At 53.4% G+C, this 113,846-nt stretch carries 107 protein-coding genes and 16 pseudogenes; 72 read left to right on the top strand and 51 right to left on the bottom strand.

Features of this window, described 5'->3' with window-relative positions; genetic code table 11:
- Positions 1-518 precede the first annotated feature (518 nt).
- Positions 519-1,343 carry an N-6 DNA methylase gene (locus AV059_RS04550; RefSeq protein WP_050038662.1) on the top strand — a complete coding sequence of 275 codons (825 nt, stop codon included), beginning with the start codon at positions 519-521 and terminating at the stop codon, positions 1,341-1,343.
- A 74-nt stretch (positions 1,344-1,417) separates the two neighbouring features.
- On the opposite strand, the gene AV059_RS04545 is transcribed toward AV059_RS04550, so the two are convergent.
- Entirely contained in the window at positions 1,418-1,942 is a 525-nt protein-coding gene (locus AV059_RS04545; protein WP_050038661.1) for a GNAT family N-acetyltransferase, read from the bottom strand.
- Positions 1,943-2,166: 224 nt separating this feature from the next.
- Between AV059_RS04545 and AV059_RS04540 the strand changes: the two genes are divergently transcribed.
- From AV059_RS04540 to AV059_RS21955, 3 genes and pseudogenes are all read left to right on the top strand, one after another.
- Complete coding sequence (locus AV059_RS04540; RefSeq protein WP_050038660.1) at positions 2,167-2,409, top strand: hypothetical protein; 243 nt, start codon at positions 2,167-2,169, stop codon at positions 2,407-2,409.
- A gap of 675 nt (positions 2,410-3,084) precedes the next feature.
- A pseudogene (locus AV059_RS21960) lies at positions 3,085-3,249 on the top strand (ISH3 family transposase); the annotation flags it as partial.
- Positions 3,250-4,248: 999 nt separating this feature from the next.
- Positions 4,249-4,537, top strand: a pseudogene (locus AV059_RS21955) (IS5/IS1182 family transposase); the annotation flags it as partial.
- Here AV059_RS21955 and AV059_RS21520 read toward each other — a convergent pair.
- The 3 genes and pseudogenes from AV059_RS21520 to AV059_RS21515 all read right to left on the bottom strand — a co-directional run.
- Positions 4,517-5,188: pseudogene (locus AV059_RS21520) on the bottom strand (transposase); the annotation flags it as partial. The pseudogenes AV059_RS21955 and AV059_RS21520 overlap by 21 nt on opposite strands.
- A gap of 62 nt (positions 5,189-5,250) precedes the next feature.
- Entirely contained in the window at positions 5,251-6,576 is a 1,326-nt protein-coding gene (locus AV059_RS21950; protein WP_154020841.1) for a hypothetical protein, read from the bottom strand.
- Positions 6,577-6,842: 266 nt separating this feature from the next.
- Positions 6,843-8,240 carry a S8 family serine peptidase gene (locus AV059_RS21515; protein ID WP_175055187.1) on the bottom strand — a complete coding sequence of 466 codons (1,398 nt, stop codon included), beginning with the start codon at positions 8,238-8,240 and terminating at the stop codon, positions 6,843-6,845.
- 98 nt (positions 8,241-8,338) lie between these two features.
- Here AV059_RS21515 and AV059_RS04525 point away from each other — a divergent pair, with 98 nt between their 5' ends.
- Entirely contained in the window at positions 8,339-9,307 is a 969-nt protein-coding gene (locus tag AV059_RS04525; protein WP_050038723.1) for a hypothetical protein, read from the top strand.
- Between the two features lie 103 nt (positions 9,308-9,410).
- Positions 9,411-10,199, top strand: a complete 789-nt coding sequence (locus AV059_RS21945) for a hypothetical protein (RefSeq protein WP_154020840.1) — start codon at positions 9,411-9,413, stop codon at positions 10,197-10,199.
- A 501-nt stretch (positions 10,200-10,700) separates the two neighbouring features.
- On the opposite strand, the gene AV059_RS04520 is transcribed toward AV059_RS21945, so the two are convergent.
- Both AV059_RS04520 and AV059_RS04515 read right to left on the bottom strand, forming a co-directional pair.
- Positions 10,701-11,474 carry a hypothetical protein gene (locus AV059_RS04520; RefSeq protein WP_050038657.1) on the bottom strand — a complete coding sequence of 258 codons (774 nt, stop codon included), beginning with the start codon at positions 11,472-11,474 and terminating at the stop codon, positions 10,701-10,703.
- A complete protein-coding gene (locus tag AV059_RS04515; protein WP_050038656.1) occupies positions 11,471-12,478 on the bottom strand; it encodes an ABC transporter ATP-binding protein in 1,008 nt (335 codons plus the stop codon). The genes AV059_RS04520 and AV059_RS04515 overlap by 4 nt, the downstream gene beginning before the upstream one ends.
- Positions 12,479-12,757: 279 nt before the next feature.
- Here AV059_RS04515 and AV059_RS04510 point away from each other — a divergent pair, with 279 nt between their 5' ends.
- The 5 genes and pseudogenes from AV059_RS04510 (at position 12,758) to AV059_RS04490 (ending at position 18,139) form a co-directional block, all read left to right on the top strand.
- Positions 12,758-12,973, top strand: coding sequence for a hypothetical protein (locus AV059_RS04510; protein WP_154020839.1), 216 nt, complete (start codon positions 12,758-12,760; stop codon positions 12,971-12,973).
- A gap of 24 nt (positions 12,974-12,997) precedes the next feature.
- Positions 12,998-13,840 carry an SAM-dependent methyltransferase gene (locus AV059_RS04505; RefSeq protein WP_050038654.1) on the top strand — a complete coding sequence of 281 codons (843 nt, stop codon included), beginning with the start codon at positions 12,998-13,000 and terminating at the stop codon, positions 13,838-13,840.
- A gap of 20 nt (positions 13,841-13,860) precedes the next feature.
- A complete protein-coding gene (locus AV059_RS21510) occupies positions 13,861-15,909 on the top strand; it encodes a prolyl oligopeptidase family serine peptidase (protein ID WP_079980885.1) in 2,049 nt (682 codons plus the stop codon).
- A 217-nt stretch (positions 15,910-16,126) separates the two neighbouring features.
- Positions 16,127-16,768: a winged helix-turn-helix domain-containing protein gene (locus AV059_RS04495; protein ID WP_154020838.1), complete on the top strand. Its 642-nt coding sequence runs from the start codon at positions 16,127-16,129 to the stop codon at positions 16,766-16,768.
- A gap of 494 nt (positions 16,769-17,262) precedes the next feature.
- Positions 17,263-18,139 (top strand): annotated as a pseudogene (locus AV059_RS04490) (IS1595 family transposase).
- Between the two features lie 103 nt (positions 18,140-18,242).
- On the opposite strand, the pseudogene AV059_RS04485 reads toward AV059_RS04490, so the two are convergent.
- Positions 18,243-18,837: pseudogene (locus tag AV059_RS04485) on the bottom strand (IS6 family transposase).
- A 489-nt stretch (positions 18,838-19,326) separates the two neighbouring features.
- Complete coding sequence (locus AV059_RS21940; protein WP_154020837.1) at positions 19,327-20,376, bottom strand: hypothetical protein; 1,050 nt, start codon at positions 20,374-20,376, stop codon at positions 19,327-19,329.
- A gap of 104 nt (positions 20,377-20,480) precedes the next feature.
- Here AV059_RS21940 and AV059_RS04480 point away from each other — a divergent pair.
- Positions 20,481-21,472 (top strand): annotated as a pseudogene (locus AV059_RS04480) (transposase).
- Positions 21,473-22,686: 1,214 nt separating this feature from the next.
- Here the strand turns inward: AV059_RS04480 and AV059_RS21505 are convergent.
- From AV059_RS21505 to AV059_RS04435, 9 genes and pseudogenes are all read right to left on the bottom strand, one after another.
- Positions 22,687-22,888, bottom strand: a pseudogene (locus tag AV059_RS21505) (IS5/IS1182 family transposase); the annotation flags it as partial.
- 142 nt (positions 22,889-23,030) lie between these two features.
- Positions 23,031-23,763, bottom strand: a pseudogene (locus tag AV059_RS04475) (tyrosine-type recombinase/integrase); the annotation flags it as partial.
- Positions 23,764-23,976: 213 nt separating this feature from the next.
- The gene (locus AV059_RS04470; RefSeq protein WP_050038651.1) at positions 23,977-24,210 is read right to left on the bottom strand and encodes a hypothetical protein; all 234 of its coding nucleotides are present in this window, start codon (positions 24,208-24,210) and stop codon (positions 23,977-23,979) included.
- A gap of 138 nt (positions 24,211-24,348) precedes the next feature.
- Positions 24,349-25,089 carry a hypothetical protein gene (locus AV059_RS04465; RefSeq protein ID WP_050038650.1) on the bottom strand — a complete coding sequence of 247 codons (741 nt, stop codon included), beginning with the start codon at positions 25,087-25,089 and terminating at the stop codon, positions 24,349-24,351.
- Between the two features lie 2 nt (positions 25,090-25,091).
- Positions 25,092-25,676, bottom strand: coding sequence for a hypothetical protein (locus AV059_RS04460; protein ID WP_050038649.1), 585 nt, complete (start codon positions 25,674-25,676; stop codon positions 25,092-25,094).
- Positions 25,677-25,870: 194 nt separating this feature from the next.
- Positions 25,871-26,599 carry a hypothetical protein gene (locus tag AV059_RS04455; RefSeq protein WP_050038648.1) on the bottom strand — a complete coding sequence of 243 codons (729 nt, stop codon included), beginning with the start codon at positions 26,597-26,599 and terminating at the stop codon, positions 25,871-25,873.
- Positions 26,600-26,981: 382 nt separating this feature from the next.
- Complete coding sequence (locus AV059_RS04445; RefSeq protein WP_050038647.1) at positions 26,982-27,530, bottom strand: hypothetical protein; 549 nt, start codon at positions 27,528-27,530, stop codon at positions 26,982-26,984.
- 397 nt (positions 27,531-27,927) lie between these two features.
- Positions 27,928-28,179, bottom strand: a pseudogene (locus AV059_RS04440) (integrase); the annotation flags it as partial.
- 361 nt (positions 28,180-28,540) lie between these two features.
- Entirely contained in the window at positions 28,541-30,178 is a 1,638-nt protein-coding gene (locus AV059_RS04435) for a transposase (protein WP_228841641.1), read from the bottom strand.
- Between the two features lie 126 nt (positions 30,179-30,304).
- On the opposite strand from AV059_RS04435, the pseudogene AV059_RS23150 reads away from it, so the two are divergent.
- A pseudogene (locus AV059_RS23150) lies at positions 30,305-30,891 on the top strand (AsnC family transcriptional regulator).
- Between the two features lie 123 nt (positions 30,892-31,014).
- Here AV059_RS23150 and AV059_RS04425 read toward each other — a convergent pair.
- On the bottom strand, positions 31,015-31,842 hold the full coding sequence (locus tag AV059_RS04425) for an MBL fold metallo-hydrolase (RefSeq protein ID WP_050038644.1): 828 nt from the start codon (positions 31,840-31,842) through the stop codon (positions 31,015-31,017).
- A 505-nt stretch (positions 31,843-32,347) separates the two neighbouring features.
- On the opposite strand from AV059_RS04425, the gene AV059_RS04420 reads away from it, so the two are divergent.
- The 6 genes from AV059_RS04420 to AV059_RS04395 all read left to right on the top strand — a co-directional run bounded on the left by AV059_RS04420 (position 32,348) and on the right by AV059_RS04395 (position 38,116).
- A complete protein-coding gene (locus AV059_RS04420) occupies positions 32,348-34,219 on the top strand; it encodes an ABC transporter ATP-binding protein (RefSeq protein ID WP_079980884.1) in 1,872 nt (623 codons plus the stop codon).
- Between the two features lie 5 nt (positions 34,220-34,224).
- Complete coding sequence (locus AV059_RS04415) at positions 34,225-35,046, top strand: energy-coupling factor transporter transmembrane protein EcfT (RefSeq protein ID WP_050038642.1); 822 nt, start codon at positions 34,225-34,227, stop codon at positions 35,044-35,046.
- A 120-nt stretch (positions 35,047-35,166) separates the two neighbouring features.
- Positions 35,167-35,766 carry an ECF transporter S component gene (locus AV059_RS04410; protein WP_058990923.1) on the top strand — a complete coding sequence of 200 codons (600 nt, stop codon included), beginning with the start codon at positions 35,167-35,169 and terminating at the stop codon, positions 35,764-35,766.
- A gap of 5 nt (positions 35,767-35,771) precedes the next feature.
- Positions 35,772-36,587 (top strand): MBL fold metallo-hydrolase, encoded by an 816-nt coding sequence (locus AV059_RS04405; protein WP_050038721.1) that lies wholly within the window; start codon positions 35,772-35,774, stop codon positions 36,585-36,587.
- A 264-nt stretch (positions 36,588-36,851) separates the two neighbouring features.
- Complete coding sequence (locus AV059_RS04400) at positions 36,852-37,724, top strand: ParA family protein (RefSeq protein ID WP_175055194.1); 873 nt, start codon at positions 36,852-36,854, stop codon at positions 37,722-37,724.
- Positions 37,721-38,116, top strand: a complete 396-nt coding sequence (locus AV059_RS04395; protein WP_050038719.1) for a hypothetical protein — start codon at positions 37,721-37,723, stop codon at positions 38,114-38,116. The genes AV059_RS04400 and AV059_RS04395 overlap by 4 nt, the downstream gene beginning before the upstream one ends.
- Before the next feature lie 52 nt (positions 38,117-38,168).
- Here AV059_RS04395 and AV059_RS04390 read toward each other — a convergent pair whose 3' ends face one another.
- Positions 38,169-38,495 carry a PadR family transcriptional regulator gene (locus AV059_RS04390; RefSeq protein ID WP_079980891.1) on the bottom strand — a complete coding sequence of 109 codons (327 nt, stop codon included), beginning with the start codon at positions 38,493-38,495 and terminating at the stop codon, positions 38,169-38,171.
- A gap of 121 nt (positions 38,496-38,616) precedes the next feature.
- Between AV059_RS04390 and AV059_RS04385 the strand changes: the two genes are divergently transcribed.
- Complete coding sequence (locus AV059_RS04385; protein WP_050038718.1) at positions 38,617-38,901, top strand: hypothetical protein; 285 nt, start codon at positions 38,617-38,619, stop codon at positions 38,899-38,901.
- A gap of 51 nt (positions 38,902-38,952) precedes the next feature.
- A complete protein-coding gene (locus AV059_RS04380) occupies positions 38,953-39,777 on the top strand; it encodes a hypothetical protein (RefSeq protein WP_050038717.1) in 825 nt (274 codons plus the stop codon).
- A 56-nt stretch (positions 39,778-39,833) separates the two neighbouring features.
- On the opposite strand, the gene AV059_RS04375 is transcribed toward AV059_RS04380, so the two are convergent.
- Entirely contained in the window at positions 39,834-40,904 is a 1,071-nt protein-coding gene (locus AV059_RS04375; protein ID WP_050038716.1) for a hypothetical protein, read from the bottom strand.
- A gap of 379 nt (positions 40,905-41,283) precedes the next feature.
- Here AV059_RS04375 and AV059_RS04370 point away from each other — a divergent pair, with 379 nt between their 5' ends.
- The 3 genes and pseudogenes from AV059_RS04370 (at position 41,284) to AV059_RS04360 (ending at position 43,993) form a co-directional block, all read left to right on the top strand.
- Positions 41,284-41,556, top strand: a complete 273-nt coding sequence (locus AV059_RS04370) for a hypothetical protein (RefSeq protein ID WP_058992556.1) — start codon at positions 41,284-41,286, stop codon at positions 41,554-41,556.
- 213 nt (positions 41,557-41,769) lie between these two features.
- Positions 41,770-42,345 (top strand): annotated as a pseudogene (locus AV059_RS04365) (hypothetical protein); the annotation flags it as partial.
- A gap of 634 nt (positions 42,346-42,979) precedes the next feature.
- Positions 42,980-43,993: a hypothetical protein gene (locus AV059_RS04360; RefSeq protein ID WP_050038715.1), complete on the top strand. Its 1,014-nt coding sequence runs from the start codon at positions 42,980-42,982 to the stop codon at positions 43,991-43,993.
- A 21-nt stretch (positions 43,994-44,014) separates the two neighbouring features.
- On the opposite strand, the gene AV059_RS04355 is transcribed toward AV059_RS04360, so the two are convergent.
- A complete protein-coding gene (locus AV059_RS04355; RefSeq protein WP_050038728.1) occupies positions 44,015-44,275 on the bottom strand; it encodes a hypothetical protein in 261 nt (86 codons plus the stop codon).
- Positions 44,276-44,357: 82 nt separating this feature from the next.
- On the opposite strand from AV059_RS04355, the gene AV059_RS04350 reads away from it, so the two are divergent.
- The 3 genes from AV059_RS04350 (at position 44,358) to AV059_RS04345 (ending at position 45,553) form a co-directional block, all read left to right on the top strand.
- Entirely contained in the window at positions 44,358-44,603 is a 246-nt protein-coding gene (locus tag AV059_RS04350; protein ID WP_050038714.1) for a hypothetical protein, read from the top strand.
- Between the two features lie 255 nt (positions 44,604-44,858).
- The gene (locus AV059_RS21500; protein ID WP_079980890.1) at positions 44,859-45,128 is read left to right on the top strand and encodes an AbrB/MazE/SpoVT family DNA-binding domain-containing protein; all 270 of its coding nucleotides are present in this window, start codon (positions 44,859-44,861) and stop codon (positions 45,126-45,128) included.
- A complete protein-coding gene (locus AV059_RS04345) occupies positions 45,128-45,553 on the top strand; it encodes a type II toxin-antitoxin system VapC family toxin (RefSeq protein WP_050038713.1) in 426 nt (141 codons plus the stop codon). Before AV059_RS21500 ends, AV059_RS04345 begins: the two co-directional genes overlap by 1 nt.
- Positions 45,554-45,789: 236 nt before the next feature.
- Here the strand turns inward: AV059_RS04345 and AV059_RS04340 are convergent, their stop codons facing one another.
- The 4 genes from AV059_RS04340 to AV059_RS04330 all read right to left on the bottom strand — a co-directional run bounded on the left by AV059_RS04340 (position 45,790) and on the right by AV059_RS04330 (position 48,128).
- On the bottom strand, positions 45,790-46,668 hold the full coding sequence (locus AV059_RS04340; RefSeq protein WP_050038712.1) for a hypothetical protein: 879 nt from the start codon (positions 46,666-46,668) through the stop codon (positions 45,790-45,792).
- Between the two features lie 281 nt (positions 46,669-46,949).
- Positions 46,950-47,087, bottom strand: coding sequence for a hypothetical protein (locus AV059_RS22265; protein WP_175055193.1), 138 nt, complete (start codon positions 47,085-47,087; stop codon positions 46,950-46,952).
- Positions 47,087-47,386, bottom strand: a complete 300-nt coding sequence (locus AV059_RS04335; RefSeq protein ID WP_050038711.1) for a hypothetical protein — start codon at positions 47,384-47,386, stop codon at positions 47,087-47,089. Before AV059_RS04335 ends, AV059_RS22265 begins: the two co-directional genes overlap by 1 nt.
- Positions 47,387-47,810: 424 nt before the next feature.
- A complete protein-coding gene (locus AV059_RS04330) occupies positions 47,811-48,128 on the bottom strand; it encodes a helix-turn-helix transcriptional regulator (RefSeq protein ID WP_050038710.1) in 318 nt (105 codons plus the stop codon).
- A gap of 388 nt (positions 48,129-48,516) precedes the next feature.
- On the opposite strand from AV059_RS04330, the gene AV059_RS21495 reads away from it, so the two are divergent.
- Positions 48,517-48,726: a winged helix-turn-helix domain-containing protein gene (locus AV059_RS21495; protein ID WP_326838529.1), complete on the top strand. Its 210-nt coding sequence runs from the start codon at positions 48,517-48,519 to the stop codon at positions 48,724-48,726.
- On the opposite strand, the gene AV059_RS23145 is transcribed toward AV059_RS21495, so the two are convergent.
- Complete coding sequence (locus AV059_RS23145) at positions 48,687-48,926, bottom strand: FaeA/PapI family transcriptional regulator (protein WP_079980889.1); 240 nt, start codon at positions 48,924-48,926, stop codon at positions 48,687-48,689. The genes AV059_RS21495 and AV059_RS23145 overlap by 40 nt on opposite strands.
- Before the next feature lie 165 nt (positions 48,927-49,091).
- Here AV059_RS23145 and AV059_RS23140 point away from each other — a divergent pair.
- From AV059_RS23140 to AV059_RS21935, 3 genes and pseudogenes are all read left to right on the top strand, one after another.
- Positions 49,092-49,370 (top strand): annotated as a pseudogene (locus tag AV059_RS23140) (hypothetical protein); the annotation flags it as partial.
- A complete protein-coding gene (locus AV059_RS04325; RefSeq protein WP_058990921.1) occupies positions 49,367-49,618 on the top strand; it encodes a hypothetical protein in 252 nt (83 codons plus the stop codon). The pseudogene AV059_RS23140 and the gene AV059_RS04325, both read left to right, overlap by 4 nt.
- A 276-nt stretch (positions 49,619-49,894) precedes the next feature.
- Positions 49,895-50,005: a DUF4238 domain-containing protein gene (locus AV059_RS21935; protein ID WP_154020844.1), complete on the top strand. Its 111-nt coding sequence runs from the start codon at positions 49,895-49,897 to the stop codon at positions 50,003-50,005.
- Between the two features lie 482 nt (positions 50,006-50,487).
- Here the strand turns inward: AV059_RS21935 and AV059_RS04320 are convergent, their stop codons facing one another.
- Positions 50,488-51,456, bottom strand: a complete 969-nt coding sequence (locus tag AV059_RS04320; RefSeq protein ID WP_050038709.1) for a hypothetical protein — start codon at positions 51,454-51,456, stop codon at positions 50,488-50,490.
- Positions 51,457-51,585: 129 nt separating this feature from the next.
- Between AV059_RS04320 and AV059_RS21930 the strand changes: the two genes are divergently transcribed.
- Positions 51,586-51,891 carry a hypothetical protein gene (locus AV059_RS21930; protein ID WP_154020843.1) on the top strand — a complete coding sequence of 102 codons (306 nt, stop codon included), beginning with the start codon at positions 51,586-51,588 and terminating at the stop codon, positions 51,889-51,891.
- 444 nt (positions 51,892-52,335) lie between these two features.
- Here AV059_RS21930 and AV059_RS04310 read toward each other — a convergent pair whose 3' ends face one another.
- From AV059_RS04310 to AV059_RS21925, 5 genes are all read right to left on the bottom strand, one after another.
- The gene (locus AV059_RS04310; RefSeq protein WP_050038707.1) at positions 52,336-52,788 is read right to left on the bottom strand and encodes a hypothetical protein; all 453 of its coding nucleotides are present in this window, start codon (positions 52,786-52,788) and stop codon (positions 52,336-52,338) included.
- Between the two features lie 344 nt (positions 52,789-53,132).
- Entirely contained in the window at positions 53,133-55,748 is a 2,616-nt protein-coding gene (locus AV059_RS04305) for a DEAD/DEAH box helicase (protein WP_050038706.1), read from the bottom strand.
- Positions 55,745-56,677, bottom strand: a complete 933-nt coding sequence (locus tag AV059_RS04300; RefSeq protein WP_079980888.1) for a DUF1837 domain-containing protein — start codon at positions 56,675-56,677, stop codon at positions 55,745-55,747. The genes AV059_RS04305 and AV059_RS04300 overlap by 4 nt, the downstream gene beginning before the upstream one ends.
- A 713-nt stretch (positions 56,678-57,390) precedes the next feature.
- A complete protein-coding gene (locus tag AV059_RS04295) occupies positions 57,391-59,553 on the bottom strand; it encodes a nuclease-related domain-containing DEAD/DEAH box helicase (protein WP_050038704.1) in 2,163 nt (720 codons plus the stop codon).
- 326 nt (positions 59,554-59,879) lie between these two features.
- Positions 59,880-60,185, bottom strand: coding sequence for a hypothetical protein (locus tag AV059_RS21925; RefSeq protein ID WP_154021002.1), 306 nt, complete (start codon positions 60,183-60,185; stop codon positions 59,880-59,882).
- 967 nt (positions 60,186-61,152) lie between these two features.
- Here AV059_RS21925 and AV059_RS04285 point away from each other — a divergent pair.
- The 9 genes from AV059_RS04285 to AV059_RS21915 all read left to right on the top strand — a co-directional run bounded on the left by AV059_RS04285 (position 61,153) and on the right by AV059_RS21915 (position 69,435).
- Entirely contained in the window at positions 61,153-62,301 is a 1,149-nt protein-coding gene (locus AV059_RS04285; protein ID WP_050038702.1) for a hypothetical protein, read from the top strand.
- Positions 62,302-62,596: 295 nt separating this feature from the next.
- Positions 62,597-62,734, top strand: coding sequence for a hypothetical protein (locus AV059_RS22260; protein WP_175055192.1), 138 nt, complete (start codon positions 62,597-62,599; stop codon positions 62,732-62,734).
- Positions 62,735-63,100 (top strand): hypothetical protein, encoded by a 366-nt coding sequence (locus tag AV059_RS04280; protein ID WP_050038701.1) that lies wholly within the window; start codon positions 62,735-62,737, stop codon positions 63,098-63,100.
- A 96-nt stretch (positions 63,101-63,196) separates the two neighbouring features.
- Positions 63,197-63,349 (top strand): hypothetical protein, encoded by a 153-nt coding sequence (locus AV059_RS21920; RefSeq protein ID WP_154020842.1) that lies wholly within the window; start codon positions 63,197-63,199, stop codon positions 63,347-63,349.
- A gap of 1,196 nt (positions 63,350-64,545) precedes the next feature.
- Positions 64,546-65,691, top strand: a complete 1,146-nt coding sequence (locus AV059_RS04275) for an SOSS complex subunit B family protein (protein ID WP_050038700.1) — start codon at positions 64,546-64,548, stop codon at positions 65,689-65,691.
- A 596-nt stretch (positions 65,692-66,287) separates the two neighbouring features.
- On the top strand, positions 66,288-66,884 hold the full coding sequence (locus AV059_RS04270) for a helix-turn-helix domain-containing protein (RefSeq protein ID WP_050038699.1): 597 nt from the start codon (positions 66,288-66,290) through the stop codon (positions 66,882-66,884).
- On the top strand, positions 66,881-67,390 hold the full coding sequence (locus tag AV059_RS04265; protein ID WP_050038698.1) for a hypothetical protein: 510 nt from the start codon (positions 66,881-66,883) through the stop codon (positions 67,388-67,390). The genes AV059_RS04270 and AV059_RS04265 overlap by 4 nt, the downstream gene beginning before the upstream one ends.
- Before the next feature lie 387 nt (positions 67,391-67,777).
- The gene (locus tag AV059_RS21475) at positions 67,778-68,833 is read left to right on the top strand and encodes a PQQ-binding-like beta-propeller repeat protein (protein WP_175055191.1); all 1,056 of its coding nucleotides are present in this window, start codon (positions 67,778-67,780) and stop codon (positions 68,831-68,833) included.
- A 449-nt stretch (positions 68,834-69,282) separates the two neighbouring features.
- Complete coding sequence (locus tag AV059_RS21915; protein WP_154021001.1) at positions 69,283-69,435, top strand: hypothetical protein; 153 nt, start codon at positions 69,283-69,285, stop codon at positions 69,433-69,435.
- A gap of 10 nt (positions 69,436-69,445) precedes the next feature.
- Here AV059_RS21915 and AV059_RS04255 read toward each other — a convergent pair whose 3' ends face one another.
- From AV059_RS04255 to AV059_RS04210, 10 genes are all read right to left on the bottom strand, one after another.
- On the bottom strand, positions 69,446-69,811 hold the full coding sequence (locus AV059_RS04255) for a hypothetical protein (protein ID WP_175055190.1): 366 nt from the start codon (positions 69,809-69,811) through the stop codon (positions 69,446-69,448).
- 1,113 nt (positions 69,812-70,924) lie between these two features.
- A complete protein-coding gene (locus AV059_RS04250; protein WP_050038726.1) occupies positions 70,925-73,141 on the bottom strand; it encodes a type IV secretion system DNA-binding domain-containing protein in 2,217 nt (738 codons plus the stop codon).
- Positions 73,138-73,893 carry a hypothetical protein gene (locus AV059_RS04245; protein ID WP_050038696.1) on the bottom strand — a complete coding sequence of 252 codons (756 nt, stop codon included), beginning with the start codon at positions 73,891-73,893 and terminating at the stop codon, positions 73,138-73,140. The genes AV059_RS04250 and AV059_RS04245 overlap by 4 nt, the downstream gene beginning before the upstream one ends.
- A complete protein-coding gene (locus AV059_RS04240; protein WP_050038695.1) occupies positions 73,890-74,363 on the bottom strand; it encodes a hypothetical protein in 474 nt (157 codons plus the stop codon). Before AV059_RS04240 ends, AV059_RS04245 begins: the two co-directional genes overlap by 4 nt.
- Entirely contained in the window at positions 74,360-74,737 is a 378-nt protein-coding gene (locus AV059_RS04235) for a plasmid mobilization protein (RefSeq protein ID WP_050038694.1), read from the bottom strand. The genes AV059_RS04240 and AV059_RS04235 overlap by 4 nt, the downstream gene beginning before the upstream one ends.
- 5 nt (positions 74,738-74,742) lie before the next feature.
- The gene (locus AV059_RS04230; protein ID WP_050038693.1) at positions 74,743-77,994 is read right to left on the bottom strand and encodes a VirB4 family type IV secretion system protein; all 3,252 of its coding nucleotides are present in this window, start codon (positions 77,992-77,994) and stop codon (positions 74,743-74,745) included.
- On the bottom strand, positions 77,994-79,670 hold the full coding sequence (locus AV059_RS04225; protein ID WP_050038692.1) for a hypothetical protein: 1,677 nt from the start codon (positions 79,668-79,670) through the stop codon (positions 77,994-77,996). The genes AV059_RS04230 and AV059_RS04225 overlap by 1 nt, the downstream gene beginning before the upstream one ends.
- Positions 79,671-79,672: 2 nt before the next feature.
- Complete coding sequence (locus tag AV059_RS04220; protein ID WP_050038691.1) at positions 79,673-80,521, bottom strand: hypothetical protein; 849 nt, start codon at positions 80,519-80,521, stop codon at positions 79,673-79,675.
- Positions 80,518-82,590, bottom strand: coding sequence for a hypothetical protein (locus AV059_RS04215; protein WP_050038690.1), 2,073 nt, complete (start codon positions 82,588-82,590; stop codon positions 80,518-80,520). Before AV059_RS04215 ends, AV059_RS04220 begins: the two co-directional genes overlap by 4 nt.
- Positions 82,591-82,599: 9 nt before the next feature.
- The gene (locus AV059_RS04210) at positions 82,600-83,055 is read right to left on the bottom strand and encodes a pilin (protein ID WP_050038689.1); all 456 of its coding nucleotides are present in this window, start codon (positions 83,053-83,055) and stop codon (positions 82,600-82,602) included.
- Positions 83,056-83,763: 708 nt separating this feature from the next.
- Between AV059_RS04210 and AV059_RS04205 the strand changes: the two genes are divergently transcribed.
- Together AV059_RS04205 and AV059_RS04200 are read left to right on the top strand one after the other, a co-directional pair.
- Positions 83,764-84,033 carry a hypothetical protein gene (locus AV059_RS04205; protein WP_050038688.1) on the top strand — a complete coding sequence of 90 codons (270 nt, stop codon included), beginning with the start codon at positions 83,764-83,766 and terminating at the stop codon, positions 84,031-84,033.
- A complete protein-coding gene (locus AV059_RS04200) occupies positions 84,034-84,285 on the top strand; it encodes a type II toxin-antitoxin system HicA family toxin (RefSeq protein ID WP_050038687.1) in 252 nt (83 codons plus the stop codon).
- 430 nt (positions 84,286-84,715) lie between these two features.
- Here AV059_RS04200 and AV059_RS04195 read toward each other — a convergent pair whose 3' ends face one another.
- Entirely contained in the window at positions 84,716-86,185 is a 1,470-nt protein-coding gene (locus AV059_RS04195) for an orc1/cdc6 family replication initiation protein (RefSeq protein ID WP_175055189.1), read from the bottom strand.
- An 850-nt stretch (positions 86,186-87,035) separates the two neighbouring features.
- On the opposite strand from AV059_RS04195, the gene AV059_RS04190 reads away from it, so the two are divergent.
- The 6 genes from AV059_RS04190 to AV059_RS04165 all read left to right on the top strand — a co-directional run bounded on the left by AV059_RS04190 (position 87,036) and on the right by AV059_RS04165 (position 91,938).
- Complete coding sequence (locus tag AV059_RS04190; protein WP_050038685.1) at positions 87,036-88,073, top strand: hypothetical protein; 1,038 nt, start codon at positions 87,036-87,038, stop codon at positions 88,071-88,073.
- 52 nt (positions 88,074-88,125) lie between these two features.
- Positions 88,126-89,004 (top strand): DNA polymerase, encoded by an 879-nt coding sequence (locus AV059_RS04185; RefSeq protein ID WP_050038684.1) that lies wholly within the window; start codon positions 88,126-88,128, stop codon positions 89,002-89,004.
- A 121-nt stretch (positions 89,005-89,125) separates the two neighbouring features.
- Complete coding sequence (locus tag AV059_RS04180; RefSeq protein ID WP_050038683.1) at positions 89,126-89,389, top strand: hypothetical protein; 264 nt, start codon at positions 89,126-89,128, stop codon at positions 89,387-89,389.
- Between the two features lie 130 nt (positions 89,390-89,519).
- On the top strand, positions 89,520-90,086 hold the full coding sequence (locus tag AV059_RS04175) for a hypothetical protein (protein WP_050038682.1): 567 nt from the start codon (positions 89,520-89,522) through the stop codon (positions 90,084-90,086).
- 65 nt (positions 90,087-90,151) lie between these two features.
- Positions 90,152-91,111: an ArdC-like ssDNA-binding domain-containing protein gene (locus tag AV059_RS04170; RefSeq protein WP_050038681.1), complete on the top strand. Its 960-nt coding sequence runs from the start codon at positions 90,152-90,154 to the stop codon at positions 91,109-91,111.
- 74 nt (positions 91,112-91,185) lie between these two features.
- On the top strand, positions 91,186-91,938 hold the full coding sequence (locus AV059_RS04165) for a hypothetical protein (RefSeq protein WP_228841640.1): 753 nt from the start codon (positions 91,186-91,188) through the stop codon (positions 91,936-91,938).
- Here the strand turns inward: AV059_RS04165 and AV059_RS04160 are convergent.
- Entirely contained in the window at positions 91,923-92,789 is an 867-nt protein-coding gene (locus tag AV059_RS04160) for an HNH endonuclease signature motif containing protein (RefSeq protein WP_079980886.1), read from the bottom strand. The two genes, AV059_RS04165 and AV059_RS04160, sit on opposite strands and share 16 nt — an antisense overlap.
- A 100-nt stretch (positions 92,790-92,889) precedes the next feature.
- Between AV059_RS04160 and AV059_RS04155 the strand changes: the two genes are divergently transcribed.
- From AV059_RS04155 to AV059_RS04130, 6 genes are all read left to right on the top strand, one after another.
- Complete coding sequence (locus AV059_RS04155; RefSeq protein ID WP_050038680.1) at positions 92,890-93,831, top strand: DUF6610 family protein; 942 nt, start codon at positions 92,890-92,892, stop codon at positions 93,829-93,831.
- Between the two features lie 56 nt (positions 93,832-93,887).
- Complete coding sequence (locus AV059_RS04150; protein ID WP_050038679.1) at positions 93,888-94,733, top strand: DUF6884 domain-containing protein; 846 nt, start codon at positions 93,888-93,890, stop codon at positions 94,731-94,733.
- Positions 94,734-94,834: 101 nt separating this feature from the next.
- A complete protein-coding gene (locus AV059_RS04145; protein WP_050038678.1) occupies positions 94,835-95,515 on the top strand; it encodes a hypothetical protein in 681 nt (226 codons plus the stop codon).
- 35 nt (positions 95,516-95,550) lie between these two features.
- Entirely contained in the window at positions 95,551-96,015 is a 465-nt protein-coding gene (locus tag AV059_RS04140; RefSeq protein WP_050038677.1) for a hypothetical protein, read from the top strand.
- A 38-nt stretch (positions 96,016-96,053) separates the two neighbouring features.
- Positions 96,054-96,821 carry a hypothetical protein gene (locus AV059_RS04135; protein WP_050038676.1) on the top strand — a complete coding sequence of 256 codons (768 nt, stop codon included), beginning with the start codon at positions 96,054-96,056 and terminating at the stop codon, positions 96,819-96,821.
- Positions 96,818-97,345, top strand: coding sequence for a hypothetical protein (locus AV059_RS04130; protein ID WP_175055188.1), 528 nt, complete (start codon positions 96,818-96,820; stop codon positions 97,343-97,345). Before AV059_RS04135 ends, AV059_RS04130 begins: the two co-directional genes overlap by 4 nt.
- 116 nt (positions 97,346-97,461) lie before the next feature.
- On the opposite strand, the gene AV059_RS04125 is transcribed toward AV059_RS04130, so the two are convergent.
- On the bottom strand, positions 97,462-98,295 hold the full coding sequence (locus AV059_RS04125; RefSeq protein ID WP_050038674.1) for a hypothetical protein: 834 nt from the start codon (positions 98,293-98,295) through the stop codon (positions 97,462-97,464).
- Between the two features lie 198 nt (positions 98,296-98,493).
- On the opposite strand from AV059_RS04125, the gene AV059_RS04120 reads away from it, so the two are divergent.
- The 11 genes from AV059_RS04120 (at position 98,494) to AV059_RS04080 (ending at position 103,336) form a co-directional block, all read left to right on the top strand.
- Complete coding sequence (locus tag AV059_RS04120; RefSeq protein ID WP_050038673.1) at positions 98,494-98,784, top strand: hypothetical protein; 291 nt, start codon at positions 98,494-98,496, stop codon at positions 98,782-98,784.
- Positions 98,781-99,095, top strand: coding sequence for a hypothetical protein (locus AV059_RS04115; protein WP_050038672.1), 315 nt, complete (start codon positions 98,781-98,783; stop codon positions 99,093-99,095). The genes AV059_RS04120 and AV059_RS04115 overlap by 4 nt, the downstream gene beginning before the upstream one ends.
- The gene (locus AV059_RS04110; RefSeq protein WP_050038671.1) at positions 99,086-99,292 is read left to right on the top strand and encodes a hypothetical protein; all 207 of its coding nucleotides are present in this window, start codon (positions 99,086-99,088) and stop codon (positions 99,290-99,292) included. Before AV059_RS04115 ends, AV059_RS04110 begins: the two co-directional genes overlap by 10 nt.
- A complete protein-coding gene (locus AV059_RS04105) occupies positions 99,289-99,519 on the top strand; it encodes a hypothetical protein (RefSeq protein ID WP_050038670.1) in 231 nt (76 codons plus the stop codon). Before AV059_RS04110 ends, AV059_RS04105 begins: the two co-directional genes overlap by 4 nt.
- A 57-nt stretch (positions 99,520-99,576) precedes the next feature.
- Complete coding sequence (locus AV059_RS04100; RefSeq protein WP_050038669.1) at positions 99,577-99,942, top strand: hypothetical protein; 366 nt, start codon at positions 99,577-99,579, stop codon at positions 99,940-99,942.
- Between the two features lie 232 nt (positions 99,943-100,174).
- Complete coding sequence (locus AV059_RS04095; protein WP_050038668.1) at positions 100,175-100,378, top strand: hypothetical protein; 204 nt, start codon at positions 100,175-100,177, stop codon at positions 100,376-100,378.
- Positions 100,371-100,613 (top strand): hypothetical protein, encoded by a 243-nt coding sequence (locus tag AV059_RS21470; RefSeq protein WP_228841638.1) that lies wholly within the window; start codon positions 100,371-100,373, stop codon positions 100,611-100,613. Before AV059_RS04095 ends, AV059_RS21470 begins: the two co-directional genes overlap by 8 nt.
- A gap of 83 nt (positions 100,614-100,696) precedes the next feature.
- A complete protein-coding gene (locus AV059_RS21910) occupies positions 100,697-101,092 on the top strand; it encodes a hypothetical protein (RefSeq protein ID WP_154020856.1) in 396 nt (131 codons plus the stop codon).
- Between the two features lie 152 nt (positions 101,093-101,244).
- Positions 101,245-101,931, top strand: a complete 687-nt coding sequence (locus AV059_RS04090) for an SWIM zinc finger family protein (RefSeq protein WP_050038667.1) — start codon at positions 101,245-101,247, stop codon at positions 101,929-101,931.
- 43 nt (positions 101,932-101,974) lie between these two features.
- Positions 101,975-102,874 carry a transcription initiation factor IIB family protein gene (locus tag AV059_RS04085; protein WP_050038666.1) on the top strand — a complete coding sequence of 300 codons (900 nt, stop codon included), beginning with the start codon at positions 101,975-101,977 and terminating at the stop codon, positions 102,872-102,874.
- A gap of 75 nt (positions 102,875-102,949) precedes the next feature.
- A complete protein-coding gene (locus AV059_RS04080; protein WP_050038724.1) occupies positions 102,950-103,336 on the top strand; it encodes a hypothetical protein in 387 nt (128 codons plus the stop codon).
- 7 nt (positions 103,337-103,343) lie between these two features.
- On the opposite strand, the gene AV059_RS04075 is transcribed toward AV059_RS04080, so the two are convergent.
- Positions 103,344-103,712 (bottom strand): hypothetical protein, encoded by a 369-nt coding sequence (locus AV059_RS04075; RefSeq protein ID WP_050038665.1) that lies wholly within the window; start codon positions 103,710-103,712, stop codon positions 103,344-103,346.
- 106 nt (positions 103,713-103,818) lie between these two features.
- On the opposite strand from AV059_RS04075, the gene AV059_RS04070 reads away from it, so the two are divergent.
- Positions 103,819-104,259: a hypothetical protein gene (locus AV059_RS04070; protein ID WP_050038664.1), complete on the top strand. Its 441-nt coding sequence runs from the start codon at positions 103,819-103,821 to the stop codon at positions 104,257-104,259.
- A 580-nt stretch (positions 104,260-104,839) separates the two neighbouring features.
- Entirely contained in the window at positions 104,840-105,664 is an 825-nt protein-coding gene (locus AV059_RS04060; RefSeq protein WP_050038662.1) for an N-6 DNA methylase, read from the top strand.
- A 74-nt stretch (positions 105,665-105,738) separates the two neighbouring features.
- Here the strand turns inward: AV059_RS04060 and AV059_RS04055 are convergent, their stop codons facing one another.
- Positions 105,739-106,263 carry a GNAT family N-acetyltransferase gene (locus AV059_RS04055; RefSeq protein WP_050038661.1) on the bottom strand — a complete coding sequence of 175 codons (525 nt, stop codon included), beginning with the start codon at positions 106,261-106,263 and terminating at the stop codon, positions 105,739-105,741.
- 224 nt (positions 106,264-106,487) lie between these two features.
- On the opposite strand from AV059_RS04055, the gene AV059_RS04050 reads away from it, so the two are divergent.
- The 3 genes and pseudogenes from AV059_RS04050 to AV059_RS21900 form a co-directional block, all read left to right on the top strand.
- Positions 106,488-106,730, top strand: coding sequence for a hypothetical protein (locus AV059_RS04050; RefSeq protein ID WP_050038660.1), 243 nt, complete (start codon positions 106,488-106,490; stop codon positions 106,728-106,730).
- 675 nt (positions 106,731-107,405) lie between these two features.
- Positions 107,406-107,570: pseudogene (locus AV059_RS21905) on the top strand (ISH3 family transposase); the annotation flags it as partial.
- Positions 107,571-108,569: 999 nt separating this feature from the next.
- Positions 108,570-108,858 (top strand): annotated as a pseudogene (locus AV059_RS21900) (IS5/IS1182 family transposase); the annotation flags it as partial.
- Here AV059_RS21900 and AV059_RS21465 read toward each other — a convergent pair.
- From AV059_RS21465 to AV059_RS21460, 4 genes and pseudogenes are all read right to left on the bottom strand, one after another.
- A pseudogene (locus AV059_RS21465) lies at positions 108,838-109,509 on the bottom strand (transposase); the annotation flags it as partial. The pseudogenes AV059_RS21900 and AV059_RS21465 sit on opposite strands and share 21 nt — an antisense overlap.
- A 62-nt stretch (positions 109,510-109,571) precedes the next feature.
- Complete coding sequence (locus AV059_RS21895; protein WP_154021000.1) at positions 109,572-110,063, bottom strand: hypothetical protein; 492 nt, start codon at positions 110,061-110,063, stop codon at positions 109,572-109,574.
- Between the two features lie 580 nt (positions 110,064-110,643).
- A complete protein-coding gene (locus tag AV059_RS21890; protein ID WP_154020999.1) occupies positions 110,644-110,844 on the bottom strand; it encodes a hypothetical protein in 201 nt (66 codons plus the stop codon).
- Positions 110,845-111,158: 314 nt separating this feature from the next.
- Positions 111,159-111,917, bottom strand: a complete 759-nt coding sequence (locus tag AV059_RS21460) for a S8 family serine peptidase (protein WP_079990725.1) — start codon at positions 111,915-111,917, stop codon at positions 111,159-111,161.
- A 737-nt stretch (positions 111,918-112,654) separates the two neighbouring features.
- On the opposite strand from AV059_RS21460, the pseudogene AV059_RS04040 reads away from it, so the two are divergent.
- Positions 112,655-113,622: pseudogene (locus AV059_RS04040) on the top strand (hypothetical protein).
- Positions 113,623-113,846 lie beyond the last annotated feature (224 nt).

The raw sequence follows: 113,846 nt of genomic DNA, 5'->3' as shown, positions 1-113,846 counted from the left end.
GAACTTATTGTTGCGGTCTGGAAACTGTGGGGGTATACTGATTGTGAAGTTCAGAAGCCAGTCCGACAATCCCTGCGAGGATGAACAACCCTGCGAGAAGGAACCAAGTACCGTCAAGATAGTTGAGGACACCGATTGCGATGAAACTGCCATACGCGAGCGGTTGGTAGAGATAGTGACTCCGGACACCATTCACTGTCGTGGAGAACAACAACGGAACGACAATTATCCAGAGAGCAACTGAATACAGACTTGGTGGCCCAGAAAATATAAACTCGAAATAGGTACCGCCCACAACAAACACTAGTATAATCAAAAACGCTCTCGGACGGATTCGGTTTCTGAGGGAGGGACTGGAACTCATACTTCATCTAATCTCTATTACACTATTAAAATTCGGTGTATCACTTGATGGCCAATAGACGACCTGTACCAACCAGACCGATCGACGGATAGAATTCCCTGAGCGACGCTAACCGGCAGGCCAGATTTTGTGCCTCTCTCTGAGCTGAGAGAGAATGGCTTCGCCACAGATCGACGTCGACGGGATTGTTGAAACGCTTGAGCAGATCCGCCAGCGCGGGCATAGTGCCCACACGGTCTTTCGAGACTGGGTCAACCTCATGCTGTTCGCGCTTCAGCGCCGGGACGACCCATATCTGGAGATCGTCGACGACTACCGCGAGCGCGGCGATATGGACCATCCCGAGGGACAACGGTCAGTCGACCTCTTCTCGAAAGCGTTCGGTCAGCTCCAAGAGCGAATGGCAGCCACCAATGCGGACGTCCTAGGCGCTGTTTACGAGGAATACGGGATGTCGAGCGATGCCTTCGGCCAGCACTTCACCCCACACACCGTCTGCGAGACGATGACCGAGATCGCCGGCGTTGCAGGCGAGAGTGATACCGACGACCGGCAGACGGTTCTTGACCCGGCCTGTGGGAGCGGTCGGATGCTACTGGTTGCCGGTCGAAAGCAGCCAGACGCGCTACTTTTCGGGCAAGACAAGGACCCGATATGTGCACGGATGACAGCACTGAACTGCTGTTTCCTGAATCTGGATGCCTACGTTATCCAGGGCGACTCACTGACTGTCGAGTTCCAGCGAGCGTGGCAGACCTCGTACTCTTCGTTGGGTGGCAGCGTTTGCGAGCTAGACGAGGAGGAAGTCTCTGAACTTCGTGAGTGGGTGACCGACGCCTTCGAGAATACGGTTGAGGAAGGCAACCAGCCCAGTCCAGAGCAACAGAGGGATGCGGGCTCGAAGGATCGAACAGCTCCAGTTGCAACATCCGTCCCGAGCGAGCAGGCCGGTCTGGATGCGTTCAAGAGTAGCGATTGACGGCTGTTTTGAGGGTGTCATACAACGGTTCGCATACTCGTTCTGCTCTCCCCCGCCCGCTCAATACAGTACAACTATTCAGTAATGGACTTTTTGTACAGAACCAGCTCAAATGCTAGATCTCCAAAGTCGATGGACACCTCCTGCTGGAATTGGAATCCAAGGTTTTCGTAGAACCCACGCGCGGTGTCGTTCTCAACACCTGTGTCCAAAACAAACTGTTCATATCCATCGTGCCGCGCACGCTGTTCAAGCTCGTGGTAGACAACACTTCCAACTCCCTGCCCATGGCACTCAGGATCAATACGCATTCGTGTTAGTTCAGTGGTTTGGCTATTGAGTTGAATGAGGTCCTCTTTCCACTCATTCGGTGTCGCATAGGCCCCCATACCAACAATTGTGCCATCTACAATCGCAACGAGGAATTCCCCGCCACTGTCGAGGTAGTTGTTTTGAACATCTTGGAGGTCTTTATCTGGAATATCTGGCTCATACTCAGGAGTCGTTGCCATTGCAATTTCGTTTAACTCACGGATACGCTCGCCGTCCTCGGACTGAAACCGACGAATTTCAACGGCTGAGTTTCCTTTCTCCGACATATGTGCGAATGAACTCGGGATTTAATTAAACTGATTGATGGAATTACAGGGTCTCTAGTAGCTCCCCAGTTGATATTGGTCAGTACGCACGCTCAACTGTGTGGTCAATTCAGGCCATATTGTCTGAAACCAATACCTTGTGAAGAGTTGTATGACGCCCTGGGCTGTTTTGTGTGCCCCAGTCGGGTGAGGGGCGTTCCAGTGAGAGCGTCCTGAGAAGCACCATGTCAAACGAATCAGACACAGAGCCAGGCTCAGTTGAGAAAGTAGAACGAACAGATGTCGGCTGTAGTATGGAGGCTCGGCTGAAACGAGGAACCGGGACACGAGACGAAGACACTGTGACGATCAAAGCGAAGGGTGAGACTGCTGAGGAGACGATTGCAGATTTCTACACGCTCTTAAAAGAGTACGAGCAGGATATCAGTGGTCGGCTTCGGGATGTTCAGCCCGAGGAAGACGAGTAGGATTCTTGAGCTTGTTCAGACGTAGAGCAACGCTCTGTTCATATTTACAGTGATCTTCTTGTCAGGATAACGTCTGTAATCAGTTGAGACCCTGAGTGAGAACCCGCTATCTGATTTGGGCGTCGTGGGATTGCATCGGACAGTGGATATGTAGGATAGCACTCACAGTCTACCAACGCTGTTGTCTTGACCGACCTGAAGATGTAGTCTATACGTTTTGCGTAGTAACGACTGGCGGAGTAGCGGTCGAAGCCAAATATGTCGATAGCCTCCCGGTCCTCGGTATAATGTGGCTTAAGAGAGAATCGGAGAGAATATCAATAAAAAGCCACATTTCGGCGCTAATTTTGTGCGTAGACGGTCGTTGGGTCGGACTTCTCAATTTCTCACGGCTCGGTAGAGAGTTCATCCTCAACCCGCCGAATAATATGATTATCGCTGCTAATCTCTCGCTGTTCGTGGCTAATACATCAATCACGAATCGAAAAACGCGAAGCAATCGCCACTATCAATCGATTGGTTCGTCCACTTAGAGTTCGATGGCCGCTAGAGCCCGTATCATCGACAGAAACTCTGCCAAGGTGGTCAATCTGTTTCTGGAACGACTGTTGACAGTCCTCGATATATTGGGATCCCGGTTGGGTTCGTTCCGTGCCCGCTATATATGTTTGAGGGTATCTTCACTACGAATACGTGGCAACGCTCCGCCGAGGCGGGTGACCTCTGGTGGTGGCCATTCAAGAAGTCCATCAGTATGGTTCGGCGGGCTGCGTGGGCGACTTTCTCGGTGCGCCGGGCCGTCTCCGCAAACCATCCAACTGTGACCGGTTCCACCGATAGTCCCCGACCGAGAACGCCATCTTGTGAGTGGCTACGCTGGCGCTGTCGGCGGCTGGTCTCCCCCGCCAGCTCTGTCTTCGATTAGTGTTGTTCAACCGTTATCGACGATTATCACGACAGAACAGGCAACTCAAATCAGGCTAACTAACGATACTTTGTGAGGAACTGATCTTGATTATTGCGAACATCGGCGGAAGTATCGACACTGCAACTAGTAGTAGGTATGCCTGCGATGCTAATTGGGGGCGGTGTAGACTGAGCCCCATTACGAGGAGAACCACTTGAAGACAACAAATTACAGAACATAGCAACACCTTGGGAGTAGAAGAAACAGCTTCCAGATTAATATTGTTCCTTAGTCGAGTTCCCCACCAATATAGGGGGATTCCTAGTAATGTACCAGTACCAGTCGCAAACACTCTTGGATAAATATATCGTAGAGAGATCCCTGGTGTCATCGTTTGTACTGTCTGAACACCGGTAGCCACAAGTGGTAGCAATAGTATACCGAAAATACCAGTAATAAGCCATTGATCCCGTTTAGATGAGACAAATCCTAAAGTAAATGCGAGCGAAACTCCTGATGGTACTAAAACCCATATATATGTGCTGTTGTTAAGAACGGCTCCTATCCAATGTGGCAAGTAAGAGAATTCCTTCATCATTACACCTAATAGAACAACAGAACTGATTGTGAATAGTAATGGTATTATTGACACTTTCAGAGAGTTATTATTGCGAAAGATGATACCGAGTGATACTGCTCCTACTGCAATGTATGGGATCCCCATTTGAATTAATGTGGTCCCTGCCGATATAGATGTAGTATAGAATATGATCATACCACCACTAAATCCGAGCAACCCGGCAAGTAGGAGCGCTAGTGAGATGGTTTTTGATTTCATATGACATTGTTGGCTGCGGTTCCTTATCAACTTTCTCCAAGAGGGTGTCATAGAACAGTTCCCACGCCAAAGAGCAGGGTGAACGCTGAGATGGATGAGTCCAGCGACCCTGCAAGATGATCCTTCGGTAGAGTCGTTTTTCAATGTCGCGGAGACCGAGACGCTAGCGTTGTTTGAGCATCTCTCCTTCGAGTTTCTCGAAGATTTCGACGTGTTCGCCCCGGCGGAGACGGGGCGAACACGAGCCTCCAGAGATGATGTGTGCCTTCCTTCATTGCTACTATCACGACATCTACGGGATTCGCCCGGTTGAGGAGGAGCTTCGGAATACGGTTGTCTGGCTTAGCTGTGGGTTCGATCGACCGCCGTCGAGAGACGTGATCGTAGGGCTTGTTGATGCAGTGCTTAATCAACGGACGGATCCTGAGCTCTTCTCGGAGGTGCTCACGGAACCATGTACCGTCAAATCCTCTATCGGCGGTGAGGATCTGCAACTCGCCCGCGTGCCTGCGGGCAAGTTGCTTGCAGATATCGGCGTTACTCCCTTCCCGAGTGGTCGTGCAGTGCAGGTCAAGGATAGCGTTCGTCTCTGTATCGATGAGTTTCGTGGCTTTGAGATCTTGTACTTCGTATTTCGTCTTATTGCAGTACGAGCGGCTCGCAGGCGACCGCTCGAAGAATGTGGCGTCAATAGCTCCGATCGGTCCAGTGTCGTGAAGATCAGCGGACTGTTGGAGAAGGGTCCGGCAAGCCGCCATCCTAATTCTATCGAAAGCGAGACATAACGTAGATGGATGCGGAAGATCGGCCGTTTTGAGGCCGATATCCCGCGATATTTGTGGCATCTCTTTCAGACGGTCGATTGTCATTCGGTAGGTCGTATCGAGGTAAATCCGTAGACAGTGGATGGAAATCATCGCTGCATCGGTGAACCCGCCGCCCCCTTCTGGGGCGGCAGGTTCATCCCAATCATCGCCAGTTCTTTTGGCTGCGAAGTTAACTCGCTTAGTGAAGCGGGAGATTAGGGTAGGCACATTCCAAAGTCTCCTGCTCCAACGTCGTCATTCTGCCGACCTGATCCGACGCCGTCTAGTGATTAATCGCGGCCATATATCGAGTCAATATGATTACGAATGTCTGTTGTATTACATGAGCTAAATCGGTTTTTCAAGAAAGGCTGAAGTTCGTTGTTATGGCACGTGTCAATATCATAACGTGAGACGGTAGTGTATTCAGCTAACCCCCAATTCTCCGCATGCTCATGAGTCGCATCATATAAATGACCGACTTCGTGTGTTGAGGCTTTTTCGTCACCATCCTGGGTTATATATGCGATTGCATTATCCTGCCCAGCGGATCCTATTGTATGAACTTGGCCACCAACTTCTAATTGATATTGCCGCGTATCCAAGACAACAACACCGTTAGTATTGTCACTAAGGATGTCTTGAATAGTTGAATTATTCTTTAATTGATCAAGAGCATCATCTGGTGAATCTGGGTCGCTGAGAGAGACTGTTTGACCAGGCGTTGAAGTAGAGAGTAGATATTCACAAGATCCATCTTCAATATCCTTTGACCATACATCAGCAACGGTGTTTGAGTGTGACTGTGGATCTCTATTGTCTCCCTTTTCAGTAGTAATAAATGCTACATTATTAGCTATACAACCTACACTGTTTGTACCTGCTCGTGGTGTCTTGTTTTGGGTTGGACTGGATTTGCCAGTGCGCTCTTCCGCTACAGCGATTGCATTTATACTTGGGATTTCGGTAACATCTCGCTCAACTGTTTCTGAGGAGATGAATTTGTCTGCCGAAGATCCTTGCCTCTTCGCCCGAACTCTGGCATTGATAACGTCTTGACCAAGGCGGCTATTTTTAGGGAGTAGATGTTTATCTCTATGCGCAAATAATTTTATCACTCCATGATTAGTTATGTCTATTGAGGCCGGATTCTTAGTAGAACTGAGTTCTACTGTTTTACTGCTTTGTTCTGGAACCGTAGTAGATTCTCCATTGATATCCAGGGATATGTTCCTGTTACTTCGACTTAGCTTAAGTTTTTGAACATCCTTACTAGATGCTTCTACATGTTGTAGTCCGGAGAGATCCGTAATATCAACTGAATCGTTTTTTCCAGTTTGGATAGCCCCATCTTCACGATATGCTAAAATTTGGTCATCTTGAATAGAAATACGGCGATCATTGTAATCACGAATATATCCCTTTTTTTCTGTGATGATTGGAGGGTAGCGAAGTATATCTGCTTCACTTCTTAAACGGTCATCGTTTATACTAACCCCAATAACTAGCTGCTCAGATTTTTTAATATCTTCTGTTGATTCTGCCGATACTGTATCTACAGCCATTGGGAAGAGGGTAGCCGATCCAGCTGCTTGTATGAAGTTTCGTCGTTTCATAGCTTTGAACTACAATCAGCAATTTAAACCCAAACCATATAGTCTTTTTTCTGTCATGATTATCCGTCATAGAATGTCCTCAGAAGCACTAACCAATCAATCTTACAAGCGTACGGTTGTTATATCATGCTGTGTACATCTAATCTTGCAAATTCAAGTATATGCCATAATAATATTTGACATAATATTCTATGCCAATACCAAGATCTCAGTAGGCCTCTACTGCGCTAATCACGCTGTTCACCGAAAATAACGGTATAAATTACTTATTGTGGACTAGAAACACGTTCAATTGACCTAATCGCGTCGATACGCCCTGCTCCAAGCCCAGCAGTGTTTTCTCCCGAGAGTTCAACTGCACCTTTTTCGATAGCTTGCTTGACACGGCGGGGATGGAGCCCTGGCGCGATTTCGCGGATGAGACAGGCAAGTCCGGTCACTTGGGGGGCTGCCATTGATGTGCCAGCATTGTAGCCGTATTGTTCGCCTCCGATATACTTGGGTAGTGACGATAGAATACCCCATTCGGAGATATCTGCGTTCCACGTTTTTTCTTGTGTGTCATACCCACCACCTGGCGCAGCGACATCGATGACATTGTCCCCATAGTTAGAGTCGTGTCTACGTTTGTCGTTTGGCCCGGTTGCGGCAACACTGATCACGCCTCTGTTCGCTGAGGGGAGTTCATATGGAGGATCCTGGTGAAAATCCGCTCCCTGATCTCCTCCAGCAACAACGACAACAGTGCCTTGTTTGACCGCGTGCTGAATCACACGTCGAAACGCGGAAAACAATCTCTGTCGTGTTACAGAGGCGGAAAGCGGTCCTGCTCCAAGACTGATGTTGACCACGTCAGCCCCAATCTCGACGGCATAGTCTAGCGCGTGCAGCGTATCAGCTACGGTTATCTGTTTCACAGAGGAGTGGTCACTGATTTGTCTGTAAAACATCGTCCGAAGTGGAACTATCGTTGTAGCGGGTGCAGTGCCGATAATTCCGGAGTCGGTACCATTGGCAGCGGCAATCCCCGCAACATGGGTGCCATGCCCGTCGATATCAGCTCCGACCGGCAGTTCGACCGTATCCCTACCGAACTCTCCATCTTCATGTGGTCTGATAAGTATCTGTCCGGCGTGGATTTGGCCGTTTCGGAACAATCGGCCTTGTTCCAAATCAACCCTCGATTCAAGATCTGGATGGGAGGGACTAACACCAGTGTCAATAACCGCAAGCGTGGTCCCATCACCAGTGGCGATGTCGTGAGCGGCGAACGTATTTGTCAGTTCCTTGTCCCACTGCTGTTCAGACAGTGATGTTGTATCCGAGACAGACCCCTTCGTCTGCTGTGTGAGATTGCCGACCTCAAAGGTCTGGTTTGCAACAGCATCATTGACGGTGGGGAGTGACCGAAGGTCGTCTTCGCTGTCTCTAGGACCCACAATTAGAACGAGTGAGCCTCCTGCCAACTCCTGCAGTACTCTATACCCTCTACTTGCAAGCCGATCACCTAGGCCTTCCCCATCGCCAAGGACAATATACACTTCTTTGTTATTGACCATTGACTGGTCGTCTGCAAGTCCAGTCCCAGCAGTACCTATGGCGGCACTACCTGCGGCAATGCTTTCAAGAAATGATCGTCTTGTGAACACTATATCGTGTGACATTCCGCGTGGTTGTTTGTATAGGTATCGTTCCGAATCGCGGTTTATGTCTTGGTCAAATATAAAATTAAATACCTTATCAACACATGAGCAAGAGTTGTATGGACATAGATGTAGTAGATACCCTCCGACAACCAGAATATACTGGCGAGAACCGGTGTGAGCCATGTACAGCCCTCAATCTAGCTATTGCAACGATACTTGGATCTACTATCGCCCGGAAATCAAAATTGGGTGGGATCGTTGGATTCGGTATCTCAGTCGGGTTGATCTATCTGCGCGGCTACCTCGTGCCAGGAACCCCGACACTCACTAAGCGGTATCTTCCTACAGAGGTGCTCCGCTGGTTTGGGAAAGACCCGGAACCCGAGCTGGCTACGGGCTTTGCCGACATCGAGACTGGTGATGACACGTCCTCCAACAGAGCAGCTGTTGGAACCGGGAGTGAGGAGACAGCTGACACAGAAGTGGCTACTGACGACATTGCAACTAACGGACATCACACATCAGCGGATAACCAACCACCATCGGAGGATGATCTTGAACTATTCTTCACTGACCACGGCATACTCGAACCGTGCCCTGATTCAGATGATCTTTGTCTCACAGACTCCTTTGAGACCGCTTGGATAGACGAGGTTGATTCGCTGAATACGACGGAAATCACGGCAGCGTTAATTACGGATACTATTGGGATCGAAACTGAGGGCAAAGAGTTCGAACTCACTGAACAAGGTGATACCAGAATATTACAGACTAATGACCGACTGGTCTCACAGTGGCCCTCCAAAGCAGCGCTTCTCGCGGATATCGCCGCCTGTCACGTACTTCGGTCAGAGCTCACTGGCTGGAGCGACTATCGGCTTGAAAAGAAGGGCCAGATTCTCAATGCGCTCCGAATGTTCATCGAAATCTGCCCGACAACAGGCGGAGACATTCAAATGGGTGAAGAAGTCGTAGAATCTTGCTGTAGTTCACATAAGGTGGTTGCTGTTACTTGCGAGGAGTCCGGTGAGCGACTTTTCGAACATCCACTCCCTGAGGACGATGCAAAGGAGCATCCGTCCTAGTACCTTAATTTCCAGACAAGATGGTTAGATAAAAGGATTGACTGAGGATATATAGGATCGTTTGAGTGAAAGATTGATACCAGCAACGATGGGAGTGTCGAATGTGGATAAGAAAGAGACTGCAATTTGTATACATATTGTAGGAGTTGCCGCAATAGTGTTAGGACTCATTGCACATGGATTGGTCGATCAAACGAGACTCGGATTGGTCTTAATAGGAGGTGGTACTGTGTATGCAGTTGTTGGCGGAGTTGCTGGTCTCACATTAATTCAGGATCAATTCCCGACTTCGTTAGCTGTGGCGACTATTGTGTGTATTGAAGTAATTGTGCTGGCGCTGCCGATTATCCTCATCGAACTGAAAGGGTCGGTATCTCACTGGTTTCAGAGCATTCTCCAGGGTGATCTGAGGCGTCCTGTAACAGCCTTTCCATGGGAGATTGCCTCTGTTAGTGGAGTTGTAGCTTTTATACTTGGATCAGCGCGGCAACGGGCTCTCCAGTGGCTAGCAGTCCTGTTTATAGGATTAGCCTCACTACATTTAGTCCAAAGCTCAATTTTTATTCTTCAGTCAGATTCAATCGTCGCTTGGACTCATTTTGCAGCGATCTATATCGTTGTAGCAGTCACGTTGATTCTATCCCTTCCATTGTATCACCTTGGTCGCCAAGTGAGGTCTACTCAGCCATCTTCATCGCTACCAGCATACACCGCCGGTGTATTTGTGTGCGGACTGTTAGGACTGTCAATGATCATTGCAGTAGCAGTGCATCCAGCGAATCTCCTCTCTTGGACAATAGCTACGGTTGTAGCAATTGCTCTTTTCCCTATCCTTCTCTATTTTGCGTACTATGAGGGTTTGCTCAGCCTTTCAAGAGGCAACCTCGGTTGAGTCAGCGAACAACTCCCAATTATACTACTTTCGCGTAATAGTCACTTGTGCAACTAGCCTGGAACGGTGTCGCCACAGGGTGAACTATTGGTATCGGTATAGATATCCCAGATTCACTCGCGACGTGTCGATGAGTCCAGCCAGAATCGATTTGCGGGCAGGGTGTGCGGGCGAAGAGGCTCGCTGCCACCACCACGGTACTCTCCAGACTGACTAATCTGTGTGACTGTGACTCTCTAAGCGCAACTGTTTGGAGAGTGCCGGACGGCAATCGAAATACTCAATCAGCGCTGATTTATGATCCAATCTGTGGCATCTTGCAACATGAAGAAGCGAAAGGGTATCTCGTAGATTATTCTTACAAGTGTACGCCTGTTATGTCATGCTGATTGTGTTTAAGCATGTAAGTTCAAGCTATAATATATGGGAAATATTAAATGACATTCCATAGCACCGATTCAACGTCTGTATCTAGCACAGTATAAGCCACTGCCCCACTAATTAATAGTGCCCAAGAATACCCTGTTTGCGTGCTTTAGCTGTTCCAACCCGGAAGACAAATACCCCAACCGCTAGGTAGGCAACTGACTGCCCGACCAATACCCCAAGGTCGAATGCTGGAAGGTCCCACACGCGGATTCCATCCGTCATCACTCGTTGCAACAAGTGGCTCCCCAGTGACATTGGAAGAAGCTTCAACAGAGCATACTGCTCGACTGGCAAGGCGATCAGGGCTGCAAACGAGAGTTGGATCAGCGGGAACATCTTCTCAATTTGTTTATAGACAAGCGCCACCCCACCAAAAATGAACCCGAGACCGACCACAGGGAGTAACGTCAGCACACCGAGAACGACAAGCGAAAGCGGTGCAACAAAAAGCCACGCCCCTGTTGTTACCATCATCAACACTAGAAGAACGATGCCGGTAGCAAATGTGCCTAAGAGGTTAACCAGAGTCTTGACCGCCACAACCTCGGTAAAGCCAAATGGAGACATCGACAACTGCTCCAGTGTCCCCCACTGTGCCTCGTCAGTCAAGTCATGTGTGAGATCGGCATATGCCGATACTGCCATCGTGAAGAGGAAATACCCGACGACAAGCAGCCCTACTGACCGTGAAATCAAATCCTCCGCCACAAACCGCCCACCGAAAAAAACGAGTGCGAAAAACACATACAACGTTACGAATCCCACTACTGTATTCACGAGATAGCGACGCGAGAGCGTCACTGATTTACTCGCAATCACTCGAAACAAGGTGAGATGCCGATTCATGGCACAACCTCATCTGGAGACAATGACGAAGCTGTCGTCAGCTTAACGAAGATATCCTCCAGATCGGGCTCGATTTCAGTGAACGACTGGATGGTCGCCTCTGCCGTTCGCAACACGTCGACACACTCGTAGAACTCCTCACTGCCTGCAAGCGTGATCTCGAATTCTATGGAGTCAGCGTCGGTCTGCCATTCAAGAAGCTGGAAGCGGGTATCGAGTTGCTCCCGGAGAGGTGCTGACGGGTTTTCGGTCAGTTGGATACGGTACGATTGGGACTGGAAGACGTCAAGCAAGTTGTCGACGGAATCATCAGCGACGATGTCGCCATCACTGAGGACGATCACACGGTTGCAGACAGCTTCGATGATATCCATATCATGACTCGTAATCACGATAGTTTTGTCCTCTTCCCGGACGAGACGTTGTAATTCGACCTGGAGGTCACGGGTTGTTTCTACATCAAGCCCAAGCATTGGTTCGTCAAGAAAAAGAACGGGCGTTTCGCGGGCGAGTGCACAGCCGAGTGCGACTTTTTGCTTCATGCCACGCGAGAGATTTTTCGCCGGCTCGTCTGCCTTTCGAGTAAGTCCGAGCGTGTTAATAATCTCCTCGTGTCTGTCGACACGTGCCTGCGGGTCGATGCCGTGGAGGCCGGCGAAAAACGCAAGATTTTCCCGGACGCTCAACCGCCAATAGACGTTGCGTGCACCTTCGAGGACAGCGGCCACGTACTTGTATGTGCGTGAACGGGCTTCATGTACAGGAATGCCGTGAATGGAAACACTGCCACGTGTGGGAGTGATGAGCCCGAGAACAGTTTTGACGGTTGTTGTTTTGCCGGCACCGTTTGGGCCGAGGAGTCCAACAATCTGGCCGGGCTGAATATCAAAGGAAACGCCATCAACGGCTGTGACCCGTCCTGCTTCTCCTGTATAATGTTTTGTGAGGTCCGTGACCGAAACTACAGGATCATGTTTTGGAGGCTCAGTTGAGCGGGGGTGCATCGTTTGCGCTCTCCTATTCGGTGGACGCTCTTAAGAATCCATCACCTGAGACTATCTTATCTAAAGCTACGGAAAGATCTGAACGCAGGACGCCCAATCGTTGACTTGACAAATTCGCAAGCCAGTGTGAATGACCGTACCTTTTCAGAGAATAAAATAAGTCCCATAGATTGAAAATACTACCATCGGACGAAAGACTCTCTATCCATTGAGATGAAAATTTCCAGTAATTATAACATCAACCGATTCACACATCAGTTTGCAATGTCGCACCAAACAGTGGTTGACATCATCGAGCGATCGATGAGTGACCTGACCTTCGCGCATCGTTTCAAATCAGATCCGGAAACCATTCTCCAGGAGTATGATGACCTGACTAAAGAGGAGGCTAAAGCACTGAAGTCTGGTAATCAGAACAAGCTGAATGAGATCGTCGAGAAGCGGGCGAACGGTATCCAGATCGCAGGTATCGTCCTGCCATCATCCGAGGCTTGAGAATATAGCCTCATATTTTTATCAATGACTACAAGCACCCAAGAGAACCCAATTGACATATACATCATCGGGACTGGAATGGTGGGCTACACTCAACTCACTCGCGAAGCTGAAAACGCACTCCAAGCTTCTGAGCGGGTCTACCTACTTGACGGTCAACCGATGGTCGAAAACCATATCAAAGAGAATTATACCGAAGATGTAGTTATGCTTAACCGGGAATATAACGAGGGCGAGGACCGGGTTGCTACATACGACCGGATGTCAGAAGAGGTTCTTAGAGGAGCTACTGAGGTCGATGGACCGATTACATTTGCTCTCTACGGGCATCCGATGATATTTGTCAATCCAAGTCGGAGTGTCATTCGACAGGGGCGAGAACAAGGATTGAACGTCGAAGTTCAGCCAGGCATATCTGCTATTGATTGTGTGTATTCAGATATTGCCTTTGATCCTGCGGCAAATGGTGTTCAAATGTTTGAGGCGACTGATTTACTACTTCGAGAATGGGAACTTAATCCGGAAGTTCCAGCAATGATTTGGCAGGTTAGCGTGGTGGAGACAGATCGCCATACAGAAAAGCGAAGTAAAGAAAGTCGATTCACCCGTTTCAAAGAATATCTCCAGAATTTCTATCCGGAGGATCATATCGGGTACTTACTCCAAACAGCTACCTACCCAATTGCTGAATCACAAAAACACGAGTTTGAGCTTTCAAATCTTGAGGAGATGGCTCCGATACTCGACCAGGGTTATTACATTCTGCATCTACCTCCGATCAATGAACGAGACCTCCAAAATGAGGAGCTGTTACAAGAAGTTCGATCAGAAGACCATCTAGAGGAGATAACTGTCAGAGATAGCTAAATAGCCCATTATATTTACTCATGGACAATCCGCCCGAGACAAGACGGTCTAACACGAGCGACATTTTTTATGGTGAGGTCGTCTCTGATCCATACCAATGGCTCGAAAACGAAGACGAAGAAGTTCTCGAATGGGTAAGGAAACAGAATTCCCATACTGAGAATATTCTTTCAACAGAGACCCGGGATTATCTCAAGAAGCAGCCCGAATTCACCACTAATATCCCGGACTCAGGGACAACAAACCCGACAGAAAACGGATATTACCACCTAGGGCGAACAGAAGGTAAGGACCAATCAGAGTTAACGTTTCGACAAACCCTTACTGATTCACCGACGACCATCTGTGACCCAATAGAAGACTTGGATAATGATCTGAGTGCAATTGATTGGTTTGTTCCTTCTCCAAACGGTGAATACGTTGCGTTTGGCGTATCACAGGGTGGTCGTGAGCAGTATGATATTCACGTCGTTCATAGCGGGCGCCAGACTGTGTTGGTAGAGCCCAATTGTGGTAGGACAAACGCTGGTGGGTTTGCGTGGGGTGAAGACGGATTTTACTATCTTCAAACGGAGCCCAGCACCGAGGGACGAATTAAAAAAACCATCGATTACTACGATATAAATACTGCTGAATCTAACACCGTCGTGGATGATATAGCACAACGGTTGTGGCCACAAATTGTTTCACAAAAAGGAGCGGATAACGCGATCGTTGCACTACATGATGGTACGAATCGAACCGAGTTATATCATCTTTCCCCATCCGGGTTCGATCCTATATACGCCAAGAGTGATGATCATTTTAGACCGGTGAAATACACGGACAGCGGTGAAGCGTATCTACTTACCGATGTCCAGTCATTAACCTATGAATTGATTTCTCTCTCCGCTTCCGAAACATATCCTGATAGAGACTCCCTTCAGGCCAACAGTAAGCGTATACTCCAAACCGATCGGATTCTCTGCAACGCCTCGGTGCTTGATGACTATATTGTCGGCCACTATCAAAAGAACGCTAGCACGCGGCTTACCGTTTACAATCGCTCAGGACGATATGCTCAACCGGTGGAATTGCCAGACTATTGTACTCTAATGCCAAATACTTTGACGGCGAGTTCGAACGCATTTGTCTTCAACCTCACATCTTTTGTGGCCTCACCATCCACAATAGAGATTCAGATTAATCAAGTGGCCACTGAGTCTAATTGTGGCCGTTTTCTCTCTAAAACAGTCATAAATGAGCCGGAAATGGATTATCAATCGGAATTTGAGGTCAGTCAGCGCTGGTTTTCAGCTGATGATGGGACTGAGATTCCATTCTTTATTGTTTATAATAAAGGTATAGATCTTGCGACTCCTAACCCAGCCCTGATTAACGTTTATGGTGGATTTGGCGTGACGATGACTCCGAGCTTTGATCGGTTTATCATTCCGTTTCTTCGTGACGGTGGTATCTATCTACAGCCCAATATTAGAGGAGGGGGTGTGTTCGGAGAATCGTGGCATCAACAGGGAATGCAAGATCAAAAACAACGGACTTTCGACGACACAATCAATTTCGCCGAACATCTCATCAAGAACAGCTATACCAAGCCTGAAAAGCTGGCAATCACCGGCGAGAGCAATGGTGGGCTTACTGTTGGCGCGACTGTAATGCAACGGCCAGAACTATTTAGCGCCGCTATCTGTGAGGTCCCTCTCCTAGACATGGTCCGATTTGACCAGATTGGTATCGGGGAAACTTGGGTCTCGGAGTATGGTGATCCGAATGAGGAATGTGCGTATCGGCATCTGAAATCATATTCTCCATATCACAGCATCAGCGAGGCTGAATATCCTACAATGCTATTTCGTACTGCTCTCGGTGATACACGTGTCCTTCCATACCATGCTTGGAAAATGGCTGCAAAGATGCAGGCAAAGGCGCAAGGAGATAATCCAGTCCTTCTCCGGACTACAGAAGATGCAGGTCATGGCGTAGGAACCTCAACACATGGGAAACTGACCAACGAACTTGATAAGTGGACAGTCATTTTTGAGAATATAATGGAAAAAAGTAAGGGTTGACTGGATAGAAGTATAATATAATTTAAGATAAAACTAATGTAATCTGATGTCAATTCATACTATGGTACCTCCATCCCCCTCCCTTGCGAAGTTCATTTCTGAGGTCCATCAACGTGCTGACTTCTTCGACTTCTTGTCGAACTCGTCTGCTAGCCAGAAGGAACTTAACCAAGAGCTGGACAAGTCACAATCTACAATTTATCGTGGACTCAACTCTATGGAGGAATATGGCTTAATAGAGAAACAAGATGATGGGTATCAACTAACCCCATTTGGAATGTTGATTTTCGAGGAATATCGTCGGTTCTCAAAGACGATAAACTCCATATTTCAAAATAGGGAAGTATTCGATACAAAACAACCGATCAACAAAGTTCTCCACCCATCTCTTTTCCAAGGAGCGGAGATTATATCAACCAATAATCATGTAGTGGAAGAGATATATAAGAAGTTGCAATCGTCCGTTTCTGAAGCCACACATATCTATGGGGCTTTACCAACAATCTTCCCTAGTCAAGTTGATCTCCATCTTGAGAAGACTACTGTTGATGACTTGACCGCTGAATTTATTCTCCCACACAGAGCAATCGAATATCTCCAATCTAATTTTAACGGGAAGATAGATACACTCTATAACAGTGGAGATTACTCGATACGGGTCAGTCAAGAGGCTCCCCCAATTGGACTTATTACTGTCTTAGAACCAACTAAAAAAGTAGTCATAGTCATTCACGATGAGATCGGGACGATTCGAGGGTTAGTCGTTTCGGAGAATCTGGAGTCTATTAGATGGGCGAAAGACACCTACCAAGATTTCCGAGAAGATTCTATCAGCTTTGAAGCTTACACTACTACATAGAGACTTTGATATGTCATAAGATTAGCAATCAGATACAGTGAGGGGGAGTCTCTGTCCGAGTCGGACTGAATCGTAATCGTCGTTCCGATTTCAGGGAGTCTCGGGGCGTACGATCTATTGTTCGGTGGGCGCATATCGTCATTACTGGCGTCCCAACCGCTGTGGCGACGGGGCCGGGTGACCGAGTATGCGGCGTTTACACTCCCCAAGTTGAGACTACAACGGGTTTAGCGGGGCTGTAATGCGTGTATTTGGACGAATCATCGGTCGGAAATCACTCCAGGTTAGCTCTCAATCACTCGATTCTGTTGTACAACTGATTGTATCGCCGAATTTCGAAGACTTCCAAGAGTGTAGCCACTCAGACACCGCGCTACCCCAGATCGAGTTATCTCTACCTCATTCCAGTCTCCTTCTGCAACGTTGGTCAGGACCCAGCAGTAACTGGAAATCACATCAGGCAAGGATGACGCGACCACGCCACCCGACGAACGATGATGCCAATCAAGACACTCGTCTCGGAGCGTCGCGCCGCGATCTGTGCAAGCAGGTTCGCTGGCGTGACGGCGTCTATTGCCCACGCTGTCTTGGTGAATCTATGATTCGGTACGGCAGCTATCGGGCATTTCAGCGATACCGCTGTAAGAATTGCGACCGCACGTTCAACGATCAGACTGGCACCGTTGTCGAACACTCAGCAGTCTCACTCCAGAGGTGGCTTCTCGCCATCTACACCTACATCCGCTCAACATCAGTCTTCGCCAGCTAGACGTGGAGATCGATGTCTCCTACAAGACAGTGTACCGTGGCGTCCAACGCTTCTTACGGGCGCTGGACGCGCCTCACCCACAACTCGAAGGCCCAGTTAAGATCGACGAACTGTACGTGAAAGTCGAAAAAAGGTCCCGGGCGCGACCGACCGTCGCACTCGCGTGACCTGTCCATGTGCGGATGGGGATCGTACGAATAGGATAAGCTACCCGTATTTATTCTTGCGGATCGCGGTACCGGCGACCGCTACGTGATCCCAGCGAAAGGCGCCGACGAATCGACGATTCGACTCCTACTTGTTGACCGGAAAGAGGAGTGGTTGACTGTCTACACGGACGGCTTTCAGGCGTACGAATCACTCGACGAAGACGATGCATTCGAGCGCGAATACGTCGTCCACAGAGACGGTGAATACGTCGACGACAATGTGCACGTCAATACCTGCAAGAGCCCGGATCGGTGGCGCGATCAGCTCTCGCCCCATCGAGGCGTCTCTAAGGACAACCTCAGCCGTATCACAGAGCATTCCAGCTCCGTCGACACGTCTATCGAAAACCGATGAAAGGAACACTGAGAACCATCCTCCAAACTGCGCTATGATTTACCAACAATCTACGCTTCAAGAGCGAAGAAAAAATATCTGCTGCTCAAACGATGGTAGTGTTTAGTCAGTAGCATTAAGCCATCGAGCGAAGGTCTGCAACTAGTTTTCGGCGGTTTCCGGTTCGACGTGCCTGAAGCAGTTTGAAAACGACAAGGTTCGGCCCTTCAGCTCTCGAAAAATCCGTTCGACAGCGTTCCGATTTCCGTGGCGACACATCTGAAATCGGAGTCCAGCTCGTTGCAGTGCAGTTTGAAGGTGTTGAGCGCCATCGACGAGAAAGACGGCAGTTTCGACATTGTGTTTGTGCCGAAGTTCGCTCAGGAAAATTCTGTGAGGGTGGTCGTAGTCGTCGCAAACAGCCGAACGTGAAGCAGTTCGTTTGACCGCGGATCGGCAGCGGCGTACAGCCAGAATTGCTGATCGTTGATTTGAATCACTGTTTCGTCCAGTGCAATCTGATTCGGAGATTTCCCGGATTCTGGCTGTAGATCGGCCTTCTGCACCCAATCGTGGACGGCTTTGCGACTACGTTGACGCCCAGATCTTCGAGTAATTCGACGGTATTCGACAACGACAGTCCTGCAACATGCGATTGAATACCCAACGCCATCGCCGACTCGGGTGTCCGCTCGCGCTCCACAAAATCCAAATCAATCCAGTCTCTATGTCCGCTGAGGCGGCTGATTTCTGTCATGAACCAGCAAGAAACCCGTCCGCCTCACTTTTCACGCTTAACTAAACACCGCTGAAACGATTTTACGAAAGATTATATGACTTTGATACTGTTATTCGATCTTGTCTAATTAATCACGTCTCATAATCTAATGTACTTCATGAGGGCCCAAAAACCCAAAATAAGATATCCGATCTGGATATATTTGGGCCCAGAATTAAAATAGATAGAGAAAGAGCCTACCAAAAAAAATCCTAAGCTAGTAATTATAAGACCCTGCTTTTTTTCCATACTAGTAAATATAGAAGATTGATATTAAAAATACCGATCCAAATACACCCTTACGTCCTCATACTACTATTCACAAGGAAATACATCCGCTCAAAGGGTTCCTATATATTACGTACAAGATTCATATAACACAAAATTGATAACAAAAAGTGGGCGCCTCTTCAGAAAATAAAGGGTTATGCTACAAAGTCAGTGACTGGAGAATATCATAAAGTCAGGTTAGCACTCTGGGTAGTTATAGCTCTCTTTAGTTGGGGCCTTTTGGACTCCACATTTTGATATTGCCATAACATGTTCAGATGTAAGCTCGGAACAAGGATCGTCAACTTGTCTGGGTGCTTGTTCCTCCAGCCACTCCTTTTCAAAGGAGATACGCCCCTCATAAACAGTATTACACGAGATACAGTCCACCAGAGAGGCACCATTTAGGCTGAGACCAGCTAGACACAGTAGTCCACCACCAGCTAGACAGCTAACGACAGTGACAACCGTACCTGCATAAGTTTTGATTATACACTCCGTATCGACACACGGTTCGTCTAGGGACGGAGTATCGTATACCTTAGCATCCACCTCACAATACTCTGTTGATTGAGTGGTGGCTTTGGAATTTGTGTCTGTTTTATATCTAGGCTCCTCGGAAACTATTGTGTCTGACTGTACCTGATTGTTGCCCACGTAATGGACAGTCACTTGATCGAAAAGCGAACTACTCGTACTTTCTGATTCTTTATCAGATGAGTGGTCATATTTAAAATGTATTAGTTCTGGCCGGTTTACACTCCCCACAAGAGCTGATTGCACCTCTTCATCCACATTCACATCGAAATGAAGGTACATTTCGTCAGCATCGGCCGACTCTGGGTCGTCTCGGTTCTCCTGGTCTCCGTCCTTACCTCTTCCACGTTTTTCTAGACTTTCAAATGTGATGACAGCTGTATCGATCGTTCCGGTCTCATCTTGTGTTTCGACAGTCTTTCTCACCACACTCATTTCGTTTGACTGTGACCTCCAGCCCATTCTAGATGCTTCCTGAATTAATCTCTTTACATCCTCATTAGACATGACGTCTTGTCGGGCTTTTACCAGACTCTTACCTTCTAACTCTTCCATTTCAACCACTTCACTCTCCTTCGGAGAGCTATCGCCCGACTTCGCTGATCCAATTCCCGTCATTGATAGAGTTATGCCACCCGCTCCCATGGCCTGAAGAATTTTTCTTCTCTTCACATTATCTACATTAGCGTTTTTGTATATAAAGTCTATCATTTCTCCCGATGCTAATAATGTTAGTTATCTTTGCATATAAATCCCTTCTTTAAGCGAGCCTGTTATAGAATACGTCACGTGCGAAGCAGCAGGGTTTGGAAACCGTGTCCACGAACTCTAAATCCCTGCAGAACATAAATACGGTCAACGAGTTCTTAAATGCAGCGGCTACCGAGAAAGTTCCGCTGTTTGTATCTTGACTTGGGTTTCTACTGGAGTACGACGTGTTCGCCCCAGCGGAGACAGGGCGAACACGAGATCTTGAACCACCCGAACTGATGTGTGGCTTCCTTCACTGCTACTACAAAGACATCTACGGTATTCGACCCGTTGAGCGAGAGCTTCGGAAGCGATTGTTCAGTTGTGCTGTGGCTTCGATCGACCGCATCTCTCGACGGCGGTCCATCGTTTCCTTATTGATCTTGAACACATGGTTGGCGATGTCCTCATCAGTCTCGTCGAGCAGACTGCCGCCCGCGGCCTGCTCGACTTGACCCACAGCATCGATTCGACTGATGTGAGAGCGATGCCAACCGACCCAGACGCCTCAAAGTGCTATGATCCAACCGAAGACCAATACAACTACCACTACGGCTGTACGATCGTCTTAACCAGGCAAGAGATACCAATCGCAGCGGAGTTCACAGAGAGCAAACAAGCACCAGAAGAGACGGCGATACGTGCCATACGTGACGCGCTCGCCGTCGCCACGGTGATCTGGATGGTCAGTGACAGTGCCTACGATACGCTCGACTGGCACGACCCCTGCAGCTAGTAGGTGGTCGTGCCAGTCGCTCCCTACAACGCGCGAAACACCGCCGACTCGAAAGATATCGAATATAGGGTCGAAGACCACATCACCGAACACAGTGAAGACGTTCAGCTGAAACAATCGATCGACGAAATGTATAATCGCCGCACTGGAGTTAAACGAACCAACGAATCAGTGAAGGACTGCGGCCTCGGGCGTGTGTTCGCCCGAGGCCGCGTCCACGCACGGGTACAGGTTTATCATCGGGCAGTGTCTGCGTCTCGTCATCGCAATCACCACTACGAACGGGGAGACAATCCGGGTAATACCGTGATCACGGTGTGAGGACTCTTTTGTGACAGCATCTAATTAAAATCCTAATCCATATTTCTACTAAACTCGAATATACACGGAGAACTCGTGGAGATAGCCCAAAACTGGCAGTCAGTCGTTACGGAGCCCGTCCTTATCAATCCATCCTTGTCTGTTATTTGAATTGTGCTTGAGAAAACAAGTTTAACCAATTGTTGCCTTAAATAACAAGTGTACATGCATTATTTTGAGTGGGTTGGTAACAAGTCTGAAAGTGATATTCTGAGTGTGTAAGCCGGAAACTCCACCAGAGTACGAGATTTCGGAATATCAAATTCGACCACGCTATAACGCTAGTAATAAATTTGATTGTCGATATCAGTGTTTTAGCTATCGATAAGCTCACTACATATCTGAAATAGTCGGCTTAGAGAATATCGTGGCGGCTAAAATCCATACCTTCCGTATTTAGAACTACGATAAGTATTTAGCTAATGTCGGGGGCTGATCTCGCCCCGAATTAGTTAGGAGGCAACGCATAGAGCGTACTCCCTCATCTCTCTGATCCTGACCAATGCAAATGATGTTGGTTTGTAGCACTTATATATCACGGAAACATGGGTGGAAGATGAGACTACGGCGGGTTTAGCGGGGCTGTAATGCGTGTATTTGGACGAATCGTCGGTCGGAAATCGCTCCAGAATAGCTCTCAATCACTCGTCCCTATTGCACTACTGACCATATCGCCGAATTCCGGAGACTTTCAGTAGTGTAGGCACTCAGGCGGCCCGCTAACCCAGATAGAAAATCCCATGATCCGATTCCTGCCTCCTTCTTCAGCGATGTAAACGTGTTATACCTTTAATCCGCGGCGAGTGTTCATACTCACCGGTCAGTTCCACCTTCGACTCCCTGCCAAGTAGATCCACCGGACGCCGGCTCGTGAGGATCAAGCACGCGTTTGACGACGCCGTGTACGCGAACTTTGTACAGTGAACTTCTTTAGCATAGGTTGATATGTAATTTTCATGTCAGTAAGTAGATGATGAAGCAGTGAAATCACACTACTTCTGGCGATTCGCCACGGCCGTTTGAATGAAACTGCGGGAAGCATAGCCGTATGCATCGAGAGCACCAGTCTCAACTAGTGTACACTCTCTTGTCCTGTGAAGGTGCCACAAGTTGGGTCACATACGGGACCCTTCTCGGTCACGGCTGGTCGGTCATAGCTTGGTTGGCTCTGTTGAAATCCTCTGGATCTCGATTAATTCGTCAAGGAGCGTTCGATACGTCGTATTCTTCCGAACCTGAGACAGAGGAGGACGATGTGTTGATGAAGTGTGTACACCGTTTCGAGAATTTCGATGAGTAACGAGCGACAGCTTCCCGAGCCAAGTGATATGTTTGCTCAACAAACCGTAGCAACTGTGACTTTGGGAGGGCCTGCATTCGGTCAAACCACTGCTCAATCATGTAAATCTGCAATGATTTCAACAGAGCCACTGAACCCGTAATTGTGATCTGGGGTGACAGGCACGGATCGCACTCCAGAGCTCGAACTACTCAGCACCCTTTGCAATAGCTGTATCTTTCACTGCTTTCCAATAATATCGTTCGCTTCATCGCGCGTCCGCTTCGCGGCCTCCTGTGCGTAGCCCTTGTGGGTCGTCTCGATAGATTTCTCGTCCAAGTCCACGGCGGGCACCGTGTGTCTTCAGTGGCTCCTTGAAGTCATACTCAGACCACTCACAGAGATCGGCGAGGATATCCCGAGCTGATTGCGTTGTGATCGACGGCGTCGGGTCAAGTGCTTTCGCCGCGTTGTCGAGTCTTGGGAAGACGGCCTCATTCTCGTCGGGCTCTCGAAGTTGCTTCCAGCGCCGGAGTGGGTGAAGCGCGTCGTCGAGAATCGGTGCAGACTCTCTGGTTCGGTTTTTTCCGAACACCTGCATCGTGCCAGCATCGAGGTTGACGTGACGCCACCGCAGGCCGTTCCGTTCCTCATCGTCAGAGACAGCGACGAGTTCTGCGCTGCGGGCTCCGGAGTAGGCGAGTAAGAAGACGAGCGCCTGGTCGCGATAGGCCGCCGTGCGGTCGACACTGTCACTTTTGCCGGCTTTGTCGACGCGGGCAGTGGCAGTCGCGCAAATGGCTTCGCGGTCGCGTGTGCTCCAGTATTGCTGGTCTGTTTCAGTCTCGTCGGTCGGAAGCGGGCCTTCGGCGTGGTTGGTCTTGGCTGGGTTCGTCGGAATCAGGCCCTCGTAGACGGCCCAGGTGAGAAACGAGCGGACATAGGCGAAGTACCGCCGTGCTGTTTCCGGCGAGGGCGACAGTCCCGGCGGCAACGGCGAGACCGCCAGAGAGTCCGACTGCGGTGGCAGCGGCTCCGGCCACTGCGCCCCCGGCTGGCCCCATCATCTCCCCGAGGAGTTTGCGGCCCGACTGCATTGAATCCTGTTCGTAGTCTCCCACGCCGACCGCATCGTGATTTGAGTCCATTAATCAGAACTGGTGTCTCAAGCGGAGCCGTTGGTTCACTACTCCATATGCCTGTCATCCCAGACGTTGGTCACCGCCCCTCCAAGCATGACGAGAACCGCCCATTGAAGCGTCCAGATAAGCCCGATTACGGTGCCAGCGATGATCAATAAGAGCGAGACAATCATGTCGGGAACTTCGGGCCTGTCAGTCAAGTGCCGAACGTACATTCCGGTCCCAATAAACTGTGCCACTGCGAGCAGCCCAAACAGCCCCCAACTGTATTCGACCATTAATTCAATACAGTATTTATTTCGGAATATAATTGCCGATATTATGCTGCTAGAAACTCTGATTGCGTCTGTCTCTTTGCATCAGTGCCAACGAGTCGGCCAGTCAGTATTGGCCCCATCGCTTATTCAGGTCGTGTATCAGCCATCCGGCCGGGAGACAAGTCCATCGTGGAGAGTCGCCGTTTTACCGATGCCTTCGACTTGGTATTCGGTGGGTGGTTCTTCGCCCATGTTGAGATAGATATCCCGAATCTGGCACATGAGATTGCTGACGACGAGTGCCTGGAATGACTCGGGGAACTCGAAATCGTCACGTTCGAACGTTAGTGCTGGGAGCGTGACGACATGCGAGTCAGCGTGTGCAGGTTCATCAACATCTCGCTTCGTTACCTGCGTTTCCCCATTCTTGTCCGTGTATTGAATGGTTGTTGCTGAGGACCCGATAAACTCATTATCATCTGAAATGTGGATGAGTTTTCGAATGCGGTCAACAGATTGGACATCGTCGTCGATACGCTCGCCCGTGTGGTCCCGAACGGCGTCGTAATACTCGCGAAAGTGTTCAGCAAATGTCTCCGTGGGCAGGGTACGCATAACTTCCATCGCTCGCTCTATCTCGCCCGGGAGCCAGGCCGGGTCTTCAATAATGTCTTCGTCCTCGAAGTGAGCGTGTGCTGCGTATTCAGCGCGTATGCGGACCTGCTGCATGATCCGCTCTTGTTCGTCCGTGCGCTCTGAAGCCTCAAGAGGGTATACGTCTTGTCCGTGGAATTCTACATCGCCGTTCCAGTCCAACTCGAGAAGATGTTCGTCACCGTTTTCATCGTATACTCTAACGCCGATTATGTCATCTTTTGTACCTATTATTTCAGTTTCCATAGTTATTTTTCCTCGTTATTGTTGAGCGAAAACTCATCCTTTCTAGCGCTTGTTTTAGCATCGCCAGTCGCTTTCTGAGTATCGTCGCCCCCGTAGGAGAAGCCAACCCAATCGCGGACACTGTCGGCGACATTGCTGGCGTCTTTCGGGACTTCGTTTGTGATGCCATCCAAGCTCTGGTAGTCTCTGTCGAGTTTATCGAGACCAATGGACTTGGCGACTCCGCTCCCGAAGCCGCCTGCGCCGCCGATGGCCGCAGCGGCGGCAATGGCGGGGAGGCCACCACTAGCCGTCCCAAGCATGAGACCTGCACCAGCAATCCCGCCTTTTGCGATTGACTTGAACGCACCTTTCTTGCCGCCGGCTTTGAGGTGGTCGCTGAAGTCTTTGTCGCCAATTTCGCCGATGCCTTCGCTCAGTGCATCGATGTCGTCGTTCTCGAAGGCTTGTTCGATAATTTCTTGTTGGACCTCCTCTGATTTCTGGCGGAACTCGTAGCTGCTCATCTCGTCGAGGTCATGTTTCTGTGCAAGGTCCTCATCCGTCCCGTGGCCCAGTTTATCCCTGATGTCCCGAACGGACTCCATCTGGTATGAGGAGTCGCTGACCGACGGCCCTGATGGCTGTGAGTCAGCACTGCCACCATCCGGAGCCACTGCTGAGGTGGCTGACAGCTCTTGAGCCGTGGTATCGGTCGCTGCTGAACCCGGCTGGCCGTCAGTAGAACAGGCAATATTGGATCAGACTATCAGTAGTCGCAGATGGATTCAACACACTACTGTTAGGTCTCGCCGATACCGTCGCCGTGGATATTGAGCTTGCCGACGCCCTGGATTTTGTACTCGTCTGGCGGTTCTTCACCCATGTGGAGGTAGATATCTCGGATCTGAGCGAGGAGGTGGGTCAGAACGAGCTTGTGGAACTCCTCTTGGTAGTCGAAGCCTTCGCCGATGTCTAGTGCGGGTATCACACAGAGGATGAGACTGTCGTCTAACTCTCGTGTCTGGCCGACAGTCCCATCGCTGCCGTCCGGTCGTTCATAGCTCAGCACAACATCAAGCACTTCATCGATACGGTTCTCCGGCGTGATGGTGAACGCTTTGTAGATACGCGCCGACTCGACAACGACGGACTCCCGAGGTTCAGAGGCGTATCCAGCGGGGTCGTCTAACGCCTCGTAGAAATCCCGGAACTCCCGGTGGAAATCATCGAGTTGGTACGCTTTCAGCGCTTCTATTCCCCGCTTGATATGGTCTGGGTCCCACATCGGCTCCAAGATGTCCGCCTCCGGAAACTCCTGCTGAGCAGCGTACTTCGCTCGTTCCTCGACTTGGGACATGATTCGCTGTTCTTCCTCGGTTCGATCTTCAGGTTCGTGGGGGTAGTCGTCTGTTCCATGGAAAGCTACCTCCCCATCCCAGGTGATCTCTATAGGGTGTCTGAAATTATTTTCATCATACACGCTGACACCAATGCTTTCCTCGTCATGTCCATCGTATTGTGTTTTCATGGTTGTTAATCGAATTTATAATCGTCCACACTGGACCCAGTTTTAGCACCACCAGAGTGGTCGCTGGACTGAACCCCACCGGTGGCGGCATCCCATCCAATTCTCACGTCACTGGCCCACATATCAGCTTTGGTGGTGACGGTGTCGACGGTGTCGGCAAAGCGAGTGCGGACATCGTCGGGCAGACGTTTGGAAATGCCGTCACCGTAGCGCTCGACAGATTTCTGTGTGGCCCAGCCTGCGGCGCCGCCCATGAGCGCGCCCGGAATGCCGCCAACCGCGCCGCCAATGAGCGCACCGACCTCTTTGCCGACGACAGATTTGAGCGCTTCGGCTGCGAGGCTCTGGCCAACGGAGCCGTCCTCGTGTTTACTGTTGAGTTCTACGTTGCACCGATACCATCGCCGACGATATTGAGTTTGCCGATACCTTCGACGCGATACTCTGCCGGTGGGTCTTCGCCCATGTTGAGGTAGATATCCCGAATTTGGGCCATCAGGTGTGACATAATCACATCAGTGAATTCTTCTTCATACTCGAACCCGTCAGCGAATTCCAGTTCCGGCATCGCGAAGATGAGTTCCTTGTTGGGGTACGACGGATTGGAGCCGATGCGGTGCTCACTACCATCGGTGAGTTTGTAGTCGATAACCACGTCTGATACGTCGAGTACTTCGCTATCATCGAAGTGGACGGCTAAGTTGACGATAATTGACTCTTGATTGACGGGACTATCGTCGATGTACTGCATCGGGTCTCTGAGCGCTTCGTAGTACTCTCGGAAATCTTCTAAGAATTGTTCCATGGGGTAGTTGCTGAATGCCTCGATACCAGCCTTGATGTGTTCTGGCCGCCACATCGGGCTCAGGATATCCGCCTCTGGGAACTCCTGTTGGGCTGCAAACCGTGCGCGGGCTTCGACCTGAGTCATTATTCGCTGCTCTTCCTCGGTTCGATTTTCTTTTTTAAATGGATACGAATTCTCGTCAAGTGTGTGCTTCTCAACATTTCCTGTCCATTCTACATTAACTATGTGACGAACATCTCGTTCGTCATACACTTCTACGCCGATGGCCTGATCATCGTGACCTAGTATGTCTATTCTCATTTTTATCAAATGATGTTTCCCTAATCAAACCGGTTACTGCTGTGCTTGCCTCCGTTCCCTGCAGCCCCTTGCGCCTCTTCGGCAGCCACTCTGGATTGAGCCATGCTTTCCTTGAAGTCTGAGTAGGCGTCAACGGTCAGGTCTGAGACAGCAGAGGCCGTGTTGGAAATGCCGTCCCGAAGGCCTTGCTTGTTCATTTGTTTTCCAGCGAAGGTGATTGTTCCGGCGAGATATCGTCCCGATCGTCGGCTCGGGCTAGATCACGAGCGTACTGCCGGCAGAGATCATCGTCAATGTGCTTGGGGTTGGTGATACCATGCTGGTCCCGACTCCATGCCGCGAACTTTCGCAGCACGCTTGCGACGTTTGTTCGGTAGCGCCCGGAGTCGATATCGACCAGTCGTTTCTCGATGGCTGTTTCGAGGGCGTCATCCCCGGGCGTAGCGTCGTACTCAGGCGGAAGACGATCCATGCTTCCCGTACAGCGGCGGTCCGGGTAAAACTGGTGGTGCTTACTGCGGTAATACAAACCTAAACCCAAAACCAGAATTTCGGTATTTCAGCACCCTCTATGCTGCTTAGAATAGATATACTGATATTGATAAAGTGTATATTGCTATACCGAATTTTCGTGTTTGAAAGTTCACAGTTTCGGAGGATAGGTCCGTTTTGGCGCAAATCTACGCTGACCCGCGGTTTTCTCGGCGGTCAGCGGTAGATATTGAACCGGTATGGACGAGATTATCGGATAGACCTGAGAAATTGCGTGAATTCTGGCGCTGCTGAATAGTGTCGCCACTCCCGAGCAGTGGACTCAGCGAGGGCTCAGCCGGTCAGTCGGGTGGAATCAACGCCGAGACGACGATCTCGACACATTCACCGGCAGTCAACACGGGCGGGTACTTCATTTCCCCATCGACATCCGCTTTCAGCAGGAAGTCGGCGAGCCGCCAGATATTGTACAAAAGTACCGCGAACACGAAATAGAACAACCGGACGCGGTAGTCCCTTGAGGAGGTGTTCGCCAGAAAATCACCTTTGATGCTCTTGTACTCATTTTCGATCTGCCACCGATGGCTATACCGCCGACAGAACTTCTCGGCTTCATCGGGGCCGACTCGGAGATTCGTCGCAAAGCCAGTCGTTCCTTGGCCACTTGTCGATGGGACGTACAGGAACCGCATCGGGTGTGACCCCGTCTCGACGTGAACAGACGCCGATTCGACGGCGACATCCTGATCGTCCGTGTCCATCCGCTCGATTACCTCGCGTTCGGAGTTGGTAATCCGCTTCGGGATGAGATAGTTAACCCCGAGGTTGGAGAGTGTCTGGAACACGTCCATCGAATCGAATTCGCGGTCACACAGGACAGTCTCAATTGGTACGTGTTCTTTCGCTCGCGTGACGAGTCGCCGGACGACACGGTGGACCTGATTCGATTGATTCTTGTCCCAGGCAGAGCTCTCGCGGATGGGTTCGACCGCCAAGACAAGCGGAATGTTCTCTCCAATAATTGACAGGGTCGCGAACTTGAATGCCCGTTCTTTCTCGCCGGGCAAGCCGCTGACCATTGGCATCTCCTCGATGTCGCCGTAGTAGGGGATCGTGGTGATGTCGATTGCTGCAGTCACCGGCCGGCGAAACGAGGCTTCCGATCCAATTGCTGAGAGCAGCCGGTCGCAGGCTTCGTCGAAGCCCTCGATGAGTGCGTCCGGTTCGAACTGTTTGACCGTCCGTAGGTGGGTATCTCCGTGTGGGCCATACTCCTCGCCACGTCGGAATTGAAACCGAGCGGCACCCTGCGCGGTGCCACAGCCGACCATCCCCATGAACGTCTGCAGCTCGAAGAACTGCGTATCCTCGTAGGAGGCGTTCTGCGCTCGACCAGAGTCGAATCCGTCGAAGCCGTAGTCCCGTGCGAGGCGTGTTGTTCGACGAATCTGCTCGTCCGAGAACTCACCGGCCCCAGACTCGTCTTCCTGACTTTCAGCTCCTGAGTCTGTCTCAGAGTCTGTAACCTCCTCTCTCGGGCGTACCGCGGGGACAGCAGGACCGTAGTCGTGGGTCTCTTTGACCACGTAGTGAGCAGCGACGGTCACGTACTCGCGGACGCCATCGTCGAAGCGGTTGCGCCACGTTCGCGAGAGCACCGCCTCGTCGGGAACATGATTCAGACCGAACGGCTTGGCCAGTTCCTGATACGTTTCGAGCGTTCGGTAGCTGTCGCCCGTCAGCTCCCGATAGATGAACAGCCGGAGCATCCCTTGAAACGAATCGGGTGCCGGGTGCCACTCCGGATAACCGTCTTCGAGATGCTCCGTGTAGATAGTAACCTCACTCACCGCGGCCCGAAGACACGCTCCATCTCGCAGCGTTTCTCTGAGCTCGATTCCGGTCTTGTAGGCGTCGGTCATCCAGCAGCCACGGTCAGAGAGCGGGTCAAGCGTATTGGCTGTCGTTTCCGAATCCATTGGTATCACACTTCCACAGGAGGTCTAACTAAACAATGCAGTTTTCATTAAAATGATAGGAATGTAAGTATAGGGTTTGCTTTTTCTAACCATGGGTTACTTCTCCCGTCGTTTTCTATCGAGAGTATGGCGTCTCTCGACGAGACCGACATCGAGATTCTGAAACTGCTCAGTCACGACGCCCGACGTTCGTACACTGACATCGCCAAAGAAGTAGATCTCTCGGATCCCGCTGTCGCCGACCGTATCGAACGGCTGCAAGACGCGGGAGTCATCAACCGCTTCACTGTGGACATCGACCGGACCCAGCTCGGCGCTGGGGCACAGATTTTCGTCCAAGTCGACCCGGGGGTTCCTTCGACACGCTCCGGTCGCGTCTCGACGAATCCGACGCGGTGGAGCACGTGATGGTGACCGCTGGCGGCGAGCTTTGGTTCAACGCGAGGGTCGACGTTCATAACGTCCACCCTTGGCTACGAGGTTTGCTGGAACCAGCAGACGACGCGGAGTACACTGTGACGCTCATCGACGAGATCGAGTGGCAACCGTCGCTCGACGGAACAGACTTCGCGCTCACCTGTGCAGAGTGTGGGAATACCGTCGACAGCGAGGGCGAGTCCGAGTGGCTCGAGGATCAAATGTATCACTTCTGCTGTTCGACCTGCCAGCGCCAATTCAAAGACCAATTGAACCGACTCAAGGAAGGCGTCTGAGCGGGTCGAAATCCAGTTCTTGACACCGCAAAAACATTTCTGAGGGAACTTGACAGAAAATAAACACTCCGCGACAGTCCACAGACGACGCCTTATGACTCGTTCGCTACAGTTCTATAGGTGTCAGGCCATCGGCGGGAGTTCGATCGAACTCCCGACACCAACCGACCGAAAGGCGTCGGGAAGCCGTTCTGAGAGTATCTTCTCAGCCTGGAAACCTGTGCAGTGAGTGCCGGCGAGCACGTCGAGTTTTCCCCCCAGCCAGTCCGCAAGCTCGTGAATCTCGTCTGCCCCACGGGCGACGAGGTGGGTGCCGCCGACGATGTAGCGAACGTCCAGACCGGTTACCGACTCGGCGTGTTCGATAGTGTTCCGGAGGCCAGCGTGACAGCACCCGAGCACCAGCGCCGCCCCGTCGGTTGTCTCGACGGCGACCGACTGATCGTCTGGCACCGAGTCCTCGACTAGACCGCCATCGGCCTCGCGTAGATGGACGGGATTGTCCGCGTGGGTACGGGGAATCTCACCGAGTGCGTACACGCCATCGCGTACCTCAACTGGGTCGCGATGTTCGACGATGTCGGCGCCTGTTTCGACTTCAGACCGAGCGTAGGGGATACCAATGTGGACCGGTTCTTCCAGAATGCTGCCGTCCGCCGGTTCCCGGATGTATCGCGCACTCCATACATCGGGATGACAGTAGACGGTGGGGCGCTCGGACGGGTCGAGGAAAGCCGCCAGCCCTTCGGTGTGGTCGTAGTGTGCGTGACTCAAGACGATGTCCTCAAACGCCGTGCCGGCGTCGAGGAGTCGAGCGTTCTCCAAGGCCGCCGAAGACTGGCCGGTATCGAACAGCACGTCGCCGACCGCCGCCGCAAACCCCCACTCGCCACGAAGACCCTTCGGTATTCCCGTCGCAACGGTGTTGTCCGCTAGAATTGTAACGTTCATACGTCTCGACTGGTGGATTCGGCACGGTACGTCGTACTGGGACGGAGACGATGCAGATTTCGGTCATCGGCCAATGCAACTCTCAAGCGGTGAGTCAACTTAGCGCTCACAGGGATTGGTAGGAACGGGTTTCTGATTGCGGTTTCCGATTGAAAATCGAAGTACAGAGAAGTTCAACATTGGATATTAAATCCATAACCTCCTGTGAAGGTCGTCAATCGACAGGGCGACCCGCAGAGTAGCAGGGAGTTGGCCGTTTTCCAGTCAATTACTTCTTCGCTCATTCGACAGATTCGCCGATAGAATCCGCTGTCAGGGTTTCCGACGGGTTGCAGAATGGAGTTTGCTTTTCAAGGTTCGATTTCGCTCTGTCTTTCTTTTTCTAGTGCAAACTCCATTAAGAACACCGTCCGAACGTTCAGGCACCCCAAATGACCAGACCAACCGGGCATAACACTGTCTCCACTTACCCACGGAGCAGAGGGGAGTGAGCCAAGCGGGTCCCATGTCACGGATCGAAATACGAGACCTACAGTATAGATATCGAGGAAGCCAAGAGTGGACGCTATCGGAAGTGAGCCTCGATATTCATGACTGTGAATTTGTCCTTTTGTTGGGCCCCTCAGGTTCCGGAAAGAGTACGCTCGCGAGATGTTTTAACGGCCTCATTCCACACTCCGTTCCCGGCGAACTTGAAGGAGGAATTGAAGTCTGTGGGCGCAAGGTCACCGAGACATCGCAGGCGGAACTCGCAAAACGGGTTGGTCTCGTCTTCCAGAATCCCAGCTTACAGTTCGTCACCTCGACGGTAGAAACCGAGATCGCCTTCGGACTCGAGAATATCTGCGTTCAGCCACCCGAAATTTCGGAGCGAATCGACGACGCACTCGATGCTGTCGGCCTTTCAGGGTTCGAGAGTCGCCGGATCGACACGCTTTCTGGTGGAGAGAAACAGCGGCTTGCGATTGCATGCCAGCTAGCTATGGAACCGGAGATTCTCGTATTAGACGAACCGACAGCGAATCTCGATCCACAGGGAACCGAAGCTGTTTACGAGCTGCTCGAAGAATTGGCTCGGAACGAATCTAGGACGATCGTCTTGATCGAGCACCGGTACGGATCGCTTATCAACGCCGTTGACCGGACGCTTGTCCTGGACGGGGACGGACGGATATTACTCGACGGGGCCCCGGAGACGGTCTTTGCGGAAAACCCGCGACAGCTCCTCGATGAAGGAGTCAGAATCCCTGCGGTTACACGACTCGCACTTGAGCTCCGGTCGGAGGGGGTCTGGCCCGATTCGACGTCGCTCCCTGTCACCGCTGATCAGGCAGCGGAAACCATTGCTGAGGTGCTAACCGAGCAGCGGTACGGACGGACGCGGTGCGATCCTCAATCGACTAATAACGGTGCCGAACCGGATGGGAATGTCGCCGGATCAGATATAGCCAAGCTCCCAGCGAACGAAGCCGAGGAGCCAGAGGCCTCCGACGCAGCCCCAGCCTCACCTGCACTCGAAATCTGTGGGCTAGACGCTCGGTATAGAACAGACGAGGCATCGAAACCAGTGCTGAAAGATATCGATCTTTCAGTCCCGGATGGCTCCTTTCTTGGCTTGGTCGGGCCCAACGGAGCGGGCAAATCGACGCTCGCGAAACACTGTGTCGGCGTCCGGTCCCCACCACCAGAGACGGTGTTCCTTGACGGCTGTGACGTGACGACACTTCCATCACGTGAAATCAGTCAGCACGTCGGATACGTGTTCCAGAACCCGGAGTATCAGTTTGTCACCGATAGCGTCCGGGAGGAGTTGGCGTACGGACTTCGACAGCTCGATTTCGACGCCGACGAGATCGAACGCCGGGTCGAAGATGCACTTGAGCAGTTCGACTTGACTGGCTACGCTGAGAAGAATCCGTTCACCCTCAGCCACGGCGAAAAACGCAGACTCAGCGTAGCGACGATGCTCGTGGTCGGCCAAGACATACTCATCATCGACGAGCCAACCTATGGACAGGATCGTGGGAATACTGACGCTCTGATGAAAACCTTGGCCGAGTTACACGGCTCCGGGCGGACAGTCATCGTGCTCACCCACGACATGCGGATTGTTGCAGAACACGCAGACACTGTTGCCGTACTGGTCGACGGCGAAATATGTTTCACTGGATCCCCATCTGCCCTGTTCAAGGATTCAGAGACAGTCGCTGCGGCACACCTCTCCAGACCGCCACTGGCCGAACTTGCTGACCGTATCCCCGGTTTCCAGGGGTCTAAAACGCTGGAGTGTTGCTACGAGTACTGTACCGGCAAGCATACAGAGGTGCTGGCCAGTGATCAGCAGGGCTCCGGTTTGGATCAGGGGGAAGGGCGGTGAATCCGATGCGGGTCGAACTGCACAACGAGGCAGATACCGCTGGAGTGCTCCAGCGCCTCAACCCTGTAAGCAAGCTCCTGGCTATCACACCGGCGATAGGGCTGCTGATGCTCGTCACTGATCCGTACACACCGCTGGCCTTCGTCGTGGTATGCGCTCCAATGACTGTGCTCCTGGGCCGCTTCTCCCCAATCAAATACCTCAGTGTGGCGGCCCCGCTCGTAGCGCTTGCGGCCAGTTTCGTGTTCGTCTATCCGTTCGTCGTCAGCAGCCCCGATGGGGCCTCATCTGCGGTGCTAGCGTCTTTTGGCCCACTCGTGGTTCGAGAAGCGGGCGTTCGAGTCGGGGCGGCCACAGGGCTGCGCATCCTCGCACTATCGGTCCTTTCCCTACTGTTCGTCCTGACAACGGATACGGAATCCTTCCTCCGCGCGCTGGTACAGAACCTCGGTCTCCCCTATCGGATCGGCTACAGCGCAATGGCTGTCTTTCGTTTCGCACCGATGATGCGGTCCGACGTGGAAACTGTCCGCGCTGCCCATACAGTCAGAGGCGCGCCGGACCCTGACGGACTTCGTGACCGTCTCCAACGGGCGAGTCGCTATGCGATACCCCTGTTCGTGAACGCGATCCGTCGCGCCGAGCGTACGGCTCTCGCGATGGATGCTCGGGCCTTCGGCGCCTACGCTGAGCGAACCCACTACCACAAACAATCGGTCACCGGGACGGACGTCGCGTTCGTCGTCCTCTTCTGGACGCTGTCGGTCGGAATCGTTGGGACATTATGGTATATCGGAGCGCTTGGAACTTTGGCTATTCTAAGATGAACGTTAGTATTTCGTCCAACGGTTACTGGTCCACAACCGCTTTCAGTCGAGATAGTCGTACATTTGCTTATTTTTAGGCAGGCCTAAAATTTAAACGGAGGCGGTTCGAAGCCGCGATAGATGTCAGCACTCACTAAGCAGTGGACGACACTCAGGAACTGGGAGACGAGAGACTTGCTGGTCGTCGCCGCATTGGGGATTGTCCCCGGTATAGCGCTACTGCCAGTCGTGTTCGCAGGGTTCACCATTCGGGCAGCACTGGGCCCGCTCGGGACGATTCTGAACGCCGGATTGTTTTACCTCCCCGGATTGATGTCGCTGTATATTGTTCGCAAACCCGGTGCGTCAATACTCAACGGTGTCTTCGTGGGACTCGTCTGGATCCCACTCACGCCGTTCGGCCTGGCAGTTACCATCCCGACAATCGTGGCCAGGATCGGTTCGGAGCTCCCCTTCCTCCTCACCGGATACCGTCGATACGACCGAGCCATGATGCTGATCAGTGGCGCGTCCGCAGGACTCCTCTCACTCGGCGCTATCTACATACCCTCCAGCTTCCAGAACCTGGCAGTACCGGTTCAGGGTGCGCTCATCGTTGGCCACGGTCTCAGTGGTGCGATTCTGAGTGGTCTCCTCGGAAAACTGCTATCTGACAAGCTCGCGGACACTGGCGTTCTCTCGGCATATCCAGTCGTCGACGACGTGGGTCTGGAGGCGTGACCGTAATGCCAGAAATAACTATTTTGGCCGATAACAGAGTCGCGAGCCCGTACCCGCGGGGATTACGTGGCGAGTGGGGATTTTCGGTCGCTATCGGAGACGTGCTTCTGGATACTGGTCAATCGGCTGCCGTCCACAATGCGAAATTGCTGGACGTGCCGGTTGAGGAGTTCGACTCGGTTGTCGTGAGCCACTCGCATTTCGACCACACGAGCGGGTTACTTGATGTATTGAACGTTATGGACCAGCCCAGCCTCTATTGCCATCCCGATGTCTGGGACCACCGCTATCTCGATCAAGAAGGACAGTTCGACGGCGCCCCATTGGGCATTCCGTACACGAAGTCGACCGTCGAAGCGAAGGCAGATATCGTCGAACATCGAGACCCTGTCGAGGTCACTGACGGCGTCCACGCACTCGGCCAAATTCCACGTTCCGATCAGGATTACGTGATCGGGAAAGTCGAGCGCGAAAAGGGTGATATTGACGATCCAATCGTGGACGATCAGTCAGTGGTCGTCGAGACTGACGACGGATTGGCACTGGTGCTGGGCTGCTGTCACGCCGGGTTGCGGAACACGGTCAAGCACGCGGAGTCGGTCTGTAACGGGGACGTCCGATACATAATCGGTGGCACACACCTCATCGCCGTGGATTCCGAGGAAATTCACACGATAGCTGACTGGCTGGCGGGGAAACTCGATTTACTCGTCAGTGCCCACTGTACAGGAACAGCAGCGATGGGGATTCTCAATGAACGCCTTCCAGAGATCTTCGAACCAGCAGGCGTCGGCAGTACAATAAAACTCGAAGGAGTCTGACTACTAATAGATACGATATCCTCATTGGTGAAACTAAGGTACACATCAAAATCATCCTCCGAGGTTGTGTCTTTCAAATAGGAATCAACGCGATAGATGCTCTATAGTCCGAAAAGCCCTTTAGTTCAGCTCGTTCCGAAACGAAATTCTGTATAGATATGCAACAGACTTGCCCCGTCACTCACTCTTCAAATGTCTGACTGAGATTTATATACCATTGACCTATAGGATATATCTATATGGTACACCTACAGGGTGGTGGCGATGTCTGAAACATTGCGTGCAGCACTGTACCTCGACAAAGGTGGTACCGGAAAGACAACAAGCGCCGTCCATCTAGGCACTGCACTCAATGAACTTGGTCACAGTGTGCTCGTTGTGGACTTAGCTGGGAAACAAGGAGACTGCGCCGATGCACTCGGTATTCTCGAAGAAGTCCACACTGACATTGGGAATGAGGATGACTTCCCAAACATCGCGACAACGATGGGGAGCCGGTGGCGCGACGTAGCAGATATGGTAGGTGATAAGGAAGCAGTTGACCGTCTAGTCTACCAGACTAACGCCGGTATCGACCTTATTCCGGCACATCCAGATCTTGACGGACTTGATGCTGACTTGGGTAATATTGATGACGTGGACGAGCGGTACAACCGACTCCGGACGTTCCTAGACGAATTTGTAGATCCACTTGAGCGATGGGATGTGGTACTGCTGGATATGCCGGGGCTCGCTAACAATATCACCTATAATGGCCTTTGGGCGGCTCAAAATGTTGTGGCACCAGTTAGTATGGGTAGCTTCGAGCTGAAGCAAGCGCGCTCGCTTGAAAATGATCTCGAACAGATTCGCTCGAACTATGGACAAGACGTACAATTAAGAATGATTATTCCAAATCTGTTCGACAGACGGACTACGCTCCATGCCGACCTGCTGGAACGGTTCGAGAAAGAGTTCGCGGATCTTGTGGCTCCAGAATTTGTCGTTGACTCACAACAGATTCGGACCGTCACTGAAGCGGGTCAAACGTTGTTTGATCTCGATGAAGATAGCCTCCTAAAGACTGGGAAAGACGCGCGTGATGCATTCCTCACAAACGCCGAAGAGCTGTACTACCGACTTGGAGAAAAACAATGACTGATGACGACATTGACGAGAGATTAGGTGAACTGCGCGAGGAGGAGTCAACCGGTAATCGCTTGGATCGAGATGATCCACAGGAGCAGAGTTCTTTCGTTGATATTCTTGTTGGCGCGCTTGACTCAGCTGAAGATGGAGACTTATCTGAGACGGTCACTGCATATGACCCGACGCTCGCTGCCGTCCTGCAAGCACTTGATGAGAGTGACCAAATGGAGGATGTCTTTGATCAGTTGCGCGAGGCGTATGATGGAGAGTCTGGTCTAACAGACGAGAGCCGAAGTGCCATTATCAGGCTAGCCGTGCGTGTCGGTCTTCAAGAGGGCACCGACAGCGTCATGTATGACCTCAGAGAGGCTGTTGAAGAGCGTCAAACAACCACGATTTGATTCATAGCCTGTAGCTGTAGCCTATAGGTATAGCCTACATTCTAGAACGTTACTATGCAGATAGCTCATCAATCGGAGCCAAGTACTCGTCTTCCCATTCCCGATGGGCTTGAAGATCTCGCACACCACGCCTCGTCAACTGATATTCGTTCTCTCGTCCGTTCTTAGCCTTCTTTTTGATAAGTCCCTTTTCGACCAGATCATCCAGCTGTGGATAGACACGTCCTACTGTGATTTCCTCAGAGTAGTACTCCTGCAGTTCTGCGGTCAATTCTGTCCCCATCGGACTGTCCATACCTGCGATAACGACCATCATGTCGCGCTTGAAGCTATTCACATCGTACATCCTGTCAAGCCAAATGCCACCTGCGAGAGTCATAATCTTATCCGTTCGTACTTAGCGTAATTCCACTTAATGCCCTTTTCAAACACTGTACTGCTACTTCACCTTATCTACAATGTTCATTTTATGCACCCCTCTTGCGTGGAGGCTCCAAACGATGTCCAATCCAACAGACGACGCATTGCTGACCGAACTCGCAACCCATCAGAATCGAAAGCTCATGCTCTGGCAGCTTGCAGCAGACGGGCGCACGTTCTGCGGCATCCAGTTCATCGTCCAGGAGCGCGACCTGCAGGCCGCACCCGTCGACGAACAAGTCCAAGCCTTCGCCGACGACATGCTCTTGGACGGTGAGATCCGCCCAGAGTACGATTCGATGGCTGACTGGGACGCTCTAGAAGCGAACCACGATGACACTGCCGACCAGTACCTCTCGACCTGACGCCGCCTCAGAGCGATTTTGTGCTGCCTCACTGGCTGGAGGCTTTCCAGTATGTTGCCTACAGCCAAACCACCGTTCGATCCGATCTTCGTCGAGGAACCGCCACTCAGTCCAAACTACGAACAGACGATCATCGACAACGTCGGCTTGCCATTCTACACCGACGTTGACCGTCCAGACGAAGCGCCTGCTGACGAGCGTGAGCGAACCATCGACCTCGCGGAACGCATCCTGCGTGCCGGCGGCGTCCGTACTGGCTTCAGTCATCACGAGGAAGTCAGGACCTCAATGGAATCGTGGGCTCCCGATGCCGATGAAGATCGCGACGCTGACCCCGGCCACTGGCGGTCGTCAGTTCTCTTGATGTCCCCACAGGAGATGAACTTCGGCCAGCTAAACGGCGAGCCCGAGGAAAAGCACAAGAAAGCCAAGACAGTGCTTGCCTGGGCTGCGGACTGTATCGACACCGACGTCCTCCAAGATATTGAGCAGTCTCAAGCCGATGATATCAAGCAAGCGTGGCGGGACGCAGCAGAGGCCGAACTGACACAGCGTGAGATCGAGCAGTTTGCTGAGGACCCGCCGGAGGAACTCGATGGGTGGATGAAACTTGACGCCGACCACGACGCTGTCAGGGTGGCCTACATCGCTGACAATCACGGAACACCGTCGGTCGCAGCCGTCTTTGAGGGCGCTGACAGCGAGTTGAAGACGCTTGAGTTCACGCTGGAGGAATGGAAAGAGAACGATGGCAATCCTCGCGAGGCGAGGCCAAATCGGTACTGTGTGACGACTGACGGCGACGGGGCCTATGCCCGTCTCCGGTCCCATCTGCTGACTTTCGAGGTTGAGCCGATGGAACGACTCGAAGTGTAGGTTGCTCCAGCGGTCAGTACAGAAAGTGTATCGATAACCTCAATTAAAAATAAATATTAGGCCTCACTGATTTTCTTTTTCCACATTTGAGCTTCTTCAACGACCTCACTAGCTAACTCCTCCGGCTGTGGGACATCAAGTTTCTGGAAACCCTCAGTCAGCGGTTTAACGCTTTCTTCGGCAGCTAGCTCTCGTAGTCCGCCATCAGTCAGATCTGACTTGACAACTTCACTGTGGTTACGAATAACATCCACGGTGTCTTTGCTCAGACTATCAGGGAGGAAAAAAACAAGTCGACCCGATTTTACTTCTTCCAGCATGTTCACACGCTCCTCTGCCAACGCTTCATAGAAATCTTCCTCGGTAAACCCGTCGTCATATTCAATGAGATTCTCGGCGAATTTTCCAAGCTTCGTTGCCTCCTTTGTGATAGAGAAGATGGAACTCACATCCATCAAACCCATCATCAAAACGTTTGCTTGGAACTCCTCATCACCATAATAGTCGTAAATATTCTCAAGGAACCACTGCTTCAGTTCGTTACGAGTCGCATCTTCAAGACCTTCTTCAGCGACGACACTCGGTGGCAGCATCCAAGTAAATGAGGAAATTGTGTCTCCACCGTACTCCTCCATTGTGCGGTACCTGAGGAACTTATTTTGATTATTTTCGTTCTCAGTTTGGTAGTAGTCGTGGTCTTCTGGGGCCTCTTGGTCACGGAATACGAGAAGTGCAATCTGGCTTGATTCAGTCTGATTATCGATGAGCTTTGCCAAATCCACATCACGGTCCTCGAGGATACGAATCATCCGCTGATACTCACGGAGATCCGCCTGTGCTTCATCTCGTTCATCACGTGCTTCACGCTCCTCTTCAACCGCTTTCGCAGCCCTTCCGAATTCTTCATTGTCGCGTTCCCGCTGCTCAGTTTGATAACTAAGATATGTACTGGCACTTCCCGTCGAGAGACTAAATGCTACGCCAATGAACGAAATCGTACGGGAAAATGGGAATGGGAGAAGATACGTAAACCCGAACACGGCTATGGTGAAGACACCACCGATAAGCGCAGCTTTAATTCCGTGTACTCTAATTTTATCCTCAATAGCTTGTCGATTCAGCCCCATCTGTTATTAGTCATACAATCAATACACTTAGTAATTACCAGTATCATTTTTCCCTCTATGTTGCGCGATTTCACCATCAGCTATGACCGATATGCGCCCTGTATCTTGTACGACTCGGAGTAATTATAATATATTTTACAATAAATATAGCGGTAGCTACGTAGTGCCACTGAACGGTGGCTGTGCTCAGTCGGGTTGAAACTATGTGACTTCGAAAGCATCGACTTCTCACACAAGCCGTGAATCGGTCAGTACAGAGGGTGAGTCTGCCGTGACGCAATAGGCCACTTTGAGCCCTCAGTCCTATGAATACAGTTTTTACACTCGTATCGCTCTCCTCGCCAGAACCATTTTGTAAGCCGACGACGACGTGCGACTGATGGGCCGGCCAAGTGACCTGACTCCACAAGATATTGACTTCTACTACGTCCACCGCGTACAGGATGTCTGGGCGGCTGTTCACGCCTGTGAGCGGGTTCATGAGGATGGAGAAAATCGCTTCGAGTCCGTCTGTGGCCTCGCCTCAGGGAACGTGCCGACTATCACCTCGGAAGACATATATGACTCGGTCGAGGAAGCGTTACGTTCGGACACAAATCCGTGTGCCCTCTGTCACGAGACCGGAGCTTTTGCTCCGGACAGCAATAGATGAGCTAGCGGCACATCATCAGCCGCACATACCGCATCAAGTGGTCTGTGCTTGAAAGGCACACTATGCATGATACGCAGGTCTACCTTGCAGCTGGTTCACTCGCTTTCACAGGTGAAGAGACTATATTCAACGATTGGTATCACAGGCATGGGACCCATTTTTTCGCCCCGGTCAGGTGAGGGGCGTTTCAGTGAGAGCGCCCCTGACTATACCATGGCATCGAAGACCACCAAAAGCGGTCAGAACGGAGAACAGCACCCAGAAACCAAATCCACCGAAGCGCAGTTTCCAGAACTCACAGTCCAAGCCGAAGGTACTGCAAACCGACTTCGGCGCGTCGACGAAACTTCGAAAGCCGACTGTCTCGAAACAGCCCCGGTTGAGCTAGCTGTCGAGTACGAGATCGACTCCATCGACGAGTGGCGGGATCTCATCGACCCGGACTACGTCAAACACGGACAGACCGTTGAGAAGGGCACGATCATCGACGACTTGCTCGACAGACTTGAAGGACACTACCGCCGGCAGTCGTCCTCAAGGTTTCAAGCCTCGGACTGGAATCTCACGGTGACCGGCTCGGCGACCGCCTGGCGACGTATCTTCATGGAGTTTTCCCAGATGCGTGGTTCAGATTCCGACCGTGCCGACAAGGCTGCCCTTCGTCTCAAACAGTTGCTCGCCGCAGACCTCGCAGACACAGGCGCAGCACTAGCTGCCCTCGAACTCATCAACCAGTACGATCTGGACACCTCAACAGACACGTTCATGGCAGAAGTGACGGACAGCACGGGGCGACGAGTAGCCAACTCGTCCTGTCTTGGTCTCGGCTCTTACCAAAGACAGCGAAACACTGGTATCTGTCTCGGGGTTGGTAGATCGGGCTGTGCAAGATGCACAGCGCAAGTCGGTCACCAGTTTCCAACTGAAAGACTTTGACGAGTCACCACACATACAGAAGAACTACGTAACAAGCGGAGTGAGAGCGAAAAGATGGCTGAAAGCGTACGGAGTCGATTAACGAATTCGTGGCTATATATTCCGATGAGCGTCGTCGTTTGGATATTGCTGTGGGTTTCGATAGATGCGCTTCTCGGGGACGGTAGTGTGATTTCTGCTGCGATTCCGGGGGCAGCAGGGGGGTTGGCTTTCGGAGTCTTCACCTATTATTTCAAAAATCGCGACAACGACTAGCTTAGTCCTCTGGTCTGTTCATATCGGCTCCGTTGCTGCCGGCTCCTGTTCCAGTTCTCCATTTCATCACCAGTGACCGGATATAAAGCGCCTCAGCGTGCTGACTACACCCTCTACATCTTGCACGGCAACCAGTGACAACATCATCAGGTCGACAGCTGTTTCACTGGATCAGGCAAGACTCTCGCTCTCTGTCGGTTTGTGCTTCCCTCGGGGCTGGAGTTTAAATACCATGACGAACGCAACCAAGCGTGTGACTGACCGAAATCCTGAGTACGACCCTGCTGATATCCGCGGTGCAGCAAGTTCCGACCCTGAAACGAGGGGGAACGGACGAGAACGGGTCCTCGAATCCACCAAGTATCCCGACCGTACAGAGGATGATACTCGCATCTGTCGGACCTGTGGACAGGATATTCCCCGTGGTGAACGCCAGTGTCCGTTCTGCGCTCAAACCGGCATCTCAGAGATTCCTTCAGACGATCAGGATAGCAGCCCACTCGGGGAGTGGACGTTCGGTCGGGTCGTGCTCGCGCTCGTCGAGGCAAACACTACCTTCCACGCACGAGCCCTCGGCGCTGCGGCCTTTTCGGTGTCCGATAGTATCGCGAGCGGCGAGGACACCTCTCACGGAACGGTGAAGTGCCGTGCAGCGTTCGGGACCGAGCCAGCCACCAATCTCACCAAGGGGTGGCCCAAGCTTCCGACCGAAACCACGCTCGACGAGGAACCCGGACAGGCGCTCTTGGAGACAGCCGATGAACAGACTGATTGGGACGGGGACGACGTCCAGCCACGGATCTATCTTGAGGACGGGTCACCAGTCACCGACCGCTCGGAGTTCCAGCAGCTCACGGATGAGTTCCGCCAGGACGACGGCACGTACTGGCTTGTTCCCGGTGTCGTACAGCGCCATCAGGCAAGAGCCGAACCGGAGATAGTCGGAATCGGGTTCTACTGTCGCCAGTGTGGCGCCGTGACAGGACACGAATCTCACGGGCTCGATGGCTTCGAGTGCCACTCACATCTTGACCGGCTAATCTGGACCTGCAGGGAGTGTGGACAGCACCGCCACGAGCCCGAGCAGGAGGATGACACGGAGGACATCACGGGCTATGAGCATCTTCCCGACGGCGTCTCTCCCGAAGATATCCACGGCGACGAGCCAGACTTCCGGGAACAAGAGTTTCAGGACCAGATCAGTGCCTATCGCGAGCGGAATGGCTTCTTCCCGTGGGAACGGTAATCCCCACTGTTGAGATTGTAGTCAGTCTGACAATAAGTGAGCCAAAACGACACTCATCCCATCCTCAGTCCGGGGCACTGTATTCTCCAGCAGATGCTCATCGCTTTCGTCGACGTCGAGGACACCGGTTTCGACGATACGGGGACCGTCTTCCCGCTCACCGGAGAGGGTCAGGCACAACTGGCCGTCAACTTTGCCGCCAACGACCGAGATTGAGTCGACTGCGTCGGGAAACGAAACGGTTGTCCAGCCATCGGGTTTCCGAACCCGGAACTCGGTCATTACCCATCTTATCTTGGCGAAAGACATCAGCGCTCTGGCTGCCTGCAAGCGATTTTGTGTCTCCTTGTAGCCGGAGGAGATCATGAGTACTACAGAGCCTTCGTTCGAGAAGTATGGATTCGGCCGCGGTGACCGCGTCCGAGTCGACTGGACAGACGGCAGCAGCCCACTCGATGAGGTCATTGGCACCGTCTCTGGTATCTCACGCTCCGGCGGCGACGTGATCGTTGCTGTCGAGGTTGACGACGACCAGTATCCCGAGAACTCGATCTACGGCGGCACCCACGATGCTGCTCCCGAATGGGTCGAGCCGCTAGAGCAGTCCTAGTCTGATGGGGGAGACTCGCCCCTCGTTTTGTGAGCCCCAATTGGGTGAGGGGTTCCCATCATGAACACTGAACAGCAGTCCGTCGACGAACAGATAATACGGCGGTAATCGGCAGACAGTGTCACCAGCACATTTTTTCGACCGCCACTGCAGGTGATGAGCATTTTCTGGCGTGACTGATTGGCTAGTTTTCGTGACTCATTCAGAGGCACATGTGGCGCAACATGTATGGCCTACGCGGCGGTATAATTGAGTATGGCAACAGACGACGCTCCTGAAGAGACCAAAGTTAGTGACCGAGGAATGGTTACCATTCCGGCATCGCTACGCCGTCGGCTCGATATAGAGCCGGGTGATAAGCTCCGCTGGGACACTGACGATGATGGGACGCTCGTCGTCGAGGTTGTCAAGCAACACTACGGTGCCTTCGATGATTTTGAGCCCGTCTCGATGGGTGGCGACGGCAAAGAAACGCATGACATCGCTGGTCATGAGGACAAGTCTGGCTTTACGGGAGATAACTGATGGCAGTTGCAGCTGTGGATACAGGTGTCCTCATAGGGATGGCAGATGCCGATGATCAGCACCACGGTACCGCCATGGAGATCGTTCGTGGGATGGATCACGGTGAACTACCGACAGGACATGTAACAAACTACGTCGCCCTTGAAACACTCAATTGGATACACAATCGAAAGCACCAGCAGACGGCTGTCGAGACGTACGAGCGGCTCAACCGGTCTGCGGGGTTTGAGATCCTCCACGCAGCACAGAAGGATTTTACCAACGCCCTCGGGCTGTTTGAAACGTACGACCGACTCTCCCTCGGTGACGCAACTATTGTCGCGTACATGCAGCGAGAAGGGATTGAATATCTGTATTCGTTCGATGATGACTTTGACGCGGTCAATGATATAGCGCGGCTAGAGACGCCGAACAATCCATTCTAATGAAGCAATCGCCAGAGCTTGCTGGACTTTTGCCGTCACACCCGTTGTGAGGGCTGGAATCGCTGTGGTTGCTCCGTTCGTGTTACGATTACTCACTACACGCCTGACAACAGGGGGTCGCTCCCGGTTCCTGCAGCTAGCAGACAGCGGCGTCGGCAGTGGCAGGGCACGTGCCACCGCGTCCAGCAGCGTCGGTTCAGTGCCGACTCACGTCGTAGTCGGTGCGTGTCACAGGGTTAGGGTGCGGACTCCACCACAACGGGTGTGACGCCACCCGTCGTGGCTTTGTGGTCGCTATGCTCCAGCAAATCGAGGCCGATATAGCGTTTCTCAAGCAAGCCTTCGGCGGTCTCCATATCCATTGCGAGGATCTCTGTCTGTGTCTGGTCCCGGCCGACCTGTCGAATCTTCTCGACGATATCGTCGCCGCCGATCTCGACTAACTTCTCCCAGACACGCTTGATTGTCTGGCGATGTGGTTCCTTCCCGAGTTCGGCGGTCAGGGCTGTTTGCAGGTCAGCTTTGGTCATGAACACGCCGCTACCGTCGGTTCGCTTCGTGGCAAACTCCGGCCAGCGCTTGGCAACGGTGATCGCGCGGTAGGTGTTCTGGCGATTCGACCGCTCGACGAACATTGTCTTGACCTTTGATTGGCGGCAGTTCGCGAAGAAATCCAGCGGCGAGCTACTGGGTTCGATCCCTTCGGGTAGCTGCTCGGCGTCTTCCTGGTGGTCGGTCTCGGCGTCGAGTTGCTGGGCTTTGGCGATAGCACTCTTGGCAACGTCGTGAGTCGTCTCCTGCTGGGTTTCGAGGTCTTCGAGACGCTGTTCGTTCGTGGCGGCGTCGCCGACCGCGGTGGTGGCAACGTCATGGGTCTGTTCAAGTTCGTCCTCTAGTTCGGTGACGCGTTTCTGGAGGTCATCGATGGTTGCGACCAATAGCTCAAGAACACTCGAAACAGGGGGTGACACTTCGTCGTCGAGTTGGGCGAAGAGGGACTGTAGTTCATCGGTATCCGTGTCATCTTGTCCGAGGTCCATGTCGAGTGCATCGGCGAGCGCTTGATCGGTGGCTGTACTCTCGGTGCCGTCGTCGGCGGTTGGGTGTCGTGGCATCGTGACCACAGGACCCGTGCCCGGAATCGAACCGAGCGGGGCTGACCACAGCACGGGCTCTTGGTGACGTGGCTGGCGCTCTCTGGACGTGGCAGTTGGCTCGTGGCAACCCCGCTCCGGCTAGTGAATTTGTGTCGTGGCACCGCGCTGGCGGTGACTAGCGATATGGATGGACTGTCGCCGTCCGGGCCAGCGTGGCACTGGGTTCACCGGTACCGGGACACGCCCACTGGTGGGAGGGCTGCAGTCGTGGTCGACGCTGGAGTGAGTGCTATGGCCGGTCATTCTTTGAGCACCGCCCGGCGCTCGATAGCAACTTCGTGGGTTCGGTCGCCGACCACGTGGGGGAGTCGCCGCTGGGTCGTGTCTGGGGGCGCTGTATCGGTCGCAAGTGCCGACGAAGGGTCAGCATGGGCCATCAGTTCTCACCTCCTGCGAAAGGGTGAGGACGGCTGCTGTCGCGTTCAACCAGTGCGTAGTCTGTGTGTGGGACCGTGAACGGCATGCGGTCATCAGTCCGACCAAGTGTCTGAGCCACCTGTCGACGTGTGGCTGTGTCCGGATCGGACGCTTGCAGCCGTCGGAGCGGCTCTGTTGGGAGGTCCGCCAGCAACACGCCTGTGATGTGATCGTCGTAGAGGTGACAGGCCAGTAGCAGTGGGTCACTGTCGATGGTCGTGACTGCGACAATCTCGCCGACGGTCGGCCGGGGAGTCATCGGCCCGCCTCCTGGGAGCAAAATGGAGGGCATTCGGCCCTCACCAGATTGACCGACTGTAACCCTGAATCACAAACGTTTTTGATACCGGTTTTATACTGGTCGGTTAGGTTCCGGCCCTCGGTCAATCGCTCTCCAATCCACCCCCAATTCATCGATTGGCTTGGGGCTGGGGACCTGTTGTCGTGGATGTTGTCAGGGGCACCCAATAGGGTCTGCCGCCGGGTTCGGCGGTGGCCCACTCCACGGATCAAACTGTAAGAGGCGCCCTGATAGCAACGATTATGTACAAAGTGTCTATTTATTATGCTAGGGTACCAGTCGGTAATCACCTGCCCAGTGACCGTGTGCCTCTGACAGCATCGACCGACTGTGTCCCGGTATTCCGCCGCTTTTCCATGCTGCTGCGCTAACTGCAGAGACATTACTGCGCACCCCCTTCAACGACGAGTCGTGGCAGGTCACACAGGTTTGGAAGTGTGTCGGCCTGACGTCGAACGAGGTGTCTGCCAGCGTCGGTCAACAGATCCACATTCGTCCGGGCGTCGAGTTCGTCGCGGTTGATCAGGTCCTGTTCAGCGATTGTGCCGAGATTCTGGTAGAGTCGGCTGTGGTTGATCGGCTCGGCGTAACGCTCGTCGAGGTACGCTTTCAGTACGAGACCGTAGGGATCGTTCTCGAGGGCGGCGATGGCTTCCAGCAGGTCGCGCTGGAAGCCCAACAGGGCGTGGTAGGTCGTCATTGGTGGCCTCCGGTGGGATGCATCTGGCTCAAACTGGGACAAGACATGGAAAGGGTCTGGGACGCGCGCGAACGGAAGATGAATGGAAGTGGGCGAAAGTACCGCAGTCTGGTGGTTTCCGAATGACCGGAAATCGAGGCTGGCGAGCGATGCGACTCTTCGTGGGTGAGCATCCGTGTGGTCATGGGTTCGATGCGACGCTGCCTCGAAGCCTCCGCTTCGGTCAGCGGCGTATATGATAACCAAGGCAGTTGGGCCCACTTATAGGTTGTGTAGACACAATGGTTTTAGAACAAATATCCCTTTTACCGAGGAGAGACACAGATAGGATGTGACCAACCGTCGTGGGCCAGACCCGACTGTCTCTGATGAAGAGCTGCTTAGATCCATGCATATGGCCTACAAACCAGCTCTCGGGACGACGGAGATAGCAGATATGGTTGGGATCAGCCAACAGGCGGCGTCAAAAAGACTCAGTCGATTAGAGGAAGAGAGACTGATTGAATCGGATAAAATTGGAAATGCTAGGGCATGGTGGCTCACTGACAACGGGCGTCGCTATCTGGATTCGTCCGAAAATGAGCCATCGAGCCAATAAATAAACGGCCCGCCACCAATCCGTGAACGGTTGATCTTATTCTGTTCGTCAAGTCTCTCCAGCCGCTGACGCACTCGCCAGTTGGATAAATCGACCAATTCAGCAACTTCTCCAGCTGTTGCGAATGGTCTGTTAGTTCGATCGATCGCCTCGATTAGCTCGGTATCACTGACCGTTGGTTCCGGACCTTTCGTAGACATAGGTGTCTAACCGACTATTGTTGTATCAGAACAATAGTTTTATTGGTGTGTCGCCACAACAGATTAGATAGGAACACACGCACCGCTGGTCGATTTCTTTCGAAATCGCCCCGGTGTTGGAGCACCGAGGCGCGTGGTTCCCACAAGAACCAATGGCAACTACGCAATCCACAAGAACGTACCGCACGCGAACTACTCACCCAGGGCCGTCCGCTCTTTCTCGGCGTTGATGCCGAGGGTGCAGCCCACTACTGGGACAGCTATGAATTTGCCGTGGCCGTTGTCTCGGTCGATGGTGACGCTGAGAAAGTGGAATTGTCGGAGATGCCCTCCGAGACGGTTTCACAGTGGTGCGAATATAATCGTGGCGAACGAGGGTGGAATATCGGGCCGCACGTCGGTGGGTCGCTGGTTGGGGATCTTGTCCGAGGTGTTGAGGCGTGAGGTGTACCGTGGAAGAACGGCGGCGGGTTCGGCGTGCTGCTCAGGCGATTCGTGAGGAAGTAGCGACTGAGTCGGTTGATGTGCTTTCGCCAAGCGCGAGTCAGTATGGTGAGTGGACGCTTGATGCCGTGCTCAAGGATGTTGAGGGTGTGCCGCCGGAGGTACTTCGGGAGTTGGCGTTGGCTGAGTTGACGTTACAGCCGACGCCGTCGCAGGCCGGGTATCAGCACGTAGCGGCGACGGTATAGGCGAGTAGGGCGCTAACCAACGCAATTGGGTGCAGTCTTGAGTGTTGGTTAGCTAACCCAGTTCCGCTTCCCGACAGTTGTTTGTTGCTTGGATTCTCTCCCGAAATGATTGATCGGTAAGCGTGCGCACGGAACGGAGGATTTCAACGAAGCGGCTTTATCATTGTTTTTGAACGAAGCGTTAAAACAGATCACGACCAAGACCATATTGAGGGGCCACGTAAGCTAGGCAGAGAGGACGCTGGAGGCACTACCGAAAATACGACGGCCAATTAAATGCCAGAGTACAAGAACCAACACTACGTCCCACAGCATTTCCTCCGTGGATGGGCCGAAGACGAGAAAGTCAGCGTCTACCACATCGAGGAGGGAGCAATTCAGGTATAGTTGGGACTCAATGCGAAGCGTCCGCAGGAGATTCGGAGGCTGGCTGCATTACGACATACAACACCGATAGGGTGCTCATTACGAGTCCGAGCGTTATGCCGTTTGTTCCCATCACTATACTGCAGATTCCAGTGGTTATTGTTCCTACCATAATTTCTTTCAGAGACTCCGTTAGTTTGCTAGCGATACCTTTGACCCAGCCATTCCTCCCACGGTGAAGCCCCCGGGTGGATTTGAACCACCGAAGCCTAGCAAGACTGGGGTTGGGCACGCACGGTAGTACTTGGAATCGTCTTCTCTTTCGCGTTAATATGTACGTTTTTATATTTTAAATATATTTCGCAAAATATATTTTTGAATCCCATCTGTAGTGTAGTATGTCGGTTGGTCGTTTATCGACCGACGCTCCGCCCGTACTCCATCGAGGCATCGCTATTGATCACACAGCATGTGTGTCCAAGTATACACGCAGAAGCGGATGCCTATTCGAGTATCTGATCTGTAGATTCAGGGAGTCCTTTGATTTGGCCCTCTTCTCTCCACAGAATCTCGATACCCCTTGACTGTAAGAAGTCGAAATATCCAGAGAACTGATCTGACGGAGTTTCGCTGAACACAATGGACAGAATCAATTCTCTATCTCCTAATCCCCTATTCTGTACGTCTCGATAACCGTTCTCCAGAACTTGGCCGAGTGCCTTCCGTATCTGCTTCCGTTCATTTGAGTCACTGACCGATTTGACTTCGATGACTAGAGCTTTTGAATCAGCCAGCGCCAATAGATCTGTTTCATCGGTTTCGTGGCACTCCCATTGAACTGCTTCTAACGTATCACGCAGTTCCGCAACAGTGTCCTCATGCTCATTGGTAGCTGCAGCTTGAGATTCTTTGTTTGACGTGTAAGAGATCTCTTCTTCTGACTCTGGTACCTCGCGGTTTATCGGATTGACGTCGCGTAGTTCTCCTGGAGCGAGATCGTCGTCAGATCCACTCGTCCTCGAAGCAGTTGTCGAGGCGTCATCCTGGATTAGTTTGAGATAGAAGTCGTATTCTCGTTTGTCTTTATTCGGCCGATAGTTGTGGTCGTAGTTGACGACTCGGACACGGCCGTGGTAGAAGTGTTTGACTGGATTCTCTGAGACCTTCTCAAAAAGAAAGATCGGCCAGTCGTGATCTTGACTCTCCGCAAGAAGTCCATTCCCTCGATTTAGTACCTGATCTCCAGCAGGATTACTGAAATCTTTCTCACCGACGTATCGCATTGGATCAGCATCCAAATCGTCTCCGTACTCGCTCTCTTCCTTGGAAAATAGTCTAATAAACCGGTTATCATTGTCGTCGTAGAGTGTTTCAATTCCCCTACCGGCGCGGCTTTTATCGAAGATGTCCCGAAGCTCAGAAGCTGTATAGGTTGTCCCAGGTTCCAATTCAACAGAGCTGATAATAGCCATGTGTCGGAATACGGATACAGAATAAATAATACCCGACCCTGTCCGGTTTCAACAATTTATCAGACGCTAAGTGAGTTTGTTTACTTACCAGTCCGTCAGTATCTTATAATACCAATCAAATAACAATATATGGCAGATGAAACAGTTGACCTTCCTGCTAACTCGGAACTGAAAGAACTCGCACACCATGTTGTTGCTGACGGGAACGAATATGCTGTCCCGATGTTGATTGATTTTTACAAAGCGCTCGCAGAACTTGATGCTGAGTATCCTAAAGGTCCGGGTGATTTCCTCGTTGAGGATCCACAGAGCGATGTCCCTCCTGAGAAATGGGGTGATATTATTTACGAACTCGCAAACGATGGACCTATTGGGAGACAAGGTTCCAGAAAATACATTTACCAAGCTGCGGCCGATGAAGAAGAAGATTATTAATGCCACCGCCTGAACACATGTCAATACCACACACATTCCATGCACGAGCAAGTTCTGGCCGATGTTGACCGCCGTGTGCTGAACGCGCTGGTAGCAGACAAACGAACTCCAAAGCGAGTGAGCCGCAAAGAGCACCGCCATCACTGTGATTTCAACCGCTAACCAACATAACCGTCAAAACAACCCCCATGTTGGTTACCCCAGCGTACTATCAATCACTCTGCATACGTATTATGTGCCAGTAATCGATTAAACAACCTGTGTCGCTTGGAAATCAGGCCATAGGATTCGCAATCGTAGGGGTAGTATTAGCAGCTCTGTTTAGTGTTGGAGGTGTTAATGGGCCTGTGCTCGACATGAACAGATTATCTCCGGCGTTACTCGCAGCTGCCGCCATCGCTGGTTCGATTGGCTTGTACCAAGTCTTCACGGGTTGGTAGTTGGCTATGTCGCCCAACACTTCTCATCATAGAATACGGGTTGGTGGAAGACACTACGCCGCTCGCTTGCGACACGAATCCAAGCGCTATCGGTGCGACAAAAAAAAACAGGCCGGCCATCGCTATCCTCGCAACACGAGGTAGTCGTCGCGGGTGATCCACTCGCCGCGCACTCGCTTCTCGTCGAAAACATCCTCTCTGGAATCCGCTGCAGGACACCCGTTTCGAGTTTCTCGCGGGGATACTGCCAGCTGTGCTTGCGCATCCGCCCCTCGGCCGCCTCCTCGACCTTCTTTTCGAGCTTCCGTCGCGTCTCAGCCACGTTGATGATGCCAAACCGCAGCAAGTCCTCGGCGAACGCACGCTCAACGGACGGATCAGTCTCGCCGTCGGCAAAGCGATCCGCCGCGACCGCACAGACGGCGTCGGTCAGGGCGGTGGCTCCCTCGTGGGCCACTTCGACAGCGTTGACCCGGGCGTAGTACGTTCGTCACCGCTGGCTGCCAGAGCCGATAGGCCCGGATCTGGACCTGCGACGGCGCTCGTTCGGCCGACTCTAGCTCACTTAGCGGGTACCGAACGCGCCGAACCGCGTAGTAGGCCGCCCGTGTCCCGATGCCGACCACAGCGGCGACGACTCGGCGCGTCTATCACATACTACGGGCAGTGCTTCTCGCACCGGTTGCTTTACTCCGTCAGTACCTGCTTCCCATTCTCGCTTTCGCGATCGTCGTGGTCGCCGTACTCTGGCTTTTAAATTGACCACATTCGGACCAGCGTTCCCGTGTGAACCCAGTTTATTCAGAGGATTCCTTGGTTCTTGAGATGCCGCTTATAGAACGGGGCGATATTCCCGCGATTTTCGTTCAAATAGCCTACCGCGTCATCTACATCTTCTGGGATCCTGAGACTGACCGCCACAGATCGGTCTACACCCATCGACATGAGTCTAATTTGATTGTAGCGCATAGAACCCATCTCAAGCATCTGATCAAACCGCAGCATCCAGTCTGGGGCTTCTATATCTCCGTGTTCGAGTAGTGTTGTCAATATCCCATAATACTTCACGAGAACAAATCGGATATCTGTCCGTACGGTTTGAAGCGCCTTCCGAATCGACGTATTAATATCTCCATCGTTAACTGCTTCTGATTCCTGCCGACCAGTGATGATGGTGTTATAATTGTAACCCCTCAGCCACTCGTTACCGGCATATATGATTGGGCCAAGCCCCCAGTTTTCCGTTTCTCGAACTTCGGTCTCGATCCCCATTTCGGGATCATTCGTAAACTTGAAAATCGAGTTGAGTCGACTGGTTACGCTCTCAAATTGTTCATATGAATATTCGTGGCGGTTTGGAGCCACGATCCAAGGATCCGGGTTCTGCTGGAGATTTTGATAGAGAGTATTTTGTTTGATTGGGTCAACCGTTGGGTTTTTTCGCAAAACCGACTCGGGTATCTCAACGTTCACTAACGTTGATTGGAGGGCTTCCTCAGCAGCTTGAATATTTTCTTTGTCGAAACCTTTGTTTTGTAGATACGCAGCTACAGTATCTTGATCCTTCAAGTACCGACCACGGAGCAGAATTGATGTATACCTAATAGCATCGTCATCAATTTGACTGAGGTCGTCCCGTTGGAGGGCATCGATCAATTGCTTGGCGTTATTTGTGGCCTTAGATGTGGCAGACTCAATTTCCTTTTTTTCGTCATTACCCAACTTGTCGTCCGCCCACTCATCGCCTTCTGTTTCAATACAATAAATAGAACCGTAGAGCTTGGTGTCTAATCGACCAACACGTCCAATAAGATTATTGAATTCGAAGTCAGAGAGTTTTTCGCGCCCTCGGTTTGCACTCACCAAGAAAATCTTTTCAGCAGGAAGATTTACCCCCTGCATTAGTGTTGGGGTTGTTATGATTGTATCCAGAAATGCAGAGTTATCGTAAATCTGTTCAATTTCTTCTCTTGCAATCTTCGGAACCATTCCGTGGTGATATGCAACTCCTTTTTCAAGACATTCGATCAGCGAGTATTCTTTGTGAATTGCATCGGAAAGAAAATCAATCAAATCCTGAACTGATGCCTCAACCGGCTGTGTATCCCGAAAACTAGCGATATGCCTTGCTCGATCTTCGGCATAGTCTTTCCTAGCAGAGTAGATCAAGTTCTTAGTATCTTTTCCGAAGGTTTCGATTATTTTTCGGAGTGATTTTTTCTTATTACCTTTGACTTCGGAATAAGTCATACTTTCTGGTTCTGGAACCCGGATGCTCATCGTATCTCCAGAGGGGCTATGAATTTCCAGTTCCAACTCGCGGTTTATTTTCGACTTCTGGCTAATAAATCGAAGTGTAGTTTTAAGTTGGAGAATCGGTGTAAACGCTGTTGAGACCTCCTCAACATCGCGACCTGTTAGGGATTCTAGTGTATTTCCAGGATTATCTAGATATGGACCTGCAGCGACAATCTGAGCACTCGGGTAGTAGTCTGTTAGATATTGGATGATGCTTTCAAAAAGCACACCTCGTTGGTCTTCTTCAACATTTTGCAGTTCATCAAGGAATACAAGACTTGGATCGATTTGATGTCGGGTGCTTGGATCAATCAATTTCAGACATCGTTCTGGAGTGACAACAAGAAACACGTCGGCATTATCTTCATCAGTATCATCAATATCTCCCTTCTCAAAGTAAGCTCCAGTTCGAACTTCAATCTCTTCGTGCCGAGTGGATAAATCTCGGCTGACTTCGGAGATCAGCGCGCGAGTTGGAACGACGTAGATCGCTTCAAAACCCTCTTCCCTAGTTATTTGATGATCAATATATTCCTGTAAAACGAACGACTTACCAGATGAGGTTGGCCCAGAAATGGCAACGTCTTTACCCTCAATGAGTAAATTATAAATTTCCATCTGGAATTCTGACAATATCTTCCCCTCATCTATTTCATACTCATCAAGATTTGATTCTAGCTCAAGTCCTAACACTGAGTCTAAGGAGTTAATCAGCTGGGTCTCAAAGCCGAGTTGGTCTTCTGCTCTGCGAATGTTCTCAAACGCAGGAAGGTTTCCAACCCGAGAGAGAATGATGTATAAATATCGTTTATACAATGATTCTTGCTCATTGCCTTGATACCTAAGATAAGCTAGAATACCGAACGAGAGAGCTTTTAGTTTGTGAGTGTCATTGTCACTGGAAGCAAGCGCCGAGGCAAGCCACGCACTCTGCCGAATATCCTCGTCAGTGATGGTCTCTGAGTTTCTATCCTCTTGGAAAGTATCGAGTCCCGTTTGATTGTGTTCTGAAACCCCCAAATCTTCCTGTATTAGATTAGCTGTCAGAGCATCCAGACAGTCATTAAATACATCAAACCCTTCTGCGATTTCGTATGTTGACTTTCCAGTTTCCGTCATGAATTCTTAAATGGGTAAATCGCGTGCTGCAGTTCCTTACGAAATGAGTCCACATCCTCCAGTGGGAGGAGGAAAAAAATGAGTTGGTACTTTTTCAGTGACTGGTACTCATCCTCATTTAGTTTATTAATTAGGTACTGTTTGACTCCAGAGTCGCGTAATTCAGAAGTTACACGTTCGCGTAACTCTTCCTCATCATCAGATTCTGCTTGTATGTCTAGCATCCAGCTTTCATTATACGCTGCGAATATCGGGTGAATCTGCTGATACGAAGTGTCACGTCCGGTGAACAGATCCATCAATTTTTGTATTTTTGCTTCTGAGAGATTTGAGCTGAGATTCTTTGCCGCCACATTAAGTTCATGGTTAGTTTTCGTATTCCCTCTATGATCGTGGAACCGCTTGATGCTCTCAAGTGAGTTTCGTAGTGCATCATGCCGTCGCTTGTGTATTTTCGACTCACTGAGTGCAAGAGATTCCTTTCCATCATATATTCCATAGAAGAGTCCATCAGATCCCTTAACTTCTTGTACCGGTTCTTGTGTCCAAGCGATTTTGTGGCTTACCATCGGAATATCTAATACAGCATCGACGAATAGGAAGAGAATTAGCTCCCCAAGTTTGCCATCGTTACTTGGGTCGTCAGTAAAATCTGATCGCTTCTGAGCTTCTTTGAATGGCCAAGTACCCTCCTCGAACATTTCCTCGATCTCGTCTTGGGAGAATACAAACTTCGGATATTTATTACTGACATACTCGATGAATGGGCCTGTTTCAATCACATTATGATTTGGATCTACACAATATGCGGAAATATTGAGCCTCTCCTCTTCCCATTCTGCACACTTGAAAATTTGCTCAAGGAATTCTTCCCGGTCTATCTGTGTGTGTACAGACCACGAATCATTAGCAGAGTTGGGTTCGCTCACTCATCTAACTCCATCATCTCCTCTAAGAAGATATTTTAATATAATATTTTTCCTGTTTATAACAGATGGATGCTATTTAATCGCAATAATGTTATTGTGGAATACTTTCTGGTTGAATATGCGGGCAGATATCCGACATACACGTTTATTATCTGATAGCTAGGTGAATCCATATTCTCAACGGTGTCGGGTTTCACGTGGTGAAGACGCTGCAAAAGGCCTCTTCCATCACTTTCCATGCTTGATGCCACACAAAGTCTCGGTCGTTGCCCAAACTGTGACGAGCGCATCACGGCTGCGTGGCCTCTGATTGAATTCAAACGAGAGGATAGCACAAAGGGCATCTGGACAGAGTGTACAATATGTGAAGACATCGTTGCGCCAGAGTAGTCTCAGACGGCAGACTAAGTGCCTATAATTAGCTATTTCGAAGTAATCTGTGATTTATACCTAAGAGAATTCTTTTCGTCTGGAAAGTGAACAAGTCAGGGTATCACGCTGTAACTCTGCTGAAAGAGTGGGTTGACTATCATGATCCCGACGGTGATACTGGCGCCAATTTCATATACGAAGCATCATTTCTCTCGGGCCCCAACGGAGTCATTGGTAATCAGAAACAGTGGAGCGGATAGGGTATATAGCGATGCTTACGTACCCAAGCCAGATACAATTAGACGGAACTCGGTTGGAAAGCTTGAAACGGTTGATGAGTTTTACTCTTCTTCTGAAATGAAGTCAGTGAGCGTCGTTGGTTCGGGCTCAGCTTCCATTTCGTTCTCAAGTGACTGTGGATCAGGCGCGGGAAAGAGCATTTCAGGCTCATCTGCAGTGACACCATCAAGCACTGACCGCATCTCATCGAACGCGTCACACGAGCCAGTCCCAGTAACGTGACACCACCCCCGAGTTCGGGTCATGGCGACAAAGGCCTGATTGCGCCGCCGAACCAGTGATTGTCCACTAGAGACATTGTCAACGTGCTCTAACCCGGAAATATAGACCATTGCTGCTTCGTTCCCTTTCGCGCGGTTGATCCGAGTGACAGTTACTTCATCGTCGACCGCGAACACGCTCGATTCACCGTCCCATACTCGGTTGAAGACGATGTCATCAGCTGAGGCTTCATCAAGACGATCCGTCGGCTCATCCGCATCCTCCTGGGTTTCTCGATCCAAGAGAATGACCATGATTTGCTCTGGATCAAGCCCGTGAGCCGTAATATCCTGTGAGATACTCTCAGCAATCAGCTCAATTTCCTCGCGTTTCGTCTCAGCAGCGGAGAAGCGGACGAATGGACGAGCCTCTTCGTGTTCGCTCAGCGGGTGTGGCGAGTTCTCTTCTGGGCGACGAATTCGGATGTCCTCGCCTGTGCGGCGGAAGTCGCCATCAACGACCTCGTATCCGAGATTTTCCCAGCCGGGCTTTGTTGTGATCGCTTGCACAGCACCTTGCTCTCGTTTCAGTCCCATTCCAAAGTAGTGGGCGGCCATGAGCACCTCTCGCGGTGAGCGGTACGCTTTCCGCATTATCTGGGATTTCTGGATGCCACCCTCATATGACCCGCTCAGATCAACAAGCAACTCCCCATCATCGTTGGTCCCAAAGATATTCTCGGATCGAGGTGCCGTGAGCGAGTTCAGGCTCTGGGCTTCATCATACGCCCAGACAAGCCGTTTGGGCTCGCGAAGTGCCTCTCGACACATTTTGAAGAAATTCGGGAGGAAATCCTGCGCCTCGTCGATCAAAACCGCATCGAACATCGTGGGGACGTCCCCTGATTCAATGAGAGAGGCACAGCAGGAATCAAGCAAGTCCGGTGTTTTTTCGAATCGGCCAAACCGAGCATGGGCGTCACCAACGTTGAGGAAGTCATGAGCTTCCGAGTTCTGTGAGAGAACATAGTACATCCCATCAAGCACTGTGTGGCCACCCCACCCGTGGAGCAGTCGCAACTTGTTCCAGTTTGGTTCTTCCTCAGCGAAGTGCCAGTAGAAGCGAGAAATGAGGCTCTGTATCTGGGGATAGAGGCTCTTGGTCATGAACGTGACCGCAATATCCCACTCTGGATGTTTCGCGTGCATCCGGGCTGCCTTCATCGCCATAAGAATGGTTTTGCCAGAGCCTGCGATACCCCGGATTCGCTGAGGGCCAGGTGGGATCTGAATGCCGATCTCCTCTTGCTTTTGATCAAGCTTCGGGAGGCGCTGTTCGACTGTATCATAGAGTTCCCCTTTGGTGGTTGGGTCTGGTGGTGCAGCAGTTCCCTCGTTGCCGATGACGGTTCCACCACCGAGGACAGATCGAGCAGCACGGAATTCCTCACTGGAGAGTGCCTCCATCTTCGGTGTCTTGTTTAATTGGTCACGAAGTGACTGCGGCGAAAGATCATCTGAGGTGAGTACCCGTGGTGTCGATGGGAGTTCATCATACCCGCAGTCAGTCCACTCCTCACGTGAGATGTTGGGAAGCGCAATGAACACGTTCACTGGAATCTTACACCGCCCCATCTCGTCAGTGAGTTCGCTTTCCCGAGCGAAATACGAGCGAATCTTAAATGCCTGATCTCGGGCTTGCGGATGAGGTTTTGCCTTCGACTGGCTTATTCCTTGAAGATTCCATACCTGTCCCTGGATTGTATCGATATGGTCGATCTGGTAGCCTTTACACTCGATAACAATCAGGCCCAGTTCTTGATGCAGAAGCACAAAATCAGGTTCCCGATCATAGTCCTCGCCGCTCTTATCAATAACTGGATATTTGTAGTAGGCAATACCCAAGTCGTCCGCCCCGAACGCGCTTTTGATTGCATCCCAGACCGGCAACTCTGCCTCACTACCTCTTTGCCCTGTGTCGACTTCGGTCGGTATGAAATCCACAGCGATACGTCTACATATACACATTAAAAGGTTACCACTAAATATATACAAGTTTATATTTTACTGTTACATTGACTACGCCTACAGCGAATACAGGATAGTATTCGATACGAGTTGAGTCCACAGTTGAACAGCTAGATTACTGTCCACCAAGTTGCGACCGCTTCGACAGGGGTACTCCGTTCTTGACCTGACGATGAGCTGGTGCGCTCGACGAGCGGCCAACTCCGGCCAAAGCTTGAGGCAATGCAACAGGCCGTCTCGCCAGAGTCGTTCTCAGAAGGTGATCCAGACGGCTCCCCCAGCAATCACGATTTCCTCGTTGGCTACCTCGTCTCGATCTCTCGACGTAATCGCACCCGACGATTCTCTTCCGGGTGAGTTAACGTCCAAGGCGGCTCACCAACGGCTGAGGCATGGTGGACTCCCATCGGCTCCATCCCAAGCAGACCAGCGATCTCTGGGACGTTGAGATCAGAGTGGTCTCGTGCGATGGCGGCGCACTTCCGGCGGTCCTCCCACTCGTCTGTTCGATTTGTGTCCAACAGCATCAAGAGGACCATCCCAAGTGCGCTTTCGGAATCATCGGGTGCTGAGGCAAACCCCCGTTCATACGTCAACTCCCAGCTCACGAAGGTCTCATCTGAGGTGCCAGCAGACGCTTGGGTTCTCTCATCAGGCCAGGACATCTATTCGAATAGACTGAAACGTGATGTATATCGCTGGCGGTTCTGGCGAAACTAGTATATTAAAGTTTTGCAACTCGGCGGACTATTCTTGTGTATCGGATTGAGTGTAGAGGCAGCATCATAGAACAGTAAGGATGCCAATATGAACGCTAAAACCGCTGGATTTTATACCCAGTAGAAACCATTGAAGACACAACCACGGGTATAGCAGTTTGCCGCGATATCCCTCATTAACTCATTATATAACTCTGACTATTATACAAAAATTCGACGTACAGCGGTACGTCTGACTATTCAGTTGCTAAAACCCAAAGTGCTAAATGTCTCTTTCGGTTTGAGGGGTGCGTGTTCTCCGATGATTCCCACTCCAAGAGAGACTTCACTGTCGAGAGCGTTACACTTCCTAACTCTCCCGGTACTGTATTGCTCGACAACACGGTTGCAACCCTCTCAGCACGAGAGTTAGCAGGGGCCCTTCTAGCGTTGGTGCGTGACTATGACGCATTTACTCCATCTGCGAGAGAGGCCACGGTTGTGTTCGTTAAAGATGAGGTCGAACTCCAGTTTGCACACAAAGACCTCCGAGTGCAATTCTACCGTGGAGGTCCAGTGACTTGGCCGACAGTGCAGGACCGACTGCATGACCTCCCCGCTGGAACCGAGTGGCTGGTGATCGCTATGGGTGCTCTGACGTCTCGTGCAAAAGCCGAAATAGACGATGCGAATTGTCATGGGGGTGCTCACTATATAGAAATTGGACGAAATGTGAGATGGAAGGTTTGAAATTGGGTTCATTATTAAGTAACTTTTCTGCTACATACTAACTAGTTAAAATATTTATATATGAAATATCCAATCGAATACAATTGTGCACCAATAGGTTTTTTTCGCTGTCTTATTAGAAATAGCTATGACACGTGCAGAAGAGTTGTTGTTCGCACATCACGGGAGCCACAAAGAAGATAATGCAACGAAGAACCTCTGTTGGTTGTTGAACAAACTTCCTTGGGATATCTCACGGAGGATGCTGGAAACACTAGTTGACCCAGTAGACCACGATATCAATTTACAGACTATTGATCCAAGTAGTGTCACGGTGAAAGCTCAAGAAAATACTGCAGTGTCGGCAGAACGGTCAGATGACGCGGCGCTCATAGGATTAGCTACCCAGGGCCATGATTACGACAAACCAGATGTGACTGAGCTTGATCCGTCACAGCCACCGAAAGAGTCGAGGAGGCTAGACATAACGATCGAGATTAATGATGAACTCGTTGTCGGAGTAGAAGCGAAGGAAGGCAGTACATTCAATCAGTCACAATTACAAGATCATGCCCGCGAGTTGGAAGCGTCAGAGTTCGATCTTGTAACATGGGAAGCACTCAGTCAGCAAATTGGGGCACTGTTGAATACTCCTGTTGATGAGATCGGTAAAACTGAGATCTCAGGGGAGGAAATTAGTGGAGAAACAGTTAGACTGCTGCTTTCTGAATACCGAAAGTTACTGGAGAATGAATTGGTCGTATCATGGGAACAGATTGGAACGTCATCCTATACGGCGGGTGAGAATTCAATCAGACTCAAAAAGGATGTGAAAATCCCTCATAAAGCGATCGAGCCCTACGAAGAGACTGAAAGGGTACCTGTAGCGGTCGTATTTCAGAGCGTCTATGAAGAGGGGTCTAAGAACGGTGGCCGGTTGTTCTTTAGCCCTGAAGAATGGCGACAGCTACTCTCATCGATGGATGAGTGTTATGTCAAGGCATTTGAAAAGGGGGAATTAGCGTGCATTGCCGACGATTATGAATCGGGGGGTGGACAGATTACAGTCGCAGAGATTACAAATTCTGCTGGGGATAAAAAGTATATCCGGTATGGAGATCGGGGGAAGAAAAATAACGAACCCTATCTTCATCTCAACAAGAGTACAGCACGTGGGGGTAATATTCAGGACATCCCCATGTACGACGAAAATGAGTTTGCAGAGATGTTTGGGCCTGAATCATCTGTTACGAAGCTATTCACGGACCCAGAAAGAGTATTTGAGTCCTCAAAATAGATTTTCAGCAAGTGCGGAGTGTTTTGCCATTCACTGCAGGTCTTCTGCCCACTGGTGATGTTTGGCCGACTACAGATTAACGCTACTGTGTAAGCCCTCTCTAGTGCATTGTGTGATTAAACCATGGTGGTGCCGTCAGATCGATTTCGTCATCTAACGGGGTCGTATAGAAAGTACAGCGTCAACGGACCAACTTGGTGGTTGTTACAAGCGTATAGAGCCGTAGCGATACCAGTCTGACGGCAGTATTAGAGGCAATTTTGTGACCCCCCACTGGGCGAGGGGTTTCCCGATCATGAGTACCGAACAGCAGTCCGTCGATGAACAGCCTTCAGATACCGAAGCCGACGACCAACCAGACATTCGTGCCCAGCATCGACAGGCACAGGAACGCGGCGAGGTCTTTCAGGGCCGTCGTCGGGGTAACAAGTAGATGTGTTGTCCCGACTGCCATCGGCCACAGTCGGCGTCGGCATGTGTCGACAAACGCTACCATATCGACGGGCAGGCTTTCGACCCGATTCCGTGGGGCGAGGGCAGCCAGTCTCTCACCTACGAGCGGCAAACGCTCGAAAGTGGTGAGCCAACCGCTGTGATCGACCCTGAACGGTGGCGCGACCGCTCGTGTCCTGCCTGTGGCGTCGAGCAAGGCGAGCTCCACCACCAGATGTGTGACTACGAAGAGTGCCCCGCGTGTGGCGAGCAGTTGCTACTGTGTTCTTGTCTTGTCGAGATCGAGATCAACGAGACGTCCAGTATTACAGGTCGCTTCAAAAAGTTGCTCGCTCGTCTCCTGTAAGCGAGACTCTCTTTTCTGGAGAGCAACCCTCGAGTCCATTGTCGGACCGGGTTCGCTGGTCGATATTTTGTGAGTTCCTGGCGGGCGAGGAACACAATGTCCGAGACTGAAGGTACCTGCCCGAACGAGGACTGTAACGCAGAAATCGCCAAGACAGAGACTGTCAACGTCGAAACAGACCCACGCGCTCGCGATCCGCGCACCGAACCTCTCGTCATCTGCGAGGAAGGCCACAAGAACACCGTGTGAGGTCGCTGACCTGCCTTTACCGGTAGAGACGACGCGCACGTCAATCGCGCGCGGTTGGAGACGAGAGGGACACGACTGCACTGGCGCTGGCAGTCGGTCCCTCTCAACGTGGGGCAGACAGCCGGGCGAAACAGACGGACGGCTGGTGGATAGCAGCGTGGGGCTGGCAGGGCGGCTGAGAACGCGAGAGCCGAGCGTGTGTCGGCGTGGGACTGACGGCCGGGCAGGAAACAGGTGATTGACTGGTGTACTCTCTGGCCGCCGGGCAGCTGCCGCTGGGCGGCACTCTCGCTCTTTCCGGAGCCGGGACGGGAACAGAGGGCGGACGAGACTGGTGCAGAGTAGAAGGGTCGCGTGTCTGGCAGGAGGTGGGTTCTGGCACTGCTATACCTGGAGTCGAATGGTGTGGCACTCGTGGCAGTATTGAAGGAGATAGCACTACAGAAGGCGAGACTCACGGCACTGCTAGCGGCGTAACTCGTAGCACTAACTTCGGGGGCACTACTGACTGTCGCGGGACTGCCGGGACTTGCGGTACTGGAACCACTCCAAACAGTATCGCGACGGCGAGTGCGGTGTCGGACCAGCACACCTCGAAAGCCCCACGCCGCTGGCGGTCGCTCAGCGACATATCCGCGTAAACCGCACGCGGATATGTCGCTGACCCGACTACAGCAAGCGCCAGCGGCGTGCCCCTTTCAGTCCCACCCGACTACTGCAGCACAGCAGTAGTCGACGCACGCGTCGGAGTCGCGCGCGGTCTGGATGAGGAACCCTCGCGGCCGGCGCTCCCTCGCCGGAACGAGGACGGGCACGGAGTGCCCTGTGTTCCGGGCTGCTCACTGCGTTGCGCTGCCGGGCTTTCACCCATCCGGCACTCGCTTGGCCGCGCGGGATGCTGGCTCACCGCGACCGCACACGATGGGACCGCCCGCCGGGGTGTCAAACCCACACCGCTCTTTATATACTAATTTCCCTCGAAAACGAAAACACAATACACCGCTTAGACACCATTCAGACACCCAAATATTGCACTTGAAACAACCCATTTTTTCCGTTACCTTTAAGTTATATGCACCCGTGTCGTTAAGTACGGAAAGGCACGACGCACGCGGCGCTCACGAAGCAGTTTCACGCCGCAGAAATCGGGTGATGGCACACCCGACAAGTGTCTTTCCGTAGGAACGCGAAAGACAATGTACGCTACCAATTCCAGCGGTAAGAAAGCATCGGCAAGCAAGCAGACGGTTACCCTCTCCGCCCACGTCGAGGGCGGTCCCGAGCAACTTCTAGAGCAGGTCGCAGCAACCGAGAACGGCGACGAACTCGATTTCCGGATGAACAAGGGCAGCGATAGCCGCGGCAACTACTACGCCCGTCAGGAGGAGGCATACGACTACGACTGGACGCGCTCGACCAAGGTTGGGCCGAACCGATACTTTGGCGAAACTCTGGAACAGCAAGAGGAGCGCCACGGACGCGAGGCCGAGCAAGCCCGACATTCCGAGGTCGCACGCGCTCACGTCGACGGTCCCGACCGCGAAGCCTCGGCTCGCCAGCTCACCGAAGCCGAGGCGGAACGTGCCGACGGTTTCCGCTCGCCGGCTGACCCCCGGCAGTGGATGGACCGGGACACGCTGGCCCGAGTCAACCAGCAGGCCGCAACGCTCGCAGACAAGACCAGTCTGTCACAGGCGGCGGCGAGCCGCCGGCTCGCGGCCCTCGTCTCCGGGCAGATGGGCAACTGTGACGACCTGTATGAGGCGTCCTTTACCGTGCTTGCGGAAGCCCGCGACGAACTGGAATCACCCACGCCAATCGCGGATGTCTCGCCCTACGGCTACGAGTGTACCGTCGAGGGTGAAGTCACCCACATCATTGAGGAGCCAGACGCTCGGAACCAGTACCAAGTGCTGTACCTCGAAGACGACGAGGGTACGAGCGCGAAGGTCACGGTCTGGGGCAAGTCCATGCACGGCGGCGAGATGGTCCGCACGCTCCACGAAGGCGATAGGGTGCGAATCTCCGGGGGCAAGCCAGACGAGTACAACGGCATGAAGACGGTGGCGGTCACGAGTGACACGCTCATGTGCGTCATCGAGCGCGGCGACGGTCCCGCGCCCACTGGACACGCTGGCTGTGCATTTGGCACCTCCGGCGAAAGCCGAACGGCGGCGTCGTGGGAAGCAGAGTCAGACACCCATCAGTGGGCCAACGAGCGGGATACTGACCGCGCGGTCGCCGTGACGCTCGGGAAGGCCCGCTGTCCCGAGTGTTCGGACCTGTTCGACACTGAGCATGGGGCCGCCACCCATCGCGGCATCGCCCACTCCGCAGACTGACGCCCGATAGCGGCGGCGTCCCCCACCGAGTGGGGGCTTCCTCGGGCGGTGCGACGGTGCTCGCGCACGCGGCCTCGCCGCCGCCTCCGGCGAGCCGGGCGGCGGCGAGACAACCGCGCGCACGGACTGGAGCGCCACTGCAACGTCGCGTCGACGTTGGTCAGTCTGGTAGAGGCTGTGAGAGGGCTGGTGTCCTAGTGTGTGCGTGAGCGTGGGCCAGCCGGCCCGGGAGAAACTGGGGCTGAGTGGCTGGTGGCTCGCGACAGCGCGCGACGCCACCGACAGACTCGCGCTGCTCGTCTGTCGAGCCCTCGTTCGCTACCGCTCACGAGGACGACGGGGCGCTGCGCTCGGCGCTATCGCGCGCCTCACGCCGGTCCATCGTGCCTGCAGTAGCGGGCGCGATCCCGGCCTGCCGCCGGGAACAGAGACTGGGGTCGCTCTTGCTCTAGTTGGTCGACCGTCGATCAAGAGAGAATACCAGTGGGCCAGCCAACTACTGGACACACGACCTCAAAGAGCACCTTATCGCGATATCGTAATGGTGACCAGAACACTTTTTACTGTTTCTCTGTAAACTGTAATCAAAGCGCACTATGTCACGCACCTCAGACCAGACCGACGGCGACATCGTCCGCGACTTCCTCTCGATTGCGGATATCCTCGAAGAGCCACAGCTTGCCCAGCTATACACGTACCTCGCTCACGAAGACGAGGCAACCGTCCAAGACGTAATGCACGAACTCGACCTCGCACAAGGAACTGCCTACAGCTACGTCAACCGGATCGTCGACGCCGGCGTCGTCGAGGTCACTCACGATGAACAGCCCCGTCGATATGCAGCCCGCGAGATCAACCTGACTGTGACGACAGCCGCCGGCGACCGCGAGTACACGATCACGCCAGCGCTCATCGACGCGGTCGGTCGCCGTGAGACCAACGACGACATCGACACCTACATCGACCGCCACGGCGTCGCCGGCCTCGCAACGGCGCTCACCTACGCGGTCGCCCGCGAACGTGGAGAAGTGACCCACCGGCTGATGGCCGAAGACCTCGATATCTCGCCATTAGCTGCGGAGATGATCCTGCAGGCGCTCCGGCCCGTCGTCCACGAACACTACGATATCGAGGCGTCGGGCGCGTCGCTTGACGAGTTGGACATCGACGACGGCGCTGCTGACGACACGTGAGTCGCCTCCATATCGTCGACACTGGCCTGTTCGTCGCCATGGGACAGCTGTCGAACAACCGGTACAGGGCTATTCGTCGATTCGCCCGCCAGAACGACATCACCTTCGTCCTCCCAGAGCGGGTGCACGAGGAGTTGACAGTCGATGACTCCGACGTTGAAGCACCGCCGGTCGACGCCGCGATCGACGAGGGGTGGGCTGACGTCGCAGCGCCACTTGATTTTTCCAAGCCCATCGTCTCGCGGGCGATGGATGGCGTCCAGCGATACATCGCGAACGCCGACGACCGACCCGCGGACGAGGTTGAGCAGGCCGACGCCGCGCTTGCGGCCCTAGCTGTCCAGCATCTCAGCGCGGGGACGGTAAGCGAAGTGTACATCTACACGACCGATATCGCGGCCGGCGAAGGGACCGAGACCGTACTCACCAGTGAGGGATATGGAGACTCGGTGACGTTCGTGAACGGCTTCCGGTTCCTCGAAGATTTACTCCCAGACGACAGCTAGTCATTTTCAACGCCCTGTCAGGACATCCGGACCGTATCTTCGACATCCCGTATTCCAATTACGGTACGATTGTTCCCACGGACTCACGGATATGTCGGAGGCGTGGGTCTGCCGCCCGGGGTGCAACTGAGGCTGGGTTACTGGTGGAGCGCACCAGCGCACGACGCCACTGGCAGACTCGCTCGTTCAGTTCCGAACTACACCCTGAAAATCGACACTGATGGGAACGAAACTGTGAGGACCCCGATAAGCAATCGTTCGGATCAATCGAAGATATTTTACTGCCACTCACCGATGAACTAAATCTACACTAGAACTCTCTACACCGTATCTACGGAAAAACTGAGTATAACCAGAGTTTACATGGTATACACTCGACGGAAAATTTTGACACTGATCGCTGGCGGTGTGGCTGGGAGCGCCGGCTGTTATGCTTCCTTCCAGGGCCGAAATCAAGGCGTTGAGACCGAGCGTGTGCCTGAGCCACAGCGGCTTCGGTGGCGATATAAAACAAACGGCCGTGTCCCCACCGCAGTACGCAGTAGGCATGGCCAACTCTACGTTGGAAGCGGTGATCACCACCTTTATTCATTAAATCCGGCTGATGGATCGCTCAACTGGAAGTTTGAAACCAACGGCCCAATTTGGTCGAGTCCAAAGGTGAACAACGATACTATTTATGTTGGAAGTGACAATAATAGCCTCTACGCAGTAACTTCCAGCGGAACGGAGCGCTGGCATTTCGAAGCTGGCGACGATATCATCAGTAGTCCAACCACTGATGATGAAACAGTGTACTTTGGAAGTTCCGATAACCATATCTACGCACTCAATGCCGAGTCAGGAGACAAGCATTGGGAGTACCTGACCAAGGGCCGTGTCGGGGCAGGTCCATCTGTACACAAAGATATTGTGTATGTGGGTAGTGGTGACAATTCATTTTATGCGCTTGATGCCACGACTGGTGAGCATTTGTGGGACTTCCCGACCGAGGACAAGATCTGGGCAGACGCTGCTGTTTCTGGGGATCATGTCTTTGTCGGGTCAACTGACGCCACGCTGTACGCACTGAACCGTCACAACGGTAGTTTGCTCTGGTCACTGGAAACTGATCTTGATATTAATTCTACCCCAGTTGTCTGGAATGAGACAGTCTATTTTGGTAATCATCTTGGAGTCTTTTATGCTGCGGATACAGCCACAGGCGAGGTCCGCTGGAAGACCGGGAAGACAGAAGGTCCACTTAACAGCAATCCAAGAGTTGCCGATGGCGTGGTCTACGTCGGCGACCGTCACGGCTACATGCGGGCTTTTGACGCCGAGACGGGAGAACAGCACTGGGCAGTTAAGACTGGCAACGCTATCTTCTCTAAACCGTACATTACCGACGACACCGTCTATTTCGGCAGCAACGATGGGTACGTGTACGCCATTGAGCGCTGACGGTCACTCCTCGATTTGTGATTTGATTTCCGGATAATGCTGACAGCTTGCGACGCCACTGCCAGACTCGCAATGCTCGTCCGTCGTGCCCTCGTTCGCTTGCGCTCACTCGGACGACGGGGCGCTGCGCTCGGCGCGGTCGCGCGTCTCGCTTCGGTCCATCGTGCCTGCAGTGGCGGGCGCGATTCCGGCCTGCCGCCGGGATGTGGACGGGAACCGCTCTTTCGCTAGTCTATCGCTTGTCCGTGCGTTGCCCTGCTTCGAGCGACGTGACCAGTTGCGATTCAGGTCAGTTTCTTCGCTGGTCTAACCAACAGAACCGGTGAAATCCCGGATACTGTTGGTTAGTCGGTGTCTGGGACCGGTATCCCAGACGGTACTCATCTCCAATTTTGTGTGACCGCAGGCAGGTGGTGGCCAGATAGGGCCGCTGGGAGGTGATATTTCAAATGGGAGAGATTCAGTGTCCACGGTGTGAGGAGACGTTCAACACTCGGTACAATCCAGTGAGGTTTCGCGCGGGGTCCTTCTACGACTCAGAGCGCAATGAGGAGTACGATCAAGTCTGTGAGGACTGTCATCGAGAACTGACAGACAAGTAAGCCGAGTCGCCTACTCCGCAATTTTTTCGTCGACTGGGTCAGGGATTGTCCCTATCTCCATCTTCAGTAGTCGTTCTGACTCATCAGTGTGGGTGTCTTCCTCGATCAAGAATGCCTCGACGGTTTCCCGATCACTGTGATACTGGATTGCTGTCTCGTACCCATACCGGGTGTTCACGCCCGGTGCGGTGCTGTGTTTAACACGTACCAAGAACTCGCGATCCTCCCATGTTTTAATCTTCACTGACCGCGGTGCATCGAGTTCTCGCCGGGCAATGTCGATCACTTCATCGACGACTGGCCCAATCGCTTCGATGCTCGGGATTTGACGCTGGTTAGATGGCTGTTGCTCTGGGGAAAGTTGTGGCTGTGACATGAGAACGGTGCGATTCAGACTTGGCCGTCATCGCTCAAAAATCTCCGGGTCCGGGTGGCTCCAGTTGGCACACGTCGAGGTACTGGTCCCACGGAGTCCCGGATAGATCGCAGGCGTGGGTCTGCCGGCCCGAGCGCAACTGAGGCTGGACGGCAGGTGGAACGTCCCAGCGCGCGACGCCACTGACAGCCTCGCGGTGCTCGTCTGTCGTGTCCTCGTTCGCTAGCGCTCACTCGGACGACGGGGCGCTGCGCTCGGCGCTATCGCGCGCCTCACGCCGGTCCAATCGTGCCTGCAGTAGCGGGCGCGATCCCCGCCGGGAATCGGACCGGTTCTCGGCTGAATGCCACACTAAATTACGCTACTGAGTGAGTACGAAAACAAGGTGCATTGTACCTGTTGGGAATCAGATACAAAGCTCCGGACAAAGTGGTGTGGTTCCTCGTCAGTGGGCAACAAGGTATGCGCCACGAGGGGCCGAAGTGAGCGAGGATCGAGCGTGGGTCTGCCAGCGCTGGCTCAGTTTGAACGAGGTCGTGATCGGCGTGGCCTTGGACGTCGGTGGCCGGCGACGTGCGTGGCACAGTAGACTCACATGATGTTCGGTGGGGCTGGCCCGCCGTGTGCAGTCCCGATTGGACTCTGGGGAGTGAGTCGAGACATATCTGTTCTCCAATAGTTGTAGCCGGGGGCTGAGTGGGCGGGCTCTACTCTATCCGAGGTTTGCTGTTGGTCACCGGCACCTATGTTCTATTTCTTATGTATCGTTGTTTCTAGCGCCCGGCTCACGACTGAATCGCCAAAGGACAAGATAAAGAGTGTCTTACATCGGCGGTTTTCGGTGAATAATTCGGCCGCCGTCTTGCGATTTAGATTTGTTTCAGTCGGATGTGGTGATTCACTGCTGGTGATTCAAACCGGAGTAAAACCGCCGCCGTCCTGCGATTTCAGAGATATAATAGTAGCAATAAAGGTAAGTATTGGTATCTGACAAAATAGAGGGTGGGCGTACTTGCAATCCACTCTTACCAACGTAGTAGAGAGAATTACAGTCGCAGAACAGCACAAAAGTATTAGATACTCTATATACAGAAACGAGTTCACAACAGCGGATTACATGAACTCAGATACGTCGCGCTCCTCCTCTTTTGACTCAGTTTCGTCCCGCTCTTCAGTCTCGTTTGAGTCTTCCTCTGCATCTGATTCAGTGGGTGATTCACCGCCTTCCTGCTCGGCAGATTCCGCCCCACCTAAGCTGGGATCTGGGTCCGGATCAGAGAAGAGTCCCCCGGTGTTGTCGTCGGACTGCTGGTCGTGATCGCCACCGTCGTACTCATCTTCTTCACCTGATAGGTCTGGGCGGTCTGTGTCCGGAGGTGTGACGGCAGTGTTTGCTGTTGTCTGGTCGAGTGGGTCACTGGAATCGTCGTCGCCCAACCCGTCTGTCGCGTCGACGGTCGGCTCGACTTCCGGGTTACGATCCGGGCCACTATTTCTGGATTCATCGCCGTCGGTCTCACCAACTGACCCACGGAGTACATCGTCAAGTCGAGCCCGAGTGAACGAGAACCAACTGTCGTTCTCTATGTCGGTGTCATCTTCCGTTGGCTCTGGTTCCGAACTGCCCGGCGACTCCGCGCCCTGCGCCGGGAGGCTGTCGCGAACGTCAGCCAGTTCGTAGGACTGCCCGTGGACCCACGTCGTCCGAGAGACGGCAACGCACTCACCGGGCTGGAAGTCTCGGAGCAGGCCGGACGTGACCGGCGTTTTGTCCTTCTCTTTATACGTGTCCCGAGCCTGCGTTCGTGGGTTCTCGCCACGCCCCTGGTGACTCATCGAGACCATCTCCGAGCGATCATACTGCCGACTCTCGCCGAGTTCGTCGAGGATGAAGTCCGTCGACTCACTGTCACCCGGACCAAAGTAGACTCCCTGTGGGCAGTTGCCGACAATCCCAGAGATCGTACTGTACGTGTCCTTGAGCTGGCCGATTGTCTGTACGCCGACCAGTGCCCGAGCCTTGTGTTTCCGGCCTCGCGCCGTGAGGTTCGTTACCTGCGTGAGCGCCGGCAGCGCGTCAATCTCGTCGAGGATGTGGACCGTGGGATTCGAGGCGTTCATCGCGTAGCGGATCGACCAGTCCACGAGCAGTTGATACATCGGCCCAAGCGTTTCCAGTTCCGTCGGGTTCGAGTCAATGATGAGGACCCGTCCTTCGGGGTTCTCGATGTACTCTTGCAGCGAGAACTCCCCGTAGTCTCCGAAGTCGCCGGTGAAGACGGGATCGACGTTCTCCTTGATCGTCTGGTAAACGTTCTGTGCGCCTTTCCCCTTGTCAGGGTCGATATGACCCGAGTCCAACCGGTCAAACTCGTCGAGGGCTTCCTTCAGCGCGATGTGGCCCTCGTTGAGCAAGGAGACGATATCGGCGTGACAGAGCGCATGGCGGCGGTTGTTCTTTTTCGCGCTGAGATGCAGATACATCAGCATCTCCGCGAAGGTCTGTTTGGCGGGCCGGTGGAACGGGTCGTGGCCGTCGGCTTCGCCGAAGATCGCGCCGGCGACCTCACGGAAGTCCGACTCTGAATCAGCGTCCTTGAACAGATTCCAGACCACATCGCTATCTTCGTGGCGGATGCGCTGGACCTCAAAGCCCAGCTCCTCGTAGAATGCTTGGAAGTCCTCACCAGTATCGTGGGCGATGACTGCCGTGTTACTGTAGTATGGGAACTGGTAGGCCAGCAGCTTCATCATCGACGTCTTCCCCGAACCAGTCTCGCCCACGACGGCTGTAGAGACATCCTGATCGAGGGTGAACGGCATTTCGGCCTCGTTGTGTTCGTGAGAGACCTCTTCCAGCGGGACGACGGACTCCCCGTCGTCGTGGTCCCACTGGTTCATCGCGAGCATTTCCGGCGATGTCCGGCGGAGCAGCTCCCCGGAGAACACGATACCGATTGAGATAGCATACAGAATCACCGTATTCGAGTACGAGAGCATCGGCAGCGACAGGCCGGGCACGGTGAAGTCAGCGAACAGTGTCCCGACCGAGATGGCAGCCAGAACGTGTGCGAATGGGAATAGCAATGCGACGCTGGGTGTCTGGACCAGCACGTCGTAGAAGAACGCCACACTAATCAGTCCGAACCCGAGGTAGATGTAGCGCCACGCCCAGAACCGCTTCGGAAGGACCTTGTCACTATCGACGATCATCGGCGGGAACAACAGCATAAATCCGGCCCAGACGAACCCGACGACGTTGTCGTACTTGAGGCTATTCGGAACCTCCCCGGAGCGTTGTCCTGGTGGTGCAGAGGAACTCGAACTCACTGCCACCACCCAACTTCGCGCTCGGGTTCCTGCTCGCGTTCAAGATCAACTTCGGGTTCGCGTTCAGGTTCCGGTTGCTCTTCGGTCCTCTCCCCAGCACGCTCTGAGAGTGGCTCAGTTTGGCGCTCATCGGTCGCTTTCTCAGCCGTGGGCTGTCCGGCGTCTTTCTGCTGACTCTTCTCAGTCGCCCGTTTGAGCGCTTTTTCCGCTTCGGGGTTCAACGCTAGTTCTGCCTCGTGGTACTGCTCCCGTGCTTCTTCATCCACGACCCGGCCAATGTCCTCGGGAGAATCACGGGCGGCAGCCGTTGGGTCGCGTGTTCGAGCGGGTTCTTCAAACGCAGTCGCTGCTTGTTCGCGCATCTGTCGGATATCTTCCCGACCCATTTCTAATTCCGCACGCTCGCCAGTCGCCGCGATATGTGCATGGGGAAACTCTGTGTCTCGGTGAACACCATACACGCAGTCGGTTGTCGGTTGTTGAGCCAGCCCGCTATTCACCAGTTCCCGAGTGTTATCACGGACTTCTTCTGGCGAATATTGTCCTGTGGGATCTGGCGAGACGATTAAATGCCGCTGGAATCCGAACTCGCGGCTCTTGTTGACAAACCGATTCACCTCTGAGTCAGACAGTTCTCGCCCAGCTGGGTTTCGGAGGTCAACTGCCGCGCCGGCGTCCTGTTCGCGAACACGCTGAATGTAATCGACGAGGTTCCCTGCACCACCCTCCTGATAATCTGTTTTCAGCATCATGCACTCTCACCTGCCGGTTCGGCGGCAATCGAGGCATCTGAATCAGGGTTGCTTTCCTCGTCTGGTGTTTGCGATTCTGTGTCTGGATCTCTCCCAACATGCTCGCCGGCAAATTTCAGCGCAAGCCGTCGCTGTTCAGCTGAGTAGTCATCTTGAATCAGTTTCCAGATCGCGATAGTGTATGCCGTCCGGACTTTTTGGACGGTTTTTACCTCCTCCATTGTTCCAGACTCAAATTCTTCTAACAGCTCTGTCACCTCGCGCTTTGCCTCCTCCAGCAAGACTTCGATTTTTGTGTTAGTGCTGTACCGCTGATACTGACTCTCTCCAGTCTCCCACTCAACGTATTCCTCGATAACCTCGTGTCCGTATTCGGAGGTGGATGTCCCCGCGGCGTCAGCCAACTGGTCAAACAATTCTTTGTTCTCTTCACTCGTATAAATCTGGAGTAGAGTGTCTCTCTCAGTCATTCCTGACCCTCCTTGTTTCGGATGGTTTCAACCTCATCCTCTAGTTTATCTGTCGCTTCTTCCATCGCAGTAGCGCGCTTGTCTGCCGGGAACTCAGAGGAAATTAAATCCCACAGAGCGACCGAGTAGAACAGTTCCTGATCCGTGTCAACGTTTGTTGCTTCATCAACGTCTTCTACGACGGCATCAGCGATGTACTCCAGTTCCGATCCAAGGTTTAATTCCCCCGCACGCTGTTCCTGTAGTTCGCTCGAAATACGCCGTTCCGCAGCTTTCAGAATGTACTCTGAAACCCCTTCACCCGCTTTGTTAGCCTGCTTTACGATCTGTTTTCGCTGCTCTGCACTCATCCGAATTGTAACTTTTTCACTCATATGAATCACTCCGTAGTTCCGAACTCGAAATCAGTCTCTGCCTCGATACCACCATCGGCGATAACTGCATCCGGCTCTGCCTGGTCAAGTGCTACAGACACCACGTCCACCAACTCATCTTCGCTAAGATCATTGAGGACGTGTTCAGCCTTCTCAGGCGATAATCCGTGATTCGTTAGCTCTTGCTCGACTGCTTTGGAATGGACGAACTCTTCGAAGTCAGCAACGTGGGGATCAACCTCGTGAGCAACAACGTCCAGCGCATCTTCCGCATCAGCGTCGAGGTCGATAATCTGCTTCTCTTCCCACGACGTCTTGATCGTCAGCGGGTAATCGCCGTGTTCATCAACGCGGACCAGTGCTTGCGAATAGCCCTGTCCGTCACCCAGTGACTCTTTCCCGGCTTCAGCGTGCTGGATGTAGGACTGCTGTTCGCTCGTCAGGCCAGCGCTTTTCGCGGTCTCATCACCTAGCTCTGGCTCGCGGTGATGCACCTTGATCGGACACATCCCCGCAATTTCCTCAGCAGCGCCCTTGTCCTCGAACTCTGAGAGCGTCTGGGACAGCATCACCAGCCGCAGTCCGGCGTGGCGCTGGTGCCGAGCAATCTGGTTCAGCGACTCCAAGTTCGCGTCGTCGTTGAACAGGTAGTGAGCTTCGTCGATGATGATCTCGACCTTCTGCTGCATATTTTTCGCCTGCTGGTACAGCGTCGACAACAGCAACTGCATAATGAACGACTGCTTGCCGAGGCCACTGCCCGAGCCTTCGACCTGCTGGAGATCCAGATAGACAGCCTTGCTACTGTCGTCGATCAGCCGCAGGTCCGACTCTTTCGAGAGATTGCCGAACGTACTTCCCGGCCGGAACGGATGCAGCGCAATCGAGAGTTCGTTTGCGTACTGCTGGATTTTCTCCTGAGAGGACTCCGTCGTTGCTCCGGGGAACATTCCCGGGTCTGCTTGCAGGCGGTCGACAACTTCCAAGAAATCGCTCAAGTCCGGCGAGTTCGCCGGCGTATGCGTCGACGGGTCCGCTGGGTCGATATCGGACTCAGCGAAGATCGTGTCGATCAGGAACGTGATGAGTCCGCTGTGCATCTCCAAGTCGACATCCCGCGATTGCAGGAAGTTCTCGATGACCCCGTACACTTCGTCTTTTTTTGCTGAGACGGGCTGCATATCCGGGGACTGTTCAAGAACATGAGGCGGCGTCGGATGCATCTCGCACGGATTCAGCGGCGTCTCGCCGCTGATTGTGATCGTCTTTGCATCCAGCATCTTCGCACTGCCGTGCATATCCCCGACCGGGTCGACGTAGATCTGCTTGACGTCCGACCGCTTTTTCAGCATCCGCATCGCCCGAGCCTGCGTGCCGTGAGTCTTTCCGCCGCCAGGCATCCCAGTCACCAGCTCAGAGTGGCCGGTTTCCAGTGCCCACGGGTCGATCAACAGCGAGGAGTCGTTGTGCCCGTGTAGTCCGTACTCGATTCCGTCGTCCATCCGCAGGTAGTTCGACGAAAACGGGAACAGCGACCCGAGCGCTTCCCCAGTCATCGAGGAGAGCCGGTTCTGCCCGAGTTCGTTGGCTCCGATCGGCGAGACTGTCACCAGTCCTGCTTCCTGCCGGCGGGTCGTTCGCTTGACCCCACAGTTCGACGGCGAGTCCCGCAGCAGCGTTTCGAGCCGGTTCGTTTGCTTCCGCAGTTCCTCTTCGGTCTCGGCAGTCAACCGGATGAACGCGCCGACACGGAACAGCGACGTGTGGTTGCGCCGGACCATCTGCCGGATGTACTTCGCCTGATTGACCTCCTGCTCGATATCTTCAGCCTCAAGTTCTCCCTTGTCGTTTTGCAGCATCTTCAGCGACGAGATCCACTCTTTCATCACCGAGACTGCTGCATCCGAGTCGTAGGGATCAACGTAGATTGAGACGTCGACGGCAAGCTCCGTATCCAGCAGCAGTTGTTCCAGCATCCCACTTGTCGGATGTTCGGGATACGTCTCGATCCAGAAGCACCGCGTGTACGTCTCCTGATCGATGAGGGCGTGGTCGGCTTCCCATTCGATATCTGTTGGCGCGACCAGTGACCGGTGGTTCTCTCCCGGTCTATGCAACTGGGAGACGAAGTCAGTCTCGTCGACCTCGTAGTCGGTCCCGCCAACGTCGTCAGTGTCCATGCCCTCCGCAGCGTCGTGGGCTGCAGCACCCTCGCCGTGCTTGATGAGTTCCCGCGCGGAGTATGTCACCGGGGAGACGGAGGACGCCTCTTCGTACTCGCGTTCCGACCGGGTTTCGCAGGCCCAGTAGTCCTCGGTCAAGTGGGCCAGTTCGTGGGGGCTGACCGACCGGCTGCGACACCGGAACATATTGTTGACTGCTCTGTCGACGGTTTCGAGCCGGTCGTGGAGTTTCTTGGCCTTAAACTCCTCTCGCTCGGCATCAGTGAGCGTGTCACTGTCGAATCGAGTGAACAGCCGCCCAATGACCGGTATCCCAGTCAAGTAATCCGCGATGGAGTCGCTGTTCATCTGGAGGTCGTGAATATCGTCGTCAGTGACCCAAACGACGATGTAGTACTTGCGCTGGAGTTCAGTCTCAGTCTCAACGTTGCCGCTGTCGTCGGTGTAGCGGTTGACGAACTCCATGAGGACTCCCCGGAAGATCGAATGGCTCTCCGCGTCGGGGTCGTCGAGTCGGTCGACGTGTGCCTGGATATGGGACTCGTTATCGACCTCGGCCGTCGTGACGTGGAGTTTCGCCCGGCCAGTCAGGGATTCAGACAGGCGTGTGAGCGACTTGACGGCTTTATTCCATTTCTCGTCGTCCTGCAACGACATATTGGCGGGCTCGACCTCGACCGCGCCGACGTACGCTCCGTCGACGCGCTCAATGCCGTGGGGCATGACCCGCTCTAGTCGCGTGACCTGCCGAGTGTCCTGATTCCCCTGGCCGTGAGTGTACTGCCGCTTTTTCACGAGCCAAAACAGTTTGACTCGCAGCCACTCGGTCAACCGATAGTGGTCCGGACGGACTTTGTGCAGGATATAGAGGAAGACCTCGACGACCGCTGTGAGAGCCAACGCTGGGAAGAACAGCGCCGCTGGTACGAACGGCATCCCCATCGCGACGAGGAAGCCAAACGGCGGGATGAGGAACAGGATGAGTTCCCCCAGCGTGTAGTCTCCCCAAAAGTTGGTCGAATCTCCGAGGGATTCGTGGATGATGTTCGTATTGTATTCTTCGTTATCAGCCATTAGTCGTCATCCTCCCGGTGGGGCAGGCCGTCGCGATACACATCCGGCCCTAATACATCGTCATCAGTCGCAAACACGTCTTTGAGCGTGTCATACGACTCGGATTCATCGGAGTCCGTGGTCTCAGTATCGTTCTCGTCGAAGTCGTCGTCGGAGAACGGCGGGGCTGAGTCGGACTCGAACACTCTGGTATCGCCGGAGTTGATCTGCGTCTGGCGCTCCATCTTGGTTTGCTGCTCAATCTTCGTCTGGCGTTCACTAATCGGGGTGTCGTCGCTCTCAGAGTCCCCGGACGAACTCCCATTAGTGAACCTGCTGTTGAGGGCACTTCCGGCAGATGAGCTACTGGACCCGCCAGAGGGCGGTGAGCCACCAGAGCCACCGGACCCGCTACTGCCACTGCCGCCGCCAGAGGGCGGAGCGGAACCGCCTGAACCGCCTGAGCCACCGCCGCCGGAACCACTGTTGCCGCCACCTCCGGAGCCGGTAGGACTACTGCCGCCGCCGGAACCGGTAGGGCCGGTGTTATTGGAACCCCTCTTCATGCCAGCGGGGTTAGCAGCCATCTGGCGGTGGACCATCTGGGCACCCGTGGCAGCACTGCCGACACGCCCTTTTGCAGCGCTTGAGGCAGCTCGAATCGTGCCACCCGTCGCCATTGCTGCGCCGGGGCCACCGACCGCTCCAGCGCCGGCTGTCGCCGCTGCACCAGTGGCCGCCGCACCCACCTTGAGTGGCTTTTTGCCACCGGCGAGTGCCTGTTCGCTGACTTGAATCGCAACGCGGCTACTACGCTGGATGAGGATCTTCTGTGATTTTGCCGCCAAGTACAGCGTCACGAGGCTGATGAACAGCGATAACTTAGAGGGGAGTCCCCAGTTCGTTGCCTCGAAGCTCATTCGTATCAGGATTGCAGGTGGGATGCCCGCAGCAAGGACTCCGGGATACGCGCCGGCGACCTGTTTTGCCAGCCCCGAGAAGCGGTTCAGTGGCCAGACTTCGACTGCCCAGAACGTCGCGACCAGCGGCATCGAGAGGGTCATCAGGAAGACCAGCAGCCACCGGGTGATGAAGATGAACGCCGCCTTCAGGTAGACGTACAATCCGACGATCATCAGAACGACGAATATCCCCAGACTGAGCTCCGCAATTTGCTCGGCTGAGCTGATTAGTGTAGCGATCTCTTCTTTCGACTGACCGGAACGGTAGATTACATTTCCGATAGCGTCGAAGAACTGAGTCCCCAGTGAGGCCACTGGGAGCCAGAAGAACAGCGAAAGAAATGCGACTCCGAGGCGACGTAGGAGTTTCTTCCGGATAACCGGGTTCATCGACCCATATCTAAGCCCAATCATCGCCAAGACGATGAACTGCAGTCCGAGCGCCAGGCCGACTACCCCCTCAAAATAGATACCCGATATTAGCGAGTCCCATGGGGCATTACTCGCAGACTCAAATGCAATGTCGACAGGGGCTGCTGAATTCGGTCCTTCAGGAGCAGGCGTCCGCACCATCGGATCAATAATGGCTTGGAAAAACCCATCAAGATAGTTGATTATCTGCGTTTTAAGTTGAGCAAAGAAGCCGCTGATACCAGCTGTAATTGCCGATGAGAGTTCTCTAATTGCCCTCTCGACGATTTCCTTAACGATTTCTTCACCAATTTCCGACTGCATTGCTACGTCTCCATCTCCGTCTTTGTCGGGGTTGTGGTGACCTCTTCTGGCTCACCAGCTAGGGTTCGTTTGCACCCGTTACCGGTGCTGTCAAACCTGTCGGTATACTGTATAGGTTGGATGACAGTAACCGGGTCACTCCAGAGGAATCCAACAGTCAATTCCTCCTCTCTTAGAGTTGTTTCTTCAACTTTTACGCAGTGCGGGCCATCAGCGAGGAGAAAAGTAAATTCGACAATCCCGGTTTCACCCGGCTTTATTGGTTCAAATGCCTTGCTGTCTTTGTTTTCTCCGTTGAGGATTGTCCGCGTTGCTGCGCCAGTTCGCTGGCCCACATTCCGGACAACCATCCCTAGGCTATCGTCGCGGATCTCTTCATGCTCAGTCCCGGGGACGATTTCCTCAAACTCAAACGTGGTGCCCAGTTCGAGTGGGAGTTCAGTTTCAACGTCATCCCCACGGAGATAGAGCGTGTGCTGGCCCCGAGGCAGCGGTTCGTACGAGTCCTCTCCTTCTGTTAGTGAGAGGCGTGTCCGAGTTTCACCGGAGCTGAAGTAGTCGCTGGAGAACTCCCGACCGGACTCTGTGATGATGCTAACCGATGACGGCTCGATCTCATCGGTCACAGCCACCTCCAGAGCCAATTGGCGGCCGTTCTCGACAATCTCAATCGATGTTTCTTCGATGTAGTCGGACTGCTCTTCTGGCGGGCTGGCACTTCCGCCGTCTCCGCCACTGTCATCAAACAGCCCGCCACTGCATCCTGCAAGCGTGGCAAGACTCCCGCTGAGGAGTCCCAGTACTGTTCTACGGTCGATACTGCTATTTCGTGGTATATCTTGCTTTGTCATGGATTATACCAACCAACAAATTTGCCTCTCGTCCAGACGTCGTAGCCATACAGCGCCAGCACAGCCGGCAACAACGTCAGGAGCGTCACTACAGCGAGGTCGATGAACTCCGAAAGGTCCGGAAGAGCCACCTCATACGCAACGCGTTCTTGCGTGTCCCGAACCGGGACAACACGCCCTTGCTCCCACCAGATTTGGGTCGGACGATACGTGACTATCGCCGAGGAGACTTCGCCCTGGTCGACAGTGACGGTGACCTCATCATCGCCAGAGAGTGATTGTTCGACCCGTGACTGTCCCGTTGCGACAGTGACGTTCCCTGCCGCAATCGGGAAGCCAGCCTTCGGTTCGACCCTGACCAGCAGGTCCGTCGAGTTGTCGGTCGAATTGACGACCTCAGAGGTGATGTTAACCTCCCGGATTGGCGTCGGGTTCGTCGAGTCCGCTGGCTGTTCGATACTGTTTCCGCGGACGAGTCCGTTGATCTCGAAGTTCTCTGTCCGGAGTTGCTCCGCACTCCGAATCGTGAACCGATCCGTGGTTGTGAACGACGCCGACCGGTTGACCCGAATCTCTGGTGGGAGCGTGGTCCTGTTGGTCCCGTTAGCGGTCGTGTTCCCCGTCGTGTTCACAGTCGCATTCGTCGGATACACTGCTTCCAGTGATGGCACGAACCGCCAGCCGTCGGAACTCTCGTTCTGAACGCGGTTGACCGTGACTTCTGGACCTTCCGTAGCCCGGACAGCATGGGTTTCAAGCGGTCTTACTGGCGTCGTCGTGTTCTCCGACCAGTTTTCCCAGCCGGGCGGTGAGCGGGTATAGAACCGCCACTTGCTCCGGACCTCGTATCCGGCATCGAACTGGACGCTCTGCCAGCTGCCGGGGATTACAGTCCCGATTCGATAGTCGTCAGTCGTGGCCCCTCTGCCGTTCGGAACGACGCCGGGCTCGACGACCATCTCCCGCTCGGAGAGATTCTCTACTTGGACCGTCTGTGAGTCCGTGACCGTCAGTTCGTACTCATCAATCTCATCATCGTCAATCTCCGAGAGATTCGTCGAGATCGTCGTCACCAACTGGAGTTCAGTCGTCCCGTTGATCTCGGTATAGTTGAGCGTGGGCTGGGCGGCAGTGCTGTTGTCCATTGCAGTGCCGTTGGCATACAGCGTCGTGTTCGTCGACGTGTTCACCACTCGGAAGTCGTCCTCGAAGAACTCCGAAATGTACACCCGGTAGTCATGGATGGAACGAACGGTCCCATTTGGACGGACCAGACGCGTCGTACCTGACCCTCGATGGACAACCGTCGATGGTTCGACGCTAAAGAACGTGACGTAGGCGTCACGAATCCAGAGCCCAGAGCGAGTATCCGTGACGTTCACTGGTTGCGAGGAGGTCTCGATACCAGTCCGGAACGAGTCGTGTTCAGGCCGGTTCCACAGCGTCGTGTTCGACGGTTCGCGAGAGAGCATATCTCCCGTACATGAAGGCAGAACAGCCAGCGTGCCGTTCTCGGCCCGGTCGGCCCGTGTGAGGTCTGGATGATCGGGGTCGCCAGACCACAGGGCACGGAAGAACGTGTGATTGTGGTTGTACGACCGGTTAGGTGGGAGAACACCCGCCGTCGCGTTGTCCCCAACAGAGGCGTTTGCTGGTGGGTTTGAGGCATTCTCGTAGCACGAGACTTTCGCGCTGAGGTTCTGCCTTGCTCCCATTTTGACGGACCTATTCACGCCTGTCTGGTTCGTTGCCGGCTCTCGGTCAACGGACTCATTGCCCGCGGTTTCGTTGGCTGCCGTTCCGTTGGCCGCTGGGTCACGGCCACTGAACTCGTTTGTTTCAGTGTCGTTCGCTTCCGTTCCCTCTCCGCTGGAGCCATTCGGTGCGGTGGCGTTTTGTTGTAGTACCCCCACGCCACCGTGGCTCGAACCGATGAGGAAGTGTCCCGTCCCCCGCTCAGTCTGGATCTGGGCCGGGCCGGTAGTCCCAGACGTAGGCCCCGCAGCTGCGGCTGTCGAAAGCAGCGAGCAAAGGGCCGCGGTCACCAGCACTGAGCGGAGTGAGGGCATTGTGTGTGCTTAGAATGGCGTCACGCAGTCCGAGAAGCCGAAGCCGACGTTGTCCCCGAACTTCGTGATGAGTTCTGGAGCCACGATTGCCAGCACAACAACGCCCAGACCGACGAGCGAGAGGATGAGGTCCCGCCGGGCCTCGTTTTGCTGGTTCGGGTTGCCAGAGGCCCGCATATACGACAGGCCGCTCCGACCGACGAAGACCATCGTCGCCGGCAGGCCAAGGCCAGCCAGAGCCCCAAAGACGACGTTGACGCCGTCTTCGACAGCTGTGTTGCAGTAAATGTTCCCGACATCGGTCTGGCCCATCGCAGAGCCAGCAAATAGCGTGAGGATCAACAGCAACTGCGTTGCCGGTCGCACGCCGGGCGTGAGCCACGCTTCAGCGAATCGGCGCTTTGCGTGAGTGTAGAGTGTTGGTTGTGAGGTCGATTCGTTCGGTGCGTTAGTTTGGGTTGACATGGATGTCTCTGTTTCGAGCGTCTTGCTTGGCCACCGATTCCCCACCGGTGATCCGCTATCGCGATTGTGTTGGTTTTCTTATACAGTTGGTGAATCCTGTCCTGAATCCGCCACCACCTACTGACAGTGGAATGAACAAATAACTTGTGTCTCAAATATACATTACTCTTGTATAATACGTTGTATTATACTGGGTTACCTAATCGTACGCTGTGGCTTGATTTTTAATGCCCAGTCAGATTGTCTCGTAAGCCGTATTTGAGGTTAATCATAAGAAATCTTATACAGTTGGAAAGTCTAGAAAATAGGCTAAATAGTTGGTAACAAAATCGAAAATATTGTCTGTTTTCTGATAGGTAAGATACATCAGGTAAGACTAGAACTTATCGATAGACGAAAGCATAACCCTGGAACGTTGACAGCCGTGACGGAGACATCCCCCGGTCAGGACGGTCAACATGTCTGACGCTCCTGAGAGTTTCAACCACCGACTGCACACCTTCTTCGTCCGCCTCTGCTTCTACAACGACCGTCACCGACTCAGGCAGTTCTTCCTCGGCTTGCTGACTCAGTTCTTCAGCTCGGCGCTCGTACTCAGCGCTGGTCTTTACCACTCTCCAATTCCACTGGAGCCGATTCCCGCTCACTCACTCCCTGTTGTTTCTGCGCTGACCGAACGTTTATCCCACTCATGCAGCAAATAGAGATATGGCCAGTTCGACACGCAATGGAGATCCCCATGATGACGAGATTCGGATGTGGCGCGAAGGGGATATGTGGGTCATCACAGATGTCGAAACCGGCGTCACCACACAGGGTGAGACTCGCCAGAAGGCCCTAGAAATGCTCGACGATGCGGTTGCGGCCTACAAGGCCGAGCGCGGCCACGAACCTACCGACGAGGAACTACGAGAGCTGGGGATCGACCCCGAAAATAACACGACTGGTGATGGCGAGCTACCCGAGTTCATGCAGTAAATGGCACGGAGTACGTTTTCTGGGAGGGATGTCGTGAAGGTCTTGGTTAATGTCGGCGGCTTCGAGTGGCGCCGGACGACTGGTGACCACGCCCAACTCTACTACCAGCACCCGACCAACGAAAGCGACCAACGACGCGTTACCATCCCGCTGCACGACGAGGTCAAAACGGGGACGCTTCGAAGCATCGCCGACGATGCCGGCGCGAACGATTTTGCAGCGTTCTGTGAATGGGTCGACCGCAATTCGTAGGCACTCTGAATCGCTGCCCCGGATCGAAAGTTTTCAGACTTGAAGGACCGGCCAAACACATCGATAGAGGGGTGTGACGATTCTGAGGACAGGCGAACACATCGACAGAGGGGTGTCCAGCCACCTTTTAATTATTATTTCTGCTTCAATAAAACCAAATATACAAATTCAAGAGGCCTATGCGAATCGAAATTAAAAATCACTCCAAAGTTCGATCGTCGTGATTTCAGGTGTTTCTGGGATTCTCTGAGACGATTACACATCGATAAAGGGGTGTGACGTGCGTCTGACGGAGGGAGAACTAGTCATACTACTAACTGGATTTAACCAGAGTGTGTTCAAGAGGTACGTGTCGTAGTAACGGTTAGCCGATACACATCGATAGAGGAGTGTTCCTTCAGCTTTGATAACAGTCAATAGAAGGGTTTTACTAAGTCTGATTACGGATCTGTGCTTTCACAACAGACTCGACAGCGTCGGTAGATACCATATCGATACGTGAGTCTTCACGAAGCGTCTCAAGAATTGTCTCGGGTCGCTCACCGAACTGGAATTCTAAGAACATTCCAGATGTTGGACCGTGACTCCGCCTCTCGAAGTCAACGAGTGAATACGTCGTCAGCTCCTTCATTTTATTAACATACGTTTCCTGGTGATACTGATCGGCATCAAGCGACTCGGTGAGGAATTGATAGACACGATATCCAGTTGTACTTCGGGCAGATCCATCATCAGTTTCAGCAGCGACCGTCGCTGTCGCATAGAGACACAGCTTCTTCTGGGTGCTGATACCCCGAACAACCTCAAGGACACGATTCTTTTCGACCTTTTGCTGTGCTTCTCGGACGTGTGCCTCTTGAACGCGATCATCCCCCTCGCGTTCGGCAAGTTCACCAGCAACGCGAATGAGATCGATCGCTTTCCGGGCGTCACCGTGTGTTTGCGCTGCAAAGGCTGCTGCAAGTGGGATCACGTCGTCATCAACAACATCATCGTGGAAGGCGTCCTGCCGCCGGCGAAGGATCGCTTGGAGTTGGTTTGCGTCGTAGTCGTTGAAATGCACATCTTCCGGAGTAAACGAACTCAGTGCCCGGCTTCCTACAGACTCCATCATTCTAGTGTCGTTCGAGATTGCGACTACCGAGATATACGCCGTGAGATCATCGTTAGCACCGGACCGCGAGAGTTGATACAAAAGCCGTGAAAATGCCGGCTCCTGCTTATCTCGACGGCCAACGAGCATATCGAGTTCGTCCAGCACAAAGACAACAGAATCGAAATGTTCGTTCACGATTCGGTAAAGTTCGTCCCACTTCTCTTTGGTCGCAACGCCGTGTTTCGGGACTTCGACATCCACGCCAGCTTGGTCAGCTGCCTGTTTTGCCAGTTCATAGACCGCAACCCCGAGGGTGTCTAGATCCTGGCAGTTGACCTCAATTGTTCCAAAGCTGATGTCGCGATTTTCACAGATACGGCTGATGTTGTTACAGACAGCCTTTGTAATGAGTGATTTTCCGGTACCAGACGGCCCATACAGGAAGAGATTTGGTGGACGATTATCTCCGAGTGCGACACGAAGCATCTTGGTGACTTCCTGAAGTTGTTCGTCACGGCCGACAATCCGATCCTCTTCAACAACGTAGTTTGGATCGAGAAGCGACCGATCACGGATCAGTCCGTCCTGTTCATCGAATTCAAGTAGCATATCCTCGATCGACTGCGTGGACTCATCAGAACTGAGATTGGTTGATGGCGATTGTCCGCCGCTGGCCGGGGAGTTTTTTTCATTGGAGTCCGGTTCCGATTCCGCCGTATTTGAAGAAGGGCCCGCTTGCGTCGTGGTCTCGTCCTCCGGTGTTCTCGAATTAACTCGAGAAGGGTCGGAGTCGTCAGTACCCATATTGTGGAGCATACGGGCAAGTCATAAAAATATTCCCCACCCCTATCGAAGTGTGATTTATCGTCTCAGACTATTGTTCGGGTCGAAGGCGGATTTTCAGCTATAGGGGTTCGAGAGAGCAGTAACGCCTAACGAAGTGTTCTAGCAGTAAGGATGGAACATACACACCCCTCTATCGATGTGTTCGATGTCTCGAAGGAGGAGGGCTTGACCGCGCAATTCATCACACAAAGGTACTGTGAGAAGCCCGATATTGCATGATTCACGGGATAGAGCGAGTTATAGTGGGAACCCGGTCTTAACGAACGCCGTCAGTTGCCTTGTCTTCTTCTAGCTTTCTAGAAAAGACACATACACACACCTCTATCGATGTGTTCGATTTGTCCTACAATATTTGTCTTTCTGTCCCCTAGGTTACGACAATTCTTATCGCGATCTTGCAGTCATCTATTCCGTTAACTAGCAGTGGCACGGTCTCTCGGCTCTGTTTTCCTCGCCTATTGTCCTAAATCAGTCTCTATGGTTGTTGCTAGCCTTTACTTGAACAGATCGAACACATCGATAGAGGGGTGTCTGTCTCCCCAAGCATAACACCCCGCCCAGCGTCTCAATCTTTCGAGGCACGAACTGTGACGCTCACACCCACATCACTGCAAACACATCGATAGAGGTGTGTATTGTAAACTGGTCATATTGTGGCTTGAAAATGACTTGACGACTCAGACTACTCTCGTCACCTCTCTAAGCTAAACAGGAATATCGCATTCTGGATGTTTCTCTGAGTTTCTGATATCCTTCTGTATGCTCTGTAAGCCAAACAAAATTTTGTGTTCCTCTGTCGGGTGAGAGGATGGCTAACCTCACAATCGGTACGTTCGGAGACGGAGATAGCGCTGACAGTGACCTCGATCCCAGTGCCGCAAGCATCGCCCGATGTGCGACGACGGGTCGCGCTCCTGATCGCGACGGTGGTAGTTGGGCATCCCCAGACGAGGACTGGGGGCTGACAACGCAGCGGCCAGTGTCGTCGATCAACACGTCGGCTGGTCGAGCGACAAAACAACAGACACGCTGGGTCGTTGACGGAGACGTCGGGGCATATGTTGAGGAGTACGCAGCTGGCGATGTCCTGCAAATCCCAGACACATACGGCGACTTCAGTTCAGTCGACACTCGAGTCACATTCGTCGATGGACTCGCTGATAGCTACGGCTTCGGAATTGACGCACAGGCGCTCGAAAAGGCATTCCGTGTCCTCACTGGTGGTGGGCGATATACTGCCTCAAAATACTCCGCGATTCCGTGCGGAAACCGGCCGTGGATTCTGACGGGGCCAGAAGGGACGCTCCTGTGCAGTTGTATGCCCGTTGACCAGCCAGAGAACACGTCGATGAGGGCGCTTGAAACACCGGAAACGACCCTCCAGATCGAGGAACAGAACAGAACGGTCCTCACGGGGGCCGCTGAGTTTGCCCATCTGCTGTCCGACGCTCTTGGAGTCGATATCGAGGAGGTGAGGTACTCGACTGTTAGAGGGGAAACCCAGCACACATTCGTCGGAGAGGAGGATAAGTACACGGTCAAGGCCAGTGACTTGGCACAGTTGCACGGGTTGACACCCGATCCATCCGTCATCCAGGGGGGAGTCAGCAGTGGAGTCCAGCCCCCAGGTAGTGACGATCTAATCTCAGTTGAATGGGACGGTCCCGACCATCCGGTTGGATATCTCGACGAGGGAGATGTGGTCGCCGGCTACGAATTTACTTGGGAGCAGCCCGAGGAGTCGCTGGAAGACGTTGCAGTCGTTCGAGAATATCGGATAACACAGAACCACTCGCGTTGGACAGTCGACTATCGCACCCATCGCCTCGCGTCGGTCGTTCCCTGACGTCGACGCCGCCCCATTTTGTGCGCCCTCCGGCAAGTGGAGGGTAATCGAGATGTCACAGTCCACAGCGGCCAGTAGCACCGAAGCAGCAACCACAGACGCCGAGGAGAGCATCCCAGAGACCTCGGCGGCTGACGAGACGCAAGCAGACATAGACAGTACGGACCTGCTAACGCTTGATGCGCCGAAGCATCTCCAGATTAGCGGCGAGGTTCAGTTGTTTGAGCGGATCTTCTCGGCGGCTGGCACGGTCACAGACAAGACGCGACTGGGGATTGCAGAGTCGGGAATCGCCATCCGAGCGGCCGACCAGCAAGGGCACTCGATGGTCGACCTGCGTGTTTCTGGGAGTTCATTCAGCACCTTCGACGCGGGGACGGGGACGTTGGGAGTGGACGTCGGACGGGTCCGTGATGCACTCTCGATTGGCGATGCAGGCGACCTTGCACAGTTCGCACTCGATGCGGCGAACAGCACGCTAGAAGTCGATATCGAGGGGATAACGCGCACCATCGAGCTTGACCCGGTTGAATCGCTTCGCTACCCTGTTGAAATGCCGGATATTGACATCCCGGCAACCGTCCACCTGAGTCCAGACGACATATCCCTCGGTCTCGATGCAGCAGATATGCTTGACGACCGGTTTGATCTCTCCGTTGACCCGGAATCCGGAGAAATGCAGTTTGCCGCAGACGGTGACACTGACAGTATGACGTACCGGAGGGAAGACACCGATCTAATTGCCTTCGAGCCTGCGGATGTCGAGGTAAAACTGGACTCGTCGCTCGTCAAATCAGCGAACGCTGGCCTTCCAGACGGAACGAATCGGGTGTTACGCATCGGCAACGAGGTCCCGCTCGTGCTGAAATCAGAGTTCCCTGACGCCGATGGAGCGATGCAGTTCGTGATAGCGCCGAAGCTCCCGAACTGACTCGGGTTCCCGTGGTTTTGCAGAAACGGTGGTGTGTCTTAACCAACAGCGACCGCCATACTCTTCCATTGTTGGTTAGCGCTAATTTTGTGTCTCCCCGGTCGAGTGAGGGATTTCCTTCATGGACCCGACCGAAACAGTTCCAGACTACGAGCGCTTCGAGCGTGAACAGATCGCCCAGGACCGCGACCGGCAGCGTCCTGATACTGTCGAGATCGACGAGCCACGGGGCCGCGATGTCGTCAACAGTCTGCTTGATGAGGGCGTGGTTGAACCAATTCCAGAACAAGAAGTCTTGCAGCACGTCCCCTCCGGACAGTGCTTCAACTCCGACACGGCGCTGGTGTACTTCCACAAGGGGTGGGAGGCTAGAAACGAGGAGTAGCCAACTCGCAGGCTAACCAACACGGTGCTCCATATTCCACTCAGTGTTGGTTAGCGGCAAGGCCTCTTCTCTGACGCGGCGTGCTGGCGTGTCCCGAGAGTTGATACCCTGTCAGAATTTTCCCAAGCGTATGGACCGCACTGACTGGCCGACACCCGGCCCGAACGAGCCTGTTCCGGCGTGGGACGAGTACCGGCAGCTGCGCGAGGCCGTCCACGACTACCTCGATCACGAGCCAGAGGACCCAAGATGGGACGACATCTGGCGGGCGCTCGGCGCGATCATGGGCGAGTTTCAGCGCGATGCGTTTGCCCAAGCCTTCGACCTCGATGAGCCTGCTGAGACAGCCTGCATACGGCGTCTCATTACGGGCGACGATGAGTGCCCGCACTCGCCGCTTGACGCCGACAGCGACCCGAAGGGACCGCCTCACAGCCCGCCAGCAGACGATCACTCGACACTCTGGCTTGACGATGGTGAGCCGGCGTTGTACTCGATGCACGTTTACCCCGGCAATATCGAGCGACTGGAATCGCAAGAGCCACCCCACAATCTGTGGTTCGACGTCTTCGAGTTCGCTTCCGAGTGGGGGCTAGAAGTCTCTGTTCTCCCGAAATCGTGGTACAACCTTGGTTCTGCTATTCACGTCGTCTTTTACCCGCCAGAGAGATACAGAACGCGGTCCCAACAGCAGTAGTCAATTTTCTGTCCCCCAGTGGAGGTGCTGGGGCGTGCCCGAGAGCGTGTCCCGGAGATAGATCAATGTCAACGATACAGTCAGATATGCCGGAGCAGTCCAGCCAGCAGACCACTTGCACCTTCGACGATTCCGACTCCCGAGACGAGGAGATGCGTGACAAACTCGATGCGTGGGTCGAGGATCTCGTCGACCTCACGAACGAGGCCCAGGCCAGCGAGCAGTTCCAGCAGTGGCTTGACGTCCAATCGAAGTTCCACGACTATTCGGCCCGGAACACGCTGCTCATCAAGCTCCAGTGTCCCGAGGCAACCCGGGTCGCCGGCTACAATACGTGGCAAAATGAGTTCGACCGCTACGTCCAGAAAGGCGAGGACGCGATCTGGATCTGGGCTCCAATTATCACGAAGAAGTGCCCCGCGTGCGGAAACTCGCCGTCGTATCACGAGAACACGGACTGTGAGTACGACGAGACAGACCCCGAGCAGTGGCGTCGAGGGTTAGTCGGGTTCCGGCCAACGTCGGTGTTCGATATCTCCCAGACCGATGGCGAGCCGCTTCCCGAACTGGAGACAGAAGCCTACGGCGACCCGGATGGACTTGTCGAGGACTTGTTGGACGCCACCGACGAGATCGGTGTCGACGCGAGAATCGTCGCTCCGGAAGAGTGGGAGCACGGGTCTGCACGGGGTGTCTGCGAGCGTCGGAGCGTGACGACCACGAATCCGATGGTGGAAGCAGTCGACCGTGACAATCGGGCCGCTCTTGCGAGTACACTGATTCATGAGTTCGCACACGCCGATCTTCACTTCGATGTTGCGGATGAGGCGGAGCGTTCGAAGCGTGAGGTCGAGGCCGAGGCAGTTGCCTACGTGGTCAGTCGCCACTTTGGGCTGGACCCCGACAACTCGGCGTTCTACCTCGCGGCGTGGGACGGTGACGCACCAGAGACGTTGCGGGACCGGCTGGACCGTATCTCATCGACTGCAGCGGATTTGATCGATGCCGTCGAAGGTGACAGCTGAGAGGGTGCGGTGTCTTTCCAGTCGTGCTTGAGAGCCATATTTTGTGACTCCCCTTTGGAGTGAGGGAGTCCAAGATGCGTTCAACAGCAGCGTCGGGTGGCAGCCCTGTCGGACAGTTTCTGAGTGTGCTGGCAGAGTTGCGTGACCAAATCGGCGGCCCATACTACCTCGGGGATGTGAACGGTCGGCTGGAGTGGCCCGACCGGGGAGTCTACTTTTTCTTCTCGCCAGCAAGCGACCTTCGCGCAGCGACAGCAGTCGACTGGCGACTCTCCCGGATCGGGACCGTCGGCGTCAGTGCAGGCTCATCGAATACGCTCTGGAACCGACTCAGGCAACATCGTGGGAACGTTCGCGGGAAGTACGCCGGCGGTGGCAACCATCGTGGTTCGATTTTTCGCTTGCACGTCGGACGGGCACTGATCGAGAAGCACGGCTGGCACGACGAGTATCCCCACTGGGGCGAGCAAAATCCCGACGCCGAGACGACTGCTGTTCGCGAGCAGGAACACGAACTTGAACAGCGTGTATCGGAGTATATCCGTGATCTGCCGTTTCTCTGGGTTGACGTTCCGGGCGACCCCGGACCCGAGTGTGACCGAGCGGTGATCGAAGCGAACACTATCGCGATGGTATCGAGTTATCGTCGATCCGCAGGGCCATCGGACCTCGATTGGCTCGGGTATCACTCGCCGAAATCTGAGGTGTATCAATCTGGGTTGTGGAACGTGCGACACGTCTCTGACGAGTTTGACCCCTCTGTCGTGGACCAGTTATCGGCGTATATTTCGTCAACAGAAGCGCTGGATCATCAATCGCGGATCTGAGAACGGAAGTGGTTCCGTAGCGAGAACCCAGTCCGCTCAACGACGAGTCCGTAGGCAATCCCAGCTAGTGGTGCGATTACGGGGACCCACCCCGGTACTGACGGCTCCGCCGAGAAGACCTGCCAGAGTGCAGCATACATGCTGACTACGTAGGCGGACGCAACGGCTGTCGAGAGCCGCCATCGGACTCCGGTCACGAGCCCAGCCAGCGGGAGGCCGTAGAACGCTACGTCACTCACAGGCGGGGGCAAGAAAGAGGCGACAGCAATCGCACAGAGATATGCCAGAACCATCGCTGTCCCCCCGATGGACGCGAAGAGCACCCGACTCGATATAGCACGCTCGTCGGCAGTGTCGCCCTGGTCGGACTGTTCATCGCTCCCCTCCGTCGTCGGTCGGTCGGTTGGAGTCCTCGTCGACCGTGGAATGTGGTTGACCTCCAAGCGGGAGGACCCTCGGGATTGCCCCGCCTGTTCGGTCACGTCAGTCTCAGTTTCCTCAGTCCTTGGGACGTCACTCTGCAGCGGCAGGACTCTGTGGGTGTCCTCTTCGGAACCGCCGGCTGGCTCTTCTTTGAGCGACATTGGGAGGTTCAGACGGCCCTCCTGCTTGACATCGTCCTCGCAGGTCGGGCACACTGTCAGTAGGTTCGTGGTTTTGTTCGTCCCGCCGTTCTCGGCAGGGATTCGTCGCAGGACCTCCAACGCTTCCGAGGGGTACTGCATCTCGCAGTTGGCGCAAGTGTTGTTGTCCAACTGCTTCCGGAAAACAATCCTGTAAGGCCAGTCCGGAGGGTAGTCGCCCCGGTAGCTGTCAGGGTCGTCGTACTGCGATTCGATGCCTTCCTTCATTCTGACAGACACTTCCTCTCGTCTCGGTATTTAACCCGCGGGGTCGTTTTTTGCCGCGCCTGCCAGCTGGGCGCGCCGGTGGGCGCGCTCGGTGATTTCGATGTCTTCTGAGGCACGACACTCTTGGTCAGCGGCGGCTCTCGGCGATGCACAGCGGGCTGATTACATCGGGTTCCTTCATCGCGAGCCCTTCGTAATCGATGCTTACCGTCTCGGATTCACCGTCGGTGTTCGCGAGGACTACTCGTATCAATCCAAACTTCGGAACGTCGAGGTCCCGGTTGAGATTCTAGACAACGACTTCCGGAATCCTGACTTGGACCGGTACATTGAGCGCTTCGAGCAGTACGAGCCGTCGGTCGGGATGCTCGGGGACGCATACGACCGACAGGAGGCGAGACGGTACAACCAAGCCGGACGGGAGCTGAAACGGAAGTTTCCGGAGACTGAGGTCATCATCGTTCCGAAATGCCACGAAGCAATCGACGTAATCGACGAGGACATGATACTTGGCTACCCGATGGGGTATTCTGACCAGACTGCCGAGGAGTACACGGACATCGTGGACTGGCGGGGACGGCGAGTGCATCTGCTGGGGGCAAGTCCGACAAAACAGTATCCAGTGATCGAGGAACTAACACAACCGCGCGTGACCGGCGAGGAGCCAGCCGATATCGTTGGCGTCGACTGGAACGGGGTCCACTTAGCGGCACTTCACGGGGAGTATTTCTCACCACACGGCTACGGGAGTGCGGACCATCTCTCGATCCAAGAGACGGTTCGAGAGAGTTTGCGACACATCCGGTCATACTGGAAATCGCGGGGTGTGTGGCCCACTGCAGAGAGAGACCGGAATCCGCTAACAGCGGAACCGATGGACCCCGTCTGGGCTGCTGACGGTTCGAGAGCGACTGTGAATGGCCTTGAGGATGCGATTGTCGTCGAGTACGAGAACGGACAGACGCTCGCGTACCGGAGCCAACACGAGCGAGACAGAGTGGAATACCGGGCAGGACTCATCCCCACTGAGGTCCACGGCTAGAGCCGACCGGACAGCCTCAGAGAGTTTTGTGACTCCCCGTGGGGCGAGGGAGACAGATGACTACTACACAGACTGAGCGAACTCGTGGCCGCTTCGTACTTGTCGGGTGCGGTGACGCGAAAACCGACGATCCAGCTGAGGCTCGCAGCCTCTACACATCGTCATATTTCTCGGTCAAGCGGTCATATGCTGAGGCCGCTGTCCAGTGGGCTCGAACTGCTGACCGACGAGCGAATTCTTGGGGTGTCCTCTCTGCGGAACACGCGATACTAATGCCTCGGCAGACGGTCGCCCCGTACGACACGGCTATCAAGAACCTGCGTGGAGAACCCATCGAGGGTGAGCCACACTACCGGCTTCCATCGGGCGACCGAGTCGAGACCCAGCTAGATCGGTGGGCGCTCTGTGTCCATTCATCACTGGGCGATTGGCTCCGGCGGCCGTACGCAGCCGATCAGCAGGAGTCCCCCTGTCGAGAGTTGGTTGTTCTGGCCGGCAGCGACTACGTCGACGTGCTGGACGAGCGTGGTATCTTCGAGGGACGACCAACTGCGATTCGGACCGGGCGGGAGACGTACACTGCCCTCCCGCCGAAAGCGACAGTCCGCTTCCCCTTCCAGGAGCGAGACTTCGACGGGATGTTCGATCAGATGGGCTGGCTTTCAGACCGTGCCGAAGAACTCTCGTCGGCAGCGGCTCCAGCCCGACGATCAGAACTCTCAGCCTTTGACGGGGGCTTCGAGCGCGACTCTGCTACGTGGCAAACAGGGCACAGTGGCGTCGACGTCGAAGGGACTGAGCAAGCGGGGCTGGATGCATTCGAGAGCGTCCCTGAGCGGTTCCTTGCCACGAGACAGACGAGTCTTACGACCGACGGTGGGGCAGGTGATCGAGCTGAGTAGCACGCAAACCCACGATACCGAGCTTCTTAACCAACACTCACGACTTCTGTTGGTTAATACGCTGGATCGAGCGATTTTGTGTTCCTCTGGCGGGTGAGAGGATGACTGCAACTGACCCGACTCAGACGCAGGACGGACAGCCAGACCAGCAAGCCGGCTTCGACTTCAGCAAGCCCGGACAGGAGCATGAGATTGAGGTGTCGTACTCGTGGGGGTATGTCGATACCATCTACATGGACGACGACGGCGAACTTGTCCGCTCACAGGATACTGACGGCTACTATCGCAACGACGAATCGTTCGAGTGTACCTGCGGGGAGACATTCGGTTGCGAGAGCAAAGCAAAATCCCACATCCGAAGCGAGGGCTTCCGAGGCCCGCCGGTGCCGGTCGCCGGCCATCCAGAAGCATTGCGTTGGGAAAACGAGACGATAACCGACTTCGGGGGGAATGTGGAATTCATTCCAGATGTCGCGAACACGGCTGGCAAAGTTGTCAGCGGGGCTGACTACCTGATCGCAACGGCCCGGACGACACTGACGCCGCCAGCAGACCACGGGTTCGACAGCTGGGAGCCACTGCAATCCGGCCGCTTGGCGAATCATCGCGGCGACCCACTGTTCTCGGCACGGCTCTTGTCGAAGGCCATCGCGACGCTTTCGACCGGCCATCAGTACGTTCCAGAGCGATACACCCTCTACTTCCGAGGGCACACAGCACTGTACTTAGAAGGACCGGGAGGTGGGATTCTCATCGCTGAGCGGCTCCCTAGTCTCGACTAGCTCACCAATTTTCTGTTCCTCCGGCGGGTGAGAGGATGACAGAACACACATCCGAAGCCAGTGGCGGAGCATCTGAGAACAGTTCTGAACCGACCTTCGACGAGAAACCAATTCCAGTCGTCAAGCCACCATCGCCATTTGTCTGGAAGAATGAAGTAGTCTCTGTGTTCGATGGCGCTGTCACCGTTCGTCCGGAGTCTGCTCGCTATTCCATAGCCGGAAAAGTCGTCGACGGTGCGGAGTATCTTGTCGCGACGGCCCGAGAGACGTTCACCCCTCCAGCCGACTACCAGTTCCAGTCGTGGGACGTGCTCCAGTCCGGTCGCCTTGCCCTCCGGTCAGGCGAGCCACAGTTCCCGCCAGCGGACATGAGCCGTGCAGTCGCAACGCTTGCGAAGCATCCTGTGTACCAGCCAGAACGATTCACGATCTTCTATCGTGGGTGTGAACCGATATACATCGAGGGTCCGGACGCCGGCATTGTGATTACTCCCTGGTGACTCGATAGCGGTTTTCTGTTCCTCCGGCGGGTGAGAGGATGTCCATACACTCAGCGTCGACGCGAGCACAGTCGTTCCAGCATCGCCCGCCAGCGGAGACAGAGCAGTGTTCCTGTCCGATCCACGCCGGCGGAGACCCGTTCACGGCACCCCTCGGGATTCGATTCGCCGATCACGTCACCGTCGAACCAATCGACAGGGACACCGCAGCTGCCGTGTACGAGGCGCATCACTCATATATGGGGTCGCTACCGTCGGTCAATCTCGCCCATCACGGACTGTACTTCCAAGGCTCGCTCGTTGGAGCTATCACGTACCGCTACCCTCTGATCTCGAAAAAGCGCATTCGGTACGGCGTCGACGGCCAGCTCTGTCCTGAGCCCGTCGATATTGAGAGCCTTCCTGCAGAGATTCGATCGACTGCCCGGCGAGTGCTTCCGCCGACGGATACGCCAGTCGTCGACAGCGAGGTAATTTCTGGCGACTCGCTCGTCGAGGCCGCGCGGATCTGCATGGGCGTTCAGATGCCTAATCTTGCCTCAGCAGCGCTGGCTCGCTCCCAAGAACACTTCTTGCAGGCTGACGACCGCGACACTCGATTTCTCCTAACGTGGGTTCGCTCGGATTACGACGGGGCGATGGTTCGAGCACTGAAAGACAAGGGCTGGACCTGTACAGGCTACCGAGAACCAGGGCAGGCAAGCAACCGCGAGGACAAGCCGATTCGAGAGCGCTACAAATGGCGCTTTCTGTGCCCTGTGGACACTGCTAGAGAGCAATCAACACTTGCACGGTGGTCCCGATGAGCAGCGTCCAGCCCGAGGCAACGGCCGAGTACTGTCGATTCTGTGGAGACAGAGCCGATATCTCCGGCGAGGCGTACACGTACGTCCGGTGGCCCGACGAAGTGGATCGAGAGGATGGCGTGTTCCGATTCACGATCTGCCGGGACTGTGCGCTTCAGGACCGCGACAACGTCGAGCAGGCGTCGTCGCTCTTCCACGAGGCAGATCGAGACCATCTCCTCACCTGCGACGTCTGTGGGGCCGTTGGCTGTGGGTCTGCTAGTACTCGCCGTCCAGCAGCGGAGACATATCGACTTGCAAGCGTCATCCCCTGGTCAGTGAGCATCAACGGCTTCGACGGAACAGCGACCTCTTGCACTGAGTGCAGTCCTATCGTGCCGGTCGACTGCGTGAAATGTCCCGACCGGACATACGACAACGAAGTGCCGTGTCTCGTTGAGCCACCGTTTGACTCAGCTACGAAGACGACCGACGATGCTCCAACAGACAGTGAACAGGTTGAGATCGGCGGGTGGATTGAGTAGCCGGCGGTAGTTCCCTGAAACCGGTGAGTCTGATCCGCTGATGAGCAGTACAGAGTGGAAACTGCACAATGAACGATCTTGGGTGCCTTGATGAAAGCGTTGGTAAGTAAGAAGATTCAGTCCTCAAAAACCGCGTATTCTTGAGACTGTTCCCACATTTGCTCCCAAGGTTGACGAAACTTCTCGCTAGCACCGAACTTGACGGCGTACATCGGCTTTGTTCCAGCAGCGTGGAGTGAATCCCCTATTGCGAAGCATTGGTCGTCAACAAAGATCAGGCGGTCGTGGCACTTTCCATTTCTACGTACCTCGATACGGTGATTACTGTTAGAGACTAACTTTTCAGCCGCGTTGCTCAGGCCTTCCTTCTTTCCCTGTGTGAGGATACGTTTCTCAATATCTTCAGAGGTCTCTTTTAGATACCAGATTACTTCTTCATTAGCGTATGCGTCGATAATAAAAACCTCTTCAGTAGCCCGAGAGACCTTATTTTTTGTTTGATAGTAGAATTCTAGCTCATCTCCATCTTCAAATGCCTTCGGAGTAGCTGGTACGATCTGGTCTAAATCAACTTGAGGAAAATCACCGCCCTCTTTGAGGTCTTCTAGTTCATCTACGTAAGCATAAGGCTCAGGGACTTCATCATCGTCTTTGAAGTCTTGATAGATATATTTAAGAATTTCAAAACATAACTCCTCGTCTTCATGATACAGCCACATAAAGAACTCAAGAGTTACTTCTAATCTACTCTTTTGGAGACGCTGAAGGGAGCTAAGGATTATTGAGGATGATTTTTCGGCTTTGTTCAAGAGATTCTGGATATGTTCGTTCTCCTCGTCGTAGATGCCGTAATTCGTGAGGAGGAGAATCCAGTAGGATTTACTGAGATCTAGATCGTTTATCCAAAGAGCACACCTCCCAAGAATGGGCTGTTTTGCGTCTCGTTCCATATCTATAGAAGTGTAATAGCATCATTTAATACCAATTCATCACAGCTCTTACGAGCAGATTCACTGATTCGAGAACCTGAAACATTTGTAGTCTTGTTGAGCAGGTATTTCAGCCACCAATGCAAGTAAAAACCCATCCACAGGGGTAGTGAGCCCCAATTTTGTGTTCCTCTGGCGGGTGAGAGGATGTCTCAGAATATGTCCTGCCGTCGTTCGGAAAGCCTGTCTCAGCCAACCACTCCGCAGTTCGTCGAATCCATCGCGACAACTGTTCGAGCGCAGTCCGGGAGCGCCGATGTTGAAGCGGTTGTCCTCCGTGCGGTGGCCCGGCAATCGGACAGCGTTGCCCTGCCGGATGTACTCGAACTTCGCTCGCTTCTAGACGTCGACGGTGAGCAGGCAGACACGCTAGAATCTCGGATTACGAGTATCATCAGCGCCATTGAAGCCGAACTCGCTGGCTGGGACCGCCGGGAGGTCTTTGCATGAACTCAGTAGGGACAGCCACGCTGGGTGACTTCGGCGCTGGTGGCCCACGCTCGGATGCGTTGATTGACAAGCAAAGCGCGGCACAAGAAGCCGCTGTCGGTGAATGGGAATTTCTCGCTGTCGGCAACGACACGATCGGGTGGCATATTCCCGACACCGGAGCGACAGTCTTGCTTAAACACAGCAACGTTGGCTGGACGCTCGAACGGGCGACCAAACTGGTCGGGACGCGAAGCACACTCGATGCTGGGCTGGAGCTTGCCACCTCATACATGGCAGACAGACCGGAGGGAGCGTCGCCATGGCGATGATTGAGCGCGAGCAGTGGCGCCGCGAAGAACGCCAGCGTGTTGGGGCAGCACTGGCACGCGCTCGCCTCTGGCAGTCGGTTATGCCACACAAGGTCGGCTTCTGGGAGGCCATCGACGAGACGCTTCTAGCTCACTACCCGGACTGTCGGTACAAGCGAAGGACAACACTTGATAATTTCCGGGAGGAAGCCACATGAGCGACCCAATTCTCGACAAACTCCCTCCTGAACGGCTATTAGACGCCGACCACCTCCAGCCAATCGTCGCTGGCATCAACTGTATGCACTCCATCGAGACGATCCAGCAGTATCTCGCCTACGAGAACCAGCACGAGAGCCGGACGCCAGTCCAGTCTCAGCTTCGACTGCGGGCACGCGAAGTCCGTCGCGATGAGTCGGATGCCGAGGAGAAAGCCGTCGCGTGATTTCTGTGCCCCAGTGGGGTGAGAGGCGTCCCACGGAGGGCGCTCTACATACCGATTATGACTGAGAACAAGACAGACGAGACAGCTGCACAGCAATGCGACAGCCTCGACATCGACCCCGAAGCCGTGGATATCGGCGATGGACTGAAAACGGCTGAGGGAACGTCTGCAGTCGCTGTCGTCGGTGTTGACGCTGAGAAGGAGCAGGTGAAGGTGTACTCCCCGTCCGGCGAGCAGACGGTCAATCGCTGGGTCAGCATGGACCTGTTCAGCGTCCATTCTCCGAACGAGGACATCCAAACCGACGCCGACCGTGAAGAGTGGTTAAACGAGACGCTCCCGAAGAAGTCCCGGCATATCGACGGCAACGTGTACCTACTCAGGTACACCATCGACGAAAACGGGAACGTCATCGCGACTTAATCGAGGGTCGTACCAGCCTCTCTTTCGCTTTCTCTCACGCTCACGGTTCCCGAGCGCAAGCGCTCGGGGGACACGCTCCACCTTGGACCGGCAGGCCGGTCCGGCGGTCCCGCTTCTAGAGGCAGGCAAGGCCCGTCGTGATGAACCGGCCGCCAAGGAGCGCGCCATCGGGTAATTTCTGTGCCCCAGTGGGGTGAGGGGCGTCCCAGAGAGGACGTGCCGCCTACCGATTATGAGTAAGAATGAGACAGACAAGGCGACTACACAGCAGTACGACAACTATCCTGATCCCGACGCTATCGTTCACTTTGGCGATGCACCGGAGGCACTGGTCGAGTTGGTCGAGGAAACGCTGGAAACTTCGGAGAACCTGTCGACCTCCCGCGATCCATTGACCGAAACGACGCTACTCGTCGAGGAGGTCGACAATGAGTGACGACCACCTGTTCATCGTTGTCGAGGGTGTCGGGCCAGCTGACTTCCCGGAGAACGAGGCGAGTTCCACCAAGCAAGACGAGGCTGTTGCCCTCGCGAACGATATCCATGATCTGATTCGTGAAGGTACGGCAAGGAGGATATCGAGGGCGTCATTCCGGTGGTCAATCCCGACGCCCACGAGCAGATGCAGGCGACCGAGCTCTGATCGGGCGGTGAGAAGGCAGTTTCTTTAGCCATGGTGCCGGCTGCAACGCCTGCTCAATAAGCGTGCGTATGCAACAGAAAGTATTCATGCTGATTACTATATGCTCAAGTCATGCGTGACCGCTGGCTGAAGGCGTTCTGTGCTTTCACAGCGATATTATTCGTAACTGGATGTATGGGGATTCCCGCTTCGGAACAACCGGCCTCAGATCATCCAGTGTATCTCGAAAACTATGGCAATGAGAGCGCATCGTTCGACATTACTGTTGTACGAAATGCGACGGGGGAGACCGTTCACAATCAAAGTTATGTACTTGACCCCGACGAAGACCGAGAGGTCTACAACACCGATAGAGCGTCTCCTGATGGTATCGAGACGTTTCAAATCTATTGGACTGCGCGTAATGAAGCCGGGCAGGTAACTATCAAAACGAATCAGTGTTATGGAGGCGCATATGTGATGATTCAGGAAGACGGTACTCCCTCATCGACGTACGCGGTTTGCTGAGCAATCTCTCTGTCCTAACCGATACGTGCGCCCCCTGTACTGCCCACTTCTGCCCGATAGTAGACTTACGTCTTCACAAACTCTAACCCTCGAATTTTCTGCGCCCCAGCGGGGTGAGGGGCGTCCCAGAGAGGGCGTGCCGCCTGTTATTCATGGCTACCACAGAATCTAGTAGCGATGCCGCCAGCATCGATGAGAGTGAGATTGCAGAGGCCAGTCCAAACAGCCGAACCGTTCGAGCGCTGACCGAAGTCATGACGGTGATGGACTCGGTTGGTCGGGCACGCAACGCCGACGATCTCTTCCTGGTCAACTCTGGCTCTGGCTCAGAGTACCTTGTCGACGCTCGAACAGGGAGTTGCGAATGCCCGTGGAAGCAGTACAATCCCAACGAGGAGTGCAAGCACGAGAAGCGAGTCGCCTTCGCGACCGGCGAGCGACCCATCCCACAATGGGTGGACGACGAAGCATTGGACGACCAGTTCGGTATGCACGTCGACGGCGAACCTCGAAAAGCGGTCGCTGACGGTGGGGTCATGCAGGTTCGGTTCAACGACGGCGGCGTCACAGACCCCAAAGGGGACCCCTTGGCCGTCACTTCTGAGGACGCGCCACGCACGAAGCGAGCAAAACAGGAAGATATCGACGTTTCCTTTCTCGCAAAGCCCGGTCGCTACGAGATCCATTCGGCGTCAGGGAGCCGGTACGAGGTTGACGTGCTTGAGGAGACATGCAGTTGTCCCGATACCGCCGAGCGATGCAAGCACCGTCGCCGGGTCGAGATCGAGATCGAAGCCAAGCGAGTCCCGCGCCCGGATGGGAAACTGCCCGACGCCTGACCGGGCGCCACAGCGTGTTTTCTGAGCCTCCAGTAGGGTGTTAATGTCTTCACAAACTGTCCAGACAGAGCTGTTTGCAGCTGCACAGGGCTGTCCCGAGTGCGGCGGCACGCTCGATAGCAGCGGGCGGGAAACGCACTGTGAGAACTGTGGCCTGGTGACCGAACAAGACCAGATCGACCACGGGCCGGAGTGGCGAACGTACAATCGGGAGGAACAGAAGCGGACGGGTGCCCCCCGAACGGCCACTCGCCATGACCGGGGCCTGTCGACGAACATCGGCTCGGCTGAGAGTTCGGACATTTCTCCAAGACGGCGTCGACAGCTTGCTCGCCAGCGGCGGCTCCACAGTCGGTCGAAGTACTCCAGCAAGCGCGACCGGAACCTTGCTCACGGGCTCGGTGAAGTCCGACGCATTGCGAGTGCGTTGTCTGAGAGTCGGTCGGTCAAAGAGCAGGCATCCACGTTCTTCCGGGAGGCGCAGGACGAGGACCTGCTAATCGGACGGTCGATTGAAGGCGGTGCAGCGGCCGCTGTGTATGCTGCCTGCCGATGCACCGGGCTCGTGACGATGGGTACAGTAGCTGACGTTGCTCGGTGTTCTGCATCGCACGCTTGGAACTGCTACCGGACGTTTTTGATGGAACTCGAACTCTCAATTCCAGTATCGCTCCCGGTGGACTGGGTGGCACGGATTTGCTCGGATCTCCCGCTTGATGTTGCGCCGGAGGTTCGACAGCGGGCACTCGAACTGGCAGAGCGGGCAACCGAGTCCGCTGAGGTCAACGGGCGACCGGATGGGGTTGCAGCCGGCGCTCTGTACCTCGCCAGTCGGGAGTCAGATATCCGACTCACACAGGGGACGATCAGCGAGCCGTTGGATTTGCACCCAGAGACGATCCGCCAGTGGTTCCAGCAGATCGAGGAACACATCGTTGAATGAGGCGTCGTGACGGGCTGTTTTGCGTGCCCCGATGAGGTGCAGGGCGAGCCCGAAAGCGCGTCCTGCGAGAGAAATATGTCTGTAACTGATACTCCCGAATCGGCGGCACAGCACGACTCTGAGACTGTTCTTGCGTCAGTCTCGGCGCTGCGGTCGCCAACGATGGTCGTATCGTTTGTCGAACGCGTTCTCGTCGAGCTTCACCACGAAGCGCTGGCTGCTCGGTATGTGACCGATCTAGGGCAGGAAGGGAAGAAGACAATCTGGTGTCGGGTCAAGCACACGCAACTGGACGTCGACGCGGAGTATGTTCAGATTCGAGACGATCCACGAGTAGGTGTTGCTGTGGAACCGTGTTCGCGAGCGACGGTTCGGAGGCGACTGTGCCAGTGTCTTGACCACGACCGGTCTGGACGTGTTGATGTCCGGCCACTGGCTGGCATACAAGTGAGTGAGGACTGATCGTAGTTCAGGCCTGTTCTCGCATTGGCAGGCCGAGATCGCCGAGAGCAGCGTACTGACGAAGGACACAGAGATGTGGACAGACGGTCGTCGTCTGGAAGACCTCGCAGCTGCACCAGCCGGCGTGGGTCCCGTTGGGATGCTCGGCCAGCGAGCAGTTTACCGGACAGTCGCCGTCGACGGAGACGAGAAACAGGTCCGGACGACTACCCTCTGTCACGTCGACATCGGCATCGAGCGCAGCGTTCCACGTCGCTGACTGGCGCTCTCGGATCTGCTGGAAGTCGAGATCACGGGTCCCGCTGGGCTGGCGGGATATCCACTGGTCTGGGGGCAAACACTCGCTAATCGTAGTGGGGGACTCGGCTGTTTTCATGGTGAGTCCTCGTACTAACACATATATCCCCAAACAGCAAGAAAGTTGCTATAGAGACAACGAGAAGCGAATTTTGTGTTTCTCTAGCGGCTGAGAGAATCCAATAATGAGCAGTAAATACCGACGTCGCAATCGCGGTCAGAAAAAGCTAAAATGGCGCTGGAAAGATGAGACAGACAACCGGCCGCTGCCCCAATCGTGGGCCGATAAGGGTCGCACAGAATCTCCCGAAGAAGATGAGGTACAACTGTACGCAATCCAGTGTCGGGCTGGGCTTTTGCTTGAGTGGCTGGTTAATCCACGAACTGGGAAGCTACTCAGAGGACCACTGAGCGAGAAGCCGGGGCTTCGCGTACTGTACGTCACCGCTGACGGTGAACACGCGCTGATGAAAGAGCTGGATGCCCGGGAAACAGACGACGGTTGGAAACCGCCCAAGCAGTTCGCCAGTGTCATCGCGAAGGACAGAGAAGAGGCTGATCCTGTTCCCGCCTCCAGTCAAGACTGCTACCGGCGCTTGGCCCAAGACCTGTACGACCTACTGTAGCTGCTGCAGAACGAGTTTCTTTGCTTGTGAGCGCGGTTGAAACGAACATTCAGTGAGCGTGCGAACTTATTGTTGCGGTCTGGAAACTGTGGGGGTATACTGATTGTGAAGTTCAGAAGCCAGTCCGACAATCCCTGCGAGGATGAACAACCCTGCGAGAAGGAACCAAGTACCGTCAAGATAGTTGAGGACACCGATTGCGATGAAACTGCCATACGCGAGCGGTTGGTAGAGATAGTGACTCCGGACACCATTCACTGTCGTGGAGAACAACAACGGAACGACAATTATCCAGAGAGCAACTGAATACAGACTTGGTGGCCCAGAAAATATAAACTCGAAATAGGTACCGCCCACAACAAACACTAGTATAATCAAAAACGCTCTCGGACGGATTCGGTTTCTGAGGGAGGGACTGGAACTCATACTTCATCTAATCTCTATTACACTATTAAAATTCGGTGTATCACTTGATGGCCAATAGACGACCTGTACCAACCAGACCGATCGACGGATAGAATTCCCTGAGCGACGCTAACCGGCAGGCCAGATTTTGTGCCTCTCTCTGAGCTGAGAGAGAATGGCTTCGCCACAGATCGACGTCGACGGGATTGTTGAAACGCTTGAGCAGATCCGCCAGCGCGGGCATAGTGCCCACACGGTCTTTCGAGACTGGGTCAACCTCATGCTGTTCGCGCTTCAGCGCCGGGACGACCCATATCTGGAGATCGTCGACGACTACCGCGAGCGCGGCGATATGGACCATCCCGAGGGACAACGGTCAGTCGACCTCTTCTCGAAAGCGTTCGGTCAGCTCCAAGAGCGAATGGCAGCCACCAATGCGGACGTCCTAGGCGCTGTTTACGAGGAATACGGGATGTCGAGCGATGCCTTCGGCCAGCACTTCACCCCACACACCGTCTGCGAGACGATGACCGAGATCGCCGGCGTTGCAGGCGAGAGTGATACCGACGACCGGCAGACGGTTCTTGACCCGGCCTGTGGGAGCGGTCGGATGCTACTGGTTGCCGGTCGAAAGCAGCCAGACGCGCTACTTTTCGGGCAAGACAAGGACCCGATATGTGCACGGATGACAGCACTGAACTGCTGTTTCCTGAATCTGGATGCCTACGTTATCCAGGGCGACTCACTGACTGTCGAGTTCCAGCGAGCGTGGCAGACCTCGTACTCTTCGTTGGGTGGCAGCGTTTGCGAGCTAGACGAGGAGGAAGTCTCTGAACTTCGTGAGTGGGTGACCGACGCCTTCGAGAATACGGTTGAGGAAGGCAACCAGCCCAGTCCAGAGCAACAGAGGGATGCGGGCTCGAAGGATCGAACAGCTCCAGTTGCAACATCCGTCCCGAGCGAGCAGGCCGGTCTGGATGCGTTCAAGAGTAGCGATTGACGGCTGTTTTGAGGGTGTCATACAACGGTTCGCATACTCGTTCTGCTCTCCCCCGCCCGCTCAATACAGTACAACTATTCAGTAATGGACTTTTTGTACAGAACCAGCTCAAATGCTAGATCTCCAAAGTCGATGGACACCTCCTGCTGGAATTGGAATCCAAGGTTTTCGTAGAACCCACGCGCGGTGTCGTTCTCAACACCTGTGTCCAAAACAAACTGTTCATATCCATCGTGCCGCGCACGCTGTTCAAGCTCGTGGTAGACAACACTTCCAACTCCCTGCCCATGGCACTCAGGATCAATACGCATTCGTGTTAGTTCAGTGGTTTGGCTATTGAGTTGAATGAGGTCCTCTTTCCACTCATTCGGTGTCGCATAGGCCCCCATACCAACAATTGTGCCATCTACAATCGCAACGAGGAATTCCCCGCCACTGTCGAGGTAGTTGTTTTGAACATCTTGGAGGTCTTTATCTGGAATATCTGGCTCATACTCAGGAGTCGTTGCCATTGCAATTTCGTTTAACTCACGGATACGCTCGCCGTCCTCGGACTGAAACCGACGAATTTCAACGGCTGAGTTTCCTTTCTCCGACATATGTGCGAATGAACTCGGGATTTAATTAAACTGATTGATGGAATTACAGGGTCTCTAGTAGCTCCCCAGTTGATATTGGTCAGTACGCACGCTCAACTGTGTGGTCAATTCAGGCCATATTGTCTGAAACCAATACCTTGTGAAGAGTTGTATGACGCCCTGGGCTGTTTTGTGTGCCCCAGTCGGGTGAGGGGCGTTCCAGTGAGAGCGTCCTGAGAAGCACCATGTCAAACGAATCAGACACAGAGCCAGGCTCAGTTGAGAAAGTAGAACGAACAGATGTCGGCTGTAGTATGGAGGCTCGGCTGAAACGAGGAACCGGGACACGAGACGAAGACACTGTGACGATCAAAGCGAAGGGTGAGACTGCTGAGGAGACGATTGCAGATTTCTACACGCTCTTAAAAGAGTACGAGCAGGATATCAGTGGTCGGCTTCGGGATGTTCAGCCCGAGGAAGACGAGTAGGATTCTTGAGCTTGTTCAGACGTAGAGCAACGCTCTGTTCATATTTACAGTGATCTTCTTGTCAGGATAACGTCTGTAATCAGTTGAGACCCTGAGTGAGAACCCGCTATCTGATTTGGGCGTCGTGGGATTGCATCGGACAGTGGATATGTAGGATAGCACTCACAGTCTACCAACGCTGTTGTCTTGACCGACCTGAAGATGTAGTCTATACGTTTTGCGTAGTAACGACTGGCGGAGTAGCGGTCGAAGCCAAATATGTCGATAGCCTCCCGGTCCTCGGTATAATGTGGCTTAAGAGAGAATCGGAGAGAATATCAATAAAAAGCCACATTTCGGCGCTAATTTTGTGCGTAGACGGTCGTTGGGTCGGACTTCTCAATTTCTCACGGCTCGGTAGAGAGTTCATCCTCAACCCGCCGAATAATATGATTATCGCTGCTAATCTCTCGCTGTTCGTGGCTAATACATCAATCACGAATCGAAAAACGCGAAGCAATCGCCACTATCAATCGATTGGTTCGTCCACTTAGAGTTCGATGGCCGCTAGAGCCCGTATCATCGACAGAAACTCTGCCAAGGTGGTCAATCTGTTTCTGGAACGACTGTTGACAGTCCTCGATATATTGGGATCCCGGTTGGGTTCGTTCCGTGCCCGCTATATATGTTTGAGGGTATCTTCACTACGAATACGTGGCAACGCTCCGCCGAGGCGGGTGACCTCTGGTGGTGGCCATTCAAGAAGTCCATCAGTATGGTTCGGCGGGCTGCGTGGGCGACTTTCTCGGTGCGCCGGGCCGTCTCCGCAAACCATCCAACTGTGACCGGTTCCACCGATAGTCCCCGACCGAGAACGCCATCTTGTGAGTGGCTACGCTGGCGCTGTCGGCGGCTGGTCTCCCCCGCCAGCTCTGTCTTCGATTAGTGTTGTTCAACCGTTATCGACGATTATCACGACAGAACAGGCAACTCAAATCAGGCTAACTAACGATACTTTGTGAGGAACTGATCTTGATTATTGCGAACATCGGCGGAAGTATCGACACTGCAACTAGTAGTAGGTATGCCTGCGATGCTAATTGGGGGCGGTGTAGACTGAGCCCCATTACGAGGAGAACCACTTGAAGACAACAAATTACAGAACATAGCAACACCTTGGGAGTAGAAGAAACAGCTTCCAGATTAATATTGTTCCTTAGTCGAGTTCCCCACCAATATAGGGGGATTCCTAGTAATGTACCAGTACCAGTCGCAAACACTCTTGGATAAATATATCGTAGAGAGATCCCTGGTGTCATCGTTTGTACTGTCTGAACACCGGTAGCCACAAGTGGTAGCAATAGTATACCGAAAATACCAGTAATAAGCCATTGATCCCGTTTAGATGAGACAAATCCTAAAGTAAATGCGAGCGAAACTCCTGATGGTACTAAAACCCATATATATGTGCTGTTGTTAAGAACGGCTCCTATCCAATGTGGCAAGTAAGAGAATTCCTTCATCATTACACCTAATAGAACAACAGAACTGATTGTGAATAGTAATGGTATTATTGACACTTTCAGAGAGTTATTATTGCGAAAGATGATACCGAGTGATACTGCTCCTACTGCAATGTATGGGATCCCCATTTGAATTAATGTGGTCCCTGCCGATATAGATGTAGTATAGAATATGATCATACCACCACTAAATCCGAGCAACCCGGCAAGTAGGAGCGCTAGTGAGATGGTTTTTGATTTCATATGACATTGTTGGCTGCGGTTCCTTATCAACTTTCTCCAAGAGGGTGTCATAGAACAGTTCCCACGCCAAAGAGCAGGGTGAACGCTGAGATGGATGAGTCCAGCGACCCTGCAAGATGATCCTTCGGTAGAGTCGTTTTTCAATGTCGCGGAGACCGAGACGCTAGCGTTGTTTGAGCATCTCTCCTTCGAGTTTCTCGAAGATTTCGACGTGTTCGCCCCGGCGGAGACGGGGCGAACACGAGCCTCCAGAGATGATGTGTGCCTTCCTTCATTGCTACTATCACGACATCTACGGGATTCGCCCGGTTGAGGAGGAGCTTCGGAATACGGTTGTCTGGCTTAGCTGTGGGTTCGATCGACCGCCGTCGAGAGACGTGATCGTAGGGCTTGTTGATGCAGTGCTTAATCAACGGACGGATCCTGAGCTCTTCTCGGAGGTGCTCACGGAACCATGTACCGTCAAATCCTCTATCGGCGGTGAGGATCTGCAACTCGCCCGCGTGCCTGCGGGCAAGTTGCTTGCAGATATCGGCGTTACTCCCTTCCCGAGTGGTCGTGCAGTGCAGGTCAAGGATAGCGTTCGTCTCTGTATCGATGAGTTTCGTGGCTTTGAGATCTTGTACTTCGTATTTCGTCTTATTGCAGTACGAGCGGCTCGCAGGCGACCGCTCGAAGAATGTGGCGTCAATAGCTCCGATCGGTCCAGTGTCGTGAAGATCAGCGGACTGTTGGAGAAGGGTCCGGCAAGCCGCCATCCTAATTCTATCGAAAGCGAGACATAACGTAGATGGATGCGGAAGATCGGCCGTTTTGAGGCCGATATCCCGCGATATTTGTGGCATCTCTTTCAGACGGTCGATTGTCATTCGGTAGGTCGTATCGAGGTAAATCCGTAGACAGTGGATGGAAATCATCGCTGCATCGGTGAACCCGCCGCCCCCTTCTGGGGCGGCAGGTTCATCCCAATCATCGCCAGTTCTTTTGGCTGCGAAGTTAACTCGCTTAGTGAAGCGGGAGATTAGGGTAGGCACATTCCAAAGTCTCCTGCTCCAACGTCGTCATTCTGCCGACCTGATCCGACGCCGTCTAGTGATTAATCGCGGCCATATATCGAGTCAATATGATTACGAATGTCTGTTGTATTACATGAGCTAAATCGGTTTTTCAAGAAAGGCTGAAGTTCGTTGTTATGGCACGTGTCAATATCATAACGTGAGACGGTAGTGTATTCAGCTAACCCCCAATTCTCCGCATGCTCATGAGTCGCATCATATAAATGACCGACTTCGTGTGTTGAGGCTTTTTCGTCACCATCCTGGGTTATATATGCGATTGCATTATCCTGCCCAGCGGATCCTATTGTATGAACTTGGCCACCAACTTCTAATTGATATTGCCGCGTATCCAAGACAACAACACCGTTAGTATTGTCACTAAGGATGTCTTGAATAGTTGAATTATTCTTTAATTGATCAAGAGCATCATCTGGTGAATCTGGGTCGCTGAGAGAGACTGTTTGACCAGGCGTTGAAGTAGAGAGTAGATATTCACAAGATCCATCTTCAATATCCCTTTGACCATACATCAGCAACGGTGTTTGAGTGTGACTGTGGATCTCTATTGTCTCCCTTTTCAGTAGTAATAAATGCTACATTATTAGCTATACAACCTACACTGTTTGTACCTGCTCGTGGTGTCTTGTTTGGGTTGGACGGATTTGCCAGTGCGCTCTTCCGCTACAGCGATTGCATTTATACTTGGGATTTCGGTAACATCTCGCTCAACTGTTTCTGAGGAGATGAATTTGTCTGCCGAAGATCCTTGCCTCTTCGCCCGAACTCTGGCATTGATAACGTCTTGACCAAGGCGGCTATTTTTAGGGAGTAGATGTTTATCTCTATGCGCAAATAATTTTATCACTCCATGATTAGTTATGTCTATTGAGGCCGGATTCTTAGTAGAACTGAGTTCTACTGTTTTACTGCTTTGTTCTGGAACCGTAGTAGATTCTCCATTGATATCCAGGGATATGTTCCTGTTACTTCGACTTAGCTTAAGTTTTTGAACATCCTTACTAGATGCTTCTACATGTTGTAGTCCGGAGAGATCCGTAATATCAACTGAATCGTTTTTTCCAGTTTGGATAGCCCCATCTTCACGATATGCTAAAATTTGGTCATCTGAATAGAAATACGGCGATCATTGTAATCACGAATATATCCCTTTTTTTCTGTGATGATTGGAGGGTAGCGAAGTATATCTGCTTCACTTCTTAAACGGTCATCGTTTATACTAACCCCAATAACTAGCTGCTCAGATTTTTTAATATCTTCTGTTGATTCTGCCGATACTGTATCTACAGCCATTGGGAAGAGGTAGCCGATCCAGCTGCTTGTATGAAGTTCGTCGTTTCATAGCTTTGAACTACAATCAGCAATTTAAACCCAAACCATATAGTCTTTTTTCTGTCATGATTATCCGTCATAGAATGTCCTCAGAAGCACTAACCAATCAATCTTACAAGCGTACGGTGTTATATCATGCTGTGTACATCTAATCTTGCAAATTCAAGTATATGCCATAATAATATTTGACATAATATTCTATGCCAATACCAAGATCTCAGTAGGCCTCTACTGCGCTAATCACGCTGTTCACCGAAAATAACGGTATAAATTACTTATTGTGGACTAGAAACACGTTCAAATTGACCTAATCGCGTCGATACGCCCTGCTCCAAGCCCAGCAGTGTTTTCTCCCGAGAGTTCAACTGCACCTTTTTCGATAGCTTGCTTGACACGCGGGGATGGAGCCCTGGCGCGATTTCGCGGATGAGACAGGCAAGTCCGGTCACTTGGGGGGCTGCCATTGATGTGCCAGCATTGTAGCCGTATTGTTCGCCTCCGATATACTTGGGTAGTGACGATAGAATACCCCATTCGGAGATATCTGCGTTCCACGTTTTTTCTTGTGTGTCATACCCACCACCTGGCGCAGCGACATCGATGACATTGTCCCCATAGTTAGAGTCGTGTCTACGTTTGTCGTTTGGCCGGTTTGCGGCAACACTGATCACGCCTCTGTTCGCTGAGGGGAGTTCATATGGAGGATCCTGGTGAAAATCCGCTCCCTGATCTCCTCCAGCAACAACGACAACAGTGCCTTGTTTGACCGCGTGCTGAATCACACGTCGAAACGCGGAAAACAATCTCTGTCGTGTTACAGAGGCGGAAAGCGGTCCTGCTTCCAAGACTGATGTTGACCACGTCAGCCCCAATCTCGACGGCATAGTCAGCGCGTGCAGCGTATCAGCTACGGTTATCTGTTTCACAGAGGAGTGGTCACTGATTTGTCTGTAAAACATCGTCCGAAGTGGAACTATCGTTGTAGCGGGTGCAGTGCCGATAATTCCGGAGTCGGTACCATTGGCAGCGGCAATCCCCGCAACACATGGGTGCCATGCCCGTCGATATCAGCTCCGACCGGCAGTTCGACCGTATCCCTACCGAACTCTCCATCTTCATGTGGTCTGATAAGTATCTGTCCGGCGTGGATTTGGCCGTTCGGAACAATCGGCCTTGTTCCAAATCAACCCTCGATTCAAGATCTGGATGGGAGGGACTAACACCAGTGTCAATAACCGCAAGCGTGGGTCCCATCACCAGTGGCGATGTCGTGAGCGGCGAACGTATTTGTCAGTTCCTTGTCCCACTGCTGTTCAGACAGTGATGTTGTATCCGAGACAGACCCTTCGTCTGCTGTGTGAGATTGCCGACCTCAAAGGTCTGGTTTGCAACAGCATCATTGACGGTGGGGAGTGACCGAAGGTCGTCTTCGCTGTCTCTAGGACCCACAATTAGAACGAGTGAGCCTCCTGCCAACTCCTGCAGTACTCTATACCCTCTACTTGCAAGCCGATCACCTAGGCCTTCCCATCGCCAAGGACAATATACACTTCTTTGTTATTGACCATTGACTGGTCGTCTGCAAGTCCAGTCCCAGCAGTACCTATGGCGGCACTACCTGCGGCAATGCTTTCAAGAAATGATCGTCTTGTGAACACTATATCGTGTGACATTCCGCGTGGTTGTTTGTATAGGTATCGTTCCGAATCGCGGTTTATGTCTTGGTCAAATATAAAATTAAATACCTTATCAACACATGAGCAAGAGTTGTATGGACATAGATGTAGTAGATACCCTCCGACAACCAGAATATACTGGCGAGAACCGGTGTGAGCCATGTACAGCCCTCAATCTAGCTATTGCAACGATACTTGGATCTACTATCGCCCGGAAATCAAAATTGGGTGGGATCGTTGGATTCGGTATCTCAGTCGGGTTGATCTATCTGCGCGGCTACCTCGTGCCAGGAACCCCGACACTCACTAAGCGGTATCTTCCTACAGAGGTGCTCCGCTGGTTTGGGAAAGACCCGGAACCCGAGCTGGCTACGGGCTTTGCCGACATCGAGACTGGTGATGACACGTCCTCCAACAGAGCAGCTGTTGGAACCGGGAGTGAGGAGACAGCTGACACAGAAGTGGCTACTGACGACATTGCAACTAACGGACATCACACATCAGCGGATAACCAACCACCATCGGAGGATGATCTTGAACTATTCTTCACTGACCACGGCATACTCGAACCGTGCCCTGATTCAGATGATCTTTGTCTCACAGACTCCTTTGAGACCGCTTGGATAGACGAGGTTGATTCGCTGAATACGACGGAAATCACGGCAGCGTTAATTACGGATACTATTGGGATCGAAACTGAGGGCAAAGAGTTCGAACTCACTGAACAAGGTGATACCAGAATATTACAGACTAATGACCGACTGGTCTCACAGTGGCCCTCCAAAGCAGCGCTTCTCGCGATATCGCCGCCTGTCACGTACTTCGGTCAGAGCTCACTGGCTGGAGCGACTATCGGCTTGAAAAGAAGGGCCAGATTCTCAATGCGCTCCGAATGTTCATCGAAATCTGCCCGACAACAGGCGGAGACATTCAAATGGGTGAAGAAGTCGTAGAATCTTGCTGTAGTTCACATAAGGTGGTTGCTGTTACTTGCGAGGAGTCCGGTGAGCGACTTTTCGAACATCCACTCCCTGAGGACGATGCAAAGGAGCATCCGTCCTAGTACCTTAATTTCCAGACAAGATGGTTAGATAAAAGGATTGACTGAGGATATATAGGATCGTTTGAGTGAAAGATTGATACCAGCAACGATGGGAGTGTCGAATGTGGATAAGAAAGAGACTGCAATTTGTATACATATTGTAGGAGTTGCCGCAATAGTGTTAGGACTCATTGCACATGGATTGGTCGATCAAACGAGACTCGGATTGGTCTTAATAGGAGGTG

The sequence above is a fragment of the Haloarcula sp. CBA1127 genome, from assembly GCF_001485575.1.
In the GTDB taxonomy this organism is placed as follows: domain Archaea; phylum Halobacteriota; class Halobacteria; order Halobacteriales; family Haloarculaceae; genus Haloarcula.
The sequence above is the reverse complement of the archived record's forward strand: the minus strand, read 5'-3'. Positions and strand labels throughout refer to the sequence as shown.

Excerpts from the sequence above, each read along its gene's own strand:
- AV059_RS04550 (WP_050038662.1), top strand. The coding sequence starts at position 519 with ATGGCTTCGCCACAGATCGACGTCGACGGGATTGTTGAAACGCTTGAG.
- AV059_RS04545 (WP_050038661.1), bottom strand. The coding sequence starts at position 1,942 with ATGTCGGAGAAAGGAAACTCAGCCGTTGAAATTCGTCGGTTTCAGTCC.
- AV059_RS04540 (WP_050038660.1), top strand. The coding sequence starts at position 2,167 with ATGTCAAACGAATCAGACACAGAGCCAGGCTCAGTTGAGAAAGTAGAA.
- AV059_RS21950 (WP_154020841.1), bottom strand. The coding sequence starts at position 6,576 with ATGAAACGACGAAACTTCATACAAGCAGCTGGATCGGCTACCCTCTTC.
- AV059_RS21515 (WP_175055187.1), bottom strand. The coding sequence starts at position 8,240 with ATGTCACACGATATAGTGTTCACAAGACGATCATTTCTTGAAAGCATT.
- AV059_RS04525 (WP_050038723.1), top strand. The coding sequence starts at position 8,339 with ATGGACATAGATGTAGTAGATACCCTCCGACAACCAGAATATACTGGC.
- AV059_RS04520 (WP_050038657.1), bottom strand. The coding sequence starts at position 11,474 with ATGAATCGGCATCTCACCTTGTTTCGAGTGATTGCGAGTAAATCAGTG.
- AV059_RS04515 (WP_050038656.1), bottom strand. The coding sequence starts at position 12,478 with ATGCACCCCCGCTCAACTGAGCCTCCAAAACATGATCCTGTAGTTTCG.
- AV059_RS04505 (WP_050038654.1), top strand. The coding sequence starts at position 12,998 with ATGACTACAAGCACCCAAGAGAACCCAATTGACATATACATCATCGGG.
- AV059_RS21510 (WP_079980885.1), top strand. The coding sequence starts at position 13,861 with ATGGACAATCCGCCCGAGACAAGACGGTCTAACACGAGCGACATTTTT.
- AV059_RS04495 (WP_154020838.1), top strand. The coding sequence starts at position 16,127 with ATGGAGGAATATGGCTTAATAGAGAAACAAGATGATGGGTATCAACTA.
- AV059_RS21940 (WP_154020837.1), bottom strand. The coding sequence starts at position 20,376 with ATGATAGACTTTATATACAAAAACGCTAATGTAGATAATGTGAAGAGA.
- AV059_RS04470 (WP_050038651.1), bottom strand. The coding sequence starts at position 24,210 with ATGGTCGAATACAGTTGGGGGCTGTTTGGGCTGCTCGCAGTGGCACAG.
- AV059_RS04465 (WP_050038650.1), bottom strand. The coding sequence starts at position 25,089 with ATGGAAACTGAAATAATAGGTACAAAAGATGACATAATCGGCGTTAGA.
- AV059_RS04460 (WP_050038649.1), bottom strand. The coding sequence starts at position 25,676 with ATGGAGTCCGTTCGGGACATCAGGGATAAACTGGGCCACGGGACGGAT.
- AV059_RS04455 (WP_050038648.1), bottom strand. The coding sequence starts at position 26,599 with ATGAAAACACAATACGATGGACATGACGAGGAAAGCATTGGTGTCAGC.
- AV059_RS04445 (WP_050038647.1), bottom strand. The coding sequence starts at position 27,530 with ATGACTCAGGTCGAAGCCCGCGCACGGTTTGCAGCCCAACAGGAGTTC.
- AV059_RS04435 (WP_228841641.1), bottom strand. The coding sequence starts at position 30,178 with ATGGATTCGGAAACGACAGCCAATACGCTTGACCCGCTCTCTGACCGT.
- AV059_RS04425 (WP_050038644.1), bottom strand. The coding sequence starts at position 31,842 with ATGAACGTTACAATTCTAGCGGACAACACCGTTGCGACGGGAATACCG.
- AV059_RS04420 (WP_079980884.1), top strand. The coding sequence starts at position 32,348 with ATGTCACGGATCGAAATACGAGACCTACAGTATAGATATCGAGGAAGC.
- AV059_RS04415 (WP_050038642.1), top strand. The coding sequence starts at position 34,225 with ATGCGGGTCGAACTGCACAACGAGGCAGATACCGCTGGAGTGCTCCAG.
- AV059_RS04410 (WP_058990923.1), top strand. The coding sequence starts at position 35,167 with ATGTCAGCACTCACTAAGCAGTGGACGACACTCAGGAACTGGGAGACG.
- AV059_RS04405 (WP_050038721.1), top strand. The coding sequence starts at position 35,772 with ATGCCAGAAATAACTATTTTGGCCGATAACAGAGTCGCGAGCCCGTAC.
- AV059_RS04400 (WP_175055194.1), top strand. The coding sequence starts at position 36,852 with ATGTCTGAAACATTGCGTGCAGCACTGTACCTCGACAAAGGTGGTACC.
- AV059_RS04395 (WP_050038719.1), top strand. The coding sequence starts at position 37,721 with ATGACTGATGACGACATTGACGAGAGATTAGGTGAACTGCGCGAGGAG.
- AV059_RS04390 (WP_079980891.1), bottom strand. The coding sequence starts at position 38,495 with ATGACTCTCGCAGGTGGCATTTGGCTTGACAGGATGTACGATGTGAAT.
- AV059_RS04385 (WP_050038718.1), top strand. The coding sequence starts at position 38,617 with ATGTCCAATCCAACAGACGACGCATTGCTGACCGAACTCGCAACCCAT.
- AV059_RS04380 (WP_050038717.1), top strand. The coding sequence starts at position 38,953 with ATGTTGCCTACAGCCAAACCACCGTTCGATCCGATCTTCGTCGAGGAA.
- AV059_RS04375 (WP_050038716.1), bottom strand. The coding sequence starts at position 40,904 with ATGGGGCTGAATCGACAAGCTATTGAGGATAAAATTAGAGTACACGGA.
- AV059_RS04370 (WP_058992556.1), top strand. The coding sequence starts at position 41,284 with ATGGGCCGGCCAAGTGACCTGACTCCACAAGATATTGACTTCTACTAC.
- AV059_RS04360 (WP_050038715.1), top strand. The coding sequence starts at position 42,980 with ATGACGAACGCAACCAAGCGTGTGACTGACCGAAATCCTGAGTACGAC.
- AV059_RS04355 (WP_050038728.1), bottom strand. The coding sequence starts at position 44,275 with ATGACCGAGTTCCGGGTTCGGAAACCCGATGGCTGGACAACCGTTTCG.
- AV059_RS04350 (WP_050038714.1), top strand. The coding sequence starts at position 44,358 with ATGAGTACTACAGAGCCTTCGTTCGAGAAGTATGGATTCGGCCGCGGT.
- AV059_RS21500 (WP_079980890.1), top strand. The coding sequence starts at position 44,859 with ATGGCAACAGACGACGCTCCTGAAGAGACCAAAGTTAGTGACCGAGGA.
- AV059_RS04345 (WP_050038713.1), top strand. The coding sequence starts at position 45,128 with ATGGCAGTTGCAGCTGTGGATACAGGTGTCCTCATAGGGATGGCAGAT.
- AV059_RS04340 (WP_050038712.1), bottom strand. The coding sequence starts at position 46,668 with ATGCCACGACACCCAACCGCCGACGACGGCACCGAGAGTACAGCCACC.
- AV059_RS22265 (WP_175055193.1), bottom strand. The coding sequence starts at position 47,087 with ATGGCCCATGCTGACCCTTCGTCGGCACTTGCGACCGATACAGCGCCC.
- AV059_RS04335 (WP_050038711.1), bottom strand. The coding sequence starts at position 47,386 with ATGACTCCCCGGCCGACCGTCGGCGAGATTGTCGCAGTCACGACCATC.
- AV059_RS04330 (WP_050038710.1), bottom strand. The coding sequence starts at position 48,128 with ATGACGACCTACCACGCCCTGTTGGGCTTCCAGCGCGACCTGCTGGAA.
- AV059_RS21495 (WP_326838529.1), top strand. The coding sequence starts at position 48,517 with ATGCATATGGCCTACAAACCAGCTCTCGGGACGACGGAGATAGCAGAT.
- AV059_RS23145 (WP_079980889.1), bottom strand. The coding sequence starts at position 48,926 with ATGTCTACGAAAGGTCCGGAACCAACGGTCAGTGATACCGAGCTAATC.
- AV059_RS21935 (WP_154020844.1), top strand. The coding sequence starts at position 49,895 with ATGCCAGAGTACAAGAACCAACACTACGTCCCACAGCATTTCCTCCGT.
- AV059_RS04320 (WP_050038709.1), bottom strand. The coding sequence starts at position 51,456 with ATGGCTATTATCAGCTCTGTTGAATTGGAACCTGGGACAACCTATACA.
- AV059_RS21930 (WP_154020843.1), top strand. The coding sequence starts at position 51,586 with ATGGCAGATGAAACAGTTGACCTTCCTGCTAACTCGGAACTGAAAGAA.
- AV059_RS04305 (WP_050038706.1), bottom strand. The coding sequence starts at position 55,748 with ATGACGGAAACTGGAAAGTCAACATACGAAATCGCAGAAGGGTTTGAT.
- AV059_RS04285 (WP_050038702.1), top strand. The coding sequence starts at position 61,153 with ATGACACGTGCAGAAGAGTTGTTGTTCGCACATCACGGGAGCCACAAA.
- AV059_RS22260 (WP_175055192.1), top strand. The coding sequence starts at position 62,597 with ATGAGTACCGAACAGCAGTCCGTCGATGAACAGCCTTCAGATACCGAA.
- AV059_RS04280 (WP_050038701.1), top strand. The coding sequence starts at position 62,735 with ATGTGTTGTCCCGACTGCCATCGGCCACAGTCGGCGTCGGCATGTGTC.
- AV059_RS21920 (WP_154020842.1), top strand. The coding sequence starts at position 63,197 with ATGTCCGAGACTGAAGGTACCTGCCCGAACGAGGACTGTAACGCAGAA.
- AV059_RS04275 (WP_050038700.1), top strand. The coding sequence starts at position 64,546 with ATGTACGCTACCAATTCCAGCGGTAAGAAAGCATCGGCAAGCAAGCAG.
- AV059_RS04270 (WP_050038699.1), top strand. The coding sequence starts at position 66,288 with ATGTCACGCACCTCAGACCAGACCGACGGCGACATCGTCCGCGACTTC.
- AV059_RS21915 (WP_154021001.1), top strand. The coding sequence starts at position 69,283 with ATGGGAGAGATTCAGTGTCCACGGTGTGAGGAGACGTTCAACACTCGG.
- AV059_RS04255 (WP_175055190.1), bottom strand. The coding sequence starts at position 69,811 with ATGTCACAGCCACAACTTTCCCCAGAGCAACAGCCATCTAACCAGCGT.
- AV059_RS04245 (WP_050038696.1), bottom strand. The coding sequence starts at position 73,893 with ATGATGCTGAAAACAGATTATCAGGAGGGTGGTGCAGGGAACCTCGTC.
- AV059_RS04240 (WP_050038695.1), bottom strand. The coding sequence starts at position 74,363 with ATGACTGAGAGAGACACTCTACTCCAGATTTATACGAGTGAAGAGAAC.
- AV059_RS04235 (WP_050038694.1), bottom strand. The coding sequence starts at position 74,737 with ATGAGTGAAAAAGTTACAATTCGGATGAGTGCAGAGCAGCGAAAACAG.
- AV059_RS04230 (WP_050038693.1), bottom strand. The coding sequence starts at position 77,994 with ATGGCTGATAACGAAGAATACAATACGAACATCATCCACGAATCCCTC.
- AV059_RS04225 (WP_050038692.1), bottom strand. The coding sequence starts at position 79,670 with ATGCAGTCGGAAATTGGTGAAGAAATCGTTAAGGAAATCGTCGAGAGG.
- AV059_RS04220 (WP_050038691.1), bottom strand. The coding sequence starts at position 80,521 with ATGACAAAGCAAGATATACCACGAAATAGCAGTATCGACCGTAGAACA.
- AV059_RS04215 (WP_050038690.1), bottom strand. The coding sequence starts at position 82,590 with ATGCCCTCACTCCGCTCAGTGCTGGTGACCGCGGCCCTTTGCTCGCTG.
- AV059_RS04210 (WP_050038689.1), bottom strand. The coding sequence starts at position 83,055 with ATGTCAACCCAAACTAACGCACCGAACGAATCGACCTCACAACCAACA.
- AV059_RS04205 (WP_050038688.1), top strand. The coding sequence starts at position 83,764 with ATGGCCAGTTCGACACGCAATGGAGATCCCCATGATGACGAGATTCGG.
- AV059_RS04200 (WP_050038687.1), top strand. The coding sequence starts at position 84,034 with ATGGCACGGAGTACGTTTTCTGGGAGGGATGTCGTGAAGGTCTTGGTT.
- AV059_RS04195 (WP_175055189.1), bottom strand. The coding sequence starts at position 86,185 with ATGGGTACTGACGACTCCGACCCTTCTCGAGTTAATTCGAGAACACCG.
- AV059_RS04190 (WP_050038685.1), top strand. The coding sequence starts at position 87,036 with ATGGCTAACCTCACAATCGGTACGTTCGGAGACGGAGATAGCGCTGAC.
- AV059_RS04185 (WP_050038684.1), top strand. The coding sequence starts at position 88,126 with ATGTCACAGTCCACAGCGGCCAGTAGCACCGAAGCAGCAACCACAGAC.
- AV059_RS04180 (WP_050038683.1), top strand. The coding sequence starts at position 89,126 with ATGGACCCGACCGAAACAGTTCCAGACTACGAGCGCTTCGAGCGTGAA.
- AV059_RS04175 (WP_050038682.1), top strand. The coding sequence starts at position 89,520 with ATGGACCGCACTGACTGGCCGACACCCGGCCCGAACGAGCCTGTTCCG.
- AV059_RS04170 (WP_050038681.1), top strand. The coding sequence starts at position 90,152 with ATGTCAACGATACAGTCAGATATGCCGGAGCAGTCCAGCCAGCAGACC.
- AV059_RS04165 (WP_228841640.1), top strand. The coding sequence starts at position 91,186 with ATGCGTTCAACAGCAGCGTCGGGTGGCAGCCCTGTCGGACAGTTTCTG.
- AV059_RS04160 (WP_079980886.1), bottom strand. The coding sequence starts at position 92,789 with ATGAAGGAAGGCATCGAATCGCAGTACGACGACCCTGACAGCTACCGG.
- AV059_RS04155 (WP_050038680.1), top strand. The coding sequence starts at position 92,890 with ATGTCTTCTGAGGCACGACACTCTTGGTCAGCGGCGGCTCTCGGCGAT.
- AV059_RS04150 (WP_050038679.1), top strand. The coding sequence starts at position 93,888 with ATGACTACTACACAGACTGAGCGAACTCGTGGCCGCTTCGTACTTGTC.
- AV059_RS04145 (WP_050038678.1), top strand. The coding sequence starts at position 94,835 with ATGACTGCAACTGACCCGACTCAGACGCAGGACGGACAGCCAGACCAG.
- AV059_RS04140 (WP_050038677.1), top strand. The coding sequence starts at position 95,551 with ATGACAGAACACACATCCGAAGCCAGTGGCGGAGCATCTGAGAACAGT.
- AV059_RS04135 (WP_050038676.1), top strand. The coding sequence starts at position 96,054 with ATGTCCATACACTCAGCGTCGACGCGAGCACAGTCGTTCCAGCATCGC.
- AV059_RS04130 (WP_175055188.1), top strand. The coding sequence starts at position 96,818 with ATGAGCAGCGTCCAGCCCGAGGCAACGGCCGAGTACTGTCGATTCTGT.
- AV059_RS04125 (WP_050038674.1), bottom strand. The coding sequence starts at position 98,295 with ATGGAACGAGACGCAAAACAGCCCATTCTTGGGAGGTGTGCTCTTTGG.
- AV059_RS04120 (WP_050038673.1), top strand. The coding sequence starts at position 98,494 with ATGTCCTGCCGTCGTTCGGAAAGCCTGTCTCAGCCAACCACTCCGCAG.
- AV059_RS04115 (WP_050038672.1), top strand. The coding sequence starts at position 98,781 with ATGAACTCAGTAGGGACAGCCACGCTGGGTGACTTCGGCGCTGGTGGC.
- AV059_RS04110 (WP_050038671.1), top strand. The coding sequence starts at position 99,086 with ATGGCGATGATTGAGCGCGAGCAGTGGCGCCGCGAAGAACGCCAGCGT.
- AV059_RS04105 (WP_050038670.1), top strand. The coding sequence starts at position 99,289 with ATGAGCGACCCAATTCTCGACAAACTCCCTCCTGAACGGCTATTAGAC.
- AV059_RS04100 (WP_050038669.1), top strand. The coding sequence starts at position 99,577 with ATGACTGAGAACAAGACAGACGAGACAGCTGCACAGCAATGCGACAGC.
- AV059_RS04095 (WP_050038668.1), top strand. The coding sequence starts at position 100,175 with ATGAGTAAGAATGAGACAGACAAGGCGACTACACAGCAGTACGACAAC.
- AV059_RS21470 (WP_228841638.1), top strand. The coding sequence starts at position 100,371 with ATGAGTGACGACCACCTGTTCATCGTTGTCGAGGGTGTCGGGCCAGCT.
- AV059_RS21910 (WP_154020856.1), top strand. The coding sequence starts at position 100,697 with ATGCGTGACCGCTGGCTGAAGGCGTTCTGTGCTTTCACAGCGATATTA.
- AV059_RS04090 (WP_050038667.1), top strand. The coding sequence starts at position 101,245 with ATGGCTACCACAGAATCTAGTAGCGATGCCGCCAGCATCGATGAGAGT.
- AV059_RS04085 (WP_050038666.1), top strand. The coding sequence starts at position 101,975 with ATGTCTTCACAAACTGTCCAGACAGAGCTGTTTGCAGCTGCACAGGGC.
- AV059_RS04080 (WP_050038724.1), top strand. The coding sequence starts at position 102,950 with ATGTCTGTAACTGATACTCCCGAATCGGCGGCACAGCACGACTCTGAG.
- AV059_RS04075 (WP_050038665.1), bottom strand. The coding sequence starts at position 103,712 with ATGAAAACAGCCGAGTCCCCCACTACGATTAGCGAGTGTTTGCCCCCA.
- AV059_RS04070 (WP_050038664.1), top strand. The coding sequence starts at position 103,819 with ATGAGCAGTAAATACCGACGTCGCAATCGCGGTCAGAAAAAGCTAAAA.
- AV059_RS04060 (WP_050038662.1), top strand. The coding sequence starts at position 104,840 with ATGGCTTCGCCACAGATCGACGTCGACGGGATTGTTGAAACGCTTGAG.
- AV059_RS04055 (WP_050038661.1), bottom strand. The coding sequence starts at position 106,263 with ATGTCGGAGAAAGGAAACTCAGCCGTTGAAATTCGTCGGTTTCAGTCC.
- AV059_RS04050 (WP_050038660.1), top strand. The coding sequence starts at position 106,488 with ATGTCAAACGAATCAGACACAGAGCCAGGCTCAGTTGAGAAAGTAGAA.
- AV059_RS21895 (WP_154021000.1), bottom strand. The coding sequence starts at position 110,063 with ATGTATGGTCAAAGGGATATTGAAGATGGATCTTGTGAATATCTACTC.
- AV059_RS21890 (WP_154020999.1), bottom strand. The coding sequence starts at position 110,844 with ATGGCTGTAGATACAGTATCGGCAGAATCAACAGAAGATATTAAAAAA.